The sequence below is a fragment of the Acinetobacter junii genome (genome assembly GCF_018336855.1).
Taxonomy (GTDB): domain Bacteria; phylum Pseudomonadota; class Gammaproteobacteria; order Pseudomonadales; family Moraxellaceae; genus Acinetobacter; species Acinetobacter junii.
Genome location: NZ_CP059558.1, coordinates 1,095,757 through 1,211,099, shown reverse-complemented (window position 1 = coordinate 1,211,099; position 115,343 = coordinate 1,095,757). Strand labels below are relative to the sequence as shown.

Here is a 115,343-nt window from a genome sequence, read left to right as displayed (position 1 = left end):
CTTCCAAGCAACTCAGCTGACCCATATGACTGCGATGGCAGGACAGCAGAGTATTGGAGATAGTGGTAATTTTTATTTTGAACTACTGATCAAAGCAAGTTTAAATATTCGTCCAGCGACCAACAATGCGACTCAAACTTTAGATTTCTTTAATCAACTGGCTGATATTTCACTAGGTTTAAAAACATTAGAAGGTTGTATTACTCAACCATTTAATACTGCACCAAAATCCCGAGTTCCTAAACTTTCGACAGCTAAACTTCCAATGTCCTATGCTATGGCATTATTGCAGTTGGAAAAGAAAGTTTATAGCAATCCTGAATACGTAAAAATTATCGAAACGGCTCAACAAAAAATCCTAAAACAGTTGTCTTTTTTCGATAATAACTATTTGCACCCAAGTATTATTGCCAATTTAGCTCAGACCTATGTTGAAACTGCTGGGCAAATTAATCCACGTATCCTTGTCCGTGGTAATGCTGAAGCTTTTAAAGATATGAATCATACAAATCGAATCCGTGCTTGCCTCTTTACAGGTCTACAACTTGCGCATTTATGGCGACAACTGGGCGGTAGCTCATGGAGTATGATCTTTAGTAAACGTAAGCTTTTACAAGATATTCAAGCTCTTGCTCGTTTGCAGTATCAGGTCGTTTAAACCGATGCTAGAGCAAATTTTTTATACCGTTTTACAACCTCTATAAATCTCTCTTGAGGAATAAATAAAGTTCTGCAAGAGAGACAAACTTTAAGGAATCTGTATGAATGCTTTAACCGCACTCTCACCACTTGATGGACGTTATGCGAGCAAATGCGATGCTCTACGCCCTTTTTTGTCTGAGTTTGGTTTAATCCACGCTCGTGTCACTGTTGAAGTGCGTTGGTTACAAGCACTTGCAAATCGTGCAGAAATCATCGAAGTACCTGCATTCTCTGCTGAAACGAATGCTGCTTTAGATGCGATTGTGACGAATTTTTCTGAAGAAGATGCAAACCGCATTAAAGAAATTGAACGTACAACTAACCATGATGTAAAAGCAGTTGAATATTTCCTTAAAGAAAAAATTGCCAATATTGATGAATTAAAAAATGCGGGCGAATTCATTCATTTTGCATGTACATCTGAAGACATCAACAACTTGTCTCATGCATTAATGCTTAAAAATGGTCGTGAAGTTCTTGTTTCAAGCATGAAGCAAATTCTGAACGCAATTTCAGCTTTAGCTACAACACATGCTGAACAGCCAATGTTATCTCGTACTCATGGTCAAACTGCTAGCCCAACAACTTTGGGTAAAGAAATGGCGAACGTTGCTTATCGTTTAGCGCGCCAAATCAAGCAATTTGAAAATGTTGAATTATTGGGCAAAATCAATGGTGCAGTAGGTAACTACAATGCTCACCTTTCTGCTTATCCAGAAATTGATTGGGCTGCACATGCACAAGCATTTGTTGAATCTTTAGGTCTAAGTTTCAACCCATATACCACTCAAATCGAGCCACATGATTACATGGCTGAATTGTTTGATGCATTACGTCGTTATAACACGATCTTGATCGACTTTAACCGTGATGTTTGGGGCTATATCTCTCTTGGTTACTTCAAGCAAAAATTAAAAGACGGTGAAGTTGGTTCTTCAACAATGCCTCATAAAGTAAACCCTATCGACTTCGAAAACTCAGAAGGTAACCTAGGTATTGCAAATGCGGTATTGGGTCACTTAGGTGAAAAACTTCCAGTTTCTCGTTGGCAGCGTGACTTAACTGACTCAACTGTTCTTCGTAACATGGGTGTTGGTTTTGCACAAAGCTTGATTGCTTTTGATGCTTGCTTAAAAGGTATTGGTAAACTTGAACTCAATGCTAACCGTTTAAATGAAGATTTAGACCAAGCACAAGAAGTTCTTGCTGAACCGATCCAAACAGTAATGCGCCGTTATAATGTTGAAAAACCTTACGAAAAACTCAAAGCACTTACTCGTGGTCAAGCAATGACACGTGAAATGATGGTGAACTTCGTTAATGGTGATGAACTTCTTCAAGTTCCAGCTGATGAACGTGCTCGTTTAGCAGAGCTTACACCTGCTACATATACAGGTAATGCTGCTGAACAAGCAAAACAAATCAATGATTTGATTAGCAAAATCTAAGCTGATATTTCAGCAATAAAAAAGCAAAGCCTCGGCTTTGCTTTTTTATTTAAATCAATGAATTAAAAATTATCGAGCCATTTTGAAATATTTGCAAAGCCTAATATTTGTGCACCAAATTTTTGGCTAGTTCTAACAATTTCTAGAAGTTGAGATGCAACTGCTATATCAGCAATCGTCTGCTGATCTCCAACCAACCAACCTGTCTGATTTAAAACCAACTCAATACGTTCTAAGTGTCTAGTAAATTCAGCTTCAATATCGGCTTGAGCCATACGACCTGTACCTTGCATCTTTACTTGAAAACCCAATGCCGATTTAAGTAATGGCTTCATTAAATACTTTTCAAATGCAGGACGACCTTCTGAGCTGATTTCAACAACTTGATTGAACGCTTTTTTATCACTTACACGAAAATGCACTTCATAAAAATACAAGACTTCATCCGCCCAATCTTCCCAAAGCTCTGTGTAAGCACATTGCATAGGATCTTCAGGATAAAGTCGTGGAAGCTCGGGAAAGTGTTGATCTAAATAACGTGCAATTCGAGTGCTATCTTGAACTCGCTCGCCATTAATATCCACGACAGGTAACTTGCCGACTTTACTAAGCAAAGGGACTTTGCTACCCAGTAAGCCGTTGTAATTTATTGTTTCAAAAGGAATACCTTTGAACTTCAACATCCGTGAAACTTTTTGGCAAAAAGGTGAAATTTCCCACTGATGTAGAACAATAGAGTTTGACATTTTTATATCTCATTTGAATGAACTGAACATATTTTTATGATGTTTCACATGGCTATCATAACAAGTTCAAGTCCATTCAAAACAATAATCTTAAAATCATGCTGAACGGCGAATAATCATATTTGTCGCAGTTGCATGTGCATACAATTTTCCATCCTCATCGCGAATATAACCCTCAGAAATTACAAGATTACGCCCAACATTGATGACTTTTCCTTCTGCAATCAACGGAGTGTTAAATGGAATCGGACGACACATTTTAATATTAAGGTCTGTTGTGCCATATGACTCACCCGCAGCCAATACTGTATGTGTTGCACAACCTGTGACTGAATCCAAAATTGTTGCTGCAAAACCACCATGCACACCGCCTAATGGATTGGTATGTCGTTCATCAGCAATCGCACTAAAAATGATTCGTCCCTGTTCAACCTCTATAGGCTTCATCGGCATTGTCTTTGCAATTCCAGGCTCAGGGAAGTGACCTTGTGCAAATGCTTGCATGATTTCCAAACCCGTCATTTTTAAAGGATTCATTGATTTTCCTCGATCATTATCATTAAAATTTATCAAAAATATAACTTTTGATGGTGTTCGCAATTTGTTGTGGATGGCTCACTATGCCCCAATGCCCTGCTGCAACTTCACTATACCGTACGTCAGTTACCCATTCTTCCATACCTTGGCTCATAAAACTTGGCACAAATGGATCTTTGGTCATGACCAGCATATGCACAGGAATCGTTGTTTTACGTTGTGACGGATTACGCAAAGGTTGAACCAAATTCTCACGATATAATCCCAAACCACTGATTGAATTGCGTAATTGATAAGGGTCTACATGCGCATTAGTGTTTTCCATATATCCAACAATTGATGGCCAAATTTTTGTCAAACCTAATCGCCATGTTAACTCTGGCAATAAAGGTAATTGAAACATTGCCATATAACCTGAACTGATCGCACGTGTCACCACATTACGATACCCTTGGAATGAACCTTGGTTCCATTGACGTTTGAACCACCAACCGACGTGATCAACACTCGGTGTCATCGCAGTGTATGATTTAATTTGAGATTTTAGCGTATCTCCTAACACCGCCTCCCAGCCTTGTAATGAACCCCAATCATGCCCAACCACATGAACAGGTTGTTTAGGGCTTACAAGACTAATCACAGTACTCAAGTCTTGTACCAAGTATTTAAATGCATATTCAGATTGATTTTTAGGAATATCTGACTGTCCAGTTCCACGAACATCATAGGCATAGACATTTAATTCGGGATGTAAATGTTCTACCATTTGATTCCAAACTTCAGCAGAATCTGGATAACCATGAATCAATACAATACTTGGTTTATCTGCAACAATCTGCCCCCAATGATATACAGCGAGTGAGATATCACCAGACATAATAAATTGAGTCGTTTTTTCGAGTTTTTTCATGATGAAGATATCCTCGAATTAGCTTTTCAATTTTGTTGATTGTTGCATTGCTTGAGCTGCTAACACGGCAGGTGACTGATTGATATAGGCCTGTGCAAGTTCAGTTGAGCCCTCAAAATAAGGGTGATAACTTGGTTTGAAGAATCGAAGTGCTGTTGTGAAATACCAAATTGGGCCTGGTGTGTATTGATTTTTGCCAGCACGATGCCATGCTTTCCAAAATTTTAATTGTTTAAGACTAGTCATATCGCGTGGCATATCGGGATCAGCTTTTGCGAGTTGTGCTGTACCAGCGGCCATCAAATAAGTAAATATAGGTGCTGTTGCCAACATGATCCCTGCTCGCATCAAATAGCTTCCATTCAAATGTTGAAATAAATCGTAAGCCACTGTGCGATGTTCAACCTCTTCTGCTCCATGCCAAACAAATAGATCACTCACAACTGGGTCACAACCACGTTCTTGCCATTTTGCCTCGGTCAAAACATATTGCCCTAGAGCGCAAGTAAAATGCTCAGCAGCAGCAACTAAACCAACTCGAAGATCTAACCATGTTTTTTGCAATGGTTTGGGTAATGTACGACCTAAAGGTTGATCAGCCAATAAACGGTCAAATAAATAGACAACACGCTGATATTGGTTTTCAACGTCAACACCATATCGCTGTAAATATTCCTCAATCGATATTTTATGTGCCTGGGAATGAATTGCTTCCTGACGAATAAAAGTTTTTACATCAGCTTTGAGTTGCTCATCTGTGATATGTGGCAGTGCTTTATTGAAGATACGGCAGAAAAAATATTCTCCACGAACCAAAGTAAAGCTGAAATGATTAACGTTGTGGCTCGCGATAGGATCTTGAGGAATCCATTGTAATGGTGAATTTTCCCAAGCGAATTGAACTTGTCGTGGAATCATTTCCCAATCTGCTGTTGAAACTCGGTTTGGAATTGCCTTCATCATATGGACACCTTTCGATCATCATTTTGCGTTTTCTTGTGCCTTGTATTCAATATTGATTGAGTTCAATCTTTTAACAGAACCCATCTAGACCTTTAACATTTCAACTTGTGAATGAATGCTAAATCGATAACTGAACAGCGAATTGGCAAAGAAACCTTTTAATACATATTAGTTCTTTTTTGGAACTAACTAAAAGTACGATATCTGTGCTATGATGAATTGTCAATCTAATGGTGTTTTCATTAAGGAAAATGTCCCTTAATGACAATAATTAGCCTATTGAGATAATATTGAGGTCTATATGAAATGGCATGAATTGGGTGAAATGGGTTGCCCTATTGCGCGTAGCTTATCGATTTTCGGTGATCGATGGACTCTCTTGATTATCCGCAATGCTTTTCTTCGCACACGTCGTTTTGATGATTTTCAAAAGCAGCTCGGTATTACACGGCACTTACTCACTGAGCGTTTGAATCGCTTAGTTGAAAATAAAATTTTTGAAAAAGTGTTATATCAAGAAGCACCAAAACGTTACGAGTACAAACTTACAGACAAAGGTTTAGCCCTCTATCCAATTATTATGGCAGTCACGACATGGGGCAATTATTGGCATAATGAAGATAATAAATATCCAATTTTGGAATATTTGCATAAAGACTGTGGTCATAAAACCAAAGCAACCATGACATGTCAGCACTGTCATGGTGAGCTAACTGCGAAAAACACCCTAGCCTATTATGATTCGATGGAAATGGATCAGGTTGTAGAGAACGCTGTAAATAAATAGGTAGGTATTCAAATTGTTCTGCTTATTAAATATGAAGAGTAATGATGATTACTCTTCATTTGAAAGTAGAACTAGAAACTAAAACCAATATTCAAATTGATGCGATAAAGCCATTTATCACTATTTGGCGAAACCGTAGACGTAAAACCTGTAGCATTGGTAGCTCCACCGATAATATTCGAGTTTTTCCCCCAAGTGTAATCCGCCCATAACATGAAAGGTGCAGCAATAAACATCATCCCCGTAGTATTCATCTGCGAGTCAGACCAATCCTCACGTTTTTTATCTAAATAACTATAATCATTGTAAAAACGGATTGCTTTGAGTTTGCCCATATCTTGCACAGGTAATGTGTATGCGAGGTTTAAACTCGCAATAGTTCCTTCGGAAGCAATGAAATATGCTGGCGTTAAACCATTTGCACCCATCAAGGTCATATCATCATTTACACCATCTGGATTTTTTGCATCATATTGATAATGAATCACTGAGCTTTGGACATTGAAACGCTTGTAATTATTATCAGTATGCAAACCCACTGCATAATATTTGCCGTTGTCATCCGTGATTTTATTATGCAATTGAGCAATTGCACCTGATACACCAACTTCTTGCTTACCAAATTCAGTTTCTAACTTACGAACAATCCGTGTATTCACTTGATGACGCTTTTCATTTTGATAGGCTTTTTGTGTTGGAAATGCATTTTCAGCCAAATCATCATAAGTCGCACTTTCAGGTGAATATCGAAGATTAGTTGCTAGCATCTCAGGATAATAGCCTAGCTTCACATCCCAATCTTTGTTGTTAAAATTCCAGTTCAAACCTGGAGCGATGTTATTCCCATAACCCAAAAAGAATGGAATATGATAAGTCCATCCATTTTGCGGATAGGGATAAATTGCAAAGGGTTTATAAACAAAACCTGCCTCTATGCTGTTATGTTCATCCAAATGATATCCCACATAGGCTTTTTCAATTGAACGCTTCTCTTGATCTTGGAAAAGGTAGCTGGCATTGAAATAGGCATCATCAAACTTGCCTTTCAGATCAACTCGAAAAATATCAAAATAGAGTTTTCCAAAACCTCCATTTGGCCCCTCCCAATTTTCATAACGTTGATTCAAACGCACTACTCCACCAAGCTTGACAGAATCCGTTCCATCCTCACTTTTCCATTCCAGTGCTGAACTTTGTGCATATACATTTGATACCGCGCTCATCGACAGTGCTGCAAGCATCATGACTAATGTCTTTTTCATATCATATTCCTTCGCTTCGATACCAACCGTCCTGTTGGTTTGGATTATTGTTTTACCTGTAAAACATAGTTTTTATTGTTTTGTAGGCAAAAAAATTTGCCTACAAATTTTCAAACATCAGCTATCTCAACCAATGTTTAAATTACTCAGTACAATTTCTTTTGTGGCGGACCTGCAAAGTTCAGAGGTCCAATTGAATGCATATCTAGCTCAATCACACTTGGCCCTTGGAAATCAACTGCCTGCTGAATGACTGTTCTAAACTCTTCTGCACTGCCAACTTTCCAACTTTTCACGCCCATCGCCTCACCCAAAGCTTGGTAATCAGGTGTGTGTAATTCGTTGAAATGCTGGCGTCCTCCGAAGTAATTATTTTGAATACCACGCATGACCCCATAGCCACCATCATTCATGATCATCAGTACCATATTAGTATTTTCTTGCGCCATCGTCGCAATTTCACCTATGCCTAGCATCAAACCACCATCACCAACTAAACCAATCACTTTTTTGTCAGGATTGGCAATTGAGGCACCAATTGCGGTAGCTAAGCCTAGACCAATCGCCCCTGCTAAAGAGTGAATATTTTGATTTGGTGCTTGTACTGGAAATAAACGACTGCCCCACGTACTGCCTGACATCGTAATATCACGAACAAAAATGCCATCTTGTGGTAGTGCTGTACGAAGGTGATCACAGATCAACGCATATTGGTCAAGCTGTGTACGTAAAGCATTGATTGCAGCCTGTTTCGCATCAACAACTGCTGCATCATATTCAGTATCTATTTTAGATACGCCTGCTAAACCTGTGAGAACACGTTGCAACACATCTTTGGCATCACCACAAATGAAATTACGAATTTTGTAATTACGTTGTTGTGCAACAGGATTAGCATCGACCTGAATAATATTTTCAGGGAACTGCACTGAATAGGTTTTGGTTTCGTTACTACGTAAGCGAGACCCGACTACAATCAATAAATCAGCATCTTTTAAAAGTTGTTCAACGCCTGCAGAGTTATGGAATGCACCTAGGCTACGTGGATGGTTATCTGCTAGCACACCACGCGCATGGGTTGAAGATACTACTGGAATACCCAAGTCAGCTATTGCTTTGACTTCATCCACACTATTGAGCGTACCACCGCCGATCCAAAAAATTGGACGTTTGGCTTTTTTGATTTCATTAACAATCAAATCGACTTCAACTTGATCTGCTTGAGGTAATTCCAGTGCTTTCACTGGACCTAGATTCAGTGGTAAATCAATTTCTGCTGCTTGCACATCAATCGGTAGCTCAACACTAACAGGCCCCATTGGGACAGTCGTTGCGACACGAATCGCTTCACGAATCACACCTACTGCATTGTCAGGGCTAGTAATACGAAAAGCAGCTTTGCTCGATGCACGTAAGAAAGTCAGCTGATCTTTGGTTTCATGAATAAAACTTGCATCACGATCTAAATATTCACGTTCAACTTGACCTGTTAAATGCAATACTGGACTACCTGCATTCATCGCTTCAATCAATGACCCCACAGCATTCCCTGCACCTGCACCAGTACTGGTCAAGGCGACACCTAAACCTTTAAAACGTGAGTGACCATCTGCCATAGTGACCGCGCCTGCTTCACCACGCGCAGCGACAAAGCGAATTTTTTCACGGCGACCTACTGCGTCAGCAATTGGTAAATTGTGAATTGAAATGACGCCGTAGATACTATCAACTTGATGCGCCTCTAAAACACGAGCGATTGCTTCGCCTACATTTACACGTTCTGTCATTACAATATTCCTCGAAAACTTGTTCTATCCATGAATTTATTAATTGCACCAAGGATTTGGCTGTTCGCTTAATCCCATATAAATGCTTTTCTGTTGCATATACGCCAAGATGCCTAAACGACCTTTTTCACGTCCAATTCCACTTTCTTTGAAACCACCAAAAGGGGCAGAAATTGAGAATTTTTTATAGGTATTGATCCAGACTGTTCCCACTTCCAAAGCACGTGCAAGTTGCCAAGCTTTACGGTAGTTTTCAGTCCAAATCCCAGCGGCTAAACCAAAACAACTGTCATTGGCTTGTGCAATCAAATCGGCTTCATCGTCATATTTCATCACCACCAACACAGGGCCAAAAATTTCTTCCTGACAGATTTGTGCTGAATTATTTAGACCTGTGATAATGGTCGGTAAATAGAAACTACCTTTTGCCAATTCACCTTCAGTCAATGCCTCACCGCCTACAAGAACTTGACCACCCTCTTTTTTGGCCAATTGAACATAAGCATCTACAGAAGCTAAATGCTTCGGATTGATCAAAGAACCCAAATGCACGCCTGCAGTTTCAGGATGTCCAACGCGCAAGCCTTTGGTAATTTCAACTAGACGTGTTAAGAATTGATCATAAATACTGCTATGCACAAATAAGCGTGATCCTGCAATACATGCTTGTCCTGCAGAACTGAAAATGCCATAAGCCACACCTTTAGCCGCAAGCTCAATATCAGCATCTTGCATCACGATAGTTGGTGATTTTCCGCCAAGTTCTAAAGATGTAGTGATCAACTTTTCAGCCGCAATATGTGCTAAATGACGCCCTGTACTCGTTCCACCTGTAAATGAAATTTTGCGTACTAATGGATGCTTTACGATTGCATCACCAATCACCGAACCACGTCCAACCAGTACACTCAATAAACCTTTAGGTAAACCGGCTTCTTCAAAGATTTTTGCTAATTCAAGCGCGATCAAAGAAGTCACTTCCGCTGGTTTTAGAATGACTGCATTACCACCTGCTATTGCAGGTGCTAACTTCTGCACTTCACTGGCTATCGGTGAATTCCATGGTGTAATCGCTGCCACAACCCCAACAGGTTCATGCACACTCATGGTCATAAAATCTGGCGCACGTTGTGTGGTTAACTCATCATTTAAGGTTTCACACGCCGCTGCGACATAACGTGCTGTTGCAGCCGCACTCAAGGTTAAGGCACGCGTCTCAGCCAGTGGTTTACCGTTGTCTCTGGTTTGTAGCTTTGAAAGTTCATCAACACGCGCTTCAATAATGTCTGCCACTTTATACAAAATCCGAGCACGCTCATGTGGCATGCTGTTGCGCCACTCCGCCTTGCGCCATGCCAAATCAGCCTTTTCAATCGCTTCATTGACATCATCCAAACTCGCCGTTGAAATCTCAGCATTCACAGATTGATCTGCTGGAAACAGACTTTGAATCGTGTCACCTCGACCTAATCGCCATTCTCCAGCGATATAAATTTCCTTTACCATGATCAAATCCTTTAAATCTGAATTGCTTGAACACTATTGCGACAGGCACGAATCACACTAAGTGCAGCCAATGTCGAAGTTTTCGGGTTACTCGCCAAAGGCACACCGACCAACTCAATTGTCATTTCACCGAACACACCTTCTGCCACAATAGTGTGCTTGTTTTTATTGATGTTTGGATCAACTGTGAGTTCCACCATAGTTTCATCCATACCCAAACCTGCAAGCGCAATCGTCGCTGCAACATTGGCATTGGCTGGAAACTTCAATGCAGCTTCACGAGCCGTACCACGGAAAAAAACCGTTGCTTCGCTCACCTGATCTAAATCTACCAATTGCTCTGCATAGCTACCACGCCAACTTTTTGGACTTTTGCAGCCCTTATAAGTGACCTTTTCCAAACCACCTTCTTTAGCCGCTGATATTCCATCAATTCCAGCAATCGCACCTGCCAAAAGATGTAAGTGGGCATCATGTTGTTCAGCTGTATTTTTTAGCTGAATCAGAAACTCGTTATCCGCTAAAGTTCCAACTGAGATCAACCCGATAGTCCAACCCTTTTCCAAAACCTTTTGCGCATGCTCTTTCACCGCAGCTTGACCCGCAACTTCAATCACATAATCAGGTGTACCCTGACACTCATCAATCGAGCTAATCACTTGTACTTCAGACGAAACTTGCGCCTGAACTTTTTCAACACTCCGTGCCGGTACCACAATCCATTTAAGTTGTAAGTCTTGCGGCATATGGGCATACACTTCTGCTGCCATCGCGCCAAAACCAATCATCATCAACTGTTTCATGTGCACACCTTATAAATGCTTATTGAATCCGCCAGAGACATCGAGAGTTGAACCTGTGGTATAGGATGCTAAAGGCGATGCGAGAAAGACCAAGGCACGTGCAGGTTCTTCGGGCTTACCTAAACGTTGCATCGGAATACCACGATTTTTAGCAATATTGCCTGTCCATTGTTCCCATGACAGATTTGGGTCTGAACGTGTTTCAAAACGGCGTTTCCACTGTGCTGACTCCACCATACCCAAAAGAATTGAGTTCACACGGACACCATATTGAGTAAATTCATGTGCCAGTGAATGCGTTAAATTTAGTAGCGCAGCACGTGCAGATGATGTTGCAATCATGTGCGGTTCAGGTTGCAACGCTAACAATGAGTTCACATTGGTGATTGAGCCACATGCTGAATCTTTTAAATCATTTAAAAATGCGCGAACGGGATGTAATACACTGAAATACTTCAGTTCAATTTCTTTCATCCAATCTTCGTCTTGGGTATTTTCAAAATTTGACACACGACCTTGACCCGCGTTATTGATCAACATGTCGACATTACCTAAGTTTTGCTTTACATCTTTTGCAAATCGTTTAACGTCTTCTTTGTCCAAAACATTGCAGATACTGGTGTAAATATTGGCGTGTGGGTATTTCTCTAAAATATAAAGTTTCGATGCGGCTAAACGCGCTTCATCTCGACCACACCACGCGACCCTTGCACCTTCTGCAACTAAAATTTCCACAGCAGCCAAACCAATGCCTGACGAGCCACCTGTTACAACTGCTACTTTTCCTTCAACTTGGAAGCTCATATCCATATCTCTCGTTTAATTAATTTGCCGATAAAACAATGTCGTTAAACTGATCAGGTTGATCGACATAACTCAGATGACCTGCATCTGTAATGAGATGACATCGGCTCAATTGCATTTCCATCGCCAATTCCATGATGGCTTGAGCAGGTGTGATTTCATCTTTATCACCTGCAATCACCACACAAGGAACTTTGAGATCTATTAAATAATTTCTAATCTCGTCATACGCCAACAAATACGATGCTCGCGTAAAACCTTCTAAAGTAAGCTGCCCCATCACCTCACTGACCAATGCCAGTGCTTGAGGGTCTTGTTTGTAAATTAAATGTGGACCACGGCTTGCCGCCATCCCTGCATTGCCCAAGCTTTTCAACATATTTGGGCGTTTGGAATACACCTGTGCTTTGGTATCCTCATCCGAGCGTTGATAACCCTGCGCTGCATTGGCAATGATTAATGTTTCAACTCGTTCAGGATAAAGATGGGCAAAAGCACTTGCCTGTAATGCGCCTAATGAATGACCTACAATCATAGCTTTAGAAATCACCAATGCATCCATAATCGCTAGTACTCGCTGAGCATAATTGGTTGCATTTGGCTGCTCCGTATCTAAGTTCTCAGATAAGCCATAACCTGGCGCATCCCAAGCAATCACATGAAAATGATGACTGAGTACAGCAAGCTGATTGACCCATGAAGCAGAACCTGAGCTGATTCCATGTAAAAGAATCAGTGCTTGTCCTTGCCCAGCTTCGCGATAGGCTTGTACCTGTCCATCAATCTCAATGGTTTTCACTGGGTATTGGGCTAATGTGTCAATCAAAGTCATCACTTCATTCCTTTTTTATAGTTAATCGCGTTGATTAACGTTTGATTTGAGACAATGGATGCTCAGGTGGATAGTTTGGAATAGTTGGTTTTCCAGCACCCAACATCACGCACATCAAGGCATCTTCCTGACCGGGATTAAACAAACCACGATAAATACCTGGCGGAATTGAAATCAGATCACGCTCTTTCAATTTGGTTTGGAATTTCTCACCGTTATGCTCAATGAACAGATCAATCTCGCCACGTAACATGAAAAACACTTCTTCCACATCGTGGTGGATATGCAATGGACCTTCGCATTGCGCAGGTAACACCATAGTTGAAAAGGTAAAGTTTTCAGCTGGAACTGTATTGCCATCATTGACTACACCTGTTGCTCCAGTTCCCATATAACGCATTTGAGCACGGCGATATTTCGGGTCGTAATCTGCTTGGAACTTCAACGCATCGAAGTCATATTTACGTGTTTCAAAACGCGCAATACGTGTGTTTAACCAAGCTTCCAAACTCGTGCCTTCTGGCTGTTTCCATGATTCGAATTGTTGAGTAGACATTTTTAACTCCTAGGTTTTTGATGAATAGTTTGATTAATAACGTTTCAATAAAGGAACCAAGAAGAATGACCCAATAACGGCGACTGCTGCTAAAAAGGTAATCCCTAAATTAAAACTATTGGTTTGCATCACGATATAACCGATCAGAACGGGTGCAATCGCACTAGCAAAGTTACCAAGACCATTGAAAATCCCTCCCGCTGTAGCACCGACATCCGCCGTCGTAACTCGAGCAAGTAAGGCAAATACTGCTGCTACACCAAATCCCCAAGCCATTGCACTTAAAGACATCGCAGCAATGACTAGAAGAGGCTCTGTCATTAACACCATCACGTACATGAAGATACCCGCGACAAACAAACCACCAAAAACTTGTACAGCGCGGCGACCTAACTTGTCGGAAAGGAATGCACCGATCACCTCACCAATCAACATTGCGATGAATGGGAAACTTGAATAAATACCAAACTCTTTAAGATTGAAGCCTTTGTCTTGGATTAAATAAGAAGGAACCCAACTGTTTAATCCCCACAGGTAAGTCATCAACGCGATATTGAAGATACACACCAACCAAAATGCACGGTTTTGTAATAGAATTTTGGTGTTATGAATATGACCTTTGAAATTGACACGCTTGCTCGTCGATTCCAATTCAATCGTTTTCTTAAGCTGAAGATTACGTAACCCAAGAACAATCGCGATTAAAGCGACGATCGTTAATGCTGCCATGACAAAGAATGTAGTGTGCCAATCATGTTTTGCCAAAACTGCCGCAGTAATTGGAAAACCTAAAAAAGCTCCAATCGGCGTTCCTAATAAGAACATCGTTGATGCACGTGCTTGCTGACGATCGGTATAGGTTTGTTTCACAATGGTATATGCCAGTGCAAACAATGGACCTTCAGCTAAACCCAGTAGAACGCGTAGCACTAACATGCCTGAATAGCTTGTGGTAAAGCCCATACAGAACATCAGCACACCCCATGAAGCCACACTCCAGAACAACATTTTCTTCGGATCAAAAATATCACCCAAGAAACTGAGGAATACTGATGAAAACCCATATGCCAATAGAAAGCTGGTCATTAGCCAACCCAGTTTCGCCTTATCTTCAGCAATTCCCATTGCACCCTGAAAGTGTGGGTCTGCAAATAGAACCGCAATACTAATCTTGTCGAAAAATGCGAGAACAACACATACCATCAGGACAAAAGCAGGAACCCAATGCTTAAATCCACTTTTCTCTTCATTACTCATACTTCATTCCTTCGATTGAGTTATGAACCGGAATTAAATGTTTATGGTTTTAATTTCATGACATTAAATTCAGGGTCTGCTAATAATTTTGGGTCTAATACGGTATTGGACTGCATCCAACGTTTAGCCAGTTTGATTAATTTTGAATCATTGATTGCAATCATATTGATTAAGCAATTTTGATGATCTAAATACAGATAACTACATTGATCATCTGCACTTTTTCTCACCACAATCTGTTCTGTTCTTTCAGGTTGGTAAGTACCTAGTATTTGAATATTGAAGTGGTACTGATCTGACCATAACCAAGGAATATCGGTATATTCTGTTTCGATGCCCAACATCGACTTTGCAGCAGCAATTGCTTGATTCTGCGCATTTGCCCATGACTGAATGCAATAACCTAAACGTGGATGGATTGCGACATCACCTGCAGCATAAATATCCTGATCAGAGGTTTGACCAAAACAATTCACCACAATGCCATCTTTGACATCTAAACCTGCATTGACGCCAAGCTCTTTAGCAATGTCCGCACCAGCTCCAACCACGACACAATCAAACAACTCGCTGACATTGGGATGATTAACCACTTCAACTTTGCCTTGCCCTACTTCGATTAAGTGCAAGTTTTTACTATTCAAATGAATTTGCGTACCTTGTTGCTCATGTATCGCTTTCAAAAAATCAGATACATCGGGGCTAACACTTCGAGCACAAAGTCGATCACCATATTCAAAAATATGAACGTCCTTACCCTGTTTTCGTGCAGTTGCTGCAATTTCTAAACCAATCCAACCACCACCAACCACAGCCAATTTTTGAGCATGCTGCAAAATTTCTGCGAGACGTTCGCAATCTTGAACATTACGCAGCGTGACGACATTCGGAATAAACTGCCACGTATTCACAGGTACACGAGCACGACTTCCTGTAGCAATCAACAACTTGTCATAAGGCAATAACTGACCACTGTCCAAGATGACCTGTTTGTGTTGGCGATCCACTTCAGTTGCCACAGCAGGCTTATGCCACTGGATATTGAACTCTTGAACCTGCTCTGCTGAAAATAAGTTTAGGCTTTCATAACTTGCTTCTTTAGAAAGCACCTGTTTTGAAAGTGGTGGACGCTCATAAAACACCTGATCTTCATTTGAAACCACATGGATTTCACCTGAAAAACCATTTTGTCGTAGTGTACTGACTGCCCAACCCGCGGCTTGTCCTGCCCCAACAATTACGATTCTTTCCATAGCATCTCTCCCTGCTTCATCAGACTTTATGCAGGTTTCACTTGACGGCGAGTATGGTCATCTAAACCACCTTCAATCGCCCATTCAGTGAAAAGCTCTAAACGATGTTCCTCGACACGTGGTTGCCATTCTTCAGTCAAATAATCATCATTGGTGTAATACTCAAATGCACCACCCAATGGTGAATTGACGTACCAAAAATATGCTGAGGAAATTGGATGACGCCCTGGTCCAATAAACGTTGACCATTCAGAACGATTCATATTCAAACCACCGCCAATCACTTCATGAATATCACGAACCACAAAAGCAACATGGTTTAAACCAGCAGGTTTGTTTGGAATAGACAACAAAAACAAGTCATGGTGATAACCCTTACCTCGACAACGCAAGAATGCACCACGATTGCGATAAGCGTCTGAAAGATAGAAACCTAGCTTTTCAATATAGAATTTTTCGGTTTTTTCCAAATCAGGTGTGAAAAACACCACATGTCCAATCGCAACAGGCTGACCTTTTTCATACACTGGACTCGCTGCATTAATACGATTAACAGTTCCGTACTGATTAATCCCTTCTGTTCTTAATATTGGTAGCTCATGAGTGAAACTCTTTTGGAAACGAATCGTCATACCATTCGGGTCTACACATTGCACCATATCAGTCGTTGCTTGAAAGCCCTCAACATCAACCAAGCGAACCGCTAAATCTGCCAAATCTTGTTCAGGTTGATCAAGTCCCCATGTCACTTCGCGCAGTGTTGAACCTGATTCAATCGCTTGCGGTAGACGACTATCATCACAATCAAACAAATAAATCTTGCTACCATTCTGGGTTTGATAAAGATCAGCACCTTCAATATCTGAACTGCCTTGAGTCAATCCAAAGTCTGCCAAAAACTTATTGGAAGCAGCCCTGTCCTCAACACCAAACTTTAAAATCTCAATCCCTGTAATCATGAGACAAACTCCTTAATTAAAGACAAAACCGCCATTTACTGGAATATTTTGACCTGTCACAAATGAAGACAAATCCGACAGTAAATACAGTGCTGTTCCATTTAAATCTTGTGGTAGTTGCTGACGCTGAATCGCACGACCATTCACATATAAATCATGACGCTCTTGCGGTACATATTCAGTCGCCTCTACAAGTGTTAAACCCGGTGAAAGCGTATTGATACATATGTTGAATTGCCCAAGCTCTCTCGCCATCGAACGTGTCATTGCAACCAATGCACCTTTGCTGGCTACATAAGCCATTAGATTCGGTGCGCCCCACAAAGCCGTATCAGAAGCGACATTAATCACTTTTCCAGCATCTGCCTGTTTGAGGAATGGCACACATGCCTTTGTGACTAACCATGTGCCTTTGACGTTGATGTTCATGACCCGATCCCAGAGATCAGCGTCATAATCCATTAAACTTTTACCGCCAACATTGGTTGCTAGAGCAGCACAATTCACTAAGCCGTCTAATCCACCTAAATATTTAACAGCCTGTTCGACAGCCTGCTGAATTGAAACAGCATCAGCCAAATCGATTTTGACCGCCTCAACCTTTAAACCTCGTTGCTGAAGTTCAATCGCGACTTCCTGAACACGGTCATCTAAAATATCCGCCATGACGACTTGAGCACCTGCCTCAGCAATTGCTTGTGCAAAGTCACGTCCCAAGCCTCTTGCCGCGCCTGTGACAAGGACTTTTTTTCCTTGTAACAATGCAACATTAGCCATGCGCTTCTTCCTGCATTTCAATACGGTTTGAGGTATTCAAAGCTGCAATTTTCTTTAACTGCTTTTCTGCTTCTTTTTTCATTAAACGGCGTAAACGAGACAAACCGACATCATGTTGATAAAGGAATTCTTGTTGGCGTGCATTCGGAGCAAGATTTTCCAAGATGATTCGATCTTGTTCCAATACGTCCCAATGCAATTTTTCCAAGTGATTACGGTAAAGGAAACGCCAGACATTACGTTGCCAACCGCTCACTTTTCGGCAACGCCAGAAGAATACGCGAGTATTATTGGCATCAATCGGTGTTGCGTAACCCACAATCCAGAACTCACCACCCGGACCAAAATCTTTGCGATAAGGAATCGAGAGACGTAACCAGCTTGCACCCGTATTGGCATATTCAACCCAGTCGAAATTGACACCAACTTGACCTTCCTTTTCAAAAATAAAACCATGCTCAGTTGAGCGATGTTTCATCTCTGCGGTGCGATCACCTTCTGCCATTGAATGCGAAGTACAATGCAAATAACTGCCATGCATCGGGTCCATCACATTATCAATTGCATATTGATGATTCACTTTCCAATCAGCTTGGCAAAGGAATGCACTCCAGTCTTCGCTCGCAAGTTGTTCGGGAAAATCGAGCGATTTAGGTTCTTCATTCGGGTCAATACCGAACCAAAGAAAAATTGCACCATGTGCTTCAATTACTGGATAGCTTTTAAGACATTGAGTGCCTTTCATTGGACATTCATGGACAGCTGGTACATCTTCGACCACACCATCATGGCGAACTTCAACACCGTGATACCAACAAGCAACACGATTTCCAAGATTCCAGCCCAAAGAAAGACGCGCACCACGATGTGGACAACGATCTTCTAAAGCATGAACTTGACCTTTGTCGTCACGCCAAACCACAATATTTTCACCCAAACGAGTGATCCCAACTGGATTTGCGGCAACTTCCCAGCTCGCAAGAACTGGATGCCATTGATCACGTAAACCTAAATCTAAATATTCTTCAACACTTGGTGTTACTGACGATACTGCTGCGTTCATAATCGTTCTTCCTTGAATCAATAACCTAAACGTTGCATTTCTTCTGAGAAAGATTCAGAAGTCCAAAGCTCACCAGACTCACAACGAAAACCTTGTTGGTTTAAAGTCTGAACTAAATCTGCAAGCTCAGTCACACCAGCTGAAAAGGCTTTAATTAGGTGCTGAACAAAGTCTTGTTCATATACTGTTGGCTCTTTATAACGAGTCTGCCAAACTAAAAGTTCTGACTGCCCTGGAACCTGAATATTGTTAATTCCTGCTTCTGTTGCTGGCGTGGCATGAATCCAATTCGCTAGCTTTTCATTAAATGTTTTCACGCGATTCCTTCCTTCTCATTAAAACCTAGAGTTGAATTTGGACTTCTTTCCCTTCAACACGTACAGGATAAGTACATAGATCACGACATCCTGGCCCACTCTTTAACTCACCCGTTTGAATATCAAAAATCGCTTCATGCAACGGACATTCAACGGTTTGATCTTCAATAAAGCCTTCTGTTAATAAGGCATAGGCATGTGGGCAAACATTCTCGATCGCAAAATATTTTTCTTCGATGAAAAATACGCCAATTTTTTTACCGTCAACTTCAATCGCTTTAGGCTCGTCTTCGGTTACGTCGTCTTGCTGACAAACTGAGATCCAACTCATCCTTGCATCCTCATTTGTTTTGTATATAAAACATTATTTGATATAACAAACTTTAATAAAGAATACTCCTATGATGTTTTTTATGTCAAACTATATATATTGTTTAAAATCATAAGCTTGATATTTATTACACATTCTTTTACGTTTTACTTAAAAAATTATGTTTTATATATAAAACTATCTTTTAACTCTACTTTGCAGTTAGAATAGATTCTTAAGAAAATTAAATTTTTAATGCTTTGCATTTTTCTAGGAAAATTAAGCTGATGAACCAAACGATAGAAACAGACTCTCAAGAATCTGAACTCACAAAAAATGATGATCGCTATTTAGTACCCGGTTTGGTACGAGGCTTAGCAATTTTGCAGGCATTTGATCAACAAACCCAAGAAATGACGATCACTGAGATCGCTGAAATTTTGGATGTAAATCGTTCTAGTGCTTTCCGTCTGATTTACACATTAGAATCATGTGGCTTTCTTAGAAAAGCATCTCAAAAAACCTATGCACTTGATTCAAAGGTGATGGAACTCGGCTTCAACAGTTTGTCTAAACAGTCTCTTTTAGATTTAGCAACACCGTTGATGAAGGAACTACGCGATCAAACTAAACTTGCAGTACATTTGTCCATTTTAGAAGGTACACATATTGTCTTTATCAACAATGTACAATCGAATGGAACATTTACCAGCAATATAGGTCTAGGCACTCGCTGGCCTGCTCATGCGACTGTGATTGGACAAATGCTATTAGCAGACTTATCTGAAACTGAAATCCGTGATCGCTATAAAAATTTCAACCAATGGGAAACTTTTTCTGAACTCACCCCAAAGAATCTTAAAGAGCTACTTCAACGCCTCAGTTTTGTTAAAACACAGCGATCTATGGTCAGTTGGGGACATTACAATCATGATATGGCAGCTTGTGGCGCTCCAATTTTCAAACAATCTACAGGAAAAATGACTGCTGTATTGTCTGTAAGTTGCCCTTTAGCAACCTATGAAGAACACTATTTTAAAAATGAAATTGCAGAGATGGTTATCCAAACAGCGGATAAAATTTCCAAATTTATTTATTAGACTAAGGTTAAGTTCATTTTTCTAAAATATTTAGACATTGAGTGTATTCATTAAAATTTTTAGTGAATACTCATCAAAGTAAATTAATTTCAAAATACTGCGAAATAAAAAAGCCCTTGTATCAAACAAGGGCTTTTTTATTAATTTGGCAGAGGATCAAGGACTCGAACCTTGACGAACGGTTTTGGAGACCGTCATGCTACCATTACACCAATCCTCTATAACAGCTTGATTAACTTATTTAGTCGTTAATCACTAAAAAGTAAAAGATTACTTTTTAAAATTTGGTGGGGGCGAAGAGACTCGAACTCTTACACCTTGCGGCGCTGGAACCTAAATCCAGTGCGTCTACCAATTTCGCCACGCCCCCGATGGATGTGTATATTAGTGATAAACTTTCTTGCTGACAAGCCTTTTTTATAAAAAAACCATGCATCTGAAAGCTAATGCTTTTTTCATGAGCAAACAGAATTTTTAACCAAATAAAAAAGCCCTTGTATTAAACAAGGGCTTTTTTATTAATTTGGCAGAGGATCAAGGACTCGAACCTTGACGAACGGTTTTGGAGACCGTCATGCTACCATTACACCAATCCTCTATAACCGCATGATTAATCCATTTCTGATTTAACCATAAAAAAAGCAAGATAATCTTGCTTTTTAAATTTGGTGGGGGCGAAGAGACTCGAACTCTTACACCTTGCGGCGCTGGAACCTAAATCCAGTGCGTCTACCAATTTCGCCACGCCCCCGATGGGTATGCATATTAGTGACAAAGCGGCTTTATGACAAGACTTTCTGATAAAAAACCAATTCAAGTGAACATATAATATTCAAATCAAAGATTTATGTTTATTTTTACAACAAACTTATTGTTCGAATCGCATTTCTTAGCTCTGCAACTGAGCCAAAGCGTTCATCCATTTTTTTCTTTAATAAGCCATCAAGTATCGGCAAAAAACACTGTAGAGAATCTGGAAGTTTGATCTGTAACTGTTGGCAATGCAGTATTGCCCAATCATGATAGGTTTTTGCAGATAATCTCGATTGACAGAGCCATTCATATAGAATAATTCCAAAAGCGTACAAGTCACTTTGTACAGACTTGGGTTGACCATGAAACAGTTCAGGTGCCATGTAATGCGGTGTCGCGGTCAATAATTTCTTCGTACTAATAATTCGTTGACTCTGCTCAAAATCAATCAATCTACAAGTATCTAAATAACTCCTAAAATGCTCTGATTTCAGATCACCATGTATCCAACCACTTTGATGAAGTGCTTCAAGGGCATTTAAAGCAAGTAAAATTTGTTTTCTGATCTCATGCAGATCATTTTCAGGATTAAATTTTATAAAAAAATCGTTCGTATCTAACGTTAATAGCCCTTCTCCACTTTGCCTCGTTTCATTTAAAAAATTCAGCTTGGATAAATCAATAAGGCCATAAGGGACTAAAAAATCCGAACTAGAAATCTTATTTTGGCGATAAAACTCTAATTCGGCGTTAAATGAATCTTCTAAAACTTGGTTGTGTTGCTCAACATGAAACTTTAGCCAATATTTTTTATGACCTTGAGTTAATGTATATAAACGCCGTCCATATGAATGGCTTTTTTGTTTGGTCTGTAACGCTATCTCATCAAACGAATGATCTAAGTCAGAGATCAACATAATAGAATTCATTCTGCTGCTTATTTTCTTGCTTACGTAATGATGCCAAACAATGTTCTATTGTTTTACCGATCCGCGCATGCGTTTCTATTGAGGTGATTTTTGGCCATGTTGCTCGCTCACCTTCTTGCTGCAAAATCTTGAAAATCCTAGGTCGAGGATTTTTTAACATATAGTTATAATGGCGCAAACCATATTTAGCGATGATATTTACATCACCATAATAACGCTGTCCAAGTATGCCATAGCCATGATCAAGTACTCGACGAATTGGGAAAAAACCTCCCATATAGTTTCGTGTTAAATCCATCACTTCCATCGCAATCGCTTTCCCTTGATGACGGACAATGCGTTGAGGCCAACTTAATACATCTCTACGAAAACGATCTGTGTCGCTCTGCATAAATGGCACAATATGAGGATTCACCTGACTGGCGATGGTGTAGTTAATATTATAAAGACGCGCCATTTTTTCCTGAGGAAAATCACTACGCATACTCCCATCTACCCATTTTGTCTTTGCCATATAGGGGGTATGTTGTCCATCATAACGCTTACTGGTTAGATGCACAGGCGGAAATAATACAGGTACGGCACAAGATGCTAACACTGCGCTCCAAACCAAAACATTAGGTGCAGTTAATGCATTCATAATTCTAGGATTTTGAGCAGTATTATGCGGTGCTACGACAATATTGATATGTCGTTTAGATTGTTGATATGCCTCAGCAAAAGTTAAATCACCCAAATTATTCATTAAGAATTTTTTGAGATACATCACATCAGCCAAACCACCATGCCCTTTAATTAGCTCAGTCACGGTGCGAAAACGGAATGCATCACTAAAAAAATGCTGTCCACCAAGCAACTCAGGGATCTTATCGTTCTTTGAAACACCAAGCATACCTGTCATAATCGCTCCCGCACTCGACCCAGACAGAACACTTGGCATCAAATCTTGCTCAAATAATGCTTTACACACGCCTGTATGAAACAAACCCAAAGTTGCCCCTCCAGAAAACATGAGAGCAGGTTGTCCATAGGCTTTTTGGCATTCTTCAAAGAATTGAATTTTCTCTTTTAATTGGAAAGTTATACATTCGCTCGAGGCGAGATATTGAAAACAATCACTCACAAGTTCTACATAGTTTTCAATAATTTTTTTTGTTCCTACATATGTCTCAGCAAATAACATCGGATGACCAATATTTGCAAAATCATAAGACAATCCTTCACGAAGAACATAAATTAAATCAAGTGTTCGATGTTGAGTACGATATTTTTTTAATAAGGTGTATCGATTTGATAATGCTTCGGCATCAAAATAAGGCGACTGATTATCGTACTTCCACTCCTCTCTGCCAGATTCCTCATCCAGTTTTAGCGCGATTTCCTTCCATTCTTGATAACTTCTAGCATGCTGCAAATCCTCTTTTAGGACATCAACCCGATGTTTTTGATAGCTATTTTTCTTTTCTCTTACTTTGTTTAGCATCGTCTGTCCTATCCCGTCTTCATTTTTCTATTCATGCACTTATACAATGCAAAAACCTACTTAAACAATCAAGTATAAATTCTTGTTATTCTGCATCGTTTTGATGATATTTCCTTTATTTTCGTGCAAGCAGTGCTAGTATCAATCTTCATTAATCACTGAGTTTTGTGTGTTTTTATGGCTATCTTAGACTTACCAGAATCTATTCTTGCATCTTTGTCGAATGTTTTGACTCAATTACAGCATGTTCTGCCACAACCGAAGCAACCGACTGATTTTTCTGCAATCGCATTTAAATGGGAAAATCAAGAACTGATCGCCATACAACAACCTAAAAAAATGTATCTGGAAGATCTAAAAGGAATAGAGCGTCAAAAAGATAAAATCATTCAAAACACCTTGCAGTTTTTAAATGGTCTACCTGCCAATGATGTTTTACTAACAGGTTCTCGTGGCACAGGAAAATCCTCAATTGTTCGTGCTTTACTGACAGAATACTCTGATCAAGGACTACGTTTAATTGAAATAGAACGTGATGATTTATCTGATTTACCCAAAATCCAAAAACTCATTGAACAACGTCCTGAGAAATTTATTGTTTATTGTGATGATTTAGCATTCAACGCAGAAGATGAAAATTATCGCAGTTTGAAAAGCGTGCTAGATGGTTCTCTTCAATCAGGTTCGAGCAATTTTATTATTTATGCGACGAGTAATCGTCGTCACCTTCTACCTGAATTTATGCATGAAAATACCCCAGTACGAAAAGTGGACGTACCTCAATACACTGAATTACATCCACAAGAAGCGATTGAAGAAAAAATATCTCTTTCAGATCGTTTTGGAATGTGGCTTTCATTCTACCCAATGGACCAGCAACTATATTTGCAAATCGTTGAACATTACATTGTTAAAGCAGGCTTGGAATATAACGATATTGTTCGAGGCGAAAGCTTGAAATGGTGTCAAGCACGAGGGCAACGTTCTGGTCGTGCAGCATACCAATTTTCTAAACACTGGATTGGTTCAAAAAATTTAGAAAAGTTAGCGAATAAAGATCAAGCATAAACGCCTCAGATACTTAACTTGCTTCTTAATCGCACTCGCAATTGTTTCTTCTTCATTAAATTTTATAAAAACCAGGAAACAATTGCGTTGTCAAAGAACTCTGATTTCAATTATAAAAACGATATGAATTTCATGTGACTATAAAACAACACCACCTTGTAACTCAGCATATTTCTATTTCTAACATCTCTGATTATCATCTAAATCAAACAAATTTCGCTAGCAGATTAGTTTACTTTTCTATAATATTAGGTAGATCGGTATACCTAATATTAAATTATGAGTACAAAGTCAGCCAAACAAAAAATCTTAGATGCAGCATCTATCCTGTTTTATAACGATGGGATTACCAATACTGGGATCAATAGCATTACAGACAAAGCGCAAGTGGCAAAAATGTCGCTCTATAATAATTTCCCAACAAAATCAGATTTGATTAGCTGCTATATCGAAGCTCGTCATCAAGAATGGTTAGAATTATTTGAAAAAAGGAAAGCTCAAATTCACTCACCTATTGATGGCATTCTCGCTATTTTTGATGCTTACCATGATCATGCAGAGTTTGCCTATGAAAAAGGTTTTAGGGGCTGCGGCTTGTTAAATGCAGCAGCTGAGTTTCCTGCTCATAGTCCTGAGCGTCTAGCAGTCAAAAAGCATAAAGATGAAATTGAAAACATTGTTGCTGGGTATCTAATGCAACAATTTGAAGATTCTAAGAAAGTCCAAGAACTTGCTCTTTTAATTTCTTTTATTCTAGAAGGCTCAATTGCTAGAGCTGGTTTAGAAAGCTCAAGCATCAAAGTATTTGCAGCGAAGCAAATGGTTCAACGATTATTAGAACAAGAGATTAAAAATTGAATAGCAAAACTTCAAACCTCAGCTCCCACTCTGGTTTTATTGCAGTTTTGATTGCCTCAATTTTATGGGGTACTACTGGAACTGCGGCATCTTATGCGCCTAATTTAAGCCCTCTTGCAATAGGAGCAATTGCAATGGGTGGTGGTGGATTACTACAAGCCTTGCTCGCTCATAAAAAGATTTTAGATCATCTACCACAAATCAAGTCTTACTACCCTTTGCTTCTGATTGGAATGATTTCAGTAGCCATTTATCCTCTCGCTTTTTATAGCTCAATGCGTATGGCTGGAATTACGATTGGAACGGTAGTCTCGATTGGGTCGGCACCATTATTTACAGCTTTATTAGAAAAAATTTTCGATAAAAAAGCACTTTCATTGAAGTGGTTTATTAGTTTTATTTTTGGCGTTATCGGAGTATTACTTTTATCTGTGGGCGAAACACACTCTCATGGACCAACACAAAGCATTTCGACAGATCAAAAAACCATTGGAATCATTCTCGGATTGATTGCAGCTCTCACCTATTCACTATACTCATGGGCTGCTAAAAAAATGATTGATCGAGGTGTAGATTCAAAAGCATCAATGGGTTTAATTTTTGGTTTTGGCGCTTTAATCTTATTACCAACATTATTTTTTACGGGTTCAAACCTCTTTGATGAGTCTGTAAATCTTTATGTTGTTGCCTATATGATGTTGATTCCAATGTTTCTGGGCTATCTACTATTTGGGTATGCACTAAAAACGATCTCCGCAAGCACAGCAACTACGCTTACTTTATTCGAGCCACTCGTTGCTGCTTTATTCGCAGTTCTTTTAGTCGGTGAGCAATTAGCACCGATTGGTTGGGTTGGCATGGTTTTGATTTTTGTTTGTTTAGCCGTGTTGTCTAAAACAGACCGTCCAAAATAATTTCGAGTTTCAACCAATATTAAATAGCATAGAGCTATGATCAATAATTCAATATAAAAATTTAAATCGCAGATGCAGAAAATAAACTTTCTCTGCATCTGTTTTTTCTAATACTTAGTTACTTAGATCAATATTCTTGCGCTAATTTTTCCAAAGTAAATAGCATTTTTTTCACCACACTTCTTTTATGCTGCAACATATTTTTGATATTCGCTGGATTGAAACCCGTTAATTTCGCAATACCACGACTGGTCATATATTCACCAGTTTTCTCAAAATGCTTTTCACTCAAAAGTGTTTTGGCATTCGAGAATCTAACCGCTAACTTATAGTCACTTAGTTCAGACCACGCACCTGTTTTATATTCTTGAAAATCAAATTCTTTCTTCTGTTGAGCTGGTTTATCTCGAAGAATATTACTCAAACGATTGATAATGATTTTTTCTTCACTTTGTTCAATTAATTGATAAAGTTCAGTTTCTTCAAATGAACGGCCCAAAGAAAGATCTTTTTTATATTGTTCAATCACTTTCTCTTTTGATGTCTCGTTCTCATCACCTTGTTGAATGAGGCATAGAATCTTATATAAAGACTCTAATCGACCACATGTAAAAATATAAGAAATCTTCAACTTGTACTCCGCTATGAGTTTTAGCTCATCAAAATAAATAATTTATTCGACACTTTAACACGATAGCTGTAGCTCCTGAGCTTCAAGCTACATATTAATCAATGATTTGATCTTTAAATGTCTGAACTTAGAACAGATATAAGATATTTAACCGACCAACTATCAGGTCGGTTCTAAGTCTGTCATCGGCCATCTAGGTGTAGTTGTGACCGCCAGACCATCTTGTTGCCCTGCTTTTAAACGTTGATAACCAGCAAAGGCAATCATTGCTCCATTATCTGTACATAAGGCAGGTTCAGCATAATAAACTTGCGCTTTGATCTTTTTCAAAGAGGTTTCTAATTGCTCACGTAAGCGAACATTCGCACTCACACCACCAGCAATCACCAGTCGCTTCAAACCAGTTTGCTTCAAAGCTTTCACTGATTTTTTAACCAAAGTATCAACGATTGCTTCTTGGAAAGAAGCTGCGACATCTGCATCACGATTTTCTTCACCCAATTTTTTCAACTGAACAGAAACCGCAGTTTTCAAACCACTAAATGAAAAATCCAAGCCTTGATGTAACATCGGGCGAGGAAATTCAAATGCTTGTGAATTACCTTGCAAAGCTAATTTGGCAATATTAGGACCACCTGGGTATGGCAATTTCATCATTTTTGCAACTTTATCAAATGCCTCACCCGCCGCATCATCTATCGACTCGCCAAGTAATTCATATTGACCAATTCCATAAGCTGCCATCAGTTGCGTATGACCACCTGAAACTAGTAAGGCTACAAATGGAAATTCTGGTGGAGTTTCAGAAAGTAAAGGCGCAAGCATATGACCTTCCATGTGGTGTACACCGATGGCTGGTTTGTTAAATGCAAAAGCCAAAGTGCGTCCAAATAATGCACCTGTCATTAACGCTCCCATGAGTCCTGGTCCGCGTGTATATGCAATTGCATCTATTTCTTGTTTTTTGACCCCACTTTGCTCAAGCAACTGATTAATCAAAGGAATCATTTTTCGTACATGATCACGTGATGCAAGTTCAGGAACGACACCACCATATTCAGCATGCAGTTTGATCTGACTATATAGAACCTGTCCACGTAAGCCGAGCTCGCTATCATAGAGTGCTAACCCAGTTTCATCACACGAAGTTTCTAAGCCCAAAACAATCATTAAACTGCCTTTACAACGATCAAAAATAATATCGAAGCTATTATAGACTTGTGATCTGAGTTGTAAATGAGTAAAATACTGACCTTCACTTGCGATCTAGTGCAATCGTGCATTGGGTCTTATCCATAATCTTAGAGGATTTTACATGCCACAAGTTAAGTTGAAAGAAGGCGAACCAGTAGACGTAGCTATCCGTCGTTTCAAACGTTCATGCGAAAAAGCGGGTGTTTTAGCTGACGTTCGTAAGCGCGAATTCTATGAGAAACCAACTCAAGAACGTAAGCGTAAAAAAGCTGCAGCAGTTAAGCGTTATCAAAAGAAATTGACTCGCGAATCTGTACGTACTACTCGCCTTTACTAATTAATTTGTGATTGATTGCTGAAAAGACTATGACTACTTTAAAAGACCAAATTACTGACGTATTAAAAACTTCAATGCGTGCCAAAGATATGGCAACAGTAACGGTCATTCGTGGTCTACAAGCAGCAATTAAGCAAATCGAAGTCGATGAGCGCATTGAGCTTGACGATGCTCAGGTTCTTGCGGTCATTGAAAAACAAATTAAACAACGTAAAGAATCGATCAAGGCCTTTTCTGGCGCTGGTCGAGATGATTTAGCTAGTAAAGAACAAGCCGAAGTTGAGGTTATTTCTCAATTTCTACCAGCAGCTATGACTGAGGAAGAACTTGATTCTATCATTGAGCAAACGATTGCTGCTCAAGAAGCTACTAGCATGAAAGATATGGGTAAGGTGATGAATTCTCTACGTCCGATCATAGCCGGGCGTGCCGATCCTGCACAAGTATCTGCTAAAATCAAAGCAAAATTAAGCTAAGCTGCTTTTATCCCCCTCTCTATATTAATGTAAATGGATTCATTTAAATGAACCCATCTATCTATATCAATTAAAATCACACTGAATATTGTATTTTTTCAGCATTTGCATTTCTTTAGATTCTGCAACTTGATTAATCACATCTTGTTTCGTCATCGTTGCATATTGTCCAGTCAAAGATGATCGATTACGTTCAATTGCTTGATATAAATCCTGCACATATTGATTGGTAATACCACAGAATTTTGCCTGCTGTTCAGGACTAAAACGCGAAAGTTGAGGATCTAAACTACGCAGAAAACCACGCATATCCTGCGCATAATTTGCAGTAATCTTCTCTACAGAATTTACATATTGTTCAACAGAACTCGCTGAACTCACCCCGATCATGCTTATTGCAAAAATAAAAATAAAAATCTTTTTCATAAATCTTTTAACTTCTCAGTTATTCCTTACGCAGGACATCTTATCTTAATTCAAGAAAATTTGGCTTATGCTCAGTAAAAAATTCTTCCTTTGGCGCAGGAAGTTTGCCCTCTGTAACAGAGCCCAAACGCAAACGAATAATATTGGGTAGGTCAGTACGATACGAGTAAATTGGACTTGCACAATTCTGGCAGAACACACGTGCTTTATTGGGCGTATGAAAGTATTCTTTTAATTGATCTTGTCCAGATATAAATTGGAATTTAGTTTGATCAATTGGACTATTCCAACCTGCGATACTACCTTGAGCTTGTTGACAATGCTGGCAATAACACAAAATGCTCTGTTCGATTTCTCCATCATATTTATATTGAACTGCTCCACATAAACACTGTCCTTTTATCATTATTTTCCTCAATTATTAAATTTTCATTCGGCGATCATCTTGCATTTGTTTTAAACGCGAATCAATTTTTGCTGACATCGCCATATTACCTTTCGCCAAACGTTGGGCATGTAGCATTGATTTTATAGCATTTTCTTCATGACCTGACCAATATTCAGCTTCTGCTCGATAACATAAAACATTAATCGCTTGCAAAGGTGAACTCTTATCTAGATTGGTTGCCTGTTGTAATAGTTGCCACCCCTCCACGTCTCTTTGATTTTTATGTATAAATCGTTGTACTAAGGTTTGAGCTTCTGCTGCTTTACCTTGTCTTATAAGCACTTCCGCTAATTTATAAGATAAAGCACGATTTTCAGGCATAGTGCGTTGGATTGAATTGATACTGTTATAAGCCAGATCAATTTTATTTTGACCTAGATAAATATCCGTTTGGATCAATGGAATAAGTACGTGATTTTTTAATTTTAATTTGACTTGATCAAGGCTGGTCTGGGCTTGTGCATAATCACCTCGCTCTAAATAAAACTTACTGATCGCAAGTAATCCCGCAATATTCTTTTGATTAGCCAAAGCTTGAAGCTGATTTTCTGTCGCCTGATTTGATACGACATAGGTGTACCATTTCATGATATCAAAATCGAGATCATAAATTTTTGGTTTCACTCGAGGTAACTGGTTTGCACGTAATCGTGCCTCACTCATACGTTCCGTGGTTAATGGGTGGGTAAACCAGAAATCTGGTAGGAAACTGACTCGGCTAGTAGCACGATGCATCGTTTCGAAATAGTCAGCCATACTTTGTGGATTGTAACCAGAGGAATACATGAATTGCATACCGATACGATCCGCTTCACGCTCTTGATTACGACTATAACTCAATTGCTTATCCATTAAGGCAGCTTGAGTACCTAGCATTACAGCAGAGCCAACATCACCGTCAGCTTGTGAAGCAATCGCAGCTCCTACGAGGATACCTGCTAAAGCAAGCAATCCTTGCCCTTTGAAGGCTTCTTGAGATCGGCTATAGTGACGTTGCGAAACGTGTGCTATCTCGTGAGCCATAACACCAGCAATCTCATCGATATTTTTCGCAGAAGTGATTAAACCCGTGTTTAATGCAAAGAGACCACCAGGAACTGCAAAAGCATTGATTTGAGGGTCTTTAATCACCACTAGGCCAATCGGTTGCCCAAGCTGAGTTTGGCTGAGAATACCTGAAAACACTTGAAGAAACTGATCTTCCAACCATGCATCTTGTACAGTTGGCATTTGACGACGCACTTCCCGATAGACTTTCTCTCCGATCAGTTTTTCTTTTTGCTGATCAAGCAACCCGACACCACTACCGATATCAGGTATTTCAGTTTGACCTGAAATTTGCGGAGGTAAAAAGACCTGTGTATGACTAAGTTGAGTCGTGGCAAATAAGCCACATGCGAGCAGCAACGGTCTCAAGTGGTTTCTCTATGATTCTACTGGAAAAATTTAATATACCATTTGATTTAGGAGAAATTTGCAACGAAGTGTTATAAAAGACAGGAAAATCCTGTCTTACTTTATGATTTTTGAAATTCTCAAGAATTACTTGTCAGGCGAATAACGTTGATCAATACTGAATTTCTCTGGAAATTTAGCATTAATTTCTGCATAAAAAGCCATAATCTCGGTCATATCTTTTTGATAATCACCTGATGGATAAACAATTTTACCAATACCTGTTTTCTTTTTTGCATAATCCATATATGCCAATGCAATAGGTACACCTGCATTCACAGCAACATGATAAAAACCTGTTTTCCATTGTTCTTGTTTCGCACGTGTTCCTTCTGGTGTTACAAGCATCACAAGTTTAGGATGTGTTTTAAATAGATCACTCATCAACTGAACCATGCTTGGTCTTTCCTGACCTTCTTGCTTAGCACTGCGATCTATTCCTATTCCGCCCATCGCACGCACAAAAGGTCCAAATGGAAATTTCATATAGCTGTCTTTGATCGTCAAACGAACATTTACACCTAAAGCTTTCAATGCTAATCGTGCATATAGTGCATCCCAATTACTGGTATGTGGCGCTGCGATCATGACACATTGGTCAATATCCAAGTCCCAGTGATTATCAATTTCCCACCCCATCAAACCCAAAGTTTGTTCAGCTAATTTCTCGAACACAACAACCCCAAACGCAATTTCAAAGGGCGCAAGTGTACCAATAATAGCCAGTTTAAAATGCTAGACTAGATGAATAATTCAGCAATCAACATGTAAGAATTTATTCAAACTTAGGATTGACTAGATAACGAGGTTGTCGATCCTCAAGTGCATCAATAAGATTTTGATAAGCAAGATGAACCATTTTTTTGCGTGTTTCGAGAGTTGCTGAACCAATATGAGGGGCAGTCACCACATTTGGTAGTTGGAATAATGGTGATTCTTGCAAAGGTTCTTTTGCATACACATCTAAGCCTGCTGCAAAAATTTTGTTTTGTTGTAATGCATCGATCAATGCTGATTCATCCACTACAGAACCACGTGAAATATTGACGAACACAACATGTTTTTGCATTAAATCAAATTGAGCTGAACCAATTAAAGCTTTAGATTCTTGATTTAAATCTACAGCCACCACGATGAAATCAGACTGTTGTAACAGTCGATCTAAATCACAGTATTGAGCATTATATGCTTCTGCAACTTCTATTTTTTCACGGCGATTGTGATACAAAATATTCATGTTAAAGCCATGAAAACCTCGTCGAGCAATTGCTGCGCCGATATGCCCTAACCCGATAATCCCTAAAGTTTTACCGAAAACATCCATACCGAACTGTTCGGTTGATACTGTACGCTTCCATTGACCTTGCTTTGTCCACGCATCTAATTGAGGGATTTTTCTTGCTGCGCTCAGCAGTAAACTAAATGCTAAATCAGCAGTCGTCTCGGTTAATACATGAGGTGTATTAGCGAGCCAAATTTTTCTTTGATTTAAATAATTAACATCATAGTTATCATAACCAACAGAAACTGTTGAAATAATTTTGAGCTTTTGTGCTGTCGCTAAATTAGTTTCGTTGAGTAAACGACCTGCTCCTATCATCGCGTCAGCATCAGCAACTTCTGTTCGAATCTGCTCATTAATATCACCCATTTTGGGATTCAGCACGACCACTTGATAATCTTGCTGTAACTTGAGTAATACATCCTGATCGATTTGGCTGAATACAACGACTTTCTTCATGATAAGAGTTCCGAACCTTATTGCATAAGTTGCCACAACCGTTTTTTAAGTAGAGGTTGTGTAATCATTTCTTCTAAACTGGCTAAATGTAAAATATTAGAATGTTGAATAAATTCAAGTTTTCCTAAACATAATATTTTCTTGTTATTTGAAGTCGCATCTAAAAATCCTTGAATATAGGATGGTAAACCACGACTGTCCTGAAATTCAGCTAAAGGAAATGGCCACTTTAGCTCAGCATAGTAGCCAAGTTTAGCTTTTTGAATATTTTGCCATAGTTGCTGTTGTTTAACGTTTAATTGACTGCTCTCAACCAAAATTGAACAGTTCTCTAAGACATACATTTGTAATTCAAATGACTGTACAGAACCTTCAACAACTATCTGCGGTTTAGCTGTCGTTGCCTCTCGAATAATTGGTTTAGGCGTAATTTCTTGTGGTTGTGATTGAACTTCAACAATTGGTTCTGAGATGATTGGTTCTAAATCATGCGCTTCAACAAGATCTGATGCGAAGGAAAATTCTTCAATAGGTGTATTATTTTCAACAACCTGATCTCGCCATAGATGTGCAGCAGTATTTTTTTCACACACAACATCTTTAGGAATCCAAATATCAATTCCTATCGCTGCTAGTATGTTTCTTTGCTGCCCAATCATTTGACTACTCTTTCTACCACGTTAGATCATCACAATACTTGTAATGCTGCATAGTCTACCATAAACGGCTTCCCCCTTTATGGCTTCGTTTTATCCAATCACCCTTCTCTGATCAAGACATCTTTCAAGATTTGAAATCTATTTTCACTCAGATAAAGACACAAATTTCTTAGGTTCTTCCATTTATCGACTAATCCCAACTTTTTCATCATTTTGTCGCTTTCTCTTTTTATTACTAGTCTGGACCGAATGCTCAAATGAAAAGGTGGACTGAATCTATGCTAATCCTTTTTGCTATCGTTGTTTTGCTCTTGCTTGGCATAAGTATTTTATATACACAACATCCCTTATTTGGAAAAATCCCTACTGGTGAACGACTCAAACGTATCGAAAACTCTCCTAACTATCGTCAGGGTCAATTTAGAAATCGACTAGAAAAACCTGATATGGCTGACTGCTCCCACACCTTTATTGAACTGTATAGAACATTTATTAAAACTATTCCTCATCGTAGACCCAAAGACATTATTCCCTCAATCAAGACCAATTTACGTACTCTCGATCCCAAACAAGATGTCATGATTTGGTTTGGGCATTCTTCTGTTTTTATCCAACTGAATGGCAAAACCATTTTAATTGACCCAGTGATGAGTGGCAAAGTTTCCCCTCTGCCTTGGGGAACACGTGCTTATCGAGGTACAGATATTTATACAGTCGAGGAATTACCCGAAATTGACTATTTATTGATCTCACATGACCATTATGATCATCTGGATTATAAAACCATTTTGCAACTAAAGCACAAAGTCAAGTATGTCATTACTGGTCTCGGTGTCGGAGAACACTTCGAGTACTGGGGCTATTCAAAAGAAAAATTGATTGAACGAGACTGGGGTGACAAAATTGAATTTGAAGGTGATATTACGATCATCACCGAAACAACTCATCATGATTCACGGCGTGCCTTTAAAGGCGGTAAAAACCTCTGGGTATCCTTCATCATACAATCACCGAATAGAAAGATTTTTTATACAGGTGATGGAGGCTATGACAAACATTTTGTGGAGATTGGTAAAAAGTACGGACCTTTTGATTGGGCATTGATGGAAAATGGTCAATACGATGCTGCTTGGCGCTCCGTACATTGTCATCCAGATGAAGTTGCACAAGCGACAGAAGAACTCCAAGCACGTAACATGCTACCTGTGCATCATTCTAAGTTTAGCCTCGCAAAACACCCTTGGAATGAGCCAATTAATCGTATTGTAAGATATTCAAAACAAAGAAATTATCGACTTGCCACCCCCATGATCGGTGAATTGGTTGAACTCGATAATGAACAACAAAGTTTCAAGCAATGGTGGGCAAATATTCGTTGAGCGATTCGAATAAAGAATCAGATAGAGTTTCTGAGTCTTTATTCAGCTCTTAAATTTTTTAAGATTAAATCTAAAACTTAGCCATTTAGATAAGTTTTACTTGACTTGTTGTTTTTTTAACCTAATACTTACCCATATGGCTAAGTATGATTTTCAACTCGATCTGTTATTTAATGCTTTAAGTGATCCTACACGCAGAGCAATACTCACTCGTCTTGCAACAGGTGAAGCAACAACCACCTCACTTGCAAAAGAGCATACGATGGCTTTGCCCTCTTTTCTTAAACATTTAAAGAAATTGGAAGAAGCAGGACTGATCACAACAACAAAAAATGGCAGAGTGAGAACCTATGCTCTTCGCCCCCATGCGTTTAGCCCTTTACAACATTGGTTGCAAGAACAACAAGCCATATGGGAAACACGCTTAAATCAATTAGATAACTATGCATTAAATTTACAAAGGAAAAGAAAAAATGAATCTTGATCCCCAAACAGATTTAAAACTAGAACGAACTGTAGCTGTGCCACGTGAGTTACTTTGGGAATGCTGGACAACTCCAGAGCATATAAAACACTTTTTTATTCCTAAACCTCACTCCATCGTGTCCTGTGAAATAGACTTAAAAGTAGGTGGAAAATTCAACACATTGTTTGATGTTGATGGCAATCAGATTCCCAATAATGGTGTTTTTCTAGAAGTCGTTGATGGCGAAAAATTAGTATTTACTGATGCTTATACTGAAGAATGGAAACCCAGTGAAAATCCATTTATGACAGCAATTATCCTATTTGAAGATCTCGGAAATGGATCAACGAAATACACAGCTATTGCACGCCATCGTACTCCTGAAGCACGACAACAACATGAAGATATGGGTTTCTTTAGTGGTTGGGGAACGGTTGTTGATCAACTCGAAACCTACGCCAAAACGTTATAAATAAATATTTTAGGTATAAAAAAGACAGGTTAAACCTGTCTTTTTTATATATTAACATTTATATATTGCTCAAAAAATCTAGCTAACTCTGAGCACTTCATTCCATTTTGTTAAATAGCTAGGAGATTTGAAGCTCTGAGACATCGCCCATGCTCGTCCATTTGGCGTAATCAAACGCCCAAGCGTCATTTTATCTTTACCAAATTTTTCATTGATATGATCAAATGTCATCGATAGACTTTTCCGTGCCAGCATTTCATCCGTATCATGAAATAAATCAACAGCATGACTATGTTGTGGAATGATATCTAACAAAATGACTTCTGCTTTTTTATAACGGTAACCTTTTTGATAAATTCGGTCTAATCCTATTTGCACAGCCTTCAAAATCTCTAAACGATCATCACTATAATCAGCCAAATACACCACTGTAAATGGACGATAATTCTCTGCTTTATTAAAACGATTTGTACGGATACTAACACCGATCGCCTTACATAGAAGTTTTTGCTTCCGTAACCGTTCAACTGCTCTTAAGGTAAATTCAGTCAATGCTTCGCTTAGGCTATTTTTATCTTGAATTAATTGCCCAAAAGAACGACTACTTAATACCTGTCGTCGATCAGCCAACACGTCTTCAATTTCTAAACAGGCGATGCCACGCAACTCTTTAACTGTATTTTCCAAAACAACAGAGAAATGTTTTCCAATCATTTTCGGATCTGCTTCAACCAAATCCATAACTGAATGAATACCCATCACTTCTAAACGTTGGCGAATCTTACGACCTACGCCCCACACCTCACCTACTGCGGTATGACTCAATAAATCCTCGATCACACAAGGATCTTCATCAACCATATTACAGATACTGTTAAAACATCGATGGGTTTTTGCTAAATGATTTGCAATTTTTGCCTGTGTTTTGGAATATCCAATGCCTATACAACAAGGTAATCCTAACCAGTTTTTGATGGTTGTTAGAATGGTTTGGGCATATTCAGTTAAATCGAAATGATGCTGATATGCTGTTAACTCAAGGAAACACTCATCAATCGAGTAAATTTCTTGTTCACATGGAGCAACGAAACTGCCCAAAATATTCATAAATCGCCGTGACATTTCTGCATACAACGCATAATTACTTGAGAAAACGGCAACCTGATGCTTTCGAATAATATCTTCGATCTGAAAAAAGGGAACCGCCATCTTGATACCCAATTGTTTTGCTTCATGCGAACGCGATACTACACAGCCATCATTATTTGAAAGTACCACAACGGGATGCTTTTCTAGCTTCGGATTGAATACGCGCTCGCAACTCACATAACAATTATTCACATCAATCAAGGCAAAAATACGTTGTGGCAATGGCATTGGATCACCTCATCGGCTTTAAGTTATAGGTCACGACGCCCCAAATCACCAACTCCTGTCCCTCTTGTATATAAATATTTTGATAATCAGGATTTTCAGCTTTTAACCAAACTTTGGGTGGACTGAAATGATGATCAATCATTAAACGCTTTACCGTAAAGTCATTATCAATCAGTGCAATGACGATATCGCCAGACTTTGCAGGGATACTTCGATCTACTACCAAGGGATCATCAATATCAATGCCAGCATCCAACATGGACAAGGAATTTGCTTTTACGATAAATGTCGAGTTTTCATTTCTAATTAAAAACTCATTTAAATCCAAAGCTTGCTCAACATGGTCTTGTGCAGGCGATGGAAAACCTGCTGCAACACGTTCCGTCGCCAAAGGAATATGGTAAATTCGATCATTCTTTGCTTGAACACTCTGAACTTTCAAAGAAGTGCTGAGATCGGTATTAATACCTGTCTTGGCATTATTCAATAACCAGTTTTTAATGAAATCAACTTGTGATTCAGGAACACGTATTACTTTGGTGGGTTCGCTAAATTGAGCTTTACGACCAGCGTTGGTTCGAGCCCCACCATGTTCAAACTCAGTTTTTTTGGACATAACTCACCCCTCCCTTGTTTTCATCGCCTTTATTTAATCTAACTTGAAAAAGTTACAAATTCAAGTTGACGAAAAATTAATTTTGCATAAGAATAAATTTCATAGATCAGATTTTGGCTTGTTTAAGTTAACAAGGATGTCAAACAAACCAACTTTCGATAATTAAATCATATATTTAGGCAACTTATGCTTTGATGGTATTTGATTTAACAGATTGATTATTTTGATCTTTTCAGCAGTTAGGTTTTATTCAAGATTTTTTGATGTGGAGACATGAAAAATGAACAATCAACGTGATGCTATTCTTGGCTATGCTGACGAAAAACACGCTTATTTTATTCGTCTCATTGAGAACAATACCGTTTTGGGTAGTTGTTATGGATTATTCTGTGACAGCCCCAACAGTGAGGCGGCTGAAAGTATTATGACAACTTTATTTTTAAAGAAATCTTTTTGGCTCAATGGTTCTGAATTTCAAGATATTATTCAAGGACTAAATCCAATTCAGTAAAATCATTGATGCAAATTAACTCAGATACGAAACAAGTTTCCGTTCGTGTAAATTTATACAGTACAAGCAACACATTCAGATATTAAGCAAATAATTCATATAAAAGACTCATGATCAATAAAAGATATTTCAGTAAAAAACCACTTAAACCTTGATTTAAGTGGTTTCTTTTATTTCATCAAGATTTATATAAAGCGTTTATCATTTACTGGAGCAACAAGTTTATAAATTTTTCCATCTGCCTCATTTTCAAAGAGCAAATCGATATTTGGATGAATAATTTCACCATCTACCTCAATATGTTCCACTCGCTTAAAAAAAGGAATGTCTTTATCTTCAAGGTCATTAAGCTGAGCAATTACAATTGATTCATTTTCTTCTTGGTCTTTTACGACCACTGTCACCTTATTCATAGTATTCCTCATTTAATAATAATTCCTGATTAGACTATGCCCTATAGATCAAAGTCTGTCTAACAACGGGTTGTAAGAAATATTATAAGTATTAACAGACTGTTAATTTTTCATCTAAGTGATTGAAATAAAAAATATAGATTTACAATTATGTGTAACACTGAAAAAGTAGAACAAGAAAACTGATTAAACAAAAGGCTGCCGAAGCAGCCAATATTTGTACTAATTTCCGCGATAAGTTGAATAACCATAAGGGCTGAGTAATAAAGGAATATGATAATGTTTAACCGTTCCATCCACTTTAAAAATCACAGGAACTTCTGGAAAAAAGGTCTGTTGCTTTTGTTGATTGAACCAAGCCTCAGTTTTAAAGGTCACTTTGTAAACCCCTTTTTCGAAGGCTTTGTTCTCAGGATATAGCGCAGTAATCCGCCCATTTTCACCCGTAAGTTTCTGATTCAATTTAATCCACTGATCACCAGAGCTTTTTTCAAGAACAACTTCAACATTTGCTGAAGGTAAACCATTTTCTAAATTAAGAACATGGACACTCAATGGGTTCTGTTCAGCAAATGCCGCTGAACTGAATAAGATAAGCGAATAAGGTAAGATTTTCTTTAACATCACAAACTCCTTACAGATTTTTCAATATTTGAATGGCTGATGTAGCACAGTAATCATCGTTTTTAGCACCGCCTGCTCCAGCAACACCAATCGCTCCGACCACTTGATTTTGGTATCGAATAGGTAATCCACCACCCAATAACAACAGCTTAGAAACGGTGGTCAAATTTTTTGCATCAGGATTGCTATTTGCTGTTTGACTCAAAGCCAAGGTCGCTGTTTTCGTTGATAATGCTGTAAATGCTTTTTGCTCTGCAGCATCTAAATTGTGTGGACCCACCGACTCATGGCGGTGTGCATAAAGTGTATTACCACCTTGATCAACAACTGCGACCGCAATATTTTGCTGAATGTTTTTACATACGCGCTCAGCTTCATTGACTAATACTTTGGCTGTTTGAAGATCCAATGAATAAACTTGCTTCAACTCCATAGAGTGTGCAACAGTGCTACTGAACAGTAGCGTTAAACCAAGAATTTTAAGCTTATTCATATTGATTCCTGCCTGATATGCTTTGAAAATCTTAAACAAATCCATTCCGCCACAGCATGACAATCACATTACAAAATTGTCATGTTCACAAAGAGTCTGAACAAAAATGTGTATTCTGATTATCGAAGATGAAACGAAGATCGCGTCTTATTTAGTAAAAGGCTTAATTGAGTCAGGCTATACAGCGGAGTGCGTCCATTCAGGACTAGAAGGTTTGGAAAGATTAAAAATGAAATCCTATTCTTTGGTGATTTTAGATGTAATGTTGCCTGATCTTGATGGCTGGGATGTATTGAAAATACTTCGCCAATTTTCTAAGGTTCCCGTGATCTTTTTAACTGCAAAGGATCAGATTTTAGATCGTGTCAAAGGCTTAGAACTAGGTGCAGATGATTATTTAGCAAAACCATTTTCCTATATTGAATTACTTGCTCGGATCAAAAGTCTTTTAAGACGCCAACAATATAATCAAGAAAATGAACTCTCGATTGCATCATTAAAGATGGATTTAACACAACACAAAGTTTGGCGAGAAGATTCATTAATCGACCTCAGTAAGAAGGAATTTAACCTACTTCGATTTATGCTTTTGCATCAAGATGAAATTATTACGCGCCGCCAAATTGCCTCAGAAGTTTGGAATATTAACTTTGATACAGATACTAACTTTATCGATGTTGCTGTACGTCGCTTACGCAGCAAAATTGATGATGGACATGATTTAAAGTTAATTCATACGATTCGGGGCTTAGGTTATAAGCTATCGGTTCAAGCATGATGAATCATATCTTTCGCTCATTAGAATTGAGACTCACTCTATTGGTGACTTTCTGCAGCGCTCTCGTTTTATGCGTAGTGGCAATGATTAGTTATGTTGGGATTAATCAAATTTTAATTATCCAACAAGATCATGCTCTAACGGACCGAATTGAACGACTCGAAATACTTCTACAAGATAGTGAAAATATAAATCAAATTGTTGCTCGTCCTAAGCTCTATCAAAATATGTTAGGCAACCAAGATAACTTGTTTATTTTAATGGATCATAATCAACGTCTAATTGATATTAATCCCTTAAATATTCCCCTTCCCAAATTGGCAACCTCAAGCAGCATCCAATTTACAGATTTGACTCAGACCGAACACCCAACACGCTTGTCATGGAAAACGATCAACATTCATCAAAAGCCTTATGTGCTCATTGCGGGCAAGCAATGGTCTGAACGTCTCAATATTCTTGAGCCATTCCGTAACGGTTTATTGGTTTCAGTGAGCATCGGGGTTGTACTGATTTTTATATTATCTGCTCTGGCTAGCCATTTTGGACTCAGTACTTTAAGAAAACTGCAACAACAAACTCAGGCAATCAATGTACATCAATTGCAGCAAAGAATTCAGCTTGATCAAGCTCCATCAGAAATTGAACAACTGACGGCAGACATCAATACCATGCTGAACCGAATTGAAATCGGATATCAGCAACTCAACCGATTCTCAGAAGACATTGCACATGAATTTCGTACCCCACTCAACAACCTGATTGGACAAACGGAAATCATGCTTATGGGTGAGCGCACAGATGAGCAATATAAAGAACTACTGTATTCAAATTTAGAAGATTACCAACGCCTAAAACGTATGATTGACAGCATGCTTTTTCTTGCACGTGCGAATCGTCAGATGGTGATGTTAAATAAACAATGGGTCGATTTACCCAACTTGGTTGAGACGATTTGTGACATTTTTGAGCATCAAGCTGAAGAACAAGCTTGCCAGTTTATTTTGCAGTTAGAACAAACCCAAATATTGGCTGATCCAGAATTACTGCAACGAGCACTTTATAATTTAATTTCGAATGCACTGACACATGGTGGTTTGCAACGTCAGATCTATATTGGCAGTCGAAACAACAAAAAAAATGAACCAAGCTCCACGACTAGTTTATATGTGATCACCAGTGATACGAGCATTGCAAACGAGCATCTTGATTCTCTGTTTGAACGCTTTTATCAATGCACTTCTAGCCGCCATCTAAGCAGTCAAACTGGAGGTCTTGGTTTATCCATCGTTGCCTCCATTATGACTCTTCATCAAGGTGAATATCTGGCTTACAACACTCCAGATGGTATTTGCTTTGAACTCATTTTTCCGAATGATTGCGATAAATAAGCTTTAAAGGTATAGACTTATAACCATTCACTTGTATCATCCGCGACTGGCGTTCCATGCATAACGTGCATAATCATTGCATAGGCAATACTTCCTTTAAATGGAATTTCAGGCAGTTGATCAAATTTGAAGAACTGTGCATCACTAATTTCTTTTTCCTGTATTTTAATTTCACCTGAGTGATATTCAGCTTTAAATGCAACCATTAAATTACTTGGAAAAGGCCATGGCTGGCTGGCGAGATACTGAATATTTTTGATATTTAAACCAACCTCTTCCAAAGTCTCTCGACGCGCTGCTTCTTCTAAGGTTTCACCTACCTCCACAAAGCCTGCAATTAAACTATACATGGTCTTATTACGCGTTGTTCTTGCAAGCAGTATCTCATCATCCCCTCTTGTGATAATCGTAATCACACAAGGATTAACACGTGGATATTGGTTATAACCACAACTTGGACACATCATCGCAAACTGATCAGTACTTTGTTGGGTCTTGTCACCACATCGCCCACAAAACTGATGGTTACGTCGCCATTCTAAAAGTTGTACAGCTCGACTTGCTTGCTCAAACTGTTGGTGATTCCAATATTGTAAAAGCTGACGTATCGGCACCAACTGATAGCCAACGGGTATGCTTTCATTGGGTAATAGATCTCGCGCAACGACCTGCTCATCATCTGACAGTACTAAATCACTGTGCAATTTTTCAACTCGTGGTAATTGAAACAGTTCATCAACTAAAAGTTGTTGTTGCTGAAAAATATAAGCAATCGATAGATTTGACATTACATTACCTTAAATTCAATAACTTGAGATATATCAATAGAAATGCTAGCAACCTCAAAAAGGACAATTGTGGATAGCAAACGCAGAATTAATGGTGCTTATATTGACGTGAGCAGTAGCCGCGACTGATCTCAGGTGAACGTAGTTGCAAATGCTTGGTTTTTCGACCCGTCACCCGTTTACGCCAGAGTTTAAAACTACTGGCTTGCAAATTTTGCCTCATCAGTTTGATTACAGCAGATTCATTCAGACCATATTCGCGCTCTAGCGCTTCAAAAGGTGTTCGATCTTCCCATGCCATTTCAATAATTCTTGAAAGGTCACCATCATCATAATTTTTAGTATTCAACATAAAATGAAATCACTTCGCTGTCGTTCAATATCAATCTGTTAAATTTCCTAACAAAGCATAAGTAACTCAGGATGAAGAAAGTGTGATTTTTCGAGTTATTCTTTTCATTTGAAATAATATTCAGCACGTTGAGGATTAAATAAATGAAAAAAGAATCATCCCAATTCTTTTTTCAAGATTGACTAATGATCTAAATGCCGATAGTTATCTTAGACAATATTACTGAGGATAATTCCGATGTTTTTGCTAAATGCTGATTTTTCAAAGTTCGCAGTCGTCAAACCCAGAGACTATCAATGGGTAAAATCACCTGGCGGCGAAGTAGAACGTGTCATGTTAGACCGAATTGGCAATGAGGCAGCTAGAGCAACAAGTTTAGTCAAATACGCACCTCTAAGCTTATTTCCAAAACACCAACATCCTCATGGCGAAGAGATTTTGGTATTGTCTGGAATGTTCACTGAAGATGGTAGCCAACACTATCAAAAAGGATGGTATTTGCGGAATCCTCATAACTCTAGTCATATTCCATCTAGTGAGATGGGCACCTTGATCTTTGTCAAACTCAGACAAATGTCCGAGACTGAAACTGAAGCTGTTCGTATCGATACCCATAACCCAAATAACTGGAAAAAAATGGGACATCGAGACATCTGTGAACTTTACCAATCTCAGCTAGAGCATACTTATCTAGAAAAAATCATGCCCTTACATCCCATCGAATATGATGTAAAAGGTGGTGCTGAAATTTTAGTGATTGAAGGCGAAATCAGCCATAGTGAAGAAACTTATCCAACAGGTTCTTGGTTACGTATTCCTCCACAGGCAGATTTCCAACTTCAATCAGGTCAACAAGGCGCAACACTTTATCTAAAAACAGGTCATCTGCTCGCCATGATTCAGTCAACTCATAAAATTTAATGAGCGACTCCGAAATACATGTTTCAATCAAAGATGATGAATCAACTAGCGATGCGTATGAACTGACATCACAATCCCAAAACCTGCCAATAAGGTGATAATAGCTGTACCACCATAGCTCATAAATGGTAATGGATCTCCTGTCACAGGAAAAATTCCACTAACCATACCTGAGTTAACAACGACATATAGAAAAAAAGACAATGCTAATGAACCGACAATCAATCGTCCGAAATTATTAAATGAGTTTAATCCAATCATAAAACAGCGGATGATGATTGCTGCATATAAGCTAAATAGAATCACCACACCAATAAAACCAAACTCTTCTGCATAAGTTGACATAATAAAGTCTGTATGCCGTTCAGGTAAAAATCCAAAATGTGATTGAGTGCCTTGTAAATAACCTTTTCCTGAAAACCCACCCGAACCAATCGCAATTTTAGACTGAATAATATTCCAACCTGAACCAAGGACATCAGCCTCAGGATCAATCAAAGTTGTGATACGCTTTTTTTGATAGCTTTCCAATAAAAAAGTCCAAGCAATCGGAAGAAATAACATCACTAAACCCATAGAGCCTAGAATTAATTTCCAAGAAATACCTGCCAAAAACAATACAAACAGACCACTGGTGAGGATCAGAATGCCTGCCCCCAAATCAGGTTGTAATGCGACTAAAAGTAAAGGAATGACAATTAAAACCAATGAAATCAAAATATGAAATATTCTAGGTGGCAAAGCATTTCTAGATAAAAACCACGTGATCATCAGCGGCATTGCAAACTTCATCAGTTCACTTGGTTGCATACTTCCTAACAATGGAATAGCAATCCACCGACGTGCACCCATTCTCACTTCACCGATAAAAAATACAGCGATAAGCAGTACCAAACTCACAGCATATAGATAAGGGCTAAATGCTTGATAAACTTTTGGAGGAACTTGAGCACAAATAAAAAGTGCTACAAATCCTAAAAGGAAACTAAATCCTTGTTTGAATACCAACCCCATATCTTGAGCCGATGCACTATATACGACGATTAAACCTAAGATCGCATTTAAAATGAGAAGGCTCAATAACCAAGGGTCGAGATGTAATTTATGCCAATACGAAGAATTATTTTTGAGATGCAAACCATCTCGAATGGAATAACGTAAAAATCGGGATTGCGGAACAGGCTTCATGGTGATCTTAAAAATAAGAAAAACGAGCAGATAAATCTGAACTAAGGCGATGGAGTATATATTTAATTTGTTTCTGTGCTCAGATTATTACTTTTATTTTTGTGAATCTTTGATAAATTTGCAGATACCATTTAAATCAAAGGTTTTATACATATGGACCCCTCACCTTTAAGGCGTATCTTTGGCTCTCTCAGTAGACAGCTTGGAGAACTAGGATGATAGAATTTCTTTTAGACCCTAGCATCTGGATCGCGTTATTAACTTTAATCGTACTCGAAATCGTACTTGGCATTGATAACTTAGTTTTCATTGCAATTCTTGCAGATAAACTTCCTCCAGAACAAAGAGATAAAGCAAGAATCATAGGTCTTTCATTAGCCCTTATCATGCGTTTAGCCCTGCTTTCCATTATCTCTTGGCTAGTTACTTTAACAAAACCTATTCTCCATATATGGACTCTGAGTTTCTCAGGTCGAGACCTAATCCTACTCTTTGGTGGTCTTTTCTTACTCTATAAAGCCGTTACAGAATTACATGAAAAAATAGAAGGCAAACCTGTACATAAAACCCAATCAAGTGTTGCTTATGCAAGCTTTGGTATGGTGGTCACTCAGATCGTTATTCTAGATGCGGTGTTTTCTTTAGATTCTGTGATTACAGCAATCGGAATGGTTGACAATATTTATGTCATGATGGCAGCCGTGGTGATCGCTGTTGTAGTGATGTTGATTGCATCAAAACCATTAACAAACTTTGTAAATAAGCATCCTACTGTTGTTATTTTATGCTTAAGCTTCTTACTACTGATCGGTATTAGCTTGATTGCTGAAGGTTTTGGTTTCCATATCCCGAAAGGTTATATCTATTCAGGTATTGCCGTTGCAATCCTAATTGAAGGTTTCAACCAATTTACTCAACGAAATGCTGAAAAACATGCATCAAAACTACCTTTAAGACACCGTACTGCAAACACGATCTTTAAGCTCATGGGTGGCAAAGAGCAAAATGACCCAACGATTATTGATAACAACGATGATTCATTCGGTGCCGAAGAACGCTACATGATCGGTGGTGTATTAACTCTGGCTGAACGCTCTGTATCATCGATTATGACACCTAGAGATCAAATTTCTTGGGTCAACATCGATGATGATATTGAAGATATCAGAGCTAAAGTACTTGCAGTACCTCACAGCTTATTCCCTGTCTGTAAAGGCAATTTGGATAAAGTCATTACTGTTGTACGTGCAAAAGAGCTGATTGATTGTTTGGATGAAAAAGAAGAATTGCAAAATCTTTTAAAACGCCAACGTCCGATTTTTATTTTTGAAAAGATGAAAGTGATAGATGCAATTAATACTTTGCGCTCTTCAAAAGGCTCTTTAGTCATGGTGACGAATGAATTTGGAAATATCCAAGGATTAATCACTCCATTAGATGTATTTGAAGCAATTGCTGGTGAATTCCCAGACTCGGATGAACAACTGGATTTGACGAAAGTATCTCATCAAGAATGGGTAGCATCTGGCTTATTAGACCTTTATCAACTTCAACTTGAATTAGGCACACTTGAACTGGTTCAGGAAGGTTCAGGCTATGTAAGTGTCGCTGGTTTGTTACTAGATAAATTAGAAGGTCAAGTTGATGTCGGTTCTACATTGACCTATGAGGGAATCTATTTCGAAATTATAGAAATGGATGGCACTCGCATTAAGAAAGTCAAAATTATTTATCCGATGTAAATCCAAGCATAAAAAAAGAGCCTTTCAAAAAGGCTCTTTTTTTTTATATCTCAATCTGACTACCAATTTCGACAACACGATTCGTAGGGATTTGATAAAAATCGCTAATAGGACTTGTATTCTTTTGCATCGTAGCGAATAACTGTTTTCTCCATGTAGTTAACTTATTATCCGCTTTGTAGATCAATCTTTCGCGTGACACAAAGAAACTGATTTCCATCAGATTATATTCAAAATCAATTTTATTGAAAATTTGCTCTAAGACCATAGGTACATTCGGCTGCTCTTTAAAACCATAATTGATTTGTATCCGATAAAAGCCTTTCTCTAAAACTTCGAACTCATATCTCAGTTCATCTTGCACGTATGGGATATCCGAAACTTGCACCGTTACCAACATATTTTTGTCATGAAGAATCTTGTTGTGCTTGAGATTATGCAACAACGCATGTGGTACTACAGATGGAGAACCTGTCAGAAACACAGCAGTACCAGATACCTTATTCATATCTGTGCCTAGATATTTAATAAAGGTTTCTAACTGCAACGTATCGCTTTGGAGTTTTTCCTGCAATTGAACCCGCCCTTTCTTCCATGTCATCATCAATGTAAAAACAAATACAGCGATAAGCACAGGCACCCATCCACCAATAAAGAACTTAAGTAGATTCGAGCCTAACAGCACTAAGTCAATGAAAATGAATGGTACAGCGAATAAAACCAGTTTCCACGTTTTCCATTTCCAGTAGCTATAAGCAAGAAATGCAACCAAAAGCGTATCGCAGAACATGGTAATCGTTACGGCAAGACCATAAGCACCTGCTAAATTACTACTTGTTTTAAAGAGTAAAACTAGGAATAAAATTGAAATATATAGAATCCAATTGAGTAAAGGGATATAAATTTGACCCACTTCAGACGCTGAGGTATGTAGTACATTCAGACGAGGTAAATAACCTAATTGAATCGCTTGTTTCGCCATCGAAAAAACACCACTAATCAATGCCTGTGATGCGATCACAGCTGCTGCGGTCGCAATAAGAATCATTGGATAGAGGAAAAAGGATGGTACAAGTAAATAAAATGGATTGGTAATCGCTGTAGGATCTCTCAGCAATAAAGCACCTTGACCTGCATAATTCAACATAAGACAAGGCAAAACAACGAGGAACCAACCAAGGCGTATCGGAAGAACACCAAAATGCCCCATATCAGCATAAAGCGCTTCACCACCTGTGACGGTCAAAACGACAGCGCCCATCACAAAAAATGAAATATACGGATTGGTGATAATAAATTGCAATGCCAAATGTGGACTTAAGAAAGCCAAAATCGTTGGGCTTTGAATAATACTCACAAACCCAATTGCACCAATAGACAAAAACCAAAGCAGTGTAATTGGGCCAAAAAACTTACCCATTACGGCAGTTCCATGTTTTTGTACAACAAACAATGCCGTCAGAATGCCGATACTGATCGGTAATATAAATTTATCAAATGCTGGAGCCGCAACAGAAAGTCCTTCCACAGCCGATAACACAGATATTGCGGGTGTAATAATACCATCACCAAAGAATAATGAAGCGCCAATAAATCCTAAAGCTGTAATCAGAATTTTTGTTCGATTAGAAAGACCTGGCTGACGTAAATTCAAAGCAAGTAATGCCATGATTCCACCTTCGCCATTGTTATCTGCTCGCATTATCACCATCACATATTTAAGAGAGACGATCAACATGATGGTCCAGAAAATAAGCGACAAGATTCCTAAAATATTAATTTCATTGATTGGCATTCCATGTGTTGCATGAAAGCTTTCTTTAAGTGCATAAAGTGGGCTAGTTCCAATATCACCAAAGACTACACCAAGTGCAGCTAAAGTCAGTATGGGTACACTAGCTTTCTCTACCGTCTGATTTTGCATGTTGTAAAAAAACACTTCTAAAAGTTAAAGTGATACTAGCACTCAATCTATCACTCACTAAATAATTTATTTATAAGCCAGTTAAATATCTAATATTTAATTAAATAATTGCTTATTCAAGTTAAATCACTCAACCTTTGAGTTTATTAAAATAGCGCCAATAAACACGCTCCCATTCCTTCAAAAAAACTCCACTTGAGAAGAATTATCAGTTATTATTTGGGCAAGAATTATTCCTGTGAATTGACCATGAATGCTCATACCGTAACGTTGGCCAATGTCTTAACGATTCAAAAGCTTAGCAAAAAATTCGGTGAGCGTTTTGCTGTAAATCAAGCATCATGGTCTGCTCAAAGTGGTCAGATTATTTGCCTATTGGGACATTCAGGTTGCGGTAAGACAACCATGCTACGTCTGATCGCAGGTCTAGAGACTCCTACTGAGGGTTCTATTCAGCTAGAAAGAAAAGTTCTATGGGACCCATATCAACAAGTTCAAGCTGAAGAACGCAATATCGGTTTTGTATTTCAAGACTATGCTCTCTTTCCACATTTAAGCGTGTTGGAAAATGTGATGTTTGGATTGAAAAAAATCCCGAAGCACGAGCGTCAATCTATTGCTGAAAATGCGTTAAAGCATGTCTCTATGTCGCATCATATTCATAGCTATCCACATACTTTATCTGGTGGTGAGCAACAGCGTGTCGCTTTAGCTCGTGCACTCGCACCTAAACCTCATGTCTTACTTATGGATGAACCATTTTCGAATTTGGATCATCGTTTACGTGATCAAATTCGACAAAACACCATTGATATTTTAAAACAGACTTCGACCACAACTATCATTGTGACTCATGATCCTGAAGAAGCACTTCAAATTGCTGATCAGATTATTTTGATGCATCAGGGTAAAATCATTCAAAGTGGTACGCCTAAGCAGCTTTACTTCCAACCGAAAACACTTTTTGCAGCACGTTATTTTTCCGATTTGAATGAAATAAAAACCCAAATACAAGATCAACAACTGCATACGATTTTTGGAAATATTGATATTCCAAAACATTTGACGAGTAATAACGAGATTCGTTGCTATTTTAGACCCCATCAATTACGTGTTAATCGGATAAAAACTGAAAATAGTCTAGCTGCTAAAATTATTTCGTCGAACTTCTTAGGCTATTCACAACTACTTAAATTAAAAATCGAGGCAGAAGATAAAGTGTTAATTGCTTATGTTGAATATTCTCAACATTACGACCAAGCAGACACCGTCTACCTATCGTTAGATTTATCTCAGTGTTTCTTTTATGAAGCCAATGATTCAATCGAAACCCATCAATCATCCACTTAACTGGTATTTATTATTCAAGTTTCTTCTTTAGGGATCAAAAATGAACCAACGAATAAAACTTCATGCGCTTTCAGTTAGTCTTGTCGCACTCAGCAGTGGTTGGGTAAATGCCGCTGAGGTCAATCTATACACCACTCGCGAACCTGTTTTAATTCAACCGCTATTAGATGAGTTCAATCAAAAAACAGGTATTAAAGTAAACACAGTTTTTATCAAAGATGGAATGCTGGAACGTGTGAAAACTGAAGGTCGCCGCTCACCTGCAGACGTCATGCTGACAGTTGATTTCGGTAATTTGGTTGATTTGGTTGAAAATGGTTTAACTCAACGAGTGAACTCTAAAGTTTTAAATACCGCGATTCCAGGTAACTTACGTGCAGCCAATGGTCATTGGTATGCGCTATCTATGCGTGCTCGTGCAGTATATGTTTCTAAAGAACGTACACCACTAAAAGCCATCAGTTATGAAGATCTCGCAAATCCAAAATGGAAAGGCAAGATTTGTATCCGCTCTGGCAGCCATCCTTATAACACATGGCTAATTGCATCCTATATTACTCATCACGGCGAAAAAGCAACTGAGCAATGGTTACGTGGCATCAAAGCAAATTTAGCACGCCCAGCGAGTGGTGGCGATCGTGATGTTGCACGCGATATTCTCGGTAAAATTTGTGATATCGGCGTTGCAAATACCTACTACGTAGGAACAATGCGTAATGGTGATGCTGAGCAACAACGTTGGGGCAATTCAATTAATGTTGTATTACCTCGCTTTAAAAATGGTGGAACGCATATCAATGTATCAGGTGCAGCTGTAGCAAAATATGCACCAAACCGTAAAGAAGCAGTTCAATTATTGGAATTTTTATCTTCAGACCATGCACAAGCAATCTATGCACAAAGTGGTTATGAGTATCCAGTAAAACCTGGTGTGAAGATTGATCCAATTATCGCAAGTTTCGGAAAGTTAAATATTGATAACGTCCGTCTGAGTGAAATTGCAAAATATCGTAAAGCAGCAAATCTGTTAGTCGATAAAGTTCAATTTAATCACTAAGTGATTTTATGGGCAGGTCATTCATTTTGTTTTGACCTGTCCAATCAAACTTCTTAAACCTGCTCTTCAATAGTTTCTTAATCTCTAATGACCAAAAATAAGCATCACTTTAATTTATTTACATCGCTCAGTGGGGTATTGACCTTACTTGCTTGCTTGCCTGTTATTGCATTGGTTTTAACAGCAATTCAGGGTAATAGTGATATTTTTGGGCATCTGATTCAGTATGTTCTGCCCCCTACTTTGGTTGATACCGGTATTTTATTATTTGGTGTTGGTCTACTCACGATTTTAATCGGGACTGGTAGCGCATGGTTAGTAACCGCATATCAGTTTAGAGGTCGAGCTTTTTTAGATTGGGCGCTGCTGCTTCCCCTTGCAATACCAACATATATCATCGCTTATAGCTATATCGATATTTTACATCCTATCGGCCCAGTACAAAGCTTTCTAGCAGCTAACTTTGGTTGGGAATCTCAACCTGCTTGGTTTCCGAATATTCGCTCTGTTTGGGGCTGTATTTTTCTATTAAGTTTTGTCTTATATCCTTATGTCTACTTAAGTACACGTGCAATGTTTCTCATGCAATCAGCTAGCTTGATTGAAGTTGCACGCAGTTTAGGGCTCAACCCAAACCAAGTTTTTTTTCGAGTCGCGATTCCTTTAGCTCGCCCAGCAATCGCTGTGGGGGCTAGTTTAGCTTTGATGGAAACCATTAATGACATCGGTGCAACCGAGTTTCTAGGCGTCAAAACCCTAACTTTGTCGATCTACTCAACGTGGACGAATCAATCCAATCTCGCTAGTGCTGCACAAATCGCGATCTTCATGTTGATCATTATTACTTTATTGGTCGTTATTGAAAGACTGGGGAGACGCAAACAACGCTATATGAACTCTGCTCAACGTAGTCGATTGATGCCAGCACAACAACTCAGTGGCACAAAAGCTGGTTTATGTTTAACGCTTGGATTAATCCCTATCAGCATTGGTTTCCTCATTCCGTTCATGCATTTATTGGTGGAATCTTATAAGCGTTTCAAGTATGCAGGTTTTTCAGACTATTTATTACAAGCATCAATCAACACTTTATTTTTAGCTACAATTGCTACTGTGATCACAATTGCAATCGGATTCTTTATTGTCAGTGCGGCACGCTTTAGCCAAATTACATGGTTTAGCCGAATTGCTAGTTTAGGTTATGCAATACCTGGGACTGTGTTGGCAATTGGTCTTATGTTATCACTTGGAAAAATTGATCATGCGGTAGCTGATTTTCTTGAATTTAAATTAGGAATTCACACAGGCTTGCTCTTTTTAGGAACAACTTTTACCCTTATTTATGCCTACAGTGTACGCTTTCTTGCAATCGCAATTGGTGGAATAGAGTCTGGATATAATCGTATCCATGGCGTATTTGATGATGCGGCTCAAAATTTAGGCCGAAATCAATTTTTAATATTAAAAGAAGTTCATCTTCCACTACTCCGCCCTGCAATCATCTCTGCGGCATTGCTTATTTTTGTAGATTGCATGAAAGAATTGCCCGCCACCTTGTTACTTCGACCTTTAAATATGGAAACCCTCGCAACTCAGTTATATGCTGAAGCCTCAAGAGGAACATATGAAGATGGAGCAATTGCAGCATTATTAATTGTTTTAGTGGGTTTGATCCCTGTCATTCTGCTTGCTCGTATGAGTAAAGTGTTAAACAAATGATGTTTATATAGTTTGCTTTTAACTCTTTAATTTATTGTGATTAAAGATTTAATGTAAAGATATAGAAATGTAACATCCGTTATACATAGCAATTGTATCCGCGATTCATTCTTAATACTCTGTACTTACAAACAAAGTTGATGACCGATTCGCCATGAGACTTCGGAATCTTTTTGTTAATCATGCTCAATTTGTTAAGATGGCTGTCGAAAAAGGGTTTACACCAAATCTGTATTTTATAATTTAGAGATTTTGATATCGAAAGTTAAGATTTCTGAATTTCGATCAATTTTAGGCAGTAATGGTAAAACTTCATTTAGTAATATATTTTCAATTTAAGGACTTATAACGCATGAACAGTGACTCAGTTATGGCTGATCTCTCATCTCACACGCCGATGATGCATAAATACCTTTACATTGATTTATAACGTAAATTTTAAAAAAAATTTCAAAACCTACACAACAACCTACACTTTTTCAAAATCATTCAAGCAACCTACACCATCTTTTTTATGCCCACAAAATAAGTCATTAGATTGAATAATTAGATGAGCTGAATCACAATTTCATTTGACTCATTTATTGAGTCAAATATACACTATAATCTGCTCACTCCTATTTCTAACTACTTCAAGGAATGGCCAAATATGTATGATGACTGGATTTGGAAACAGCCTGACTGGACAACATTTACATGGAAAGAGGAAAAGATTCTTCCACTCACCAGACATATTCATCAAAAAGTTGGAATTCTACTTGGGCAAAGCCAATATAACCCAGAAAAAGACCACCTTACCTTAGACAACCTGATTGCCAATCTTGTCTCATCTTCAGCGATTGAGAATGAAACTCTCAATGTTTATTCACTTCGATCATCTTTAGCAAAGCGTTTAGGTGTATCACTAGAACAACCCTATCCAAGCTCAGAACGATCAGATGGTCTAGCCAATATCATGCTAGATGCCTTAAATAACTTTGAACAAGACCTATCTGCTGAAAGATTATTTCAGTGGCACCAATGGCTATTCAATGAAAGTGACTGGACAACACAGCGTATTCGAATCGGTCAATTACGTGGACATGAACCTATGCAGGTAGTATCTGGACGGATGGACTACCCTACAGTGCATTTTGAAGCTCCTCCACGAGAAGGTTTAGAACAACGTTTAAATGAATTTATACAATGGTTTAATAACAGTAGAGACTATAGTCTGCTTGATCCATTGATTCGAGCTGGTATAACTCACCTATGGTTTGTGACACTCCATCCTTTTGATGATGGTAATGGACGTATTACTCGTACCCTAACAGATTTGGCTTTAGCGCAAATGGATCAGCAAAGTATTCGTCTATATGCGATGTCACCTATCATTTTAAATAAGCGTAAAAGCTATTATGAAATTCTTGAAGCCACTCAAAAAAGTGGTTCTAATATTACTGACTGGTTACTTTGGTTTTTACAAGCACTTAATGAAAGCCTTGAGCAGACACTAGAGCGTATTGAAAGAACTCTTTTTAAAAGTACATTTTGGCAGGTTTTTTCGGAAGTGGATTTGCAGGAGGGGCAGCGTAAAGTTTTAAACCGACTTCTTGATGGTGGGGAAAATGGATTTGAGCATGGAATCAGTGCTTCACAATATCAGAAAGTAGCTAAAGTTAGCCGAGCAACAGCAACTCGCCATCTGACTGATTTATTGGAAAAAGGCTGTATTGTGAAACTTGAAGGAGGTGGAAGAAATACGAGGTATAAGGTTAAACGGCAAGGAAACTAATAATATTGATTTTTTCTGGATGAGCTAGATATAACTAAATCCGCATCATTAACTTGCTCAAGGATTTAATAATCTGCGTCAGTGGTATAGAACCATTATGGTATGAGGAATTGCATTTAAAATGTAAATTTTGCATATTCTCACTCAACTAAACAGAAATTATTATTTTTGTTGGACACCTGCTCTTATCTTACTTAGATACTCACTGACCTCAAACATGGACCTAAAAATTATTAAGTCATATTTAAAGAAGATAATTGTCTTTCAAACTGATTCAAATTCTCTAAGGTATTTTCTTTCTCTGCAATCTGCTGCATCAGGCTTTGGAGATTAATTTGAATTTCACCAATAATTTTATTGACCAACACTTGTTGCATATTTTCAAAATACTGTTCAAGGTCATGCTCAGCTTGTTTTGTTAATTGTACTATATACTCAGAAATTGTTGCGATTGCATGATGATGCGCCTGTTTAAGTTGTTGAATTTCGCTATTGGTCACTTTTCCTAACCCAAATTGAGCCACAATATTATCTATCACTTGACTAACATTGAGATTAAGCTTAGGTGGTTCATAACTTTCCAAACACTGGCTAACTTGTAGCTTGAAGAAGTCCACATCAAAATCGGGATCACTCGTATCAAATAAATTGATTGCCGCTATGACAATGTTTTTCCGTAGTTTTGGCATATCAATAATACTATTTAAGCTACGTTGTAATTGCCCCACAGCTGTATTTCCAAATGTTTCAATTTGCTCAATACTGTCCTGAACCTGAGCATAAGGGGTAACTATGATCTTTTCTCGTGTACCATACCCACCCGCACCAAAAAATCTTGCAACACCTGACCAAAAGCCACTTTTTTCATATTGTTCATATTCAATTTTTCTATCTTCCGAGATGCTGATAGATAGAAATGCCTGACGTTCCGATTGCAATTGTAGAGATAATGCTCGCACTTGATGATTAACCGTTGATGATTCTTGATGAATGGTATACTCGATTTTGGAACGTCCATTTTTAAGATTTTTTTCAATTAACTGCTTTTGGACATTAAGTTGGTCAATACTCTGGCTATCAAGTAAATCAATCTTTTCCTTGATCAATTTTAATAGCTCTTGCTGAATTGCCTGTGTACGTTGCTCTACACCTTGTAATAATAAAGCGACTTTTGCTTGTGTAAGTTCCTGTTTACGTTCTTTTTGTTGTTCAATCACTTTGCGCAAGTGGATAATATTTGAAAACGCCTTAAGCTGTTCTACATCAAAATTGAGCCCTGTATCAAAACAAAGTGCATCATATTGTTCCTGTAATTCACTAGATAACTTCGGTAAATCCTCAGCAATTCGCCAAGTTAAAGCAGAGATTAAACGCGGTTTGCTACCTTGAATCACGCTTAACAATGCTTTCGATGCATCATCTAAATCGGGATTATTGAGATGTTGCATGATTTGGGTTTCGGTCATTTGTTGAATTTTTTGATCAAGCAACTGCATCATCGCTGCGATGGTTGCTTGTGGGCGGACGTCTTCAGGATAGCGTTGAGCTGCCAATTTCGCACTGATCAGAATTTGTCTATCCATACGGAAAACCAAATCACGCTGCGAACCGACCAAAAATACCGCTTTACTGTCGATACCCGATGCAGTGAGCTGTTCTCGTAATAGTCTTAAATCTGAAACCGTGAGAAATTGACTAACAATGGACAGTAGAAAGACCACATCACATTGCCCTAAAAATGTTCTGGTCTGCTGTCCACGAGAAATCACAGGGTCATTAAATCCTGGGGTATCGTAAATTTCTATACCTTGTAAACGCTCATCATTGATATAGATAGAAAACATTTTAGTAATTGCAGTAAATTTCCCTTGACTCCCAACATAATTTTTTAATTCACTTGCCAAGTCTTCCAATGAAGCGGCTTCAATCCGCTTTTTTGTTCCCAAATATTCTTGTGTATTGAGTTGCTGTGCCATATCGACTAACTCACGACAAGAGCGTAATTCTTCGCTAATCTTGCTTTGAATCAGAGCGGGCTCAATAACTTTCGGCTTGTTTGGTACTAATTTTTTCATATTACCAAACAAACTTATGGGAGTCTGTTCATGTTCTTCTTGTGATAATTGCTGTTCAACGGTTCGATACTGGGTATGATACTCTATAGCAGATTGTGCAATGCCACTCCAATCATCAACACTATAAAACTCAATTTCAGCATAAGGTTTTTCCGCATAGCCTATACGAGTTAAAGCAGCCGTCATTGGTGTTGCAGCTTTAGGCAATACATCGACTGGAAACAATAAAGCATTTAAAAATGATGACTTTCCTGCTTTCATCTGCCCAACAATCGCAATGCGCAAATTCCGCCCGTCTTCCTGCGCAGCACGCATATTCGTATCTAGCGTTTTCTCCATATTGGATAATTCTGAAAGATATTTTTGACTATCTGAAGCAAATAATAATGATTGATGATTTTGAATTTGGCTCAATAATGATTTAATTTTAAGCGATTGATTTGTCATGTCTTATATTCCATTTAAACCTTAATTCAGGTCTATATAAACCATTTTCATATAATGTTTTTGCTATAAAAGTTGTGCTAATATGCCATAATTTTAAGAAAATTACTTTTTCCTTTATAAAAATAAGCAGTTTAAAGGTGAATATTGCATGACGTTTGATTTTAACTTTGATTTTGCTGAAATTGATCGCTCTTCACAGCAAAAACCATTGAACCCGCAAGAACAAAAGGTTTTAAACCTCTTAAAAAGTTTATTGCAGCACCCTGACAATGATCAAATTTTTTTATTAGAGAATTTATCACAACAACTTGAGCAAGAGTTTTTACCGTGGCTGGTAATGTTGGGGGAGCAATCTACGATACAAGCAGATTATCAACAGATACTCGATTTAATCCAGTCTTATCAATGGAAAATATGCCACCCTAATTTAGCTCATTGCACTCCTCTGACTTTAGGTACATTGTCACAACCTGTACTCGAACAACTTTTTAATGCACTACAAATTCATACGTGCCTATTAGAATGGCAAACCTTATTAGAACTTTGTAAACATGTTCCCAGTGTCATTGGTTTTCAACAACATTTCAGTTTAACTGCTATTAATAGCTTTCACACGCGTATTCCATTGCAAGTTGAAGATTTAACCTGCCTTACAAAAATGCTCATTGGGGAAAATAATATAAAAGTTGATTTAGCCAGTTTAATCACGCTAGAAATCGGTTTACCGACATGGTTCTGGAAAAATGCGGTTTTATTACAGCAAATCACTCAACCAGCATCAGTTTTATCTGATCAGCAGTTACAAAAAAAATTACAGCAGACCGATATACAAACTACGCCACAGCATCCTTCCCATGCTGCGTTAAAACAATTATTTAAACGTACTCAGTCCCATGCTCAACAACATCTGGAACAAATGAAACAGCAACTATCGCTACTCACACAAACTTTGTTAGAAGAAGATAAATTCAGTGCAGCCGAACAGAAAATGATTGCTGAATTACAGGCAAATACCCGCAAAGAAACCAGTCAATTACAGCAGCACATTAAACAGTTTGAGCAATTTACTCAAAATATTGAAAATAATTTACAAGCTTTATCCGTATAAATTGGGCATTAAGGAATTTACTATGCAACATCACACCTTAGAAACCATTTATACCCTTTTATCGGCATCGAATACCCCCAAACAAAACATTGCTGTGGAAATCAAAAAATTACTGCCGTTGATTGCCCAAGTCGATCCCGAAAATTATTCTAAAAATTACCGCGAATTGATGTTGTTAATACAGCAGATTGAACAGGAAATGCAACAAAAGCAGCTCACAGAGAAAACCATTGTTGGTGTTGGTGGTGGTTTTGGTGCAGGGAAATCAAGGTTTATTAATAGTTTGCTCGGCATCGAAGTCCTACCTGAAGCATTAGAACCGTGTACCGCCGTCGCAACGTATTTAAGTGCAAGTACTCTTGAGCAAACGCATGCCCTAAATTTATTAAATCATCATATTCGTTTAAAGCCTGAACAATTAGGACAGTTACGTCATTTTGTGGGGGATACGAATACGCAAAATGATATTCAACTTGGTGAGTTGATCCAGTATGTTCATTTAGGAATTCCACAACTTACATGGGAGCATATTGCCTTTTTAGACACCCCAGGATATAGCAAAGCAGATGCCGAGCATCATCACCATAGTGATGAGCAACTGGCAATTAATCAGTTAAGTAAAGCAGATTATATTTTGTGGTTGGTGAATGCTAAAAACGGTACGATTCGTGATGAAGATTTACAGTTTTTACAAAAGATACAGCCTAAACAGCCGATTTTTGTGGTGCTTACTCAGTCAGATTTAGTAAATCGTAGTGATATTGAACCGATTCTACAAAGCGTTCGGCAGAATTTAAAAAATCGAAATATTGCAATTGCAGGTATTATGGCGTGGGCTGCCCCAATTATGAAGTTACAGGGGCAACGCCTTGCAGGTGATGGTATTGGTGACTGGTTAGATAAAATTAATCAACCGATACAGCACCATACGATTAAAGATTTAGATATTTTAATCCAGCATGTTTTCAACAAAGGGATTCATCATGTCAATCAATTACAGCAGGAGATTGAAACTTTAATTAAAGTTAAGGATAAACAGGATCTGCAAAATATAACACAAGTCACCAATATTATTGAATTTAAACAGAAAAATAAAACCTCCATTCTACAATCAAGCCGTAATTTAATGCTTGATATGGCTAAAATAGCGGAATATCTTTTTAAAGATATACATCAAGCTGCACAATATCATGCTTTAATCATTAGAGAATTTGATAAAAATTACTCCGATTCAAATTCACTAGAATGGCTATATCAGCAATCTTGTATAGGTATTAAATCTGTCCAAAAAGAATTTAAAAATATTACAGATTATTTAAAAAACAATTTTATACAGTATAAATATGCTTTATCGTTAAAAGATAATCAAGAAGCTATATATTACATGTATTTATCAGCAAAACAAAATTACCAACCTGCTTTTGACTGGCTTTTTGATAAAACACATCAAGAGAATATAGATGCTTTATTTAAATTAACTGAATTATTTAAAATTGGAAAAATAAAAAATCAAGACAAAAATAAAATATTTAAATTTTGCTATCAATATATTAGAACCAATAATAGTGACCAAAGAATTGAGAATTTTGTAAAGTATCAAGCTACGAATCAAAATAACACAGAAGTGCAATATAATTATGCTCTAATTTTGGAAGAAATAAATGATAGTGTATCAATGCTTGAATATATGTTTTTAGCAGCAAAACAACGCTATCAACCTGCTTATGACTGGTTTTTTAATCAAGCAAATAAAAAAAATATTAATGCTCTATTTAGCCTAACCGAATTATTTAAAATTAGTAAAATAAATCAACAGGATAAATCAAAATTATTCAAGATTTGCTATCAGTATATTATAAATAACAACCATGATAAACGCATTGAAGATTTTATAAAATATCAAGCTATCAAGCAGAATGATGCAGAGGTTCAATACAACTATGCTTTAATTTTTGAAGAAAATAAAAATATTACATCAACCATTGAATATATGTTCTTAGCAGCCAAACAGAGCTATCATCTTGCCTATGATTGGCTTTTTACGCAAGCAACTCAAGGAAATATAGATGTACAATTTAAGCTAACTGAACTTTTTGAATTAGGTAAAACCAATAAAAAAGATGAGAAAACAATATTTAACTATTGTTATGATGCAATTAGATATCAAAATGACCACAGATTCTTTAAATTTGTAGAACAGCAAGCCATAGATAAGAAAGTTGCAGAGGCTCAATATTTATTAGCTACATGTTACGCTTTTGGGTATGGTACAAATATTGACTATAAGAAAGCATATCAATTTTATAAAAATAACAGTATAGGAAACTCAGTTTATAATAGAACAGTTTTAGATTATTTAGGGCTAAGTAAAAAATCAAAAAATAATAAACTAGCTTCTATAGTAGTTTTTAAAAAGTATAGTAATGACCCTAAATTTTCTACTACTTTTTCATGGATAAAAGAACCTATAATTTTTAAAAAACCAAGTGTACTTGACTACAATGAGGATATCGAAAAATTAAAAATTAATTACACCCCCATTTATTTAATATTAATTATCATTACTTTTTTAATTCTTACTACCAATATTATATGGATAGCTGGAATTATTGCACTAGGTATCATATTTTATATAACTCTCTCTAGGGTTAAACTAAATAATATAGAGTTTGAAGAGATTAGAATAAATACAGAGGAAGAGGCATATAAAGGGGTTTGGACTGATTCAAAAACAGGCTTAATGTGGGCTAGGATAAGTATTGGTCAAAAATGGATAAATGGAGAGTGTATTGGTGATGCAGAAAAGTTAAATTGGAACAATGCAAAAACAGCTTGTCAAAATTTTAGATTAGCAGATTACGAGGATTGGAGATTACCTATGATTGATGAACTCGAAACATTGATTAAGGAACAGTCTGGGAATTACAACTGTCCAGAAGGAATGTTGTTTAGACCTATTAAAACTAACTTAGGTAGATATTGGTCTAGTTCATTTTTTGGTTGTAACGAATGGGTGAGAAGTGTACCTTTTGGTGGGCCACTATCAAATTACCATGGAAAAGACAATTTATATTATGTTCGAGCAGTTCGAGGTGAAGTAATCGCTCATACTTCAATCAGAACCCAAATATCAACATCTAGAATTGATAATAAATACTCATTGAAAAAATTAAAAATATCCTTAACCAATTTAGTTAAATATTACATCAAGAAACTTGAAACGGTTTGTTTTTTTACATTAGGTTTCTTTTTAGCCCCTACAATTATTATTTTGGTTTGCTCTATTATTTATTATTCATTAATTTTTATTAATGATTTTTCAGCACTGTTTTTAATACCAATTTTTACTTCAATTTGGCTTGGATTCCAAATTTTTGAAAATCTTATAAAAACCAATAACTCAATGCAGAATGGCTTTAAACTCTTCAAAATATTTGGTCCAATGTCAGCAGTTATAATTTTTCTTTTTTTTATCTACAAACTACTAAGTTGATTATTTATTTGAATTTGCATGCTCTAAGTTACATTCTTTAAAAAACCCAAAAATTAAAAAAATTACCAATCTCAATCAAAGATTGGTAACTATTGAATCAGACTTTAACGATTTCAGATAGAAACACAGTAACTACCTTAATTTTCTGTTTTCAATAGCTCATCCAACTCTCGACATACATCAGACACTCGTTGCTGTAGCAGCTGATGAGTTGCGGTGTCTATTTCTAGCTGCTGTTCAATTTTAACAATATTATCTGATTCTGCCTGTAATCTTGCTTGAATCGTTTGATAAATTTGCTCAAGATGGGCTTGTGCAATCTGTCGCAACTGCATTATTACTTGTTGATTAATATTGTTTAATATATTTGCAACAGCAGAATCCACTTCAAAACGCAATTTTTCCTGTTTACGTTTTTCTGCAAAAAAGAAACCACCAATCACCCCAGGAATTATTAAAAAAGGTAACGACAAACCTAAAGCCAATGAAGCAACCACACCAGTCGCCCCACCGACCATCATTGCAGCATTAGCATTACTTTCATCAGTACCATTCATATTCGGTAGATAAGATACCAGCGCAGTATCCTGATTGATTCGGATAGCTGCATTTAGTTTTTGTCCTGCACGCTCAATTACTGGGTACAAATATTGCTCTGTCGCAAGCTGAAAGGTATTTTGTACATCTGCTTGAATCACAGCTTGTAAAGTACTGGCTGCACTTTGTGCTGCGCCATAATAATGCGGTTTACGTGCGTTCAACATGGTTTCAATACTGCCAATGACATCCGTACTGACTCGACCTTCAACCAACCGAAGTAACATTACCTTTTCGCGCTCAAATTCTTCACTCAGTTGTTGCTGCGAATCAAAGATGGTTTGCTTCTGTTGTTGTAGTGCTTCTCTTGAGGTATCGGCAGCCAACTGTTGCTCAAGATTTTGTTTTGCTGAAGAGATTAGACTTTCAACATGGTCTTTAAAGTTTTGCTCAAATAAATACTCTTTCTGTTCTTCAATATGATTCAGTAAATCAGCTAGACCTTTCACATCATTATCATGAGCTGAACAACCCCGAACCAGTGAATATTCTTCGTTAATACCTGATTGTTGTGCAATCGCCTGCCGAACTGCCAAACGTTCCCGACTAACAATTAAGTCTTCCTGACAAACTAATAATGATATAGGTTTCCCCATTGTATATTGACGCAACACAAACTGACGTTCAGCTTCACCCAAATGTGTACGAGCAACACACAAAATAAAACTACTATTTGCCGTACCTGAATAGCGAATGAGTGCTTCTTCATGTGAACCAACATTCGATTCAAGTCCCGGGGTATCAACAATAATCAAGTCTGGGTGTCTTGCTAAAGCTGCATTATGTAAATGAATTTCTACCCATAAAATATTTTGCTGTGCCAATGTTCCATGAACAAGCAATTGTTGATAAATATCTAAGGTGTATTCTTCCCGATGGGTTTGATTGATATTCCCCTGCTCCGTAACGACAACAACTTTTTGCTGTTCATACTCACTAAAATGAAATTCTGTCGGATAAGATGTACACGCTCCTAATTCCGTAAGTTGAATATTCTGCTCTAACCATGTATTCAATAATGTCGATTTACCTACACTAAATTTCCCAATCAATGGTACAGAAAGTTTAAAGGTCGAAATATTATCTCTTACTTGCTGGATTTGTGGTTGTAAAGCAGAAGATAAAGTCCGTTCATCAATCAACTGCTGTAACTGCTGCAAAGCATTTAGCCAATTTTGTTTTTGCTTATCAATCGTTGTCATTCGATAAGGGGTAATCCCTGCGGTTTTTAAATGCCATAATAAAAGTAAAGCCAAATCCCACGCTGAATTTTGTTTACCTGTGGCAAAGGTCGCTAGATTTTCTGCCATTACAATTTGTTCAAGATTAAAATCTTGCTGACTATTGGCATATAATTCATCAAATAATAAAACCGAGGGTTGCTGTGCAGTTGCATAGCTGTCTTTTTGATTGATTTTCTTTAATTGATGGAACAATCTATTTTTTAAACTCGATTGCGCATAAACATCTTGTATAAATTGTTGATGGTCAATACTTTCCAAACTAACATGATTTAAAAAAGCGTGTAAAAACTCCAAATCTTTCCATGTCCATACACCATCAGTTTTATGGATAAATTCATTGATTACCGTACATAAGCGCAAAGATTCAGGCATTTGCTGATAGCTTAAACCCTGAATTTTTTGCACATGACAAAGCTGTAACCAGTCTTGTAATTGTTCATGTTTTTCTAGGCGTTCAATGCGTGCTTCATGTTGGATAATTCGCTGCCTAAGCGTGGTATAAGCCAAAGACATGGATTGATACACTTGCTCAAGGTCATTTAAACGTGTTTGTTCTTGCTTTAATAGCTTGTCCTGAATCCCATATAATTGGGATTGAATAAATGCAATAAATTCAATCGATAATCGTTGTTCACTTTGCAAACCTTTTAACATGCGTAAAGCTGCAAGCTGAGCGGTAAATAGTGTTCTAATCGGTTCATCAGCCTGATATTCAAGTACATCTTGAGAAAATACTTTTAATTTTAATTTATCCAAAAATGATAACGGAGCGGCTTTCTGATTGTCATATTGCAATAATTGCATTGCATCTAAAGCTGCATTTTCAATAACTTGTCGATTATTCTGATTTTCAATTAAAAACCGCTCAATGCAGTCCTGCAATTCTGGGTGGTTTTTAGCCTGTTCAACAATCAGTAAGTTTTGTGCCTGTAAATAATCCAATGCCAGTGGCTCATGACTTACAGAAATTGTCTGTATCTCTTGGGTAAAATCATCATTTTGGATAATTTGGTTCAAGTCATGAATATCATGATTTAATTGTTGCTGATGATTCATATTTTTCTCTTGTTGTTCTTGTTGGTGTGTGATTGCCAGTTGATGCCCTGAATAGGCAAGTTGGTATTGTTGTGCAGTAATTTGTGCAGTTTCATTAACAGTACGCATCCAGCCATTTACAATATCTTTTAAACCATGCTCAAACTGTTGGCGTTCCCTGACATTGTGTACAAGCCATTGTGCCAAAATTGGGGCTAAAATACCGATTGTTCCAGCGACAGATACCGCAGCGACTGTTACTAAACTTAAAATTCCACGATTCAAACCTGCCTGTTGAATTGCAGTCATCATCGTTTCGCGTGTAATTTCACTATTTTGATAACGTTGCAAAATTTGTTTCACGTCCCAAGCAAACGTTACAATAAAAGCGGATAAACCTGCATCAATATGAGTCATAAAACTTAACCCACCTGCGGCAACAGCTTTTCCTGCCCCCTGTTGAATATGGGTGGATGCTTGATTGCTTCTTAAATCTTCAAGTAATGCTGTTCCTGCATGTTTCAAAGGTAATGCACCAGACCCCATTTGCTTTAAAGTACGAGTAATTGCTGGGACAAGTTCAATTACACTAACAAAAGCAGTTGCCATTAAGACATTACCTGCAAAATCAGACGTATGATCTAGGGTAGAGCTTGGTCGAGCATACTCAGGCATCATACCTTGATGAAACTCACTTGTTCCCTGTTGTGCTTCGGCGTAACTTAAAGGGGTTGAGCTAATGCCATTTTCATCTTTAATGCGGTCAGTAAAGCTAATTTGATTTAAAGCATCAACCTGATCAAGTTGTCCATTTGCTTGGGCTTGTTCGATTTGAGTTTGGTGTAATTGTTGAACGTGTGCTAACTGATCGCTTGGTACAATAATTTGCTGCCCTGAATATTTAGCAACCATGTCCCCATTATCGTCATAAATCAGTTCTGCACCTGCTGCATAACTTTGTTCAGGTGTGGAAAAATATTTAGGATTAAATGCCATACCCGAAGCAGTCTGAATATCGACTGAACCAAATTCACGGCTATTCACCAAATCAGCAACATCATCACCCGACTGATTTGCCTGATTGACATTGTAACTTGCTGCATGATGAGTTTCGGCAAAGTAACCTGCTCCACCAAATGTATTACCACTAATTTGTTGTTGGTTTTCTGAAAAAATCACAAAAGCAGAATCTTGTGCATTTCTTAGACTTTGATCTTGTAAAGTTTGATTTGCCATTAAATAGGACGTTGAAGTATTTGAATTATTGGGTCTCATGTGGTGATTCCATTTTTTCATGGCCGATGATATCAATTTTAGTAGAGATATCTAAGTTACAATATTTGATGTCTAGCATAATCAAATCTTTTTCATAAATTGCTTATTCACTTGTATTTTCTTACTTTAATAGTAATTCCCTCACCACAATTTTTTAATAATTGATAGTGTTACATTTTCTTCAATTTGAAGAATATTATATGACCCGAACCCTGTAAAAGCCAATCATTCCATTACTCGAATGGTTGACTTATTTTGATAGCATAACTTATAAGCACATAAAGAATCATAAATTCCCGCCTAGTATCCTTCAATGCATCTCGATTTACTTATTACCAAATAACATTTCACTTTTAATAAGCTGAATAGAGTTTCTATTTTATTATGCTGCTTTAAGTGATATCCATCTGATGTTGAAAGTTATTCAGATTTCATGTTCTTTCGATTATATATAATTCAATCAGCATCTTGTGATTTTAATCTACTCTTTAATTCCTGACTGATATAGCCACGATCGGCAGAGAGCTTGGCTTTTAATCTTTCTACCAAGCGTTCCACCGTTTTAATATCCGCTGTATGCACATTCGATAAAACCGTAATGACAATCTCTCCAGACTGATTCATGATTAAATCCAACTTATAGCCAAAGCACCACCACATTGAACTTTTACACGTTTTGCAATTACTGCTAGAGATTTATATCATTGAATCCGCTGAATTTTTAATACAGGCAGCGTAATCGAATCGATCCACAAATAATAGCTCTGACAATCTTTCATCAAGGTAAAATGTAAAGCATACTATACGAATTGATGTGCTCTAATGAAGTAAACCATTCGCAGGTAACACGATAAATATCGAAAGAGTTGACTTTAATTTTGCTTTAACCAAAAGAAAAAGACCTTTAAATTATTGAAGTGAAAAAATTTATATAAAATGGTGATGAACACAGTTTTTTAAAGTTGCCGTTCAAAAGAGCGTATTCTCAAATGCTTGTTACTGTCTTTTAAAAACTTCTAATTGGTTGCTTCAAATTTCTGAAAAAAAATCATCGATTATGCTAAAGAAATACGCATAATCAAACATAGTAGCTGAAGGCGCAGGTGGTGTGGAACTCCCTAATAGTTTTTTCAGCCACCTTTTTTTAAGTTAATTTCTTATCAGTGATTCAGGTTATATAGGCTGAGAACTTTATATCTATTCTCAGAAATAAGTTACTATGTGACTTTAGTTACTTGACCATTAAAATTGACTTATTTCCTCTTCCTTTAATTTCTTGAACATAAATTATGGAAGAGTACGCCAACTTTGTTTTTATCCTGTTGTATAAATCTATAAATGGAATACAGACTGACGAAAACATGAGAAGTAATCTGTTCAGGGCTCCATTTAAGATTGAGATAAAAAATAACGAGTGCCCAAATATCAGAAGGAATTCTTTTAGGATTGGGGCAATGACGTTTTAGAGCACTTTTATGAGCATGTTTAGCAAAGTAACCATTTCTAGCTTTATTTCGTGTGATTTCTCTAGATATTGTTGAAGGTGAACGATTTAATCGCCAAGCGATATATCGATTGGAAAAACCTGCACGTAACAGAGTATAAATCTAATATCTTTCTTCTTGAGTAAGATGAGTATAGTTCATGATGCAACTTTGACTTTGGTCGGTCGGAAGTAAAATGCTATCTCATTGTGCCTCATTCCCATGATTTAATCTCTGTTGCACTTCATTTGAGAATCTAAGGTTTTAATAAATAAGACAGAGAATTATTCCACCTACACTACTTACATCAACGATATGATAGGGAATGTGCAAATGTTCCGAATAATGATTAAAGAATAGTTTAGTTACAATTAACGCGCCTTATGCAACTAGATTTCGAAGAAGTTTAACTTCTAGCACTGACTAATCTTTAAGAACATTTTGGAAAAATATTAACAGTCCACGGACCAAAACAAGCTGCTGAGCATCTTGTAGGTTTGGACATACTAAGCCTTCTATTCAATTAATTATTTAAAGTTAATAATACAAAATGCTTATTCTTTCTCCCTCAATCTATTTATCTGATTTTGAGGATCTAATAAAAATACTTGTTGTAATTCAACGAAAATATCTCCAAGCTAAAACACCAATCAGTAAATCAATTGTTCTACTCATGCAAACTTCCGTAGTACTAACTATTTCGGAGCTAATGCTAGATGACTACGTAATGTTATTACACAAAAAATGCAAAAAATAAAGCTAAATGGTTGCGTTACAACCCCACATAAAATCGCTCAATTAACTGACGTGTTTTAATCAATAAACTACTCAACACATTGTCTCTTTCAAATAACTTGACTTTATAGTTTGGCAACTCTTTCATTTCTTCTTTACGTGGTAAGCGTTTATTGAATTCATAATTATCTAAAACCTGTTTCATTGCTTCAGGTTTAAGCTTTTCTTGCTCACAAAAATGCTGATAGGCTTGCTCTTTTTCTGCATCCCAAAACTGAGCAAAAGCCACTTGTACGCTTTGCCCATTGATCATTTTCGGCATGTTTTCTTCAATAAATTTTTGTATCAAGTCTTGCTTATCATGCAAGCTAATATCACTGCCAATCAGATCATGTACTTGAGCTTCATATCTCTTACGCTGCTCATCTGTTTCAGCATTCAGTGCCATCTGTAAAAGCGTAAGGATATAACCCACATTGATACGGTCACTGTGCAATAAATCTAATTGAAAGTCGACGTCATCCAACACAGAGACTTTTTCTTTCTTGGTCGTTTTTCGAATCGCACGACAGAGGTCAGCATATTTAGATGCAAAATTCGCAAAGTGCTGTTTATCAAGCTTAGTGTCGTCTTGATCATACTGAATGAAGGTTTGTAGCTGGGCGTTGTAGCGCATCACTTCACGGAATGCCTTAATGAACTCTAGTTGCTCATCCTCAGTCAGCAAGTCATCCACGGCTTGATAATCAGCAGTAATGGCAAACAGCTTTTCTACCGCTTGTTCATAATCTTGTTTAATTTCATCAAAACTTGGGACAAGAACCATTTTTCTGGCTTCTTTATTTGAGAATAATGCCAATGCTTCATCTGTTGCACGTTTAAGGTTACGGAAGCTAATGATGTTCCCAAATGGTTTTTTATCATTGTAGACACGGTTTGTACGTGAAAAAGCCTGAATCAAACCATGATATTTAAGGTTTTTATCGACATATAATGTATTCAAAGGTTTTGAGTCAAAGCCTGTAAGGAACATATTCACAACCAGTAAGATATCAATCTGCTTTTTCTTTACCCGATCTGCAATATCACGGTAATAAGCATAGAATCCATCACCAGAGTTATAGTTAGTACCAAATTGAGAATTATACTTGGCAATGTAGCGATCCAATTTATCACGACTAGACTGATTTATTTGACTCGGTGCATCTGTTGACTCTTCCTGAATCAATCCATTTTGGTCATTGTTCTCAACAGCTTCATTCGCACCATAGGAGAAAATAGTCGCAATAGTGAGAGGTTTAAATAATCGACCTTCCGCTTCATCTTGTTGTTGCTTCTCAGCTTGTACCTTTTCAAACAGTTCATAATACTGCGTTAAGGTATCCACTGAACTGACACAAAACATCGCCGTAAATTCACGGTTTTTGGTTTTGGTATCATGCGTATCAACGATATAACGGGCAATCATTTCTAATCGCTGTGGATTATCATAAAGCTCTTTGGTATCTATCCCTTCAACATCTTCGTCATAATCGAGGTTATTCTGCATACCTTTAGCAGTATACTTGCCACGATAATCTATTTGGAACTGCAATACATTGCGGTCTCGAATCGCATCCACAATCACATATTGATGCAAACACTGATTGAATAAGTATTCTGTAGTGAGCTTCAAACCCGCTTTGGATTGGCTATTTTCTTCAAAGATCGGTGTTCCCGTGAATCCAAACATCTGAGCATTACTAAAGAACTTTTTAATGTTTTGATGGGTATCACCAAATTGACTACGGTGACATTCATCAAAAATGAATATGACTTTTTTGTCTTTTAAATAATTGATGTGTTCTAAATATCGATCAGTGCTGATGGCTCGATTTAACTTTTGAATGGTGGTCACGATCAGTTTGTCATGGCGTTGATCGAGTTGCTTCACTAAAGTATGCGTGCTGTCTGTGCTATCTACACTATCTGCTTTAAAAGCATTAAACTCGCGTGAAGTCTGGGTATCAAGGTCATTACGATCCACCACAAACAAGACCTTTTCTACATCAGGCATCTTCATGATGAGCTGACTGGCTTTAAATGATGTCAGTGTTTTACCTGAACCAGTGGTATGCCAGATATAGCCATTTTGTTCTGAATTTTGTACATGGGCAATAATCTTTTGCACGGCGTAAATTTGATATGGGCGTAATACCATCAAACTTTTACTGGTTTCTAGCATCACCATGTATTGAGTCAGCATGTCTGTAAGATGCTGATGATTTAAAAAGGCATCAGCAAAGTCGACAATTTCATTGATATGTTTATTGGCAACATCTGCCCACGGAAAGGCAAATTCAATCCCAGTTGTACCATTAGAATAATAGCGAGTATTTGCACCGTTACTAATGACAAAAAGCTGAATAAAACCAAACAGCCCTTGCCCTGCCCAATACGCTTCACGAATATAGCGTTGCGTTTGATTAAAGGCTTCGGCAATTTCCATGCCTCGTTTTTTCAACTCAATTTGAACTAAAGGCAAACCATTAACCAAGAGCGTGACATCAAAACGGCTGGTTCGACCATTAAAATCACGATGATCTATCGTGATTTGATTGGTGACTTGGTATACGTTTTTGCTTGAGTCATCTGATAAAAAGAAGATGTGCTTGCTTGAACCATCATCAAATTTGACAGGAAACTGGTCACGTAAGTTTTTAGCGCGTTCAAATACTGTGCCTGTATTTAGAAAGCTAATGACCTGCTTCCATTCCGTTTCTGACAGGGGTGCAAGTCCGTTGGCACGTTCAATTTGTGTTTTGAGATTAGACAGTAGTTGGCGCTCATCTTTAATCGTGACGGTTGCATAGCCCAGTCCTTGCAGTTGTGCAATCAGTTCATTTTCAAGTTGATATTCACTTTGTACTGTCATTTTTCACTCTAAACCAAAATCTATTATTAGCGTGTACTTTGAGTTGAATAAACCCAAATCTCTTCATTAACCAAATCAATCACCTCTCCTTTAGGCATAATCTCATCGAAATGATCTGCCATAAGCTTTTGATTTAGTAAGGGGTGATCATTTTCAATATAATGTTGAATTAATCCCTTTTCTGCTTGATTCAAGGCACGCCCTAAATCTGAACGAGTTTTAACTTCGGCAAAAATTAACTTCTTTGCTCCTTGAGGTGTATTTTCTAATCCCTCTATCAAACTTAAGCTGTTAAAATGAGATTTCATTCTAGTACGGATATTCTCAGACTTACCTACATACAGCGCGTATTGTTTACCAGCATATTCTCGATAAAAAATATAAACTCCAGCAATATCTGGAATACATTTTAGGTCTAAATTTTTAATGTTTTCTCGTAAGGTACTAGAGCTACCTAATTCGATTGGCTCCATCCAATTCAGTTCAATTTTCATAAAGTTCCCCTTGATATTATGGTGATGATTAATAGTTAAATTTGAATGTCATCTACTTGTTTCTGCTGCCATTCCTCATAAGTTAAATCTGTCCCTAACTGCTTCCAGCGTCTTCGTCCATTACTTGAGCGACCAAGTATCACTGCTGCTGCTGCTGAAGGACTTGAAAACAAATGATCTTGATTAAATGTGTAGGTATCTGAAGAAATAATATTATTTTCAAAAAGTCGGGGTCTTAGATTTTTCATATAGTTGTGGGTTGGTTGACTTACTTCTCGACGCACTTGAGACCCTTGAAGAACATAAAACTCTCCATCAACTATTTTTGCTTTTGCATTTACATCTTTGATGGCTAGATAAAAATCAGCCCCTACATCTACAGGCATTTTATTCGGAATTAAAGAATTAAAACTTGGACGTTTAATTTCCTTCAAAAACTCATAGCCTAAAACTGGCAATATTACTTGAATTTGTTCAAGAAAATATTCCATATCAGCGGTATCAGATTCAGGTAATTTACTGTAATCATGAGATGTTCCGTTCATTAACTGACATTGACCATTCCTGCGTGCAATCTCAATTAAACGACTTTCCAAATACTTTATATGCGTCTTAGTAATATTTTGATCTTTGCCTGTAACCAAGCAAACTTTTTCCCAAAAATCTTTACCACCTGCTTCTTCAGTACGATTATGCTGTTTCAATCGATTTGCCACATCATCAGATTCACCGATATACACTTTAGGATAAAGTGGATTTTCAGGATCATAACTTACTAGGAAATATACACCTGTCCGTGAACATTCTTCACGTTGAATGAGTTCTGACAGCTTTGTACGCGGTGCTGAAAGTACATGACCCGTCCAGTTAATGATTTCGGCTGTAAGAATCCCATTTGGAGACCCGTCTGCCAAAAACATTTTTATACTTTTCCCCTGTGCCATTATTCTTCCTTCTCAACTCTTGATTCTATAAATGAAAAAGCTTTTCTATTTCTGCTAAGTCAAACTTACTAAATCTTTGAAATAAATATCATCCTAGACAATCTACTGTTTCCACTCAAGCTCAACACGATTTAAAATTTTGTGTGTAAAGATGATGTGGTTTGTGACTGTATCCAAATCGAACTCTGAAAAATCCCACTTTAGGCACCACCATTTTCCATTTTGTTCATCCCATTCACCTGAAAGCATGTATTTAGAATCATCTAACAATACTTTAATCTGCTCTCTTAATTCGCTCGTCGGTTTATGAACGTACATGCGGACAGAACAACTCATTGGCTTATCATTTAAGCGGAGGTATAAAATTGAACTTGAAGCATCCTTCCAATTTTTCCCTCTAAAATAAAAAGCTGGGCCACCTCTCCAAGTTTTTTCATTAACTTCTGGCAAATAATTTTCACCTAATTCAATTTGTAGATCTTTGTTAATGTGACCAATAATTTCCTGAAAAACGCTTTGCTTTAAATCAATTAATTCTTGAATTTTATACATATTATCGACAACAAAATTTATACGACTCATATCTATGTCCAACAAATGATTAAAACTTTCTAGATGTAATAAAAAATCGCGGGCAAAAATGGCCCATTTATTTAAAGTTTGATTAAATGCATATTGTGATACCTGCTGTCTAATCGATGTTGTTAGTTGGGTATAGGACAAGCCCAACCAATTCGTTATCGTACATTTACCATTTGGACACAACACAATCGTAATAAGACGTTTTTCTTGATCTTGCCTATTCTGATACTCAATTTTCTTATTTGCCCAAGCTTCGTATTCTTTAAAAGGATTATTTTGATGATGATACACTTTCACTTCTACAATGATTAAAGCGTTATCGGTCTCCACCCATAGATCAATAAATTTACCTTGATCAGTCACCTGTTGTGTAGAAAGCTGTTTAAACTCTCCAAACTCAAAGTCTTGAAATTGCTCATACTGTTTTAAAGCAGTAATAAAACCTTGATAAAAACAATCCTCTAGTTGATGTTTCTCATTTGGATTGAGAAAGAACGCCAATAGTTCTGTGATTGGATTCTCATGATGATTGTTTAATGCTGTATCAAAAATCGTCATTTCCCGTTCAGGTTTTTTATATTGCTGAGCTTTAAGCAATAAATTCTCATATTTTTGAATGAGTTGATCTTCTATTTCGTACATCTTATTGCTCTATATTCGTATCTTCTATCTCTGATTTTCATATATTTTGAACTGATCATTTTAGTATCAGTTCAAAATATCCCCTTAAAAATTTAGTTTTCCCATTACCAACACAAGCAATCAAATTTAATTATTGAATTTACATTTAACTGCTTTCGCAGGTGTAATATTTTTTGCTGAAACAAGTTGGGTTAAGTCTGATCCTTCTGTTTCTTCAACAAATAAGTTGTAGTCTTTAATGGTAATGATTGCCTTACCTTCATACTTGCAATAGTCTTTTTTAATGGTATCTGGCAATTTAAATGTTTTTTTGGCTTGCTCAAAATTGCTAAAGCAGAACCATGCAATTCGTTCATCACCTTTTGGGCGAGGAATATGTGCAGATGATTTTTGATCTGGTTCAAAGCAAATCGCATCACCCATATATTCTAAATATTCAGGATCTAAAGTACGTGAGTAAGTTCCTGTTAAGGTCACTTCTCCTTTATACTGCTTAAAATTAGAAATATCTTTTTGATATTTAAAAGTTTGTGCTTGTACCAAGATCGGCAATGACATTAAAGCAATGAATATAAGTTTTTTCATCATGATCCATTTTAAGTTTTATAAAGTATTAAAAAGCAAAGTGACCTTATCACTTTGCTAATATAAAAATATTAAACAAACATCTGCTGCAACAAACCTTTTTTCCAAAGTTTGGCTTGTTCGATTTGCTGTGCCACGACTTCATTTTTTTGGTCAATGGCAGAGAGAAAATTAGCGATTTTGGTTTGTTCTTCTAAGCAAGGAATTCTTAATTCAACTTTACCTAAATTTGTTTTAGAAATACCTAATACAGAGATACCTGTCGCTAGTTTCTTAACTTGTTCTCTTACTTCAAAAGTCTGCATCATATACCCGCAAAAACCCAAAGCAAATGGCTTAACAGGACGTGCAATGTAAGTATGTAAACCAGCAACAACTTTCTGATTATTTAAGCTAATAACTTCAATAGCCTTACCTATATCCTTGTAATCCTCTGAAGCATCAGCAATAACTAAATCACCAACTTTTAAAAATTGTTCATTAGTAATTTTACTTGTATCAACTTCGACATTTAAGAAAGGTATATTCTCTTTCGTCACATCAAAAAGCATGGAAAATTTGGTATGAATATCCCCATAATGAATATTCATAATTTCACCGTATTCAGCTAATAAAGCACGTGAATGTGAATTAGTATTATGGAAGTTAAATTGAGAAGAAAAGTTAGTTTCCTCCCACTCCCCAAACTCACTCCCATCATCCGCTTTAAAACGAATCTGCTGACTAAACAACTTTTGCATCATGCCTTGTTTATATTGGCTGAGTAGCTGTTGTTTTTGAGTCAGTTGGCTAATCTTTTCATCGACTGCGGAAAGGAAAGATGCTATTTTGGTTTGTTCTTCATTGGAAGGAAAATTAAAAATTAGCTTATTCAGATTCGCAATTGTTAAAGCTTTTTGGGTTGAACCTATCGCACTAGCTAAGACATCATTTTTTCTAGCATCTAATAGAATCATTAAAAAGTTTGGATCTGCATTAATATCTTTAAACCAAATTAGGTTTCCATCTTTAAAATAAAATTCAAAATCAGTGTTAATCAAGTAAGTATTCGCTAACGTACCTACTGCAGTCATCAAAATTTCATTATTTTGAGGTGCTCCAAATTTTTCTTTAAAGTCCTCATACTGTTTTTTTGAAATATACAAAATATCTTTAGGAAAAATTCCTGATTTAAGTTCGGTAATTTCTTTACCTCTAAAAAATGGAATTCCTTCAGACACATAATCAGATAAATGAACTCGCTTACTAGATGTGAGATTTGCAACTTGTGACAGCTTTTTAGCCGTCCAATCCTCATCAAAATCTTTAAATCTTAACTTAGGCGCAGACATTACTTCACCTCCGCAAACGGCGAAGCAATCCCAAGCTCTTTACAAAACTCAGTGATGACGGCATCGGTCTTTTGACTTTCGACTTCCAAAGCCTGCAATGCTTGAGCAATCGCATCAAGGTCAATCTCACTCTCAGCTTCAAAGGTATCGACATAACGCGGAATATTCAGATTAAAGTCATTGTCTTTAACTTCTTTTAAAGTCGCTACATGCGCATACTTTTCAATATTCTGACGGTTTTCAAATGCCCCAATAATATTGTCCAAATGCTCAGGCAATAACTTGTTTTGATTCTTCTGCTTCTCAAACTCGTTGCTGGCATCAACAAACAAAATATTGTCTTTATGCTCACGGTTTTTCTTCAGCACTAAAATACAAGTCGGAATAGACGTCCCATAGAAAATATTGGCAGGTAAACCAATAATGGTATCAATCACATTGAGCTGTTCAATCAAATATTGACGAATTACACCCTCACTCGAACCACGGAATAAAACACCGTGCGGCAGCACAACTGCCATCGTGCCATGCTCATCTAATTGATGCAGCATATGCTGAACAAATGCCATATCCGCTTTAGAGCTTGGCGCAAGTTTGCCATAAGCGGCAAAACGCTCATCTTGTAAAAATAATGGATCAGCAGACCATTTTGCCGAAAATGGGGGATTCGCTACCACTGCATCAAAACGCTTGTTCAAATGCTGAGGACGAATCAAGGTATCTTCTTGCTTAATATCGAACTTGGCAAAATGCACGTCATGCAAAATCATGTTCATACGAGCCAAGTTGTAGGTAGTACGGTTCATTTCCTGACCGTAAATCATATCCACATCTTGCACTTCACGCTTTACACGTAACAACAACGAACCAGAACCACAAGTCGGGTCATAAACAGAACGTAAACGGGTTTTTCCTTGCGTCACGATCTTCGCCAGTAAAGTCGATACCGTTTGAGGCGTATAGAATTCCCCTGCTTTTTTACCTGCACCTGATGCAAACTCACCAATCAGGTATTCATAAGCATCACCTAATACATCTGATTCAGTATTGGAAATATCAAAATCAATATCGTCTAAATGACTGAGAACCTTTGCCACAAGCTCATTACGATCACTCGCCGTATTTCCGAGCTTGGTCGAATTTAGATCAAGGTCTTCAAACAGATTGGCAAAGTCATCGGCAGAGTCTGAACCCAGCGTACTTTGTTCAATGGCTTTTAGCGTTGCAGCCAAATCATCTAAAATAAATTCGCCTTTACGACCACGTTCAGCAAGCGTGTGGAATAACTGCTTTGGTGTCAGCGCATAGCCGACTTCTTCAATGGCATTCTTTTTAATTTCTTCAATGTACGGCAAATGTTCTGCATTGTTTTCATCAAGCTCTAAAAAGCCAATGTCTTCACCATCCAACAATTCATTGGCAAAATTAACCGCTTTTTCAGATAAATATTTAAAGAAGATAAACCCAAGAATATAGTCACGAAATTCGTCTGCACCCATTTTGCCACGCAAAGTATTGGCAATATTCCATAGTTGTTTTTGTAGCTGTTGCAATTGTACTTGGGTCATTGTTATAAAAATCCACAGAGAAGAATGAAACGTGAATAGTTTACCGAAAATTAATTATTTTTCAGCTACATTTGCAAGATAAAAGACATAATTTGTCGTACTAATAAGAAAGTTCATTAAAATAATCTTTTTTAATTTTTCTATTAATAATAACTGTTTATATTCATATCAAAAAATTGTGTCATAGGGACATCACCTGTCCATATATAGTTGCAAGATGGCTCTACAAAACAACAAAACACATTTGTTTAATATGGAGTTAAGTATGAAAGGTACAATTTTAGATTTTTCAGTTCAAACCAATACGGGGGTTATTTCAGGCGATGATGCTACTCGATATCATTTCCTAGGTAGTGAGTGGAAGGAGTCAGCATTACCCCAACGAGGTATGAAGGTTGATTTTGATACTAATAATTTAAATCAAGCAATTGCTATATATAAAGCTTTAGGAGCTAAAAGTAATACTCATTCAAATACATTTAATTCAGAAAATTCCGAAGAAAATTACAATCTTTTTGACTGGTTTATGAAGTGTCTAAAAAATTATGCTAATTTTAACGGCCGTGCTAGACCTAAAGAATTTTGGTTTTATTACTTAGGCTTAGTACTGTGTAATCTTATTTCAATGATCATTGATGCGATTTTAGGTACAGAGTTTTTATTTTATGCCATTACCACCCTAGCATTAACTATTCCATTTTTAGCAGTTTCAGCTCGTAGACTTCATGACACAAATCGTTCAGGATGGTGGTATCTAATTAGCCTCACGATTATTGGAATCATTCCTTTGATCATTTGGTGGGCGCAATCAGGAGACAGCCATAATAATCAGTATGGTGAACCGACTCTATAACTTTTATGCCTACATAATTTCCAGTTATGTAGGCTTTTTTTATTGGAATCCTTTATGAAACCCTTTATTTTTACGCTTACACTACTCAGTAGTGCAACTCTCTTAACTGCATGTGACAATATTAAAAAAGCTCTGCCGCAAGCAGAAAATGAAAAAACTGAACAATATGTTCAACCCCTAATTGAAGAAAAGATCGTTCAAAATAAGCGACCTCTTCAGGAAATTGAAACTTTGGTAGACAATAAAGTTGCTGAGTCCATCACATTCTTAAATGAAGAATCTCGACGCTCGACTACTGATGATGATTATTTTAAATATGCATTAAACGCAAAAAATATTATTAAGTCCGATCTTAATCAGGATGGAAAAACTGATTACATTGTTGAGGCTAGTTTCTGTGAGGAAACAAACTGCCATTCAACAACCATGACTTATGAAGTTTTTATTTTTACTACTGACCAACAAGACCAGATCAATTTTATAACTGATCTCAATCTAGGCTTGGATGCCAAAGTCACTAACATCAGTAAAGATGGAATTATTACGATTGAAAATCATGAATACGCAGATGATGATCCATCTTGCTGCCCATCAATTGTGAATACTCAATCTTACGCACTGGTTGGCAAGAAACTAGCTTTACTTGCCAATCCATAATTTTAAAAAGAGGAAATGCCAATATTGACATTTTCTCTTTTATTATCTTTTAAATGTCCAGTTACCTAAATTTGTATTAATTTGAATTTCAATGATTTTATCCAAGTTACAGTTATTGATATAGCCTCGATAGGTATGACCAAAGCTTAAAGTGACAGGCATTTTAATTGAATTATCAATTGCACTACACTGTCCCCGATTGAGAATCACTTTTTCAATCACCACTTGATCTGTTGTCGATTGAACATCAATCATACCTAAACCATATTCAGCCCATGCAGGATTTAATTGTAAGTCAATTCGTACAGGGGCTTCTTCGGGGATTTGAGGTGTTTCAATTTCCTCTGCACCTTGTTCATTTTCATAACGGGTTAAGCCGTCTGCACTATATTGATCATCGGTATCATTAACAGGCTGTGTTTCCTGAATCGCTTCAGCCTTTTCAGTGGAGTCTACATTTGTCTTATTGTTTGAGGCATCCTGACACCCAGCGACAAGCAACAGACTCCCGATAAGATAGTATAATCTCATTGGATCACCTTTTATTTTTAAAGAGAATTAGGGTTCTTATTTCGAAAAAATAAAATAAGAACCTAGAGAAAGATAAAACTAGGATTACATTTCAGGACGAAGTTTAATGCCCTGAATTTTACTGGTTATTTTTTTGTTGGCGGCACATTCCACTGTAGCAAGTAATTTGTCATTATTGGAAACTTCAACACCAGCCGTATATTGCTGAGACATTTTATCTAGGCTGTCATTGACCCGATATATGGTTTTTCCATTCGGAATATTAATCGCATAATTCTCATAGCGACCAATGCCTTGCCATTGATAGGTGGTAACTTTGTCACGAGAAATCTTGATTGCTAGTTCTGGTGTAGCATTTACCTTACCGAATGAATAGCTAATCGTATTACCAGCATCACAGACCTGAATCACTTTGTTATTGGTCGTTGTACACTTGAAGATCGTTTTGGTCTGGCTTGGGCAAGCTGCGAATAATGAATAGCTACAGGCAGCAACGGCAAGTCCGATGATTAATTTTTTCATTTTAAAAATCCTTTTAACTATTTATTGATAGTGGCAATATTTTTGTTCACCAAATGGTTCATCATCGCCCAAGCTAAGCGCTGATACTTTCTGGCTTTTTAATTGCTTGGTCGTGATATCCCCACCCCAAGTATTAAAAATCAGATTGATTGAACCCTCTGGACCACTTCTCACCACATAGTCTGCAATTGCACCCTCACCCCAGCCCTCGTGGTAGCAACCATACTTAAGCTTTTTCTCAATGCTATTGATACTTTCTTTATTAAGAAATATCCTAGTACCATTAGTATTTAAATAATCTGTGGTCACTTTTCCACTTAATGTTGCATTACTTAAACCATACTGATCAAAACGAGCCACAACCCTATTTCCATTTTTTAGCTTCCAAATAATTAGTTCATCGACTTTCTCCACTGGTTTTCCTAGTTTGTTTGTAACCGTTTTTAGTGAATCACCGACTGAAAGCTTTACCCCATTTGCAGAAATAAAATCATCTGAAAAAACAGATGTAGTGATAGCCAGTAAACTGAAGAGCAAGATGGATTTTGATAATTTCATTGGATAAGCCTCTTTTTGAATTATCATTTTGATAAGGCTTTATTATTCAATATGGAATGGACAGGTTATGTCCTTTTAAATAAGTAATGAGAATATGTCATTACTTATTTTATGCTTAGTGAGACTATAAAAGATAATAATTGAAAATAGTCGTAATTTTTCTTGCAACTCTATTTTCAAATTAAGACCTAACACTTTTCAGTTATTTAAAGCTGATAAATGTATAGTTAGCTATTAAAATAATCCATCGATTTACTCCTGAAACTCTAATGAATATAAACCCCTATTAGTTTTTAGGAACTACACTAAACTGAATTTCAACTCTTCGATTACGCCCATCAGTGGAATCCATGTCTGGTAAAGGATGCGAATCTCCAAATCCAGCAACGATCAGCTTTCTTGACTGAGTCTCATCAAGCTGTGAAATTAACAATTTACGGGCTTCTCTTGCTCTTGCGGCTGATAAAGTAAAGTTATCATCATAGACTGTACAAAAACGAGCAAAGTCTGTCACTGGACGAGATACAGGAAGACTATCAGTATGTCCTTCAACATAAATTGCAGCATAAGGATTTTCTCTTAAAAATGTTGATATTTTTACATCAATATTTTTAAAAGCTTGCGCTGCTAAAGGGGTAATACAAGCACTGCCTTTTTCAAAAATATTATCTTTCAATGTTATGCGACCATCTGCAATATCAAATAATATTAGATTGCTAGCACCATTTTCCTCAACAGATTTTTTAAGTTCATTTAACATTTCAGTAATACGTTTTTGTTGTGCTGCACCACCCTGTTCAAGTTCTTGTTTATGCTTTAACTCAGCATAAGACTTTTGAAGCACAGACATAACGAGCAGCAACATTACTACTGCCATTACTCCAGCCATCAAATCAGATATAGAAATCCATTCATTAGGCTTATCCTTCACCATTATCTCCTTTTATACCAAAAAGGCTTTTTGTTATATTATTAGAACGGTTAGATTTTCCTGAGGATTTATTTTTTTGATTTACTAACTTTGAAGAAGCTGGAGTATTTCCTAATCGTTGTAATACATCTTTTTGTATTTCTAGACTTTTCGCCAAATTATCCAAAGTTGGTTTTAATTCTGCAAGTACCTCAATATTTTCTATAGACTCTAAAATACTATCTGTTTTCTTTGCTAGACTAATCATATTACGATTACTTTCAGATACTGCTTTTAAACCACCTGTAATATCACCTGAGAGCCTCTCGACAAGCTGAGTCATGCCAATGACATTTTCATTTAAATGCTCACTTGTTTCAATAAATGTTGCATATGATTTTTTCTGAATATCCATCGATGTATTAATTGTGCTAGTTACATCCATCATAGTTTTATCAACACTATCAGACAAACTATTAACTGCTATTGAAATATCTTTAGTTGCTGCACTTAACCCATTTGACATCTCAGCCATGTTTTTACTAAAGCTTGTATTCATACCTGTTATTGTTGCATTTAGGTCTTCTTTCATCAGTTCAACCACATCTTCCATATTAGTACGGAAAGAACTAATTACATCCTGTAGATGTGTTGCAGAAATACCCATATCTGATGCTGCCTTTGACATACCTGATGCTGCTAATCCTAACTTATTAACAGTCAATTCATTTTTTTCAATAAATCCCACCATAGCATCTCTGGTATCTTTACCTTGTTTCACTAGATCCTTAAAAAAAGATTTATTTTCGTGATGTTGTAAATCTATACTTTTGATCATTTGATCATATTTTTCAGATAAATTATTTAAGATTTTTTCAAATGATAATGCTTGATCTTTAATAAGCTTTATATGTTCAATTTGATTATTCTGAGCCTCATTAAGCAATTTTGATTGATCTTCATGGCTAAATCGAATAGCCGATACGGTATCTTGACTAAACTGTGATAACTGCTTGAGTTGCTCTTTGTTAGAATCCTGATTAATTTTCACAGTTTTCTCAAATTGCATAGCAAGTGTTTGCATACAATCAATAATTTTTTGATTATTTGCGCGATCTTCTTGAACTTTTTGCTCTCGAACAATATCTAGTTCGCTTTTAACTTTTTCAATTGACCAACGTAATCTACGCTCTTCATACCCATTTTTAGATAAGATGACTTTTAATAAAATAAAAGCTAACAATCCCCATGTTGATGTTTTAAATTTTGTACCTAAACCTTCAAGCATCCCCATCAACTGTGACATAGAAGCATCCATATTACTAATGTCATTAGCATTAGTTAAAATTGAAGATGCCTTATCAAGAGCTAAACCTAAGCCTAAAAAAGTTCCTAGTAAACCAATAATTAAAATCATACCTGGCATAATATCAGCCAGTTTTTCTGAGGATGTAGCTACTGCTTCACTAATTTCCATAACGGAACTATGTTCAGCATCTAATTTTTTCCGTTTATCCCCCTTATTTCCACCGTACCAGTTATTTTCCCAGTTTTCAGGTTTAGCCTTTTTATAGACATGAAATACAGTCCAAACAAACAAAGACCAAATTATAATAAAAAATAAAATAGGTAAAATTTCTACTTTTATTGGTGATACATGAATTGGTAATAAAAAATTGAGAATACTTAGAATATCCATTACGCAACCTCAGCTTCTATCAAATCTTGATTACGTTTTTTACTATCTTCTGAAAAAATATTAGCATAATCAGTAATTAACATCTGCTCATCTTCTGTTAGCTCATCCCACTGTTTATTATTTTGAGCACAATCGATTAATAATTTACCAACCTCTGCAACATCCTCAACAATGTACTCCCTACCTTCAGCTTCAAATTCCTCTGCAGATTTTTCTAAGACTTGCAAAAACCCTTCAGCAGCATGCACATAACTTTGCATAGCACGATTTTCTTGGGCTTGACACTTTAAATTATTATTTGCTATTGCAAGTTCATTTTTAAAATCAGTTAATTTAGTTTCTTCTTCAGAAGTCAAAGGCTCAATTTTCAGTTTTACTTCTAATTGTTTCATTTCACGTTTTAACGCGGCTGTATCCCTATTAAGTTTTTCCCATTTAGCTTCCATGTTTTGATATTTAGTTTCCCATGCACGGATTAACTCTTCAAATACAAAAGGAATTAATGACTTACCATTAAAACGTCGTTTGATAATCTTGTCTAGACGTTCTGCATTTGCATCTGATAATTGTGGATTATCTGCTAGAAGATCTGCTCCTACAGTCAGTAAGAATGAATCATCGGCTGTAATTTCACTCAAACTCTGCGCAGTACTTAGTGTTTTTTCCGCTGCTTTGAGTAATTTTTGGGTTGCACGTAAGCGTAGATAATGTTCAAAATCACTGATCTCATCTCGAGCTAAAATACCTTGGATACGAGTTTGGACTAAAATATAGTCATTAATAACCGCAGCAAATCTAATAGACTGTCGTTGTTCTTCATTAGTCATTGCATCCATTGCTTCTTGCATATCACGTTTACGTTGTTCTGCTTCTTCAACTTCTTCTTTATCTAAGAATTGCTCACGAAAATTTTGAGCGGCCTTAGATGCCCATATGATCGCTTGTTCGACTTTTTTTAGAATTGGGCTATTTTCTAAAGCTAGTAAAGCTTGAATGCCTTTTTCGACAGCCTTTGCAACACCTTCAGCCCAAGGAAATGGTAATAAAGCAATCCCTTTAGCTATATAAGGTGCTAGCATTTCCACCCAAGGTTTTGCAGTTTTCCAGATATCTTTAACTGCACCAACGAAATTCTCAGCTTTATCTGCGAGCCAACCTACCGCACTACTAGCAGCACTTTTGGCAGTATCCCACACCTTACTTGCAACTGATGTAATACCCCGTCCAACAGACGAAACTGCAGAGCTAACACTTGAAGCAACTGAAGAAAATGCTGAACCAATAGAACTAAAGAACCCCATAATTATCCCCTTCTATAAAATTAATTTTTAATACCTAGTAACGATTTTGCTGACCGTACTTCATCACTACTTATTGCATTATTTCTACTTGCAACTTCTGACTTAGCATGATTAACACGATGGATGACTTCTTTTAACTGCTCCAGCTTTAACCTAGGCTCTTCTTGTACAAGCTCTGCTTCCAACAGTACTTTTGGTAATACCAATCGCATGCAAGTACGAATCTCACGACCAGAAAAACCTTCTGATAATTCAGCTGCCCAACTAATAAGTTCTTCTCGCGCTACATCTAATGGAATTTGTTCCACTAGCATTTTTGACCATAAATGTTTACGTGCATCCAAATCAGGTAAATCAAAATGTATATGATGACTAATTCTACTTCTGAAAGCTTCATCATAATTTTTAGCAAAGTTAGTCGCAAAAATAGCTATTCCGTTAAATTTTTCCAATTCAATCAATAAAGTTGAACGCATTGCATTCACCTCATTATCAATTCCTTGGGTTACGGCAGATAATCGCTTTCCTAATAATGTGTCTGCTTCATCAAAAAATAAAACTGCGTTTGCTTCTGTTGCAGCCTTGAAAACAGCTTGAATATTTTTTGAAGTTTCACCCATAAATTTACTTTCAAGTTCAGCTATTCCCAACTTAATGATATTTTGCTTCAAACTTCCAGCAAAAGCTTCTGCTGTTAAGGTTTTACCTGTCCCTGGCTCTCCAAAAAAGTTTAAAATAACACTGCGTCCTTGCTTATCAACTGAACCAAAATTCCAATCTTCATATATAGTTTTATGAAATTTTAATTTAGCAATACCCTCATCCAATTGAACACGAGTTGTAGCCGATAAAATCACATCATTATCCAAAGTTACAGTTGGCTCAGTTACTGTAAAAAAGTCTTGAATTTTATTTTCTGAGGTGATGTTCCGTATATTTTGATTCACCTCTTGCTCACGTTCAGATTGAAACTGTTGTAAACGTTGTCTAGCTTTTTCCAATTTTTTTTGTTCATCTATAACAGTTAATAGCTCAACATTGTTATCACTCATTTTCCTAAGTCCTTTAAAAAACCTAATCTTCATAACTACACGTATCTCTTTATATTGTTAATTATATCTAAACTATCAATCACCCCATTAACTCAAACCTTTTCCACATATTTTTAAATAAGAATAGAATTGAGTGTTATCCTTTTGAAACAAAGACAAAAATGAGATCTATTGAAATCGATATATCTTTTTCATCGTTAATGATATTTTCTCCTAATACTTAATATCTAAATATTCTTTCAACTCCATTTCCATCTCATCTTGCATTTCTTCAGGATTTACAATTTTAATGTGAGGAATCCAATAACGAACTAAAGGTAAAATCTGAGTAATATGTGTGATTCGGCTAGATAACAATAATCCACCATCATCCAATTTTTTAATGATCTGCTGTTCAGGCAAAAGTTGTCGTTGCTGGAAGTGCAAAGCAACATCCGTATGAACAGTTAGAATAATTTCCTGTTTTTCCTGACCAAACCAAATGCTTTCCTCATCCTCTAACTGAGTCAAAATGCTTGTATCAGGTCTAAAACTTAAAAGCTCATGTGGATGTGCCGATAACTCAATCCGACTTAGACGATAAGCACGCAATACACCCTTACGCACTGCTGCTAAATACCAACAGCCATGATGATGAACCAACTTATAAGGCTCAACCACACGAGGTTCACCTTTGTAAATAAAACCTATTTGTTGATGCTTACGAATAGCTTCCCCAAATACTTCAAATAAAATTTTAAATTGTGATGCATCTTCAACGAAATAGCCTTTGGCATCATATACACGACTATCTAAAAGCTCTCGTATAAATGAAACATCAAGCTTAGGATATAAATGCCGAATGCCTGAGATTCTGGCAAAGGACTGAATATCTTTTAATTTCAACTTACCTAAATAGGTTGGGTCTAATGAAAAATACTTACCTTCTTTTTGAATCGGTAAATTACAACTTTCCAACCGAACTAAATCACGGCGGATAGTCTTAGGATGTGCATCATAGTAGTCTGCTAGTGAGTTAATGCTTAGTTTTTCGCCTGAGTTTAGCCTTGATAAAATATCAATCAAACGATTTGCTAAAGTCTCATTCTTATTTGATGTTTCTAGTTTCATACTTGAAGCTATTTCCTGAATTTTAATCATTATGTTGATTAACAAGACAGGTTGTGTCCTTTTTGATTGAGAAATTTATTTATCTGTTATATTCATAACGGCAAACAAATTAACACAAAGAATACAATCAATAAATATATACATAACAATTATCTTTTTTTAAATAAATCTTGTTGAATAATTTTCAAACATACCACTTTTTAGAATTCACAATTTTAATCTATATTATATTTTAAGCTAAAAATTAAGTATCATTTATGATTAAACCATCTTGAATCTTTACCAAACACAGTAGACAGGTTATGTCTTTTTTAAACAATAAGTCACTTAAAAACTAATCTAAGCAAAAAATAAGGGAATTTTACTCCCCTTATTTTTTTCTTTGTGCAATTTTAGACTCTATCCAATCATAAATCTCTTTCGACACCCAACCGATCCTATTTTTCGTCAATGAAATTGGTTTAGGAAAATTTGGATCGTAATAGCTAGATTTAGGATCGATTATTTCATAGATAGTTGAACGGCTAATGCCAGTAATCTCAATTACAGTCTTGATATTGAAGATTTGATATTGGTATTGATTAGATTGACTCATGCATTTACTCCCAGTTTGTGATTGAGAGGCTTTCTCTCAATACAAACCTGAGTTCTGTATTTTTCTACCAATGACTCAGACCTAATTTACTGCACGTACACTTTGTCTAAGCCCCTGTTTTATATCATTAGCAGTTTGAGCAATTGAGACAGTTGATTCCATATTGGGTTGTACCTCAACCGTATTTTGCTGATCATTATAAAACTCTTCCACAATATCCAGCCCCTCATCACTGCCCACCTCAAAGCTGGCATTGCCATAGCCCTGTCGTGCCACGAAATCCAATGCCTCCTGATAAAACCCTGCGGCCTTGCTTTGTTCATCTATATGCTTTGCATTGGTAATCGCTTCCTGCAAATTAATGCCATCACGTAAAGTTAAGTCCACGTAATAGATTGGAGTACGGTAGCTTTGAGTCGTACTCTTACCTCTCAACGTCAATTGCAAAGGCAAACATGACAGTAAGTCGCCCGAAGCGGCATGATAATAAAGAAGACGAGCTGCCAGCGTCCGAATACTATTAAAACCCGTTGTTCTGAAGATAAATGTCCCTAACTCGTCCGATTCATCTAAGTTGACGTAGAGTCTGCCATAGGGTTTACAGAGTCCGCCTTGTGCCAGTGGACATAAGTCAGGTGATGGACATGGATGTTGTTCAATACCATTTTGTCCGAGTCGCTGACAGGTTTCTCCATTACCCGAACAAATTAAACGTCCTGTCTGTCGATCAAATAAGCTGTACTCTGCTCTAAGATTAAGCTCAGGATCATTAAAAATCATACGGACTGGAATGATTCTGAGTTTTTGATTCGGTGCTTTGGCACGGAGTTGCTCATCCAGTGGATGTTTCACCCAACCCTCTTTGTTTTGGATTTGGCTGGTAATAGTAAATTGGTCATCCTTTTCAGGAACACGTTTACCATTCTTTTCTATAATTTTACCAATGCTGATACGCCCAAGTACGGGTGGTGTAATTGCTAGACCTTTAATCATGAGATGAATCCTTATTTTGTTAAATATTTACGAAGTCACGATATTTACTGTAAAGCACCGCCTCTTCACCTATTCCAGTTCAGCCTGATCAATCACCTCTCTTTATTCATCGGTCACAAGAGATTGAGTGCATCAAAGATTTACGCAAAGCTTCTCCAACGCCCTTTCTCTGTTATTTGGAGGGAGGGCAAGTGGGGCGGCTTTGCGCATTTTTTAGGTTTCAGGAGGAGGGCTAGAGTTGGTTAAGAACTTGAATGAATATTAAATCTGCGACTACCAATACGGGTTTGAGGATACTGATCTAATAATTCGGGCTGTGCTTGGAGTAATGCTTTCTGGTCTAACACCACACTATCCTTCGATTTCTTCCATGTCACACTGCCCTGACTAAATATGGCTTTTTCAGCATCCTTCATTAATATCTGAATACGATGCTTGAGATAGTCATATTTGGTTTGATGATGTGCTAGATGCTTCTCCTCATTCAGTAGATCAGTAAATAGCTGATCTACTCCTGATAAAGTAGACAGATCCACAGTTTGTAAAGGTATATGCTGCGGGTATAAAAGTTGCAAAGCTTTAGCTGCTGACTCACTGGCATCGACATGAGGTGGTATATCGTTTTCTACACAAGACCAGAAGATTTTTTCTGAAGCAATAAGACGATTGATCACAATTTCATTGCGTTCAACTTTATATATCTTGGCTTCATGTCCACAGATTAAGGCACAGATATGTGCTGCTTGTTTACCCGTAACAGCCAATTGATGCTGTACTTGAATGAGCACATACAAAGGTACACCGTCTCGCCAATGCTTGGTTCCCCACTCTCCAACTGATTTACATTCTAGAAGTTGTACTTCTTCACTGCCTACGACTGCATAATCCAGATTGGCTAACATAAAAGCTTTGTCTTCATCGGGATGTTGTAAAACTGCATTGACCCGACGAACCTTATTACCAGTACGCTGTTGATAGTAATCTGCAATCAACGGTTCTAACTTGTTCCCCCAATACAAAGGTGAATAATGGTTCTTAAAAGGTTGATCTGGAGGCGCTTGCATTCGACCTGTTTTAATCATCCATAGTTCCAACATCGACATATGTGGATTTAAACCACAAGCTGCTGCGGCATCACTACTTCCAATGCCTTGTTTTCTTACTTGTAACCATTGCTCACGACTCATACCTTTGGTTTTAGCCAAACGTTTAGCTGAATTTGGCTGTGATCTAGAAGTCAGAGCGGTTTGGGGTGGATTTAGGTTTAAAGGCAAATGAGCGATTGCATGACTTGATGAGGTTTGAGTATTTGGATTCATCATATTCTCCATATCTGTAAAAAATTAAAAATTTGGGCATAAAAAAAGCCGCACCTGGGGGAAGTGCGGCAAAAGGAAAAACGACTTATTAAAATTGATTCAGGAAAGGTTCAGCTTAGGCTATTCATTTAATAAATGAGCCCCTATGTATGTTGAATTTAAGCCACCATTCTTAAGGCTTGTTCTACTCCTCGTTGTTTAATAGCAGCCCCCATACCAAACCAAGCCGAATCCAATCGATGGTCGGTACTCATCGCTCGTCGTTCATGGTCACAGAACTCTGTAATGGCACAAAGTAAACCGTAAGCTGTATCTTTGGCTGAACTGAGTTCTGCCCCACGCCCTTGTCCATTGAACATCGTCATGACTTTTGACATTGCTCGTCCATTCGGCTCAGTTTTACTGTCTGATCGAGATGAATTTATTTGGTTAGGCATTGCAGCATTACGGTAGAACTGAATGATGCTTTCATCCTGTTCAGCAATGCTTAGATTGGTATTGTTAAACACTGCATCGAAGTAAGCTGAGGCTTCTTGCTGTGTTACCTTCCGTTGACTGAGTTGCTTCATCTCGTACATATGCTCATCCCATGTACGAACTGAAACACCCAATTGCTGCTTTACTTTTTCTGCATCGAAACGAGTGCTGTGTGGGACTTTAACAACGCCTGCACTATTCTGTCCTTTTAGCGCAATCGCCAAAGTGTTATTACAGACCACTCGAATTGAAGTGAATTGTGCAGTTGTAGCAAGTGTTCCATCACAAGCCGTTGCTAATAGAATATAGCCATTACTGACATCCTTGCCCTTCAAGGCTGCGGTCTGCCCAGTCTTAGCCAATGCCCAGAACTTCTTACCGCCTTTGAGTACACCTGCTGTCTCAAGCTCAAAACCTGATTGTTCAGTGAGGTCTCGATAAAACTCCAAAATAGAACTTGGTTGCACTTCTTGAAAGCGTTGGCTAACAACAGATAACGGTGCATGGGTATCAGAACGATACAAAACTCGTTGCTCTTCAAAAGGCATAATAATACTCTGACCTTTCTCATTCTGCGCCATGTAACTGACATCAGATGATTCAATGCGCCAGTCCATACCTGCCTGCTTCGCCCAAACTTCAATTGGCTGATCTGGAGTAAGCTGATTACCTAGACCATGCCAAGGGGTTTCACCGACATACGCCATTTGTTCAAGTTGATGTGCCATGATGATTTCCCCTGTCCTTAGTTGAAATTGCACTGACAATTGTTGCAATGGAAATAGCACGTTGGTCGCTGTGGTTGTGAGGGTTGAATAAAACTATCAATCAAGCCACCAACAACAGCACCAGCCAATCCACCAAGTAATGGCGAGAATGGAGTTGGCAAACTTTTAGTAATGCTTGCTCCAATGCCTGCACCTGCCATCGAAGAAAAACTGTTATTACTAGACTGCTGTGTGGTTGCACGACTGATATTGTCTGAGTAGCAATATGGACATGTAATATTCATAAGATATACCTCATTAAATGAAAAAAGGCTTACCAATCGGCAAGCCTGTGTTTTTGAATGTAAGGGAAAAAGAAAACATTCAATCTTCATGTTAATGATGTATATCTGTGATTTTTTGGGATTGAAACTTTTCAAAGCTTTGGATGAATTGTCCTTTACTAAATACTCTCATACCTTTCAATCTAGCACGTAAGTATTGGTCATCCTTTTCAGGCAAAGCCAGATAACCTATTACCTCAAAAGCATTGGTGATCGCAAATTTATCATTACGTTCAATCAACCCTAGACCTAATTTATTCAACTCGCAATATCGCTGCTTATGATCTTGCTGATTACAGTTAAAAAATAAACCATCACCTTTGGTAATTTGCTTCTGCCAAAGCTCTCCGATACTCTGCGCTAAGTAACTATCTCGACACCGTATAGAGCCATTATAGATCACTAACAAATGGCAATGGAAACCTTTACTTTTCCCCCCTTGCTCTAAACGATAGGCATAACCTACCTGATCTCTAAAAATCGTATCCTTGTTTTGAATGCGATTTATTAACTTCTTAATATCTTTATCAAATTGACTAATCGTTGCACTACGCTCATATTGATAAGACAAATCAACCCGAACTAATAATAATTTTCTATGTTGCCCAAGCAAACCTTCAAAATATTTAAATAGCACTTGTCGGTTACGTTGGTTCTTAACATGAAGTTTACTAATAAAGTTTTTATGCTCTTCTCGTAATTGATTCTGAAAGGATTTAAATGCCTGCTCTTTATCAAAGACAGCGTAATTATCAAGATATATATTCCGAGGCATAAGATCAAAGTAGGTCTGGACCAATGGACTATATTCATAATTACCGTCATACACGGAGCTAGCTAACTCAAGAATTTGCTGATGTTCTGTTTTAAAGGATTTCCAATCATACATTTTGCTCAAAATAACATGCATGAAGTTTTCGATTTTAAGTAAAGCATGAGATTGATTCATTAGGGACACTCCAAGGTCGTTAGTCCATAGGAGTGTCTGTTTAGTATTTTTATAAATTAGAATAGATCTGTTTTGATTTATTCGTATTGATCTTTGATCAAAGTAGATGATCAAGATTGTTTAGGTATGGGTATTGAATGATATTGATATTAAATATATATCCTAGCTACTCCCACTTTGTATTCGGTCTACAAAATATACCTTTAGGCAAGTAATCTTTCCTCTATAGCAAAGTGAAAAAATATACAGATTTCCGTAATTCTATAGAGTGAAATGGCAAGCTAAAGTTAAGTGTTTAATATAGAATATTATTTAGATTTCCTAAGTCTGCTTGAACTTCCATTTTTTTTGATCAACCATTTAGGAACTTCTTGATAGATAGAATCATCTAGTAAATCCTGATAAACAACAAAATTTGATAAGTGTTCAGTAATATCTTTGATTAATTTCTTGTCAGTTGTCTCAACAAATAATTGTTGGCAATCCAATCGCTCAATCGAATATGCTAAATTTAAGCTCTGAACGTTACTATCAATGGATCCTATTAAATCTGAGTGCTGTTCATATTGTTTACATCCAGCTTTCCAAGCAATACGTAGTTGTTCTAATAAATCTGGATGGTCAATTAACACTTGAGCCTTAAACATAAACAAAACATTGGCAGCATACTTTTTTATATGATTACCACTTGAAGTTCGGTCGACTCCTTCCCAATAACCTAAATAAGCTGTTATGGATGAAAATGGTTGTCTTTTTTTGTTGGCTTGCAGCATACCTGAGAAAATTCGACTAATTTCTCTATGTTCCAAGATTGTTGAGGAATTACAAGAAAATATACAGCGTAGGATGACCACATCTGTTTTCATGGCATTTTTAAGCATCATTTGAACTTTTTCAAGCCGACTGCCATGACGTTGCATATGAATTAGTCTATAACCTTGATCATCGAAATTTCTAAGTATTTCTTTTTTTTCAGATAACTTAAAAATATTCTGTTTATCTAATTGCTCAACAAATGAATCATCCTGATGTTCAACATTTAGCTTTTCTTCTGTAACATCTATCAACTGATCAAATGAATTTTTTTCCAATACCTCACTTGATAGATGAGCATATTGAAACTCAGCCATTGATGTTCTTTGATTTTTAGTTGTAAGTTTTTGTTTAAAAATATCTGATGCATAAAATATTGGTTCTTTAAACTTATACTCCCCTACAAGCTTGTCTAATTTATCTCTAAATCTTTCATTTTCAATGTCTTGTCCAAGAAACAAATCTAGCGTTCCTGAAACACGATAATCCTGTTTTTGACTTTGATAAACCCCTAGAAAGAAGTTTAGCGTTCGAGTTAGAGTGTGATTTTTTAGTTTCTGCTGTAAATTATCTAAGTCGATTCGATTTTTGAATATCTCAAAAAATTGTAATAGCTGGCGTGTAATGGTTCGTTCAAAATCTATTACCTGCCTAGCTCTTTTCCGTGTCACCTGAAGCATTGGACTGAAAGCATCATAAGGGCTTTCTCGTAAAGACATAATAAAAATTTCAATTTGAATCGCCAAATCAAAATAGTATTCAACACCCCACGCAGCAAAATACTCTCGATATATCATTGCGACCTGTTGAATATAGGTTTGAGTTTGTAAAGACAAATGGTCTATGTTCCAGATATGCTTTATTTTGATTGTTAGATCCATAGATAAGAGTGTTTGAAACTTATACTTCTGTGAGTCCAAAATATATGTTATTTCAAAAGAATTGCTTTTTGAACAATTTGGACCAACGTACAATCGAGCCAAATTTTTAAGGGATAGGGATATATGTTGATTTGATAAACGTCCAAATCTTACTAATTGATATAGGAAATCAAAGAACCATTTTTTTACAATTTCATTTGAATCAGACAAAGCATTCACTAGAATAAAATTCTTTTCTTGAAATGGTGTCAAGGTAGTCTGTCTAAAGTTATCGTTTAAATTTTGACAGTCTACACCTAGCATCAAATTCTTTTTTTTTAGTAGAACAACCACTTTTTCTAATTCGCTTTTTATTTGTCTTATAAAATATTTTTCATCAAGAGGTATTGGTGATTGAACCAAAAAAATCACAAAATATTCTGAATGACCATTTGCATTGTAGAATGGTAAGTAGCGCATCTGAACAATACTGTCTATATTTGCCAAATGTTCTATCAAAATATTTATTACTTCACTAAGCATCTTAAATTTTTCAGGATCACCTGTTAAATCTTTAAAACTGACTTTAACGGCTACAACATAAAGCATTCCTGTAGCAGTAAGTAGTGAAGCAGTATCTTGCTCAAATCTAAGTTGTAGTTTTTCAAACTCCTCATCCTGTTCATTACTAAATCTTTTTCTATTGCTGCATGAGTTTGATCCTTCTAGATGATTTTTATAACGCTCAGAAATATATGCTTTTAAAAATTCTTTTGCATAGTTTCCTTCCGAAAAATTCCAACAATCCTTTGTTTCATCAAATAAAAGAATATTACCATTGGCAACTTTTAGAGTTTTTTTAGAACGCACTCGGGAGGCAAATTTCAAAAAGGTTTTATAATTATAAAAATAATTTTGATTGATCTTATACAAATCTGTATCAGGGAAAATTTTTACATTTTTTATAGCACCGATCAGTTTCTTTACTCGCCCATCTTCAAAACATTTATCTAAGCTCTCACTACTTCCATCATAACTTGAAACCAGTAGGGGTATAGCTTCATCCAATAACTGATAAACATTAAGAGCATCTTGAAAATTTAATGACTCCCCCTCCTCGCTACCAGAAATATTGATATCTAAATAAAGATTTTTTAACTGTTCAAAAAAATCAAAATTTTCAATTCTATATTTTTCATTAAATTTCATAACAACAGCCAATTAAATATTTGATTTAAATATATTATGATTATTTAATAATACAAGTTTAGAACCTATAATTTTATATAAAAAATCAAATTTATCACCTTTATTTTATTTAATTTTTAACATATTAAAATAATCAAAATTTTTCAAATTTTTATAAGTTTTATAACTAATTTTTTGCATAAAAAAAGCCCTTGTAAAGACAAGGGCATCAAGAAATTTTGATGTTCAGCAAAGACCACTATTACCAATATCCCATTTAGAATGGGTTAATTCTTCATTATATCCTCCAAGTGATCAGCCCACTTCTGCAACCACTCTGCACATTCGGCTTCATAATTATGCAAGTTATATGTCCCCTCAATCCCCTTTTTTGAATGTCCTAAAACTGCTTCAGCAATATCTGCAGGACAGCCCAATCTGGATAAACCAGTTCGCACTGTTCGACGTAAATCATGAGGATTCCAATCATTCATGTTTTCTAACCACAGTTGTTCAGGGCGATATTTCGTTTGAACTTTCTCAGGATTCTTCAGTTGCCATTTCATCTCACTCAAAGACTTTTGCTGAATAGGTAACCCTGTTCTAGATGAAGCAAACAAATATTCCTGATCTGATTGATATAGATTCCGTAAAAAATTGGCACATTGTCTCGACAACTGAACATAACGCTCAGTACTATTTTTAGAGGCTTTTAGGTGCCAAACTCCTTTATCTAAATCAAAATCTCTCCATTGAGCTTCACACAATTCGCCAGTTCGGCAGCCTGTCCAAAGCGTCAAATAAAGGACATTTTTTTGATGTGTTGTAAAGCCTGATGTTGGCAACCAAGCAAATACACGTTTTAATTCCTGATCATTTAAAACTCGTGTGCCTTTTTTACAGGTTACTTTCAGTCTTGACTGCTTAATACTCATTTTGGCTAATAAGGCAGGATTGGCAAAATTGGCAGGAAATCGCTCTAGACCAATGGCGTATTCATAAGCCAATGTCAACTCGGACAATACACGTCCAGCCTGCACATTAGAACCTCGATCAATAATTTCCTTGATTAATGCCACCACATCTTTTCTGGTCACTTCCAAAGCGATACGATTTCCCAAAACTCTTACCGCATCGCCATAAAGAGTTCGTCGTGTTTCAGATTGACCTTTAGGCTTTCTCACCCCCAAAATCTTTTTCCTTTCACCTGTTCTGGGATCAGTGATCCAGTGGTCTTCAATCACCTCAGTCAAATACATCTCTATCATTTGCTCTACAGTGAGTTGAGACATATCTTTTTGTGCAAGTTTTTGCTCAATCTGTTGTTGCAATTTTTCTTGCTCTTTTTTATGTTTTGGACAAATCCCCTGATTCCTTTCGGCTTTTAAACGAATGAGCTCTATCCTTGCTTCCGCCAATGTAACCTGAGGGAAAGTTCCGATCTTGTATTGTTTGATCGAATCATCCACAGGACTACGATAACGATAGAAAAAGGTCTTCATTCCCGTTTTGCCGCAATGCACCCGCAACCCTACATATTCTCCAATATCAGCCTTATCAGGATCACCTACTTTCATCTTCTCAATAGCTTTTGCTGAAAGAGCTTTTTTTATTGGTGTTTGTTGCTCTATTTGGCGAATCACTTTAAACCTCACAAGACGATTGAATTATTTGTTATCCTTTCAAGCTGTCCATTTTCCAATATTGATAAGGAATAATGGCTAGTTTAAACTAAAACAACCTACACTAAAACCTATACTAATGTTTTAGCTTAGGCTGTATTTGCTTAGATTTCCTCCTACCCCTTCGGATATTCTGTTTATGTTATACATGATTAAAAACATTGAAAATAAAGGACTTAATAACAATGAATGATAATAATGGCATAGCAGATATTTCCAACCACACCCCAATGATGCAGCAATACCTCAAAGTCAAGATGGAATATCCACATGCGCTTTTGTTCTATCGTATGGGTGACTTTTACGAACTCTTTTTTGAGGATGCCCATTTAGCTGCAAAATTACTTGGTATCACGCTAACCCATCGTGGCAAAACAAATGGTGAACCAATTCCAATGGCAGGTGTTCCCTACCATTCCGCTGAAGGATATTTAGCACGTTTAGTAAAATCAGGTCGTACCGTTGCAATTTGTGAACAAGTTGGTGAAGTTACGGGTAAGGGACCTGTCGAACGTAAAGTAGTCCGAGTTTTGACACCTGGTACCTTAACTGACGATGCGCTTTTATCAAGTTATCAATCCTCAAATTTAGTCGCTCTGTGTATACAACAAAATCAAATTGGTTTTGCATTACTTGACTTGAGTGCAGGTATTTTTAAAGTTCAACAACAAACATATAAACCTGAACAATTACCAATAGAACTTGCTCGTTTGATGCCAAGTGAAATTTTGATTGATGAGGATTTAGTCGATCAAAACATCATCGAACATATTAAGAAAAATCTAGATTGTCCAATTACCAAAAGACCGAATGTAGATTTTAATCAAAATAATGCTCAAAAGACGTTATGTGACCAGTTTGCTGTTTCCACCTTATCAGGCTTTGGGTTAGATCCAATTCCTCTGGCAAAGGCGGCTGCGGCTGCGCTTATTCATTATGCTAAAGAAACACAAAAAACAGCCCTACCTCACATCCGTTCTATACAGATCGAACAGAGTACAGATTTCATTGCTTTAGACCCAATTACACGTCGAAACCTTGAAATTATCGAACCATTATTTGAGCATGGAACATCTTTATTCCAATTAATCAATGATTGTCAGACTGCGATGGGTGGTCGCTTACTGAGTCGCACTCTCATGCAACCCATTCGAGATACAGCAATACTCGATGCTCGTTTGGATGCAATCGAGCAATTATTGAAAGGTTATCACGAATCACCTGTTCGCTTAGTTTTGAAAGAAATCGGCGATATTGAGCGTGTACTCAGTCGAGTAGCTTTGGGTAGTGCTCGACCACGTGATTTAGTTCAACTTCGCCAAGCCTGTGCTCAAATTCCTTTTTTACGACATGCTTTAGCGCCTGTACTCAACACTGAAAAATCCAAACTATTAATTGAGCTTGATCAGCAACTTGGTGATTTCAAAAGTCTACACCAACATCTTATTGCAGCAATTGTTGAAAACCCTCCTGTACTTTTACGCGATGGAAATGTAATTGCAGAGGGATATGATGATGAATTGGATGAATTACGCAAAATACGTGATCATGCGGGCCAATTTTTAATAGATTTAGAAATCAAAGAGCGTCAGCGAACTGGTATCAATACGCTGAAAATTGGCTACAATCGTGTCAGCGGATACTATATCGAATTAACACGAGCTCAAGCTGAGCAAGCCCCTGCCGATTATATTCGTCGTCAGACACTTAAAAATGCTGAAAGATATATCACACCTGAACTTAAAAGCTTTGAAGACAAAGTGCTTTCGAGCGAATCTCGTGCGCTCGCTCGTGAAAAACTACTGTTTGAATCTTTATTGGATGAATTACGCCAAAATATTGCTCAATTACAGATGATGAGTGCCGCAATTGCTCATATCGATGTTTTAGCGAATTTTGCACATCAGGCAAGATTAAATAATTGGGCAAGACCTGAATATACACCAGAAACTTGTATCAAGATTCAGGCGGGTCGACATCCAGTGGTTGAGTCTTTAAACAAAGCTCCATTCACTCCAAATGATACATTCCTTGATCATCAACATCGTATGGCGATCATTACTGGTCCCAATATGGGCGGTAAATCGACGTTTATGAGACAAACAGCTTTAATTAGCTTGCTTGCTTATTGTGGTTGTTTTGTCCCAGCGAAATCAGCAAAACTCGGTTCTATAGATCGCATATTCACTCGTATCGGCTCAGCTGATGACCTCTCTACAGGCAAATCAACATTCATGGTTGAGATGACTGAAACTTCTCAAATTCTACATCATGCAACAAGTCAGTCTTTAGTATTGATGGATGAAGTCGGACGTGGAACCAGTACATATGATGGCTTATCTCTAGCATGGGCATGTGTACTCGATTTAACTAAACGTATTAAGTGTTTATGTCTTTTTGCAACACATTATTTTGAATTAACAGAATTGGGTAGCGAAGCTGGAATTGACAACTATCACGTCACCGCGCAAGAGTTAAATGGTAATTTAATCCTATTGCATAAAGTACAGCATGGACCTGCAAGTCAAAGTCATGGTTTACAAGTTGCAAAATTGGCTGGTATCCCTACTAATGTGATCAAAGATGCACAAAAACGTTTGAAAATACTGGAAAAACAGCAACATCAGCATTTGCAAAACTCTGTGCAAAATGATCTGTTTAGTACAGTTGAGCATGAAATAGAAACTAAAGTTGTTGAAAAAGTGATTGAAGTAAAAATGCAATCACCTGCTTTAGATCTGTTAAAGCAACTGGACTTAGATGATCTTACCCCACGCCAAGCTTTGGAACACCTTTATCAACTCAAAGCTTTATCTAAAAGCTCAGATACTATTGAAAATTAATCCCATGCTAGGTTCTCTACTATATTAAAGTTAGAACCTAGCAAATTTTAATTTCTAATTAAGTTTGAAAATGCGTCTTTTATCGTAGGATGAAGTGCAAATAGATTCAGGTTATTGAGAGTTATTATCAACAAAACTCATATAAATCAGCCCTTTTCATTGATACGAATAATAAATATCAATAAAAGGAATTGTTTCTATCTGCATTTTTTGCCTAAAATACGCTATTGAAAATGAAAACCATATTTTTTAGGTAGCTGCCGCCATGACCTTTGTTGTCACAGAAAATTGTATCAAATGTAAGTATCAAGATTGTGTTGAAGTTTGTCCTGTAGATTGTTTCTATGAAGGTCCTAACTTCTTAGTCATCAATCCTGACGAATGTATCGACTGTGCACTTTGCGAACCAGAATGCCCTGCAAATGCAATTTTCTCTGAAGATGAGTTACCTGAAGGTCAAGAAGTGTTTATTGAATTAAATGCTGAATTATCTGAAAAATGGGCTGGCAATAACATTACTCAAATCGGTGAACAACCTGCTGATCGTGAGGAATGGAACGGCAAACCAAACAAGCTTCAGTATTTAGAAAAGTAATTTTCAAAAAGGCCAGTTTTACTGGTCTTTTTTTATACCTGAATCACACATTTCTTTGCAATTGTGCCATTTTTAGCCCCCTATTTTGCATTAAAATAGGCACTATACTAAATGTGAATTGCTTTTTTATGATGCGAAATAAATTACAGGGTCTGTTCTCATTATTTGTCATCCCTGTGATGATGGTTGGTTGTGCCACGTCTCCAAAGAAAGTTAGTCCAAGCAAAAGAATATATATTCCTGAAGAACAAGTAACTTTTAATCGTCCAATCCCTACAAAAACAGAACCTGCATCTTATCGTCAGTGGTTAGGTCAGGGAGAAAACTACGCACGTGTACGCGAATATGAACATTTCTTAATGCGCAATAATGTCGCACATATTATTCCTAGTTTTGAATTGCTGAAAACAGCAAGAGACTGGCAAAAGTGCGGACGTTCAGAATACATGGTTCCAAATCGTGAATTATGGAATAACTCACTTTCAACATTAAGAGTATTCAAATATTTAATCGCTGCAAAAATTCTTACTGATTTCGAAGTTACCTCAGTTTATCGTGATCTACCACTGAATCAGTGTGCAGGTGGTGCAAGCTCATCAAAGCACTTATTTAATTCCGCAATTGATTTTCGTATTGGACCTGAATACCCTCAACCCCAAGATTATGCATATATTGAACAAACAAAATTCAAGTTATGCCAATTTTGGATTCAGCATGGTCAAAGCCTAGATCTCGGTATTGGATTATATAGTTCAGGTCAAATTCATTTGGATACCCAAGGTTACCGCACTTGGGGCCCTGATTTGACTCGTAATACATCTCTTTGTAACTTCTAAATTGCAAAACTCGAGTAAAAATGAGGTCTTTTGATCTCTTTTTACTTTCAACACTCATGATTCCTTCAGCATTCAAATTGCACTTCGAAGATAAATGTTTAAAATGCAGCTATCAAATTTATAGGTAAATACAACCATGCAACAGTTGTGGACAGACATTGATGAATATATTAATTCACATCTCATTCCCACAGACGAGAGACTTCAACATGCATTAGATAACACTGACCAGCAGGGTTTTTCTAATCATCTAGCTGTTGCACCTAACCAAGGCATGTTTTTACAAATGTTGATTCAAATGAATCAATGCAAGCGTGTGCTCGAACTCGGGACATTTGCTGCTTATAGTACAATCTGGTTGGCGAAAGCACTGCCTGCTGATGGATATTTGCTTACTGTGGAAGGACGGGATACACACGTGATCCTTGCCCAAGAAAATATTGATTATGCCAATATGCCAACCCAAATTGAGCTTAAAAAAGGTCGTGGCGTTGATATCATGAATCAATTAATTAATGAAAATAGTGAACCATTTGATTTCATTTTTATTGATGCAGACAAACAAAGTTATCCAGAATATTTTGAACTCAGTTTAAAATTGGCACGCTCAGGCACTATCATTGTGCTAGACAATGTTATTCGCTCTGGTGATATCTTAGATTCAAATAATAAAAAGCCAAGTATTGAAGGTATCCGCCAAGCTTTTACTGCGCTCCAGAATCATCCTCAACTTTTATCGTGTACTGCTCTACAAACTGTTGGATCGAAAGGACATGACGGCTTTGCAATTGCAATCGTCAAATAGAGGTTAAAAAATAAACTTTTATTTTTTAATTATAAATATCAATAAATTAAGTATATTAAGGTTGCTTTTCCATATAGTTATCCACAGGAATTGCGGATAACTATATGGAATAAAATGAACTACTTAGCAACAAGCAGCGGTACATTTGCATTTCTAAATATCGTAGTTGTGATGCTACCCAAGAAAAACTGATGAATCTTACTGTGACTAAATGCACCTAATACAATCAGCTGAATGTCATGTTCGCGTTGATATTCCAAAATATTTTGTGCTACATCGCCATAACGATATATTGGTATTACATCTAAACCAGCACTTTTAAGATATTTCTCAGGTTCAGTCAGCATCTCTGGATGATCACCAACATACAGTAAATGGCATTGCAGTTTTTTCAATAAATCACTTTGAGCAATTCTCTCCATCATCTTTTGACAAGTCGGAGAGTATTCATAAGCAAAAATAAAACGTTTTGGTGGTGAAAAATGCTCCCCTACGGTAATTACCGTGCAATTCGCCCCACGAATAAAGTTTTCAACATTACTTCCAATTGGTTTATTTTTTTCAGCAGCGCGTTCCCCGACTCGCCCGATGATTACCACATCATTTTCTTTAAGAATATTAAAACTCTGTTCAAGAAAATCACCTTTTTCTTGAATTTTGGTGCTAGTCAAACCGTAATTTTTTTCAATTAATTCAGAGATATGTTTCAGTAAATTATTACTATAATCCAAGGCTAATTCGCTTTGCTTTTGTTCTAACTCAGCCAATTCTTTAAGTAACATGGCATTACTTTCAAAACCGATTACACCACTAATTTCACCTAAATGGTAACTGGCGGGATAGTAATCTAGGATTTGTAAAAGGACTAATTCTCTTTGAGTTTGCTTGGCAACCCAAACTGCAGCCTCCGCCACCGCATCGATACAGGGTGAGGAATCGATACATGCAATAACGCGGTTCATAATCGCCTCTCTTTAGGTTCAATACCTTAGGTCTTCTACTTATTTTTAACTTAACACAGATAGATAGCAGGTTGGTTAAATTTATGTATAGAATCTCTTGAGAGTTTTCTAGTTAATTCTTATTTCCGATAACGAATCAATTTTGCAGGGTTTCCAGCCATAATTGCATGTGGCTCAACATCTTTAGTAATCATACTATTCATACCAACAACTGCATGATCACCGACTTTAATCCCATCCTTAATTCCAACATGTGCTCCTAACCAAACATCACGTCCAATTTCTATGCCTTGTGAGCGAACTGCTTGCTCATAGATCGGTCGATCTAAATCCATACCATGGTCAAAAGCATACAGATGACTATATGCCGCAATTCTAACTTGATCATGCAACTTAATACCTGCGCGACCTCCATCAAGAATGCAATGGTGGTTGATCGCGACTTCAGAACCGATTTCTAACGGTCCATGTAAAGTACAATCGGCAGCAATAAAAGTATTATCGCCGATAGTAATTTTACGTCCTCGCTCAGCAAAGATATGTGCTAAAGGTGAAATAAAACAATTGTTGCCAATTTCAACTGTTTCCATTTCCATTAAATAGTTCTGATATTCTTTTTGCCATGCTTCCGCCCATTCTCTATGTTTGGGTTTTAAAGACCAATATAACCATGGCATATAGTTCAATCGATGTTTATGCTGTTCACGATATTTTAATAGTGGATCATGCATCATCTGTTTGATCCTCAATAAGTTTAAGCTGCTCGCGACCACGCGTTATATCTTGAAGCTTGAGCTTTAATGGTTCAATCTGGTGTATTTGCACTTGTGCCTGAATACTAACACCCGTTTCAGTATAGTTTTCTAGAAACTCTATTTGCTGTTGTAGTAATTCATATTGAATAATAGCCCATTCGTTAAATGCACAACTAAAAGTAATCTTCTTTTTCTCAATTAATTCTATTTTTTCAGCGAGTAGCAGACACTGACCTGCACACCCACCATACGCCCTGACTAAACCACCAGTGCCTAGTTTTACTCCGCCATACCAACGATTCACCAATACAATAACATTGGTTAAGTCATTCCCCTCTATCGTTGCTAATATCGGGCGACCTGCTGTACCTGAAGGTTCGCCATCATCATTAAACCGTACATGATGACCTATTTTCCATGCCCAGCATTGGTGTGTCGTCGAGATGTCTTTTGTCTCTTCTAAAAATTTTTTTACTTGTTGCTCATTTTCTACAACACTCGCAATCGCCTGAAAGCGACTTTTTTTAATTTCTTCTTCAAAGGTAACGGTTTGAGCAATGGTAAAAGGCATAAAAACATCAATGCAAATTTAAAAACAAAGTATAACGTCTTAAGGTTCAAATAAAAAACCTCGCAATAGCGAGGTTTTTTGAGTTTAGCTTGCTTATCGTTCACGCAAAGCTTCTTTGGCCTTATTAAATGGTTTAAGTAGATAATCCATAACTGTTTTTTCACCAGTGCGGATATCAACTGTCGCTACCATACCTGGTGTGATACCAAACGCATGACCTGCTTTATTGAATAACTTGTCAGAGTCAGTGCGGATATAAACACGATAGTAAAATTGGTCTTGTTTAACTTCATCTCGAATCGTATCAGGAGAAATTACTGTTACTTTTCCAGTCAAACCACCGTAGATTGAATAGTCGTATGCAGTGATTTTCACTAATGCCTCTTGACCAGGTCGAATGAAAGCAATATCTCTTGGAGAAATACGTGCTTCAATTAACAGCTTGTCTTCTAAAGGAACAATCGTCATCAATTTACCGTTTTGCGGAATAACACCACCAAGAGTTGTTACATCAATTTCTTTAATCACACCACGCACAGGCGCTTTAAAGATTGCTCGTTGTAAACTATCACTGCGTCCCATCACAACTTGTTGTTGCGTTTCAATATCAGTATTTGCCTTCGATAACTCTTCTCGGGCTTTTACATAGTATTGATTACGTGTGTCATTCATCTTATTTCTAAGATCATTAGCTTCACGCTTGAGTCTAAGTACTTCTACTTCACTTGCAGCACCTTTCGCAACAAGTGGTTCAGTCATCATCAATTCTTGTTGAACTAATTGTAAAGCTTGTTGGTAACCAGCTAATGATTGTTCTAAATTCTCACGTCTAGAATAATAAAGAGCGGTCTCTTCTTTGACTAATTTAGGTTCTTTGAGCACTTCTGCAGGAAATGCTAAAGGAGTTCCATTCACTTCAGCACGTAATCGCGCAGCAGTCGCTTGAGCAGAAGTTAAAAGTGATTTTGATTCACCGACATTAGATGCGAAGCGTGTTTGATCTAGTTGCGCAAGGATTTCTCCTTTTTGAACAATATCACCCTCTTGCACATTTAACTTCGTAAGAATTCCACCTTCTAAAGATTGAATAGTTTGCTCTTTAGATGAAGGGATGACCTTACCCGTTCCTGTAGAAACTTCTTCTAGATTAAATAACCAAGCCCAAGTCAAAAAAATCGCTAAACCAATACATACAATCCAAATCACAAGACTTGAACGTGGTAAAGCTGGCTCTTTGTAGGATACATTCATGGAACGGTTGTTAGCTTGTTGTTCGCTCATGAATCTTCCCCTTGTTTAATTTGTTTTTGTTGACCTGCTGATTGATTTAGAACTTGATCTCTTGGTCCATCCATTACAACCTTACCTTCGTTCATCACGATGATACGATCAACCAACTCAAGCACAGCTCGTCTATGTGTTGCGACGACTAATGTTCTGTGTCCTAACCAGCCTTTTAAGTGATCAATTAGTTGTTTTTCGGCAATATCATCAATCGCAGCAGTCGGTTCATCGAGTAATAAAATGTTAGGTTGGCGAATCAGTAATCGTGCTAACAGCAATGCTTGCTTTTGCCCGCCTGAGAAGCCTACGCCACCTTCTAAAACTAAATGATCTAAGCCCTCTTTTTTCTCTTGCACAAAGCCTAAAGCACCTGTCACTTTTAAAGCTTTTAAAATGTCATCATCTTTTGCTAAAGGCGCACCTAAGGTCAAATTCTCACGAATTGTTCCGTAGAATAAATGTGCATTCTGATTCAACAATGCCATATCACGGCGCACATCAGCAGGATCGATTAAGCTAATATCGAGACCATCCAAATGTACAGAACCATTTGATGGTGATTGCATACCAGCCAATAATTGTAATAATGTTGATTTACCTGCACCGTTACGACCTAAAATCGCAATTTTTTCACCAGCTTTAATTTTCAAATGACGAAGTGCAAGAATTGGACGAGAATCTTCTTCTGTGTATTGGAACATAACATTTTTAAGTTCATAGTCCCCATTTAACACTTCTTTATGAACCAGATGCGCTTGATCAGGTTGATCAACAGGTTTCTGCATTAATTCATCAAGACTTTTCTTCGCAACCTTAGCTTGCTGTAAACGTCCTAAAATCCCTGTGATTTGTGAAATAGGGGCAAGCATTCGTGAGGAAAGGATCGAACACGCAACCAAAGCACCCGTTGTCATCTCGCCTTCCATCACGGCAAAACATCCAACTAATACAACAGCGGCATAGGTTAAACCTTGAATTTTTTGTGTCCAAGCAGTTAATACACCAACGATCTTACGTTGTTGCATACTAATATCCGCAGACACCTCATTCATATGATTCCATTGGTTTTGGAATCTAGATTCTGCTCGTAATAACTTAATATCTTCAATACCTTGTACCGCTTCGACAAGGATCGCATTTCGAATAGATGACTCTCGCATGCCTTCTTGAGCTAACTCAGCTAATTTCTTTTGTACCAAAATACCAGGCAAAATCATTAAAGGAACAACAAGCAACATTACCCAAAAGAGATTCCCACCGATAATCGCAAAGATAATCAGAAACAGGAAGAAAAAAGGTAAATCGGCTATCGCACCCATTGTTGTCGATGTAACTAAATCACGAACACCTTCTAACTCACGAATTTGTGAAATAAAAGTACCAGTCGATTTAGAACGTTCACTATTTTTAATTCGTAGTGCATGACCAAAAACACGGTCTGATATTCTTAAATCTGCACGCTTTCCAATAATATCGGATAGGTAAACACGAGCAACACGAAGTACAAACTCAAAAATGGCTGCGATCAGCACTCCACCCGCAAGCACCCAAAGCGTCGGGATCGATTGTGATGGCACAACGCGGTCATAAACCTGCATAGAGAAAATAATCGTAGCTAATGCCAAAATGTTTGCCATTAACGAGGCAAACATAATATCTATATATCGCTTCCAATCTTGAAGAACGATTGACCAAAACCAGCTCGTTTCATACGGCTTGATGTATTCATCAATACGAGCGTCTGGGACCGATTTTTCAGGGCGTAAGATATAGACTGTTTTTATATCTTGCTTAAGTGAACTTATTGAAAACTTTTGTGATAAGCCTTGATCACCACTGAGTTGAACACTGACATTTCCTTCTGAGTCAGCTTTATCGACAACACCAACTTGCCCATCCTTGAATTCAACTAAAATCGGCAAACGCCAAGGGTTGATCATTTCCTCAGTAAATGACACTTTACAAAGGTTCAAACCAACCTGTCGGCTCATTAACAATAAAATTTCATCTAAATTTTGATTCTGATTCCAATCTAATTGTAAACGAACACGCTCTTCCGAGGGCTCTATTCGATAATGCTTAGCAATTGTTAATACCGATTGTAACCACGGCTGATAGTTTATTTTTGTCATCATGGCTGAACTTCAAACCCCTGAATGGAAATATTATTTAAGCCATAGGCTTGACGTGAACGTCCTGTCGTTGCGATGTACTGAGCAATGTTACTGTAAATATCATAACGTGCTGTTTCTAATTCTGAATTTGCACCATGAATTGCCTGCTCAGCATTCAATAAATCCACAAGTGAACGTGTCCCTAACTTGTATTGTTCTTGATACAATTCCTTGGTTCTCACCGTAGTCGCTTGTCGACTCATTAAGACTTGCATCTGTCTTTGTTTGTTTTCAATCTGTTCTCGACTATTACGAATTTGATCCAAAACTTGTAGATAGACTGCATTTACTTGAGCTTTAGCAGCTTCCTCTGCAAAACTTGCTGCTCGAATCTGTGAAGAAGTTGCTCCACCTTGATAAAATTGGCTCGTTGCCTCCAACATTATCGCACTATCAAATCCACCCTCTTTATCATTATTTGGATTTCTTCCATTGATCGCTTGGGTCAACTCTCCTTTTACGGACAAAGTAGGAAATCTGCTTAACTGTGTTTGTTGTTTTTGTGAACGTGCTACAGCAATACCTGCTTGAGCTGCAATCATTTGTGGAATTGTATTGAATTGAGGTTCTGCATATAAATCAGATTGTTTCACCAAATCCTCAGGAATAGTCCACTGAATCTTACTGACGTCAAAACCAAGCAAAGTGTATAAGTGTTGTTGATTTTGGCTCAATAAAGATTGTTGAGCGATTAACGCGGATTGAGCAGACTGCAAATAAGACTGTGCTTGTATCGGGTCCGCTTGGCTACTAATACCAGCATTAGCCCTTAGATTCGCCATCTCTTGTATGCGTTTAATACCTGCTATTTGCTGATTCGCGATTTGAATAAGTTTTTTATAACGTTGAATATTAATAATCGTTTGTGCAACATCGAGTGAGATATCATCAATTTTCACCAAAACATTGGCTTGTTCAACAGCAAGTCTTGCTTGTTCCGTATTGACACCAGACTTCACTTTACCGAAGTCATAGACCATTTGAGATGCACTCAAGGCAAGAACTTGCTGACCTCTTGAACTCTTTTGTGTCAAATCACCTGTATTCATACCACCCGTAATCTGCGGATAGTAACCAGCTTTAGCAACATCTATATTTGCATTTTGTGCAGCAAGAGTTGCTAAAGTCTGAGAAATCTCAGGATTACGTTGAACTGCGATCTGTACAGCATCTTTAAGTACGCGAGGCTGACTTTGTATAATCGGTACAGACGCAGGCTGCATAGGTCGCCCGCTACCGACTACGGGTAAATTATTATTCGATGGTGTCACCGTGAAATTACTTAGCTTTTGCATGTTAGCAACTTTGAAATCTTGGTTGCTTTTCGGTGCAAGCAGCTGAGCAATATTATTTTTTAAACTGTGATATTTTTCACTCGGTGTTTCTGCATGTACTACAGGTACGGAAAACGAAAATACACATAATAGCCATTTCAAATCTATACATGTTTTGTGTGCTCCATCATCTACATTTAAATCGTTCTTAATGCTCATATTCTTTTCAAATTGTTATCATTTAAAAGCCCATTCATTCTACTCATTTTTAAAATAAAAACACCATGCGAAAACTACAATTTACACATCGCTTAAATGTTTGTTTTTTGTAATATAGATCACACTTTTTTGCTCATAGCTTAGCTATTATTAGCTTTGACAATAGATTTATTAAATTAAAATCAAATACATAAAAAAGAAGAATGAAAAATATTCCAGTAAAAGTCACGTATCTATTTATTATTTCTATTATTTATAAAAAGAAAAAGAGCTATTTAGCTCTTTTTCATATTGTTCAAATGGCTATTTTTAAACCACAAAATCATCACCTAAATATACTTTGCGCACTTGCTCATTATCTAAAATTTCCTGAGGGGTACCTTCTGCAATGACTGCACCCTCACTCACGATATAGGCTTTTTCACATATCGCTAATGTCTCTCGAACATTATGATCAGTAATCAATACGCCAATACCGCGCTCTTTCAAAGTTTGAATAATATCTTTGATATCACCCACAGAGATTGGATCGACACCTGCAAATGGCTCATCTAGCAACATAAACTTAGGATCTGCTGCTAATGCGCGAGCGATTTCCGCACGGCGTCGCTCACCACCTGATACGCTCATCCCTAATGAATCTTTGATATGGCTAATTTTAAAATCATTCAATAATTCATTGAGACGTTGCTGGCGCTGTTGCTTATTTAAGTCTTTTCTTGTTTCCAAGATCGCCATAATGTTTTCAGAGATCGTGAGCTTTCTAAAAATAGAAGCTTCTTGTGGAAGATAGCCAATCCCTTTTCGAGCACGCTCATGCATCGCAAGATCAGATAAATCGAGATCATCTAAATGAATCTCGCCTTTGTCCATACGTACCAGACCGACAACCATATAAAAGCTCGTCGTCTTTCCAGCACCATTAGGCCCCAGCAAACCCACAATCTGCCCGCTCTGCATCGTAAAAGAAACATCTTTTACAACCCAGCGCTTACTATAATTCTTTGCTAAGTGTTTGATACACAAAGTTTGTGGTTGTTGTGCTGATTGTTCCATTAATCACGCGCCCCTGGGAAGCTTTTAGAACTAGAAGGTGGAATAATAATTTGAACTCGATTGGTAGATGAACCTTGAGCCTCAACATCACCTTTATTCATACTATATTTCAAAGTATTACCACGTATGCTAGAACCATCTTGATATAGATAAGCTTTTCCTGACAAAGTAATGATCCCAGTGTCTGCATTGTAAATAATATTTTGAGCCTCGCCTCTTGCTAAGCCCTTATTTACATCCATTTGCTGCTGAAACTTCGCTGGTTGACCCTTTGCAGTAATGGTTTGAATTTCTTTCTTACTATTTAATGTTGCAACAATAGAATCTGCTTGTAGCTTCATCGTTCCTTGCTCAATCACAACATTACCCGTATACGTTGTGATACCTGTTTTATCATTATAAGTCGCTCTATCAGCAACCAATGATAATTGTTGATTACGGTCTGATGGTAAAGCAAATGCTGAAACTGAGCTAAATGCAACTGCTATACACGCAACATGTTTTAGGAAAGCTAAACGATATTTAGAATTAGGAATTAGGCGCATACTTTCCTCGAACTTTGAAAAACTCATATTGACCATTGTTTAAATTTGCTTTCAGACCTTGGCTGACGAAAGCTGAATTTGGTGATTGCACTGTAACTTGATGTTGTGTTTCCAACTCTCTCGTTTTTGGATAACCCGTCAACTCATCAGTACGAAACTCCATTTTGTTGCCTTGATCTGATAATTTTGTTGCGACAACATCACCCATTAAAACAATTTTAGTATTGTCATCATAACCTTTGGCTTGCTTTGCATAAAAAGTCGCATCAGGCTTACCTTGTTTAAACATCACGGCATTGAGTTGATCCAACTGTGAAGTTTTTGACTGCATATTTTGTTCTAATTGCTTGATTTCAGCACGAACGTACAAGTTACCTTGTTCATCCGTTTGGGTTAGGTGAACACCCTGAGCTGAATACGTCATATTTTTAGCCGATTCAACATCAAGCTTTTTCGCTTTGCCGCTATAGTAATAGTAGCCACCGCTAATGGAAGCAACCACTACAGCAACAACATATAAAACTCTGGTATCCATAAACAGGGTTACCTAACCTTTGGGTAGTTCATTCTATATTAATGTGGTACAGCTAAGTATTTTGCAAGTAGCTCTTGGTAAACACCTTTTGAAGTAAGCAACATGTCACAAACTTCTCGTACAGCGCCACGCCCCCCCATTGCTTGGGTGACAAGATGAGCACGACGACGTACTTCCTCATGCCCATTCGGTACAGTAATACTCATACCCGCAATTGCAAATGCAGATAAGTCAGGCCAGTCATCACCCATGTATAGACAATCTTCAGGGAGAATATTGAACTGAGCACAGGCTTCACGTAATGCTGCACCTTTATCTTCACGTCCCTGAAATACCAAATCAACACCCAAATCTGACATCCGTTTTTCAACTATATGGCTTTTTCGTCCCGTGATGATAATCACTTTCATACCAGCCTGTTGAACCAATTTCATTCCTAAACCATCACGAATATCAAATGATTTAATTTCATCGCCCGAATTGGTTAATGTTACAAAGCCATCGCTTAAGATTCCATCGACGTCTAGCACGAGTGCTTGTAAATGACGTGCTTGTTCTTGTAAAGCATAAGATGCCATGGCTTAATTTACTCCCGCCTGAATTAGATCATGCATACTAATAACACCAATAACTTTATTGGCATCATCAACAACTACAAATTGATTGATTTTACGCTCATGCATTTTTTCTAATGCTTCTACTGCTCGAGCTTCCTGAGAAACCGTAAGTGGATTTTTGGTCATGACTTCTGCAACAGGTAAATTAACATCAAAACCTTGCTGATGATCGATCATACGACGTAAATCACCATCAGTAAAAATACCGAGCAATCTATCTTGTTCATCAACAATAGTCGTAAGCCCAAGACGTTTATCAGAAATTTCGTATAACACCTTATTCATAGGTGTATCAGGTTTAACTTTTGGTAATTCTGAACCCGTATGCATCAAATGTTTTACATGTAAAAGTAAACGTTTCCCTAATGCTCCAGCAGGATGCGAACGAGCAAAATCATCTGCCGTGAATCCACGCGCCTCCAACAAAGCCACAGCCAATGCATCGCCAAGCACTAAGGTTGCTGTCGTACTTGATGTTGGCGCTAAACCTAATGGACAAGCTTCATCAGCGGCACCTAATGTTAAAGGTACATCAGCATTTTGTGGCATTGGCCCTTTATCATCACGACTAATCGTAATCAGTGGAACGCCTAGATGCTTAATCAAAGGCATAAGCATCATAATCTCATCACTTTTACCAGAGTTTGAGATTGCAATCAGAACATCACCACGCACCAGCATGCCTAGATCGCCATGTCCTGCTTCACCTGGATGCATAAAAAATGAAGGCGTACCTGTTGAAGCAAAGGTCGCCGCCATTTTCCGTCCAATGTGACCAGATTTACCCATTCCAGTAACAACAACACGACCTGAACATTGCAATAAAATCTCACATGCACGATCAAAGCGTTCATCTATTTGTGTTGCAAGAACTTCAATCGCTTGCTGTTCGATGCGCAGCGTTTCTAGCGCGCTTTTTTGGAAATTTATCGTTTGTGACATGCAAGTTTGACTCAAAATAATGTTCAATCTACATAAGCGTAGATGATTTTAATCAAAAGAATTGCGGAGATTCTAGCATAACTGTTTATGAGAGACGTTTCTAAATGTATAAGATTTCTTAGAAAATGAACAAATATAGAACCCCTATAATTTAATCAGTTCATTCCTTAAGAACATGTTTTTTTATGCGGATAACTTTATGAAAAATGATGCATACGTTATGATGTAACGCTAATTTTGTTGAGTGTTAAAAGCCCTTATGCAACCTTTTGTTTTATATAACTCTGAGCAACGTAAAAAAGTTGAATTTGTCCCACGCAAAGAAGGTCAAATCGACATGTATGTCTGTGGTATGACCGTTTACGATTACTGTCATATTGGACACGCTCGAGTTATGGTTGCATTTGACTACATCATCCGCTTCTTGCGTAGCCAAGGTTGGAAAGTACGCTATATCCGCAATATCACTGATATTGACGATAAAATTATTGCGCGTGCCAATGAAAATGGAGAAAGCATCCAACAACTTACTGCACGATTTATCGAAGCGATGAATGAAGATGCTGCTAATTTAGGTTGTGCTGCGCCAGATGAAGCTCCCAAAGCGACTGAATACATTGATCAAATGCAAAACATGATCAGCAATTTGGTAGATAAAGGTGCAGCCTATCCTGCAAGCAATGGTGATGTCTATTTTGAAGTCACTAAATTCGATAAATACGGTCGACTTTCTGGCCGTAAACTCGATGATATGCAAGCAGGTGCTTCTGAACGCGTAGATGTTGAAGTTGAAAAGAAACATCCTTTTGACTTTGTACTTTGGAAACATGCAAAGGAAAATGAACCTGCTTGGGCATCTCCTTGGGGTAATGGTCGCCCAGGTTGGCATATTGAATGTTCTGCAATGTCGACTTGTTGCTTGGGCAATCATTTTGATATTCACGGTGGTGGTTCAGACTTAATGTTCCCTCATCATGAAAATGAAATTGCACAAAGTGAAGCTTCAACAGGCGAACAATATGTAAATTATTGGATGCATGTTGGATTCATCAATGTCGATGGTGAGAAAATGTCTAAATCACTAGGCAATTTCTTTACGATTAGAGATGTGATGGAAAAATTCCATCCAGAAGTGATTCGTTACTTTATTGTCTCCTCACACTATCGTAGTCCAGTCAATTTTTCTGATGTTGCTTTAAAAGAAGCTAAAACTGCGTTGAGTCGTTTCTATCATTCATTTAAAGCCTATCAACAAACATATGGTCAGAAAACTGTTGATGCATTAGATCAAAGTTTTGTTGAACGCTTTAATAATGCAATGTGTGATGATTTCAACACGGCTGAAGCGATGGCTGTTCTATTCGAGCTTAATAAAGAGTTAAATCGCGCAGTTAAAGAAGAACAAGCTGAACAAGCAACAGTTCTCTACTCAACTTTACGTCAGCTCACAAATATTCTTGGTCTAGTTCAACACGATGTAGATGAATTCCTTAAATCAGATATCGGACAAGAAGCTCTAACACTTTCTGATGCTGAAATTGAAGACTTTATTCAGCAACGTGTAGATGCGAAAAAGGCTAAAGACTTTGCCAAGGCGGATAGTATTCGACAGTCTTTACTCGATCAAGGCGTGGTTTTAGAAGACACTCGCCAAGGTACAATTTGGAGACGTGCTGATTAATTCAACACTTAGCATTATAGAGAGTTGACAGTTTAATGAAATTCTCTATAATGCGTCCATATTGCGGGAATAGCTCAGTTGGTAGAGCATAACCTTGCCAAGGTTGGGGTCGCGAGTTCGAGTCTCGTTTCCCGCTCCAAAATTTAAAAAAGCTCTAGTCATTTGATTAGGGCTTTTTTTATTTCTTCTCATTCGATCATAAATTTACAAATAACTGTTTGGCGAATCCAGATTATTATCTATCCATCGTTAAGCTTCCTAAACAAATTAAATAAAAATCATAACCATGGTTTAATTAGATTTACCAAAAGTTCAAGAACACTTACACTCATCCCCTACACTTTTTTTCATAACTCTCATAATTTAATCCTTTGTGTTTTTTTAAATTAGGTTTAGTAAAAATGAAAAAATCTATTATTGCCCTATCGATTGCATCTATTTTTCTTGTAGCTTGTAGCAAAACAGAGAATAAAAAAACTGAAGAACAAGCACCGACTTCTGCCACAAGTGAAGCAGTAGCAGAAACTACAGTTGCAGATAACGCACATACTGCAGAAAATGCTTTAGATTGGAATGGTACTTATAAGGGT

The 115,343-nt window shown here is 37.3% G+C and carries 105 protein-coding genes, 5 tRNA genes and 1 pseudogene (2 of these 111 only partly in view); 32 read left to right on the top strand and 79 right to left on the bottom strand.

Annotated elements, in window-relative coordinates; genetic code table 11:
* Window positions 1-658, top strand: the 3' portion of a protein-coding gene (gene hflD, locus H2677_RS05810) for a high frequency lysogenization protein HflD (protein WP_004913152.1). The gene continues 74 nt to the left of window position 1, outside the view; only the last 658 of its 732 coding nucleotides appear in the window; its start codon lies beyond the left edge, outside the window; it ends in the stop codon at window positions 656-658.
* A 103-nt stretch (window positions 659-761) separates the two neighbouring features.
* Complete coding sequence (gene purB / locus H2677_RS05805; protein WP_004953312.1) at window positions 762-2,150, top strand: adenylosuccinate lyase; 1,389 nt, start codon at window positions 762-764, stop codon at window positions 2,148-2,150.
* Between the two features lie 62 nt (window positions 2,151-2,212).
* Here purB and H2677_RS05800 read toward each other — a convergent pair whose 3' ends face one another.
* The 4 genes from H2677_RS05800 to H2677_RS05785 all read right to left on the bottom strand — a co-directional run bounded on the left by H2677_RS05800 (window position 2,213) and on the right by H2677_RS05785 (window position 5,306).
* Window positions 2,213-2,896 (bottom strand): glutathione S-transferase family protein, encoded by a 684-nt coding sequence (locus H2677_RS05800; protein ID WP_212639343.1) that lies wholly within the window; start codon window positions 2,894-2,896, stop codon window positions 2,213-2,215.
* A 96-nt stretch (window positions 2,897-2,992) separates the two neighbouring features.
* A complete protein-coding gene (locus H2677_RS05795; RefSeq protein WP_212639342.1) occupies window positions 2,993-3,433 on the bottom strand; it encodes a PaaI family thioesterase in 441 nt (146 codons plus the stop codon).
* Between the two features lie 22 nt (window positions 3,434-3,455).
* A complete protein-coding gene (locus H2677_RS05790) occupies window positions 3,456-4,343 on the bottom strand; it encodes an alpha/beta fold hydrolase (protein ID WP_212639341.1) in 888 nt (295 codons plus the stop codon).
* A gap of 18 nt (window positions 4,344-4,361) precedes the next feature.
* Window positions 4,362-5,306 carry a metal-dependent hydrolase gene (locus H2677_RS05785; RefSeq protein WP_004953302.1) on the bottom strand — a complete coding sequence of 315 codons (945 nt, stop codon included), beginning with the start codon at window positions 5,304-5,306 and terminating at the stop codon, window positions 4,362-4,364.
* A 301-nt stretch (window positions 5,307-5,607) separates the two neighbouring features.
* Here H2677_RS05785 and H2677_RS05780 point away from each other — a divergent pair, with 301 nt between their 5' ends.
* Window positions 5,608-6,093 carry a winged helix-turn-helix transcriptional regulator gene (locus H2677_RS05780; protein WP_099948409.1) on the top strand — a complete coding sequence of 162 codons (486 nt, stop codon included), beginning with the start codon at window positions 5,608-5,610 and terminating at the stop codon, window positions 6,091-6,093.
* 71 nt (window positions 6,094-6,164) lie between these two features.
* On the opposite strand, the gene H2677_RS05775 is transcribed toward H2677_RS05780, so the two are convergent.
* The 14 genes from H2677_RS05775 to H2677_RS05710 all read right to left on the bottom strand — a co-directional run bounded on the left by H2677_RS05775 (window position 6,165) and on the right by H2677_RS05710 (window position 19,600).
* The gene (locus H2677_RS05775; RefSeq protein WP_212639340.1) at window positions 6,165-7,355 is read right to left on the bottom strand and encodes a hypothetical protein; all 1,191 of its coding nucleotides are present in this window, start codon (window positions 7,353-7,355) and stop codon (window positions 6,165-6,167) included.
* Between the two features lie 146 nt (window positions 7,356-7,501).
* Window positions 7,502-9,142 carry a thiamine pyrophosphate-binding protein gene (locus H2677_RS05770; RefSeq protein ID WP_212639339.1) on the bottom strand — a complete coding sequence of 547 codons (1,641 nt, stop codon included), beginning with the start codon at window positions 9,140-9,142 and terminating at the stop codon, window positions 7,502-7,504.
* 39 nt (window positions 9,143-9,181) lie between these two features.
* Window positions 9,182-10,648: an aldehyde dehydrogenase gene (locus H2677_RS05765; protein WP_212639338.1), complete on the bottom strand. Its 1,467-nt coding sequence runs from the start codon at window positions 10,646-10,648 to the stop codon at window positions 9,182-9,184.
* Window positions 10,649-10,659: 11 nt separating this feature from the next.
* On the bottom strand, window positions 10,660-11,451 hold the full coding sequence (locus H2677_RS05760; protein WP_005054722.1) for an aspartate dehydrogenase: 792 nt from the start codon (window positions 11,449-11,451) through the stop codon (window positions 10,660-10,662).
* Between the two features lie 9 nt (window positions 11,452-11,460).
* Complete coding sequence (locus H2677_RS05755; protein WP_212639337.1) at window positions 11,461-12,255, bottom strand: SDR family oxidoreductase; 795 nt, start codon at window positions 12,253-12,255, stop codon at window positions 11,461-11,463.
* A gap of 19 nt (window positions 12,256-12,274) precedes the next feature.
* A complete protein-coding gene (locus tag H2677_RS05750; RefSeq protein ID WP_212639336.1) occupies window positions 12,275-13,090 on the bottom strand; it encodes an alpha/beta fold hydrolase in 816 nt (271 codons plus the stop codon).
* Window positions 13,091-13,121: 31 nt separating this feature from the next.
* Complete coding sequence (locus tag H2677_RS05745) at window positions 13,122-13,643, bottom strand: cupin domain-containing protein (RefSeq protein ID WP_004953282.1); 522 nt, start codon at window positions 13,641-13,643, stop codon at window positions 13,122-13,124.
* 33 nt (window positions 13,644-13,676) lie between these two features.
* The gene (locus H2677_RS05740) at window positions 13,677-14,900 is read right to left on the bottom strand and encodes an MFS transporter (RefSeq protein ID WP_125298330.1); all 1,224 of its coding nucleotides are present in this window, start codon (window positions 14,898-14,900) and stop codon (window positions 13,677-13,679) included.
* 41 nt (window positions 14,901-14,941) lie between these two features.
* The gene (locus tag H2677_RS05735) at window positions 14,942-16,153 is read right to left on the bottom strand and encodes an NAD(P)/FAD-dependent oxidoreductase (RefSeq protein WP_199955222.1); all 1,212 of its coding nucleotides are present in this window, start codon (window positions 16,151-16,153) and stop codon (window positions 14,942-14,944) included.
* Between the two features lie 26 nt (window positions 16,154-16,179).
* Window positions 16,180-17,112, bottom strand: a complete 933-nt coding sequence (locus tag H2677_RS05730) for a VOC family protein (protein WP_212639335.1) — start codon at window positions 17,110-17,112, stop codon at window positions 16,180-16,182.
* Between the two features lie 12 nt (window positions 17,113-17,124).
* The gene (locus H2677_RS05725) at window positions 17,125-17,889 is read right to left on the bottom strand and encodes an SDR family oxidoreductase (RefSeq protein WP_099948399.1); all 765 of its coding nucleotides are present in this window, start codon (window positions 17,887-17,889) and stop codon (window positions 17,125-17,127) included.
* On the bottom strand, window positions 17,882-18,952 hold the full coding sequence (locus H2677_RS05720; protein ID WP_212639334.1) for an aromatic ring-hydroxylating oxygenase subunit alpha: 1,071 nt from the start codon (window positions 18,950-18,952) through the stop codon (window positions 17,882-17,884). The genes H2677_RS05725 and H2677_RS05720 overlap by 8 nt, the downstream gene beginning before the upstream one ends.
* A gap of 17 nt (window positions 18,953-18,969) precedes the next feature.
* Window positions 18,970-19,269, bottom strand: a complete 300-nt coding sequence (locus H2677_RS05715; RefSeq protein ID WP_004953268.1) for a recombinase-like helix-turn-helix domain-containing protein — start codon at window positions 19,267-19,269, stop codon at window positions 18,970-18,972.
* Window positions 19,270-19,294: 25 nt separating this feature from the next.
* Complete coding sequence (locus tag H2677_RS05710; protein WP_099948396.1) at window positions 19,295-19,600, bottom strand: non-heme iron oxygenase ferredoxin subunit; 306 nt, start codon at window positions 19,598-19,600, stop codon at window positions 19,295-19,297.
* A gap of 266 nt (window positions 19,601-19,866) precedes the next feature.
* Between H2677_RS05710 and H2677_RS05705 the strand changes: the two genes are divergently transcribed.
* The gene (locus H2677_RS05705) at window positions 19,867-20,679 is read left to right on the top strand and encodes an IclR family transcriptional regulator (RefSeq protein WP_004953262.1); all 813 of its coding nucleotides are present in this window, start codon (window positions 19,867-19,869) and stop codon (window positions 20,677-20,679) included.
* Between the two features lie 146 nt (window positions 20,680-20,825).
* On the opposite strand, the gene H2677_RS05700 is transcribed toward H2677_RS05705, so the two are convergent.
* The 6 genes from H2677_RS05700 to H2677_RS05675 form a co-directional block, all read right to left on the bottom strand.
* Window positions 20,826-20,899: transfer RNA gene (locus H2677_RS05700), tRNA-Trp, on the bottom strand.
* A 65-nt stretch (window positions 20,900-20,964) separates the two neighbouring features.
* Window positions 20,965-21,049 (bottom strand) — tRNA-Leu (locus H2677_RS05695).
* 154 nt (window positions 21,050-21,203) lie between these two features.
* A tRNA-Trp gene (locus H2677_RS05690) sits at window positions 21,204-21,277 on the bottom strand.
* A 68-nt stretch (window positions 21,278-21,345) separates the two neighbouring features.
* Window positions 21,346-21,430: transfer RNA gene (locus tag H2677_RS05685), tRNA-Leu, on the bottom strand.
* Window positions 21,431-21,536: 106 nt separating this feature from the next.
* Window positions 21,537-22,361: a protein kinase domain-containing protein gene (locus tag H2677_RS05680; protein ID WP_212639333.1), complete on the bottom strand. Its 825-nt coding sequence runs from the start codon at window positions 22,359-22,361 to the stop codon at window positions 21,537-21,539.
* The gene (locus H2677_RS05675) at window positions 22,336-23,844 is read right to left on the bottom strand and encodes a DUF3336 domain-containing protein (RefSeq protein ID WP_004953257.1); all 1,509 of its coding nucleotides are present in this window, start codon (window positions 23,842-23,844) and stop codon (window positions 22,336-22,338) included. The genes H2677_RS05680 and H2677_RS05675 overlap by 26 nt, the downstream gene beginning before the upstream one ends.
* A 177-nt stretch (window positions 23,845-24,021) precedes the next feature.
* Here H2677_RS05675 and H2677_RS05670 point away from each other — a divergent pair, with 177 nt between their 5' ends.
* The 3 genes from H2677_RS05670 (at window position 24,022) to H2677_RS05660 (ending at window position 26,684) form a co-directional block, all read left to right on the top strand.
* Window positions 24,022-24,912, top strand: a complete 891-nt coding sequence (locus H2677_RS05670) for an ATP-binding protein (RefSeq protein ID WP_005402916.1) — start codon at window positions 24,022-24,024, stop codon at window positions 24,910-24,912.
* A 279-nt stretch (window positions 24,913-25,191) separates the two neighbouring features.
* On the top strand, window positions 25,192-25,770 hold the full coding sequence (locus tag H2677_RS05665) for a TetR/AcrR family transcriptional regulator (protein WP_099948394.1): 579 nt from the start codon (window positions 25,192-25,194) through the stop codon (window positions 25,768-25,770).
* Window positions 25,767-26,684, top strand: a complete 918-nt coding sequence (locus H2677_RS05660) for a DMT family transporter (RefSeq protein ID WP_212639332.1) — start codon at window positions 25,767-25,769, stop codon at window positions 26,682-26,684. Before H2677_RS05665 ends, H2677_RS05660 begins: the two co-directional genes overlap by 4 nt.
* Before the next feature lie 127 nt (window positions 26,685-26,811).
* Here the strand turns inward: H2677_RS05660 and H2677_RS05655 are convergent, their stop codons facing one another.
* Both H2677_RS05655 and tsaD read right to left on the bottom strand, forming a co-directional pair.
* A complete protein-coding gene (locus H2677_RS05655) occupies window positions 26,812-27,315 on the bottom strand; it encodes a hypothetical protein (protein ID WP_004913191.1) in 504 nt (167 codons plus the stop codon).
* A 162-nt stretch (window positions 27,316-27,477) separates the two neighbouring features.
* Window positions 27,478-28,485 (bottom strand): tRNA (adenosine(37)-N6)-threonylcarbamoyltransferase complex transferase subunit TsaD, encoded by a 1,008-nt coding sequence (gene tsaD, locus H2677_RS05650; RefSeq protein ID WP_099948391.1) that lies wholly within the window; start codon window positions 28,483-28,485, stop codon window positions 27,478-27,480.
* Window positions 28,486-28,630: 145 nt separating this feature from the next.
* Here tsaD and rpsU point away from each other — a divergent pair, with 145 nt between their 5' ends.
* On the top strand, window positions 28,631-28,846 hold the full coding sequence (gene rpsU / locus H2677_RS05645) for a 30S ribosomal protein S21 (protein WP_004652785.1): 216 nt from the start codon (window positions 28,631-28,633) through the stop codon (window positions 28,844-28,846).
* A 29-nt stretch (window positions 28,847-28,875) separates the two neighbouring features.
* Window positions 28,876-29,322 (top strand): GatB/YqeY domain-containing protein, encoded by a 447-nt coding sequence (locus H2677_RS05640; protein WP_004913195.1) that lies wholly within the window; start codon window positions 28,876-28,878, stop codon window positions 29,320-29,322.
* A 66-nt stretch (window positions 29,323-29,388) separates the two neighbouring features.
* Here H2677_RS05640 and H2677_RS05635 read toward each other — a convergent pair whose 3' ends face one another.
* From H2677_RS05635 to H2677_RS05610, 6 genes are all read right to left on the bottom strand, one after another.
* Window positions 29,389-29,748, bottom strand: coding sequence for a hypothetical protein (locus tag H2677_RS05635; protein ID WP_042893279.1), 360 nt, complete (start codon window positions 29,746-29,748; stop codon window positions 29,389-29,391).
* Between the two features lie 40 nt (window positions 29,749-29,788).
* Window positions 29,789-30,154, bottom strand: coding sequence for a GFA family protein (locus H2677_RS05630; RefSeq protein ID WP_130576086.1), 366 nt, complete (start codon window positions 30,152-30,154; stop codon window positions 29,789-29,791).
* Window positions 30,155-30,169: 15 nt separating this feature from the next.
* Entirely contained in the window at window positions 30,170-31,612 is a 1,443-nt protein-coding gene (locus H2677_RS05625; protein ID WP_039048297.1) for a M48 family metalloprotease, read from the bottom strand.
* Window positions 31,613-31,738: 126 nt separating this feature from the next.
* A complete protein-coding gene (locus tag H2677_RS05620) occupies window positions 31,739-32,326 on the bottom strand; it encodes a 1-acyl-sn-glycerol-3-phosphate acyltransferase (RefSeq protein ID WP_125298340.1) in 588 nt (195 codons plus the stop codon).
* Window positions 32,327-32,426: 100 nt separating this feature from the next.
* Window positions 32,427-33,392, bottom strand: a complete 966-nt coding sequence (locus H2677_RS05615; protein WP_212639331.1) for a 2-hydroxyacid dehydrogenase — start codon at window positions 33,390-33,392, stop codon at window positions 32,427-32,429.
* A gap of 17 nt (window positions 33,393-33,409) precedes the next feature.
* Entirely contained in the window at window positions 33,410-34,051 is a 642-nt protein-coding gene (locus H2677_RS05610) for a hypothetical protein (protein ID WP_212639330.1), read from the bottom strand.
* Window positions 34,052-34,329: 278 nt separating this feature from the next.
* Between H2677_RS05610 and H2677_RS05605 the strand changes: the two genes are divergently transcribed.
* The 3 genes from H2677_RS05605 (at window position 34,330) to H2677_RS05595 (ending at window position 36,368) form a co-directional block, all read left to right on the top strand.
* Window positions 34,330-35,430, top strand: coding sequence for an MBL fold metallo-hydrolase (locus H2677_RS05605; RefSeq protein WP_212639329.1), 1,101 nt, complete (start codon window positions 34,330-34,332; stop codon window positions 35,428-35,430).
* A gap of 136 nt (window positions 35,431-35,566) precedes the next feature.
* A complete protein-coding gene (locus H2677_RS05600; protein ID WP_212639328.1) occupies window positions 35,567-35,914 on the top strand; it encodes an ArsR/SmtB family transcription factor in 348 nt (115 codons plus the stop codon).
* Complete coding sequence (locus H2677_RS05595; protein ID WP_194597481.1) at window positions 35,904-36,368, top strand: SRPBCC family protein; 465 nt, start codon at window positions 35,904-35,906, stop codon at window positions 36,366-36,368. The genes H2677_RS05600 and H2677_RS05595 overlap by 11 nt, the downstream gene beginning before the upstream one ends.
* 78 nt (window positions 36,369-36,446) lie before the next feature.
* On the opposite strand, the gene H2677_RS05590 is transcribed toward H2677_RS05595, so the two are convergent.
* On the bottom strand, window positions 36,447-37,745 hold the full coding sequence (locus H2677_RS05590; protein WP_099948384.1) for a Y-family DNA polymerase: 1,299 nt from the start codon (window positions 37,743-37,745) through the stop codon (window positions 36,447-36,449).
* A gap of 4 nt (window positions 37,746-37,749) precedes the next feature.
* The gene (locus H2677_RS05585) at window positions 37,750-38,361 is read right to left on the bottom strand and encodes a LexA family protein (RefSeq protein ID WP_004953212.1); all 612 of its coding nucleotides are present in this window, start codon (window positions 38,359-38,361) and stop codon (window positions 37,750-37,752) included.
* 280 nt (window positions 38,362-38,641) lie between these two features.
* Here H2677_RS05585 and H2677_RS05580 point away from each other — a divergent pair, with 280 nt between their 5' ends.
* Window positions 38,642-38,872 carry a hypothetical protein gene (locus H2677_RS05580; RefSeq protein WP_004913221.1) on the top strand — a complete coding sequence of 77 codons (231 nt, stop codon included), beginning with the start codon at window positions 38,642-38,644 and terminating at the stop codon, window positions 38,870-38,872.
* Window positions 38,873-39,057: 185 nt separating this feature from the next.
* On the opposite strand, the gene H2677_RS05575 is transcribed toward H2677_RS05580, so the two are convergent.
* From H2677_RS05575 to H2677_RS05565, 3 genes are all read right to left on the bottom strand, one after another.
* Window positions 39,058-39,285 carry a hypothetical protein gene (locus H2677_RS05575; RefSeq protein ID WP_004913223.1) on the bottom strand — a complete coding sequence of 76 codons (228 nt, stop codon included), beginning with the start codon at window positions 39,283-39,285 and terminating at the stop codon, window positions 39,058-39,060.
* A gap of 222 nt (window positions 39,286-39,507) precedes the next feature.
* The gene (uraH, locus tag H2677_RS05570) at window positions 39,508-39,909 is read right to left on the bottom strand and encodes a hydroxyisourate hydrolase (protein ID WP_212639327.1); all 402 of its coding nucleotides are present in this window, start codon (window positions 39,907-39,909) and stop codon (window positions 39,508-39,510) included.
* A 10-nt stretch (window positions 39,910-39,919) separates the two neighbouring features.
* Window positions 39,920-40,402, bottom strand: coding sequence for a GlcG/HbpS family heme-binding protein (locus tag H2677_RS05565; RefSeq protein WP_129262375.1), 483 nt, complete (start codon window positions 40,400-40,402; stop codon window positions 39,920-39,922).
* 106 nt (window positions 40,403-40,508) lie between these two features.
* On the opposite strand from H2677_RS05565, the gene H2677_RS05560 reads away from it, so the two are divergent.
* Together H2677_RS05560 and H2677_RS05555 are read left to right on the top strand one after the other, a co-directional pair.
* Window positions 40,509-41,180, top strand: coding sequence for a heavy metal response regulator transcription factor (locus H2677_RS05560; RefSeq protein WP_004953203.1), 672 nt, complete (start codon window positions 40,509-40,511; stop codon window positions 41,178-41,180).
* Window positions 41,177-42,571 (top strand): heavy metal sensor histidine kinase, encoded by a 1,395-nt coding sequence (locus H2677_RS05555; RefSeq protein WP_212639326.1) that lies wholly within the window; start codon window positions 41,177-41,179, stop codon window positions 42,569-42,571. The genes H2677_RS05560 and H2677_RS05555 overlap by 4 nt, the downstream gene beginning before the upstream one ends.
* Before the next feature lie 17 nt (window positions 42,572-42,588).
* Here the strand turns inward: H2677_RS05555 and nudC are convergent, their stop codons facing one another.
* Complete coding sequence (gene nudC, locus H2677_RS05550; protein WP_212639325.1) at window positions 42,589-43,359, bottom strand: NAD(+) diphosphatase; 771 nt, start codon at window positions 43,357-43,359, stop codon at window positions 42,589-42,591.
* A gap of 88 nt (window positions 43,360-43,447) precedes the next feature.
* The gene (locus tag H2677_RS05545) at window positions 43,448-43,711 is read right to left on the bottom strand and encodes a TIGR03643 family protein (protein WP_151691069.1); all 264 of its coding nucleotides are present in this window, start codon (window positions 43,709-43,711) and stop codon (window positions 43,448-43,450) included.
* 237 nt (window positions 43,712-43,948) lie between these two features.
* Between H2677_RS05545 and H2677_RS05540 the strand changes: the two genes are divergently transcribed.
* Window positions 43,949-44,632 (top strand): cupin domain-containing protein, encoded by a 684-nt coding sequence (locus H2677_RS05540; RefSeq protein ID WP_212639324.1) that lies wholly within the window; start codon window positions 43,949-43,951, stop codon window positions 44,630-44,632.
* Between the two features lie 45 nt (window positions 44,633-44,677).
* Here the strand turns inward: H2677_RS05540 and rodA are convergent, their stop codons facing one another.
* Window positions 44,678-45,820 carry a rod shape-determining protein RodA gene (gene rodA, locus H2677_RS05535; RefSeq protein WP_004959607.1) on the bottom strand — a complete coding sequence of 381 codons (1,143 nt, stop codon included), beginning with the start codon at window positions 45,818-45,820 and terminating at the stop codon, window positions 44,678-44,680.
* A gap of 215 nt (window positions 45,821-46,035) precedes the next feature.
* Here rodA and H2677_RS05530 point away from each other — a divergent pair, with 215 nt between their 5' ends.
* A complete protein-coding gene (locus H2677_RS05530) occupies window positions 46,036-47,562 on the top strand; it encodes a TerC family protein (protein ID WP_112986778.1) in 1,527 nt (508 codons plus the stop codon).
* A 43-nt stretch (window positions 47,563-47,605) separates the two neighbouring features.
* Here the strand turns inward: H2677_RS05530 and H2677_RS05525 are convergent, their stop codons facing one another.
* On the bottom strand, window positions 47,606-49,486 hold the full coding sequence (locus H2677_RS05525; protein WP_212639323.1) for a potassium transporter Kup: 1,881 nt from the start codon (window positions 49,484-49,486) through the stop codon (window positions 47,606-47,608).
* Between the two features lie 249 nt (window positions 49,487-49,735).
* Here H2677_RS05525 and H2677_RS05520 point away from each other — a divergent pair, with 249 nt between their 5' ends.
* From H2677_RS05520 to H2677_RS05505, 4 genes are all read left to right on the top strand, one after another.
* On the top strand, window positions 49,736-50,836 hold the full coding sequence (locus tag H2677_RS05520; protein ID WP_212639322.1) for an ABC transporter ATP-binding protein: 1,101 nt from the start codon (window positions 49,736-49,738) through the stop codon (window positions 50,834-50,836).
* 40 nt (window positions 50,837-50,876) lie between these two features.
* Entirely contained in the window at window positions 50,877-51,893 is a 1,017-nt protein-coding gene (locus H2677_RS05515; protein ID WP_212639321.1) for an extracellular solute-binding protein, read from the top strand.
* A gap of 87 nt (window positions 51,894-51,980) precedes the next feature.
* Window positions 51,981-53,612, top strand: a complete 1,632-nt coding sequence (locus tag H2677_RS05510) for an ABC transporter permease (RefSeq protein WP_212639320.1) — start codon at window positions 51,981-51,983, stop codon at window positions 53,610-53,612.
* Window positions 53,613-54,261: 649 nt separating this feature from the next.
* Window positions 54,262-55,386 carry a Fic family protein gene (locus H2677_RS05505; protein WP_212639319.1) on the top strand — a complete coding sequence of 375 codons (1,125 nt, stop codon included), beginning with the start codon at window positions 54,262-54,264 and terminating at the stop codon, window positions 55,384-55,386.
* Window positions 55,387-55,619: 233 nt separating this feature from the next.
* On the opposite strand, the gene H2677_RS05500 is transcribed toward H2677_RS05505, so the two are convergent.
* Complete coding sequence (locus H2677_RS05500) at window positions 55,620-57,908, bottom strand: dynamin family protein (RefSeq protein WP_212639318.1); 2,289 nt, start codon at window positions 57,906-57,908, stop codon at window positions 55,620-55,622.
* 148 nt (window positions 57,909-58,056) lie between these two features.
* Here H2677_RS05500 and H2677_RS05495 point away from each other — a divergent pair, with 148 nt between their 5' ends.
* Both H2677_RS05495 and H2677_RS05490 read left to right on the top strand, forming a co-directional pair.
* Window positions 58,057-59,016, top strand: coding sequence for a hypothetical protein (locus H2677_RS05495; RefSeq protein ID WP_212639317.1), 960 nt, complete (start codon window positions 58,057-58,059; stop codon window positions 59,014-59,016).
* 22 nt (window positions 59,017-59,038) lie between these two features.
* The gene (locus H2677_RS05490; protein ID WP_212639316.1) at window positions 59,039-62,509 is read left to right on the top strand and encodes a dynamin family protein; all 3,471 of its coding nucleotides are present in this window, start codon (window positions 59,039-59,041) and stop codon (window positions 62,507-62,509) included.
* A gap of 137 nt (window positions 62,510-62,646) precedes the next feature.
* On the opposite strand, the gene H2677_RS05485 is transcribed toward H2677_RS05490, so the two are convergent.
* From H2677_RS05485 to H2677_RS05440, 10 genes and pseudogenes are all read right to left on the bottom strand, one after another.
* Window positions 62,647-66,660 (bottom strand): dynamin family protein, encoded by a 4,014-nt coding sequence (locus H2677_RS05485; protein WP_212639315.1) that lies wholly within the window; start codon window positions 66,658-66,660, stop codon window positions 62,647-62,649.
* 225 nt (window positions 66,661-66,885) lie between these two features.
* Window positions 66,886-67,746: pseudogene (locus H2677_RS05480) on the bottom strand (IS982 family transposase).
* A gap of 182 nt (window positions 67,747-67,928) precedes the next feature.
* On the bottom strand, window positions 67,929-68,258 hold the full coding sequence (locus H2677_RS16200) for a transposase (protein WP_407929296.1): 330 nt from the start codon (window positions 68,256-68,258) through the stop codon (window positions 67,929-67,931).
* Window positions 68,259-68,916: 658 nt separating this feature from the next.
* On the bottom strand, window positions 68,917-71,793 hold the full coding sequence (locus H2677_RS05470; protein WP_212639314.1) for a type I restriction endonuclease subunit R: 2,877 nt from the start codon (window positions 71,791-71,793) through the stop codon (window positions 68,917-68,919).
* A 26-nt stretch (window positions 71,794-71,819) separates the two neighbouring features.
* Window positions 71,820-72,287, bottom strand: a complete 468-nt coding sequence (locus H2677_RS05465; RefSeq protein WP_212639313.1) for a GIY-YIG nuclease family protein — start codon at window positions 72,285-72,287, stop codon at window positions 71,820-71,822.
* 35 nt (window positions 72,288-72,322) lie between these two features.
* Window positions 72,323-73,231: a GIY-YIG nuclease family protein gene (locus tag H2677_RS05460; RefSeq protein ID WP_212639312.1), complete on the bottom strand. Its 909-nt coding sequence runs from the start codon at window positions 73,229-73,231 to the stop codon at window positions 72,323-72,325.
* A gap of 102 nt (window positions 73,232-73,333) precedes the next feature.
* A complete protein-coding gene (locus H2677_RS05455) occupies window positions 73,334-74,455 on the bottom strand; it encodes a PD-(D/E)XK nuclease family protein (protein ID WP_212639311.1) in 1,122 nt (373 codons plus the stop codon).
* A 126-nt stretch (window positions 74,456-74,581) separates the two neighbouring features.
* Window positions 74,582-75,040, bottom strand: a complete 459-nt coding sequence (locus H2677_RS05450; RefSeq protein WP_212639580.1) for a hypothetical protein — start codon at window positions 75,038-75,040, stop codon at window positions 74,582-74,584.
* A gap of 71 nt (window positions 75,041-75,111) precedes the next feature.
* Complete coding sequence (locus tag H2677_RS05445) at window positions 75,112-76,371, bottom strand: restriction endonuclease subunit S (protein WP_212639310.1); 1,260 nt, start codon at window positions 76,369-76,371, stop codon at window positions 75,112-75,114.
* A complete protein-coding gene (locus tag H2677_RS05440; protein ID WP_212639309.1) occupies window positions 76,371-77,939 on the bottom strand; it encodes a type I restriction-modification system subunit M in 1,569 nt (522 codons plus the stop codon). Before H2677_RS05440 ends, H2677_RS05445 begins: the two co-directional genes overlap by 1 nt.
* A 265-nt stretch (window positions 77,940-78,204) precedes the next feature.
* On the opposite strand from H2677_RS05440, the gene H2677_RS05435 reads away from it, so the two are divergent.
* Window positions 78,205-78,792, top strand: coding sequence for a DUF805 domain-containing protein (locus H2677_RS05435; protein ID WP_212639308.1), 588 nt, complete (start codon window positions 78,205-78,207; stop codon window positions 78,790-78,792).
* Window positions 78,793-78,846: 54 nt separating this feature from the next.
* On the top strand, window positions 78,847-79,449 hold the full coding sequence (locus H2677_RS05430) for a hypothetical protein (RefSeq protein ID WP_228301664.1): 603 nt from the start codon (window positions 78,847-78,849) through the stop codon (window positions 79,447-79,449).
* A gap of 42 nt (window positions 79,450-79,491) precedes the next feature.
* Here the strand turns inward: H2677_RS05430 and H2677_RS05425 are convergent, their stop codons facing one another.
* From H2677_RS05425 to H2677_RS05350, 16 genes are all read right to left on the bottom strand, one after another.
* Window positions 79,492-79,980 (bottom strand): hypothetical protein, encoded by a 489-nt coding sequence (locus H2677_RS05425; protein WP_212639306.1) that lies wholly within the window; start codon window positions 79,978-79,980, stop codon window positions 79,492-79,494.
* A gap of 84 nt (window positions 79,981-80,064) precedes the next feature.
* Window positions 80,065-80,502 (bottom strand): hypothetical protein, encoded by a 438-nt coding sequence (locus H2677_RS05420; RefSeq protein ID WP_212639305.1) that lies wholly within the window; start codon window positions 80,500-80,502, stop codon window positions 80,065-80,067.
* A 21-nt stretch (window positions 80,503-80,523) separates the two neighbouring features.
* On the bottom strand, window positions 80,524-81,060 hold the full coding sequence (locus H2677_RS05415; RefSeq protein WP_212639304.1) for a hypothetical protein: 537 nt from the start codon (window positions 81,058-81,060) through the stop codon (window positions 80,524-80,526).
* 286 nt (window positions 81,061-81,346) lie between these two features.
* Entirely contained in the window at window positions 81,347-81,994 is a 648-nt protein-coding gene (locus H2677_RS05410; protein ID WP_228301663.1) for an OmpA/MotB family protein, read from the bottom strand.
* Window positions 81,981-83,669, bottom strand: a complete 1,689-nt coding sequence (locus H2677_RS05405; RefSeq protein WP_212639303.1) for a hypothetical protein — start codon at window positions 83,667-83,669, stop codon at window positions 81,981-81,983. Before H2677_RS05405 ends, H2677_RS05410 begins: the two co-directional genes overlap by 14 nt.
* Entirely contained in the window at window positions 83,669-84,970 is a 1,302-nt protein-coding gene (locus H2677_RS05400; RefSeq protein ID WP_212639302.1) for a hypothetical protein, read from the bottom strand. The genes H2677_RS05405 and H2677_RS05400 overlap by 1 nt, the downstream gene beginning before the upstream one ends.
* A gap of 20 nt (window positions 84,971-84,990) precedes the next feature.
* A complete protein-coding gene (locus H2677_RS05395; RefSeq protein ID WP_212639301.1) occupies window positions 84,991-86,022 on the bottom strand; it encodes an ATP-binding protein in 1,032 nt (343 codons plus the stop codon).
* A 213-nt stretch (window positions 86,023-86,235) separates the two neighbouring features.
* Window positions 86,236-87,132 (bottom strand): helix-turn-helix transcriptional regulator, encoded by an 897-nt coding sequence (locus H2677_RS05390; RefSeq protein ID WP_212639300.1) that lies wholly within the window; start codon window positions 87,130-87,132, stop codon window positions 86,236-86,238.
* Between the two features lie 370 nt (window positions 87,133-87,502).
* Window positions 87,503-87,727, bottom strand: a complete 225-nt coding sequence (locus H2677_RS05385) for a helix-turn-helix transcriptional regulator (RefSeq protein ID WP_212639299.1) — start codon at window positions 87,725-87,727, stop codon at window positions 87,503-87,505.
* 81 nt (window positions 87,728-87,808) lie between these two features.
* Window positions 87,809-88,720, bottom strand: coding sequence for a recombination directionality factor (locus H2677_RS05380; RefSeq protein ID WP_212639298.1), 912 nt, complete (start codon window positions 88,718-88,720; stop codon window positions 87,809-87,811).
* 242 nt (window positions 88,721-88,962) lie between these two features.
* Window positions 88,963-90,039 (bottom strand): YqaJ viral recombinase family nuclease, encoded by a 1,077-nt coding sequence (locus tag H2677_RS05375; protein ID WP_212639297.1) that lies wholly within the window; start codon window positions 90,037-90,039, stop codon window positions 88,963-88,965.
* Between the two features lie 158 nt (window positions 90,040-90,197).
* Window positions 90,198-91,244 carry a DUF932 domain-containing protein gene (locus H2677_RS05370; RefSeq protein ID WP_212639296.1) on the bottom strand — a complete coding sequence of 349 codons (1,047 nt, stop codon included), beginning with the start codon at window positions 91,242-91,244 and terminating at the stop codon, window positions 90,198-90,200.
* A gap of 17 nt (window positions 91,245-91,261) precedes the next feature.
* Entirely contained in the window at window positions 91,262-91,528 is a 267-nt protein-coding gene (locus H2677_RS05365; protein WP_212639295.1) for a hypothetical protein, read from the bottom strand.
* 91 nt (window positions 91,529-91,619) lie between these two features.
* Complete coding sequence (locus H2677_RS05360) at window positions 91,620-92,516, bottom strand: YagK/YfjJ domain-containing protein (RefSeq protein ID WP_212639294.1); 897 nt, start codon at window positions 92,514-92,516, stop codon at window positions 91,620-91,622.
* 308 nt (window positions 92,517-92,824) lie between these two features.
* The gene (locus H2677_RS05355; RefSeq protein ID WP_212639293.1) at window positions 92,825-95,398 is read right to left on the bottom strand and encodes a hypothetical protein; all 2,574 of its coding nucleotides are present in this window, start codon (window positions 95,396-95,398) and stop codon (window positions 92,825-92,827) included.
* Between the two features lie 266 nt (window positions 95,399-95,664).
* Window positions 95,665-97,020, bottom strand: a complete 1,356-nt coding sequence (locus H2677_RS05350; RefSeq protein ID WP_212639292.1) for a tyrosine-type recombinase/integrase — start codon at window positions 97,018-97,020, stop codon at window positions 95,665-95,667.
* Between the two features lie 224 nt (window positions 97,021-97,244).
* Here H2677_RS05350 and mutS point away from each other — a divergent pair, with 224 nt between their 5' ends.
* The 4 genes from mutS (at window position 97,245) to H2677_RS05330 (ending at window position 102,138) form a co-directional block, all read left to right on the top strand.
* On the top strand, window positions 97,245-99,902 hold the full coding sequence (mutS, locus tag H2677_RS05345) for a DNA mismatch repair protein MutS (protein ID WP_212639291.1): 2,658 nt from the start codon (window positions 97,245-97,247) through the stop codon (window positions 99,900-99,902).
* 265 nt (window positions 99,903-100,167) lie between these two features.
* The gene (gene fdxA, locus H2677_RS05340; protein WP_004639922.1) at window positions 100,168-100,497 is read left to right on the top strand and encodes a ferredoxin FdxA; all 330 of its coding nucleotides are present in this window, start codon (window positions 100,168-100,170) and stop codon (window positions 100,495-100,497) included.
* A gap of 128 nt (window positions 100,498-100,625) precedes the next feature.
* Window positions 100,626-101,333, top strand: a complete 708-nt coding sequence (locus H2677_RS05335; protein WP_004953171.1) for a D-Ala-D-Ala carboxypeptidase family metallohydrolase — start codon at window positions 100,626-100,628, stop codon at window positions 101,331-101,333.
* A gap of 136 nt (window positions 101,334-101,469) precedes the next feature.
* Window positions 101,470-102,138 (top strand): O-methyltransferase, encoded by a 669-nt coding sequence (locus H2677_RS05330; protein WP_004959635.1) that lies wholly within the window; start codon window positions 101,470-101,472, stop codon window positions 102,136-102,138.
* Window positions 102,139-102,257: 119 nt separating this feature from the next.
* On the opposite strand, the gene H2677_RS05325 is transcribed toward H2677_RS05330, so the two are convergent.
* The 11 genes from H2677_RS05325 to H2677_RS05275 all read right to left on the bottom strand — a co-directional run bounded on the left by H2677_RS05325 (window position 102,258) and on the right by H2677_RS05275 (window position 113,072).
* Window positions 102,258-103,100 carry a universal stress protein gene (locus H2677_RS05325; RefSeq protein WP_004913328.1) on the bottom strand — a complete coding sequence of 281 codons (843 nt, stop codon included), beginning with the start codon at window positions 103,098-103,100 and terminating at the stop codon, window positions 102,258-102,260.
* A 119-nt stretch (window positions 103,101-103,219) separates the two neighbouring features.
* Complete coding sequence (locus H2677_RS05320) at window positions 103,220-103,834, bottom strand: acyltransferase (protein ID WP_212639290.1); 615 nt, start codon at window positions 103,832-103,834, stop codon at window positions 103,220-103,222.
* Window positions 103,824-104,426, bottom strand: coding sequence for an IMPACT family protein (locus H2677_RS05315; protein ID WP_004953163.1), 603 nt, complete (start codon window positions 104,424-104,426; stop codon window positions 103,824-103,826). Before H2677_RS05315 ends, H2677_RS05320 begins: the two co-directional genes overlap by 11 nt.
* A 93-nt stretch (window positions 104,427-104,519) precedes the next feature.
* Window positions 104,520-105,707: an HlyD family type I secretion periplasmic adaptor subunit gene (locus H2677_RS05310; RefSeq protein WP_004959644.1), complete on the bottom strand. Its 1,188-nt coding sequence runs from the start codon at window positions 105,705-105,707 to the stop codon at window positions 104,520-104,522.
* A complete protein-coding gene (locus H2677_RS05305; protein WP_212639289.1) occupies window positions 105,704-107,845 on the bottom strand; it encodes a type I secretion system permease/ATPase in 2,142 nt (713 codons plus the stop codon). The genes H2677_RS05310 and H2677_RS05305 overlap by 4 nt, the downstream gene beginning before the upstream one ends.
* The gene (locus tag H2677_RS05300) at window positions 107,842-109,377 is read right to left on the bottom strand and encodes a TolC family protein (protein WP_130576106.1); all 1,536 of its coding nucleotides are present in this window, start codon (window positions 109,375-109,377) and stop codon (window positions 107,842-107,844) included. Before H2677_RS05300 ends, H2677_RS05305 begins: the two co-directional genes overlap by 4 nt.
* 309 nt (window positions 109,378-109,686) lie before the next feature.
* Entirely contained in the window at window positions 109,687-110,433 is a 747-nt protein-coding gene (gene lptB / locus H2677_RS05295) for an LPS export ABC transporter ATP-binding protein (RefSeq protein ID WP_004913352.1), read from the bottom strand.
* The gene (gene lptA / locus H2677_RS05290; RefSeq protein WP_212639288.1) at window positions 110,433-110,978 is read right to left on the bottom strand and encodes a lipopolysaccharide transport periplasmic protein LptA; all 546 of its coding nucleotides are present in this window, start codon (window positions 110,976-110,978) and stop codon (window positions 110,433-110,435) included. The genes lptB and lptA overlap by 1 nt, the downstream gene beginning before the upstream one ends.
* Window positions 110,962-111,513: an LPS export ABC transporter periplasmic protein LptC gene (lptC, locus tag H2677_RS05285; RefSeq protein WP_004913355.1), complete on the bottom strand. Its 552-nt coding sequence runs from the start codon at window positions 111,511-111,513 to the stop codon at window positions 110,962-110,964. The genes lptA and lptC overlap by 17 nt, the downstream gene beginning before the upstream one ends.
* Before the next feature lie 38 nt (window positions 111,514-111,551).
* Window positions 111,552-112,091: a KdsC family phosphatase gene (locus H2677_RS05280; protein ID WP_004913359.1), complete on the bottom strand. Its 540-nt coding sequence runs from the start codon at window positions 112,089-112,091 to the stop codon at window positions 111,552-111,554.
* Between the two features lie 3 nt (window positions 112,092-112,094).
* A complete protein-coding gene (locus tag H2677_RS05275; RefSeq protein ID WP_004953143.1) occupies window positions 112,095-113,072 on the bottom strand; it encodes a KpsF/GutQ family sugar-phosphate isomerase in 978 nt (325 codons plus the stop codon).
* Between the two features lie 259 nt (window positions 113,073-113,331).
* Between H2677_RS05275 and cysS the strand changes: the two genes are divergently transcribed.
* The 3 genes from cysS to H2677_RS05260 all read left to right on the top strand — a co-directional run.
* On the top strand, window positions 113,332-114,753 hold the full coding sequence (cysS, locus tag H2677_RS05270; RefSeq protein WP_005402950.1) for a cysteine--tRNA ligase: 1,422 nt from the start codon (window positions 113,332-113,334) through the stop codon (window positions 114,751-114,753).
* 63 nt (window positions 114,754-114,816) lie between these two features.
* Window positions 114,817-114,892: transfer RNA gene (locus tag H2677_RS05265), tRNA-Gly, on the top strand.
* A 262-nt stretch (window positions 114,893-115,154) separates the two neighbouring features.
* A protein-coding gene (locus tag H2677_RS05260; protein ID WP_129262343.1) for a copper resistance protein NlpE crosses the window boundary here: on the top strand, window positions 115,155-115,343 show its beginning. It continues 291 nt past the right edge of the window; only the first 189 of its 480 coding nucleotides appear in the window; the start codon lies at window positions 115,155-115,157; its stop codon lies off the right edge, out of view.

Excerpts from the sequence above, each read along its gene's own strand:
- purB (WP_004953312.1), top strand. The coding sequence starts at position 762 with ATGAATGCTTTAACCGCACTCTCACCACTTGATGGACGTTATGCGAGC.
- H2677_RS05800 (WP_212639343.1), bottom strand. The coding sequence starts at position 2,896 with ATGTCAAACTCTATTGTTCTACATCAGTGGGAAATTTCACCTTTTTGC.
- H2677_RS05795 (WP_212639342.1), bottom strand. The coding sequence starts at position 3,433 with ATGAATCCTTTAAAAATGACGGGTTTGGAAATCATGCAAGCATTTGCA.
- H2677_RS05790 (WP_212639341.1), bottom strand. The coding sequence starts at position 4,343 with ATGAAAAAACTCGAAAAAACGACTCAATTTATTATGTCTGGTGATATC.
- H2677_RS05785 (WP_004953302.1), bottom strand. The coding sequence starts at position 5,306 with ATGATGAAGGCAATTCCAAACCGAGTTTCAACAGCAGATTGGGAAATG.
- H2677_RS05780 (WP_099948409.1), top strand. The coding sequence starts at position 5,608 with ATGAAATGGCATGAATTGGGTGAAATGGGTTGCCCTATTGCGCGTAGC.
- H2677_RS05775 (WP_212639340.1), bottom strand. The coding sequence starts at position 7,355 with ATGAAAAAGACATTAGTCATGATGCTTGCAGCACTGTCGATGAGCGCG.
- H2677_RS05770 (WP_212639339.1), bottom strand. The coding sequence starts at position 9,142 with ATGACAGAACGTGTAAATGTAGGCGAAGCAATCGCTCGTGTTTTAGAG.
- H2677_RS05765 (WP_212639338.1), bottom strand. The coding sequence starts at position 10,648 with ATGGTAAAGGAAATTTATATCGCTGGAGAATGGCGATTAGGTCGAGGT.
- H2677_RS05760 (WP_005054722.1), bottom strand. The coding sequence starts at position 11,451 with ATGAAACAGTTGATGATGATTGGTTTTGGCGCGATGGCAGCAGAAGTG.
- H2677_RS05755 (WP_212639337.1), bottom strand. The coding sequence starts at position 12,255 with ATGAGCTTCCAAGTTGAAGGAAAAGTAGCAGTTGTAACAGGTGGCTCG.
- H2677_RS05745 (WP_004953282.1), bottom strand. The coding sequence starts at position 13,643 with ATGTCTACTCAACAATTCGAATCATGGAAACAGCCAGAAGGCACGAGT.
- H2677_RS05740 (WP_125298330.1), bottom strand. The coding sequence starts at position 14,900 with ATGAGTAATGAAGAGAAAAGTGGATTTAAGCATTGGGTTCCTGCTTTT.
- H2677_RS05735 (WP_199955222.1), bottom strand. The coding sequence starts at position 16,153 with ATGGAAAGAATCGTAATTGTTGGGGCAGGACAAGCCGCGGGTTGGGCA.
- H2677_RS05730 (WP_212639335.1), bottom strand. The coding sequence starts at position 17,112 with ATGATTACAGGGATTGAGATTTTAAAGTTTGGTGTTGAGGACAGGGCT.
- H2677_RS05725 (WP_099948399.1), bottom strand. The coding sequence starts at position 17,889 with ATGGCTAATGTTGCATTGTTACAAGGAAAAAAAGTCCTTGTCACAGGC.
- H2677_RS05720 (WP_212639334.1), bottom strand. The coding sequence starts at position 18,952 with ATGAACGCAGCAGTATCGTCAGTAACACCAAGTGTTGAAGAATATTTA.
- H2677_RS05710 (WP_099948396.1), bottom strand. The coding sequence starts at position 19,600 with ATGAGTTGGATCTCAGTTTGTCAGCAAGACGACGTAACCGAAGACGAG.
- H2677_RS05705 (WP_004953262.1), top strand. The coding sequence starts at position 19,867 with ATGAACCAAACGATAGAAACAGACTCTCAAGAATCTGAACTCACAAAA.
- H2677_RS05680 (WP_212639333.1), bottom strand. The coding sequence starts at position 22,361 with ATGAATTCTATTATGTTGATCTCTGACTTAGATCATTCGTTTGATGAG.
- H2677_RS05675 (WP_004953257.1), bottom strand. The coding sequence starts at position 23,844 with ATGCTAAACAAAGTAAGAGAAAAGAAAAATAGCTATCAAAAACATCGG.
- H2677_RS05670 (WP_005402916.1), top strand. The coding sequence starts at position 24,022 with ATGGCTATCTTAGACTTACCAGAATCTATTCTTGCATCTTTGTCGAAT.
- H2677_RS05665 (WP_099948394.1), top strand. The coding sequence starts at position 25,192 with ATGAGTACAAAGTCAGCCAAACAAAAAATCTTAGATGCAGCATCTATC.
- tsaD (WP_099948391.1), bottom strand. The coding sequence starts at position 28,485 with ATGATTGTTTTGGGCTTAGAAACTTCGTGTGATGAAACTGGGTTAGCA.
- rpsU (WP_004652785.1), top strand. The coding sequence starts at position 28,631 with ATGCCACAAGTTAAGTTGAAAGAAGGCGAACCAGTAGACGTAGCTATC.
- H2677_RS05640 (WP_004913195.1), top strand. The coding sequence starts at position 28,876 with ATGACTACTTTAAAAGACCAAATTACTGACGTATTAAAAACTTCAATG.
- H2677_RS05635 (WP_042893279.1), bottom strand. The coding sequence starts at position 29,748 with ATGAAAAAGATTTTTATTTTTATTTTTGCAATAAGCATGATCGGGGTG.
- H2677_RS05630 (WP_130576086.1), bottom strand. The coding sequence starts at position 30,154 with ATGATAAAAGGACAGTGTTTATGTGGAGCAGTTCAATATAAATATGAT.
- H2677_RS05615 (WP_212639331.1), bottom strand. The coding sequence starts at position 33,392 with ATGAAGAAAGTCGTTGTATTCAGCCAAATCGATCAGGATGTATTACTC.
- H2677_RS05610 (WP_212639330.1), bottom strand. The coding sequence starts at position 34,051 with ATGATTGGGCAGCAAAGAAACATACTAGCAGCGATAGGAATTGATATT.
- H2677_RS05605 (WP_212639329.1), top strand. The coding sequence starts at position 34,330 with ATGCTAATCCTTTTTGCTATCGTTGTTTTGCTCTTGCTTGGCATAAGT.
- H2677_RS05600 (WP_212639328.1), top strand. The coding sequence starts at position 35,567 with ATGGCTAAGTATGATTTTCAACTCGATCTGTTATTTAATGCTTTAAGT.
- H2677_RS05595 (WP_194597481.1), top strand. The coding sequence starts at position 35,904 with ATGAATCTTGATCCCCAAACAGATTTAAAACTAGAACGAACTGTAGCT.
- H2677_RS05590 (WP_099948384.1), bottom strand. The coding sequence starts at position 37,745 with ATGCCATTGCCACAACGTATTTTTGCCTTGATTGATGTGAATAATTGT.
- H2677_RS05585 (WP_004953212.1), bottom strand. The coding sequence starts at position 38,361 with ATGTCCAAAAAAACTGAGTTTGAACATGGTGGGGCTCGAACCAACGCT.
- H2677_RS05580 (WP_004913221.1), top strand. The coding sequence starts at position 38,642 with ATGAACAATCAACGTGATGCTATTCTTGGCTATGCTGACGAAAAACAC.
- H2677_RS05575 (WP_004913223.1), bottom strand. The coding sequence starts at position 39,285 with ATGAATAAGGTGACAGTGGTCGTAAAAGACCAAGAAGAAAATGAATCA.
- uraH (WP_212639327.1), bottom strand. The coding sequence starts at position 39,909 with ATGTTAAAGAAAATCTTACCTTATTCGCTTATCTTATTCAGTTCAGCG.
- H2677_RS05565 (WP_129262375.1), bottom strand. The coding sequence starts at position 40,402 with ATGAATAAGCTTAAAATTCTTGGTTTAACGCTACTGTTCAGTAGCACT.
- H2677_RS05560 (WP_004953203.1), top strand. The coding sequence starts at position 40,509 with ATGTGTATTCTGATTATCGAAGATGAAACGAAGATCGCGTCTTATTTA.
- H2677_RS05555 (WP_212639326.1), top strand. The coding sequence starts at position 41,177 with ATGATGAATCATATCTTTCGCTCATTAGAATTGAGACTCACTCTATTG.
- nudC (WP_212639325.1), bottom strand. The coding sequence starts at position 43,359 with ATGTCAAATCTATCGATTGCTTATATTTTTCAGCAACAACAACTTTTA.
- H2677_RS05545 (WP_151691069.1), bottom strand. The coding sequence starts at position 43,711 with ATGTTGAATACTAAAAATTATGATGATGGTGACCTTTCAAGAATTATT.
- H2677_RS05540 (WP_212639324.1), top strand. The coding sequence starts at position 43,949 with ATGTTTTTGCTAAATGCTGATTTTTCAAAGTTCGCAGTCGTCAAACCC.
- rodA (WP_004959607.1), bottom strand. The coding sequence starts at position 45,820 with ATGAAGCCTGTTCCGCAATCCCGATTTTTACGTTATTCCATTCGAGAT.
- H2677_RS05530 (WP_112986778.1), top strand. The coding sequence starts at position 46,036 with ATGATAGAATTTCTTTTAGACCCTAGCATCTGGATCGCGTTATTAACT.
- H2677_RS05525 (WP_212639323.1), bottom strand. The coding sequence starts at position 49,486 with ATGCAAAATCAGACGGTAGAGAAAGCTAGTGTACCCATACTGACTTTA.
- H2677_RS05520 (WP_212639322.1), top strand. The coding sequence starts at position 49,736 with ATGAATGCTCATACCGTAACGTTGGCCAATGTCTTAACGATTCAAAAG.
- H2677_RS05515 (WP_212639321.1), top strand. The coding sequence starts at position 50,877 with ATGAACCAACGAATAAAACTTCATGCGCTTTCAGTTAGTCTTGTCGCA.
- H2677_RS05510 (WP_212639320.1), top strand. The coding sequence starts at position 51,981 with ATGACCAAAAATAAGCATCACTTTAATTTATTTACATCGCTCAGTGGG.
- H2677_RS05505 (WP_212639319.1), top strand. The coding sequence starts at position 54,262 with ATGTATGATGACTGGATTTGGAAACAGCCTGACTGGACAACATTTACA.
- H2677_RS05500 (WP_212639318.1), bottom strand. The coding sequence starts at position 57,908 with ATGACAAATCAATCGCTTAAAATTAAATCATTATTGAGCCAAATTCAA.
- H2677_RS05495 (WP_212639317.1), top strand. The coding sequence starts at position 58,057 with ATGACGTTTGATTTTAACTTTGATTTTGCTGAAATTGATCGCTCTTCA.
- H2677_RS05490 (WP_212639316.1), top strand. The coding sequence starts at position 59,039 with ATGCAACATCACACCTTAGAAACCATTTATACCCTTTTATCGGCATCG.
- H2677_RS05485 (WP_212639315.1), bottom strand. The coding sequence starts at position 66,660 with ATGAGACCCAATAATTCAAATACTTCAACGTCCTATTTAATGGCAAAT.
- H2677_RS05470 (WP_212639314.1), bottom strand. The coding sequence starts at position 71,793 with ATGACAGTACAAAGTGAATATCAACTTGAAAATGAACTGATTGCACAA.
- H2677_RS05465 (WP_212639313.1), bottom strand. The coding sequence starts at position 72,287 with ATGAAAATTGAACTGAATTGGATGGAGCCAATCGAATTAGGTAGCTCT.
- H2677_RS05460 (WP_212639312.1), bottom strand. The coding sequence starts at position 73,231 with ATGGCACAGGGGAAAAGTATAAAAATGTTTTTGGCAGACGGGTCTCCA.
- H2677_RS05455 (WP_212639311.1), bottom strand. The coding sequence starts at position 74,455 with ATGTACGAAATAGAAGATCAACTCATTCAAAAATATGAGAATTTATTG.
- H2677_RS05450 (WP_212639580.1), bottom strand. The coding sequence starts at position 75,040 with ATGAAAAAACTTATATTCATTGCTTTAATGTCATTGCCGATCTTGGTA.
- H2677_RS05445 (WP_212639310.1), bottom strand. The coding sequence starts at position 76,371 with ATGTCTGCGCCTAAGTTAAGATTTAAAGATTTTGATGAGGATTGGACG.
- H2677_RS05440 (WP_212639309.1), bottom strand. The coding sequence starts at position 77,939 with ATGACCCAAGTACAATTGCAACAGCTACAAAAACAACTATGGAATATT.
- H2677_RS05435 (WP_212639308.1), top strand. The coding sequence starts at position 78,205 with ATGAAAGGTACAATTTTAGATTTTTCAGTTCAAACCAATACGGGGGTT.
- H2677_RS05430 (WP_228301664.1), top strand. The coding sequence starts at position 78,847 with ATGAAACCCTTTATTTTTACGCTTACACTACTCAGTAGTGCAACTCTC.
- H2677_RS05425 (WP_212639306.1), bottom strand. The coding sequence starts at position 79,980 with ATGAGATTATACTATCTTATCGGGAGTCTGTTGCTTGTCGCTGGGTGT.
- H2677_RS05420 (WP_212639305.1), bottom strand. The coding sequence starts at position 80,502 with ATGAAAAAATTAATCATCGGACTTGCCGTTGCTGCCTGTAGCTATTCA.
- H2677_RS05415 (WP_212639304.1), bottom strand. The coding sequence starts at position 81,060 with ATGAAATTATCAAAATCCATCTTGCTCTTCAGTTTACTGGCTATCACT.
- H2677_RS05410 (WP_228301663.1), bottom strand. The coding sequence starts at position 81,994 with ATGGTGAAGGATAAGCCTAATGAATGGATTTCTATATCTGATTTGATG.
- H2677_RS05405 (WP_212639303.1), bottom strand. The coding sequence starts at position 83,669 with ATGGATATTCTAAGTATTCTCAATTTTTTATTACCAATTCATGTATCA.
- H2677_RS05400 (WP_212639302.1), bottom strand. The coding sequence starts at position 84,970 with ATGGGGTTCTTTAGTTCTATTGGTTCAGCATTTTCTTCAGTTGCTTCA.
- H2677_RS05395 (WP_212639301.1), bottom strand. The coding sequence starts at position 86,022 with ATGAGTGATAACAATGTTGAGCTATTAACTGTTATAGATGAACAAAAA.
- H2677_RS05390 (WP_212639300.1), bottom strand. The coding sequence starts at position 87,132 with ATGAAACTAGAAACATCAAATAAGAATGAGACTTTAGCAAATCGTTTG.
- H2677_RS05385 (WP_212639299.1), bottom strand. The coding sequence starts at position 87,727 with ATGAGTCAATCTAATCAATACCAATATCAAATCTTCAATATCAAGACT.
- H2677_RS05380 (WP_212639298.1), bottom strand. The coding sequence starts at position 88,720 with ATGATTAAAGGTCTAGCAATTACACCACCCGTACTTGGGCGTATCAGC.
- H2677_RS05375 (WP_212639297.1), bottom strand. The coding sequence starts at position 90,039 with ATGAATCCAAATACTCAAACCTCATCAAGTCATGCAATCGCTCATTTG.
- H2677_RS05370 (WP_212639296.1), bottom strand. The coding sequence starts at position 91,244 with ATGGCACATCAACTTGAACAAATGGCGTATGTCGGTGAAACCCCTTGG.
- H2677_RS05365 (WP_212639295.1), bottom strand. The coding sequence starts at position 91,528 with ATGAATATTACATGTCCATATTGCTACTCAGACAATATCAGTCGTGCA.
- H2677_RS05360 (WP_212639294.1), bottom strand. The coding sequence starts at position 92,516 with ATGAATCAATCTCATGCTTTACTTAAAATCGAAAACTTCATGCATGTT.
- H2677_RS05355 (WP_212639293.1), bottom strand. The coding sequence starts at position 95,398 with ATGAAATTTAATGAAAAATATAGAATTGAAAATTTTGATTTTTTTGAA.
- mutS (WP_212639291.1), top strand. The coding sequence starts at position 97,245 with ATGAATGATAATAATGGCATAGCAGATATTTCCAACCACACCCCAATG.
- fdxA (WP_004639922.1), top strand. The coding sequence starts at position 100,168 with ATGACCTTTGTTGTCACAGAAAATTGTATCAAATGTAAGTATCAAGAT.
- H2677_RS05335 (WP_004953171.1), top strand. The coding sequence starts at position 100,626 with ATGATGCGAAATAAATTACAGGGTCTGTTCTCATTATTTGTCATCCCT.
- H2677_RS05330 (WP_004959635.1), top strand. The coding sequence starts at position 101,470 with ATGCAACAGTTGTGGACAGACATTGATGAATATATTAATTCACATCTC.
- H2677_RS05325 (WP_004913328.1), bottom strand. The coding sequence starts at position 103,100 with ATGAACCGCGTTATTGCATGTATCGATTCCTCACCCTGTATCGATGCG.
- H2677_RS05320 (WP_212639290.1), bottom strand. The coding sequence starts at position 103,834 with ATGATGCATGATCCACTATTAAAATATCGTGAACAGCATAAACATCGA.
- H2677_RS05315 (WP_004953163.1), bottom strand. The coding sequence starts at position 104,426 with ATGCCTTTTACCATTGCTCAAACCGTTACCTTTGAAGAAGAAATTAAA.
- H2677_RS05310 (WP_004959644.1), bottom strand. The coding sequence starts at position 105,707 with ATGAGCGAACAACAAGCTAACAACCGTTCCATGAATGTATCCTACAAA.
- H2677_RS05305 (WP_212639289.1), bottom strand. The coding sequence starts at position 107,845 with ATGATGACAAAAATAAACTATCAGCCGTGGTTACAATCGGTATTAACA.
- H2677_RS05300 (WP_130576106.1), bottom strand. The coding sequence starts at position 109,377 with ATGAGCATTAAGAACGATTTAAATGTAGATGATGGAGCACACAAAACA.
- lptB (WP_004913352.1), bottom strand. The coding sequence starts at position 110,433 with ATGGAACAATCAGCACAACAACCACAAACTTTGTGTATCAAACACTTA.
- lptA (WP_212639288.1), bottom strand. The coding sequence starts at position 110,978 with ATGCGCCTAATTCCTAATTCTAAATATCGTTTAGCTTTCCTAAAACAT.
- lptC (WP_004913355.1), bottom strand. The coding sequence starts at position 111,513 with ATGGATACCAGAGTTTTATATGTTGTTGCTGTAGTGGTTGCTTCCATT.
- H2677_RS05280 (WP_004913359.1), bottom strand. The coding sequence starts at position 112,091 with ATGGCATCTTATGCTTTACAAGAACAAGCACGTCATTTACAAGCACTC.
- H2677_RS05275 (WP_004953143.1), bottom strand. The coding sequence starts at position 113,072 with ATGTCACAAACGATAAATTTCCAAAAAAGCGCGCTAGAAACGCTGCGC.
- cysS (WP_005402950.1), top strand. The coding sequence starts at position 113,332 with ATGCAACCTTTTGTTTTATATAACTCTGAGCAACGTAAAAAAGTTGAA.